The 115,343-nt window shown below is 49.7% G+C and carries 105 protein-coding genes and 2 tRNA genes (2 of these 107 running past the window's edge); 59 read left to right on the top strand and 48 right to left on the bottom strand.

Going from position 1 to position 115,343, the window contains the following annotated elements; translation table 11 throughout:
• The 5 genes from AC2D8L_RS10260 to AC2D8L_RS10280 all read right to left on the bottom strand — a co-directional run.
• On the bottom strand, positions 1-1,273 hold the 5' portion of the coding sequence (locus tag AC2D8L_RS10260; RefSeq protein ID WP_484685387.1) for a phytoene desaturase family protein. Its footprint begins 302 nt before the window's first position; the window shows 1,273 of its 1,575 coding nt (coding positions 1-1,273); its start codon is at positions 1,271-1,273; its stop codon lies beyond the left edge, outside the window.
• 200 nt (positions 1,274-1,473) lie between these two features.
• Positions 1,474-2,631 carry a mannonate dehydratase gene (gene uxuA, locus AC2D8L_RS10265; RefSeq protein WP_484685388.1) on the bottom strand — a complete coding sequence of 386 codons (1,158 nt, stop codon included), beginning with the start codon at positions 2,629-2,631 and terminating at the stop codon, positions 1,474-1,476.
• A gap of 13 nt (positions 2,632-2,644) precedes the next feature.
• On the bottom strand, positions 2,645-3,937 hold the full coding sequence (locus AC2D8L_RS10270; protein WP_484685389.1) for a malonyl-CoA decarboxylase domain-containing protein: 1,293 nt from the start codon (positions 3,935-3,937) through the stop codon (positions 2,645-2,647).
• Between the two features lie 13 nt (positions 3,938-3,950).
• Positions 3,951-4,436 (bottom strand): MarR family winged helix-turn-helix transcriptional regulator, encoded by a 486-nt coding sequence (locus AC2D8L_RS10275; protein WP_484685390.1) that lies wholly within the window; start codon positions 4,434-4,436, stop codon positions 3,951-3,953.
• Positions 4,426-4,905 (bottom strand): flavin reductase family protein, encoded by a 480-nt coding sequence (locus AC2D8L_RS10280; RefSeq protein WP_484685391.1) that lies wholly within the window; start codon positions 4,903-4,905, stop codon positions 4,426-4,428. The genes AC2D8L_RS10275 and AC2D8L_RS10280 overlap by 11 nt, the downstream gene beginning before the upstream one ends.
• 127 nt (positions 4,906-5,032) lie before the next feature.
• On the opposite strand from AC2D8L_RS10280, the gene AC2D8L_RS10285 reads away from it, so the two are divergent.
• The 7 genes from AC2D8L_RS10285 (at position 5,033) to AC2D8L_RS10315 (ending at position 12,840) form a co-directional block, all read left to right on the top strand.
• Positions 5,033-6,070 carry a 2,5-dihydroxypyridine 5,6-dioxygenase NicX family protein gene (locus AC2D8L_RS10285; protein WP_484685392.1) on the top strand — a complete coding sequence of 346 codons (1,038 nt, stop codon included), beginning with the start codon at positions 5,033-5,035 and terminating at the stop codon, positions 6,068-6,070.
• The gene (locus AC2D8L_RS10290; protein WP_484685393.1) at positions 6,070-6,852 is read left to right on the top strand and encodes an alpha/beta fold hydrolase; all 783 of its coding nucleotides are present in this window, start codon (positions 6,070-6,072) and stop codon (positions 6,850-6,852) included. The genes AC2D8L_RS10285 and AC2D8L_RS10290 overlap by 1 nt, the downstream gene beginning before the upstream one ends.
• Position 6,853: 1 nt before the next feature.
• Entirely contained in the window at positions 6,854-8,110 is a 1,257-nt protein-coding gene (locus AC2D8L_RS10295; protein WP_484685394.1) for an acyl-CoA dehydrogenase family protein, read from the top strand.
• Positions 8,100-9,671, top strand: coding sequence for an AMP-binding protein (locus AC2D8L_RS10300; RefSeq protein WP_484685395.1), 1,572 nt, complete (start codon positions 8,100-8,102; stop codon positions 9,669-9,671). Before AC2D8L_RS10295 ends, AC2D8L_RS10300 begins: the two co-directional genes overlap by 11 nt.
• Positions 9,672-9,765: 94 nt before the next feature.
• Positions 9,766-10,281: a TRAP transporter small permease gene (locus AC2D8L_RS10305; protein WP_484685396.1), complete on the top strand. Its 516-nt coding sequence runs from the start codon at positions 9,766-9,768 to the stop codon at positions 10,279-10,281.
• The gene (locus tag AC2D8L_RS10310) at positions 10,274-11,632 is read left to right on the top strand and encodes a TRAP transporter large permease (protein WP_484685397.1); all 1,359 of its coding nucleotides are present in this window, start codon (positions 10,274-10,276) and stop codon (positions 11,630-11,632) included. Before AC2D8L_RS10305 ends, AC2D8L_RS10310 begins: the two co-directional genes overlap by 8 nt.
• Positions 11,633-11,799: 167 nt before the next feature.
• The gene (locus AC2D8L_RS10315; RefSeq protein WP_484685398.1) at positions 11,800-12,840 is read left to right on the top strand and encodes a Leu/Phe/Val dehydrogenase; all 1,041 of its coding nucleotides are present in this window, start codon (positions 11,800-11,802) and stop codon (positions 12,838-12,840) included.
• Positions 12,841-12,901: 61 nt separating this feature from the next.
• Here the strand turns inward: AC2D8L_RS10315 and mscL are convergent, their stop codons facing one another.
• Positions 12,902-13,327, bottom strand: coding sequence for a large conductance mechanosensitive channel protein MscL (gene mscL / locus AC2D8L_RS10320; protein ID WP_484685399.1), 426 nt, complete (start codon positions 13,325-13,327; stop codon positions 12,902-12,904).
• A 233-nt stretch (positions 13,328-13,560) separates the two neighbouring features.
• Here mscL and AC2D8L_RS10325 point away from each other — a divergent pair, with 233 nt between their 5' ends.
• The 4 genes from AC2D8L_RS10325 to lptB are packed head-to-tail and all read left to right on the top strand — an operon-like array spanning position 13,561 to position 16,081.
• Positions 13,561-14,175, top strand: a complete 615-nt coding sequence (locus tag AC2D8L_RS10325; protein WP_484685400.1) for a ribonuclease D — start codon at positions 13,561-13,563, stop codon at positions 14,173-14,175.
• A gap of 18 nt (positions 14,176-14,193) precedes the next feature.
• Complete coding sequence (locus tag AC2D8L_RS10330) at positions 14,194-14,826, top strand: hypothetical protein (protein WP_484685401.1); 633 nt, start codon at positions 14,194-14,196, stop codon at positions 14,824-14,826.
• 11 nt (positions 14,827-14,837) lie between these two features.
• The gene (locus tag AC2D8L_RS10335; protein ID WP_484685402.1) at positions 14,838-15,332 is read left to right on the top strand and encodes an LptA/OstA family protein; all 495 of its coding nucleotides are present in this window, start codon (positions 14,838-14,840) and stop codon (positions 15,330-15,332) included.
• Positions 15,320-16,081, top strand: a complete 762-nt coding sequence (lptB, locus tag AC2D8L_RS10340; protein WP_484686389.1) for an LPS export ABC transporter ATP-binding protein — start codon at positions 15,320-15,322, stop codon at positions 16,079-16,081. Before AC2D8L_RS10335 ends, lptB begins: the two co-directional genes overlap by 13 nt.
• Here lptB and cyaB read toward each other — a convergent pair.
• Positions 16,078-16,632, bottom strand: coding sequence for a class IV adenylate cyclase (gene cyaB / locus AC2D8L_RS10345; RefSeq protein WP_484685403.1), 555 nt, complete (start codon positions 16,630-16,632; stop codon positions 16,078-16,080). The genes lptB and cyaB overlap by 4 nt on opposite strands.
• Before the next feature lie 164 nt (positions 16,633-16,796).
• Here cyaB and rpoN point away from each other — a divergent pair, with 164 nt between their 5' ends.
• The 3 genes from rpoN to AC2D8L_RS10360 all read left to right on the top strand — a co-directional run bounded on the left by rpoN (position 16,797) and on the right by AC2D8L_RS10360 (position 19,768).
• Positions 16,797-18,335 carry an RNA polymerase factor sigma-54 gene (rpoN, locus tag AC2D8L_RS10350; RefSeq protein WP_484685404.1) on the top strand — a complete coding sequence of 513 codons (1,539 nt, stop codon included), beginning with the start codon at positions 16,797-16,799 and terminating at the stop codon, positions 18,333-18,335.
• 364 nt (positions 18,336-18,699) lie between these two features.
• Complete coding sequence (hpf, locus tag AC2D8L_RS10355; protein ID WP_484685405.1) at positions 18,700-19,266, top strand: ribosome hibernation-promoting factor, HPF/YfiA family; 567 nt, start codon at positions 18,700-18,702, stop codon at positions 19,264-19,266.
• A 34-nt stretch (positions 19,267-19,300) separates the two neighbouring features.
• The gene (locus tag AC2D8L_RS10360; RefSeq protein WP_484685406.1) at positions 19,301-19,768 is read left to right on the top strand and encodes a PTS sugar transporter subunit IIA; all 468 of its coding nucleotides are present in this window, start codon (positions 19,301-19,303) and stop codon (positions 19,766-19,768) included.
• Positions 19,769-19,803: 35 nt separating this feature from the next.
• Here the strand turns inward: AC2D8L_RS10360 and AC2D8L_RS10365 are convergent, their stop codons facing one another.
• Together AC2D8L_RS10365 and AC2D8L_RS10370 are read right to left on the bottom strand one after the other, a co-directional pair.
• Positions 19,804-20,073, bottom strand: a complete 270-nt coding sequence (locus tag AC2D8L_RS10365) for a DUF1150 family protein (RefSeq protein ID WP_484685407.1) — start codon at positions 20,071-20,073, stop codon at positions 19,804-19,806.
• 44 nt (positions 20,074-20,117) lie between these two features.
• Positions 20,118-20,540, bottom strand: coding sequence for an Hsp20 family protein (locus AC2D8L_RS10370; protein ID WP_484685408.1), 423 nt, complete (start codon positions 20,538-20,540; stop codon positions 20,118-20,120).
• 218 nt (positions 20,541-20,758) lie between these two features.
• Between AC2D8L_RS10370 and AC2D8L_RS10375 the strand changes: the two genes are divergently transcribed.
• The 6 genes from AC2D8L_RS10375 to AC2D8L_RS10400 all read left to right on the top strand — a co-directional run bounded on the left by AC2D8L_RS10375 (position 20,759) and on the right by AC2D8L_RS10400 (position 27,046).
• Positions 20,759-21,598 carry a glycosyltransferase family 2 protein gene (locus AC2D8L_RS10375; RefSeq protein WP_484685409.1) on the top strand — a complete coding sequence of 280 codons (840 nt, stop codon included), beginning with the start codon at positions 20,759-20,761 and terminating at the stop codon, positions 21,596-21,598.
• A 161-nt stretch (positions 21,599-21,759) separates the two neighbouring features.
• Positions 21,760-23,358 carry an ABC transporter substrate-binding protein gene (locus tag AC2D8L_RS10380; protein WP_484685410.1) on the top strand — a complete coding sequence of 533 codons (1,599 nt, stop codon included), beginning with the start codon at positions 21,760-21,762 and terminating at the stop codon, positions 23,356-23,358.
• A 70-nt stretch (positions 23,359-23,428) separates the two neighbouring features.
• Positions 23,429-24,436 carry an ABC transporter permease subunit gene (locus AC2D8L_RS10385; protein WP_484685411.1) on the top strand — a complete coding sequence of 336 codons (1,008 nt, stop codon included), beginning with the start codon at positions 23,429-23,431 and terminating at the stop codon, positions 24,434-24,436.
• An 81-nt stretch (positions 24,437-24,517) separates the two neighbouring features.
• Positions 24,518-25,372 (top strand): ABC transporter permease subunit, encoded by an 855-nt coding sequence (locus AC2D8L_RS10390; RefSeq protein ID WP_484686390.1) that lies wholly within the window; start codon positions 24,518-24,520, stop codon positions 25,370-25,372.
• A 4-nt stretch (positions 25,373-25,376) separates the two neighbouring features.
• Positions 25,377-26,228 carry an ABC transporter ATP-binding protein gene (locus tag AC2D8L_RS10395; protein WP_484685412.1) on the top strand — a complete coding sequence of 284 codons (852 nt, stop codon included), beginning with the start codon at positions 25,377-25,379 and terminating at the stop codon, positions 26,226-26,228.
• The gene (locus AC2D8L_RS10400; RefSeq protein ID WP_484685413.1) at positions 26,225-27,046 is read left to right on the top strand and encodes a dipeptide ABC transporter ATP-binding protein; all 822 of its coding nucleotides are present in this window, start codon (positions 26,225-26,227) and stop codon (positions 27,044-27,046) included. The genes AC2D8L_RS10395 and AC2D8L_RS10400 overlap by 4 nt, the downstream gene beginning before the upstream one ends.
• Positions 27,047-27,134: 88 nt before the next feature.
• Here the strand turns inward: AC2D8L_RS10400 and AC2D8L_RS10405 are convergent, their stop codons facing one another.
• On the bottom strand, positions 27,135-29,405 hold the full coding sequence (locus tag AC2D8L_RS10405) for a methyl-accepting chemotaxis protein (protein WP_484685414.1): 2,271 nt from the start codon (positions 29,403-29,405) through the stop codon (positions 27,135-27,137).
• 215 nt (positions 29,406-29,620) lie between these two features.
• Here AC2D8L_RS10405 and AC2D8L_RS10410 point away from each other — a divergent pair, with 215 nt between their 5' ends.
• Together AC2D8L_RS10410 and AC2D8L_RS10415 are read left to right on the top strand one after the other, a co-directional pair.
• Positions 29,621-31,075: a protein adenylyltransferase SelO gene (locus AC2D8L_RS10410; RefSeq protein ID WP_484686391.1), complete on the top strand. Its 1,455-nt coding sequence runs from the start codon at positions 29,621-29,623 to the stop codon at positions 31,073-31,075.
• Between the two features lie 60 nt (positions 31,076-31,135).
• On the top strand, positions 31,136-32,368 hold the full coding sequence (locus tag AC2D8L_RS10415; protein ID WP_484685415.1) for an APC family permease: 1,233 nt from the start codon (positions 31,136-31,138) through the stop codon (positions 32,366-32,368).
• Between the two features lie 33 nt (positions 32,369-32,401).
• Here AC2D8L_RS10415 and AC2D8L_RS10420 read toward each other — a convergent pair whose 3' ends face one another.
• Complete coding sequence (locus tag AC2D8L_RS10420; RefSeq protein WP_484685416.1) at positions 32,402-33,025, bottom strand: class I SAM-dependent methyltransferase; 624 nt, start codon at positions 33,023-33,025, stop codon at positions 32,402-32,404.
• A complete protein-coding gene (locus tag AC2D8L_RS10425) occupies positions 33,022-33,966 on the bottom strand; it encodes an NAD(P)/FAD-dependent oxidoreductase (RefSeq protein ID WP_484685417.1) in 945 nt (314 codons plus the stop codon). The genes AC2D8L_RS10420 and AC2D8L_RS10425 overlap by 4 nt, the downstream gene beginning before the upstream one ends.
• A gap of 115 nt (positions 33,967-34,081) precedes the next feature.
• Between AC2D8L_RS10425 and AC2D8L_RS10430 the strand changes: the two genes are divergently transcribed.
• Complete coding sequence (locus tag AC2D8L_RS10430) at positions 34,082-34,915, top strand: AraC family transcriptional regulator (RefSeq protein WP_484685418.1); 834 nt, start codon at positions 34,082-34,084, stop codon at positions 34,913-34,915.
• A gap of 17 nt (positions 34,916-34,932) precedes the next feature.
• On the opposite strand, the gene AC2D8L_RS10435 is transcribed toward AC2D8L_RS10430, so the two are convergent.
• From AC2D8L_RS10435 to AC2D8L_RS10465, 7 genes are all read right to left on the bottom strand, one after another.
• Positions 34,933-36,552, bottom strand: coding sequence for a TRAP transporter large permease (locus AC2D8L_RS10435; RefSeq protein WP_484685419.1), 1,620 nt, complete (start codon positions 36,550-36,552; stop codon positions 34,933-34,935).
• Entirely contained in the window at positions 36,552-37,241 is a 690-nt protein-coding gene (locus AC2D8L_RS10440) for a TRAP transporter small permease (RefSeq protein ID WP_484685420.1), read from the bottom strand. Before AC2D8L_RS10440 ends, AC2D8L_RS10435 begins: the two co-directional genes overlap by 1 nt.
• Before the next feature lie 105 nt (positions 37,242-37,346).
• On the bottom strand, positions 37,347-38,342 hold the full coding sequence (locus tag AC2D8L_RS10445) for a DctP family TRAP transporter solute-binding subunit (RefSeq protein ID WP_484685421.1): 996 nt from the start codon (positions 38,340-38,342) through the stop codon (positions 37,347-37,349).
• 230 nt (positions 38,343-38,572) lie between these two features.
• Positions 38,573-39,916 carry a sigma-54-dependent transcriptional regulator gene (locus tag AC2D8L_RS10450; RefSeq protein WP_484685422.1) on the bottom strand — a complete coding sequence of 448 codons (1,344 nt, stop codon included), beginning with the start codon at positions 39,914-39,916 and terminating at the stop codon, positions 38,573-38,575.
• A complete protein-coding gene (locus AC2D8L_RS10455; RefSeq protein ID WP_484685423.1) occupies positions 39,917-41,647 on the bottom strand; it encodes a sensor histidine kinase in 1,731 nt (576 codons plus the stop codon).
• A gap of 75 nt (positions 41,648-41,722) precedes the next feature.
• On the bottom strand, positions 41,723-43,093 hold the full coding sequence (locus AC2D8L_RS10460; RefSeq protein WP_484685424.1) for an oligosaccharide flippase family protein: 1,371 nt from the start codon (positions 43,091-43,093) through the stop codon (positions 41,723-41,725).
• A gap of 12 nt (positions 43,094-43,105) precedes the next feature.
• Positions 43,106-44,326, bottom strand: a complete 1,221-nt coding sequence (locus tag AC2D8L_RS10465; protein ID WP_484685425.1) for a GNAT family N-acetyltransferase — start codon at positions 44,324-44,326, stop codon at positions 43,106-43,108.
• 450 nt (positions 44,327-44,776) lie between these two features.
• On the opposite strand from AC2D8L_RS10465, the gene AC2D8L_RS10470 reads away from it, so the two are divergent.
• The 3 genes from AC2D8L_RS10470 to AC2D8L_RS10480 are packed head-to-tail and all read left to right on the top strand — an operon-like array spanning position 44,777 to position 47,336.
• Positions 44,777-45,541 (top strand): hypothetical protein, encoded by a 765-nt coding sequence (locus AC2D8L_RS10470; protein ID WP_484685426.1) that lies wholly within the window; start codon positions 44,777-44,779, stop codon positions 45,539-45,541.
• Between the two features lie 14 nt (positions 45,542-45,555).
• Positions 45,556-46,149, top strand: a complete 594-nt coding sequence (locus AC2D8L_RS10475; RefSeq protein WP_484685427.1) for a hypothetical protein — start codon at positions 45,556-45,558, stop codon at positions 46,147-46,149.
• A gap of 50 nt (positions 46,150-46,199) precedes the next feature.
• Positions 46,200-47,336 (top strand): acyltransferase family protein, encoded by a 1,137-nt coding sequence (locus AC2D8L_RS10480; protein ID WP_484685428.1) that lies wholly within the window; start codon positions 46,200-46,202, stop codon positions 47,334-47,336.
• 12 nt (positions 47,337-47,348) lie between these two features.
• Here the strand turns inward: AC2D8L_RS10480 and AC2D8L_RS10485 are convergent, their stop codons facing one another.
• On the bottom strand, positions 47,349-48,119 hold the full coding sequence (locus AC2D8L_RS10485) for a CPBP family glutamic-type intramembrane protease (RefSeq protein ID WP_484685429.1): 771 nt from the start codon (positions 48,117-48,119) through the stop codon (positions 47,349-47,351).
• 302 nt (positions 48,120-48,421) lie between these two features.
• On the opposite strand from AC2D8L_RS10485, the gene AC2D8L_RS10490 reads away from it, so the two are divergent.
• A complete protein-coding gene (locus AC2D8L_RS10490; protein WP_484685430.1) occupies positions 48,422-49,144 on the top strand; it encodes a TetR/AcrR family transcriptional regulator in 723 nt (240 codons plus the stop codon).
• Between the two features lie 11 nt (positions 49,145-49,155).
• On the opposite strand, the gene AC2D8L_RS10495 is transcribed toward AC2D8L_RS10490, so the two are convergent.
• Together AC2D8L_RS10495 and AC2D8L_RS10500 are read right to left on the bottom strand one after the other, a co-directional pair.
• Positions 49,156-49,231, bottom strand: a tRNA-Ala gene (locus AC2D8L_RS10495).
• Positions 49,232-49,336: 105 nt separating this feature from the next.
• A complete protein-coding gene (locus AC2D8L_RS10500) occupies positions 49,337-49,744 on the bottom strand; it encodes a TIGR02300 family protein (RefSeq protein ID WP_484685431.1) in 408 nt (135 codons plus the stop codon).
• A 178-nt stretch (positions 49,745-49,922) separates the two neighbouring features.
• Here AC2D8L_RS10500 and aroA point away from each other — a divergent pair, with 178 nt between their 5' ends.
• The 11 genes from aroA to AC2D8L_RS10555 all read left to right on the top strand — a co-directional run bounded on the left by aroA (position 49,923) and on the right by AC2D8L_RS10555 (position 61,009).
• Entirely contained in the window at positions 49,923-51,272 is a 1,350-nt protein-coding gene (gene aroA / locus AC2D8L_RS10505; protein ID WP_484685432.1) for a 3-phosphoshikimate 1-carboxyvinyltransferase, read from the top strand.
• A gap of 9 nt (positions 51,273-51,281) precedes the next feature.
• A complete protein-coding gene (gene cmk, locus AC2D8L_RS10510) occupies positions 51,282-51,932 on the top strand; it encodes a (d)CMP kinase (RefSeq protein WP_484685433.1) in 651 nt (216 codons plus the stop codon).
• A 213-nt stretch (positions 51,933-52,145) separates the two neighbouring features.
• Positions 52,146-53,843 (top strand): 30S ribosomal protein S1, encoded by a 1,698-nt coding sequence (rpsA, locus tag AC2D8L_RS10515; RefSeq protein ID WP_484685434.1) that lies wholly within the window; start codon positions 52,146-52,148, stop codon positions 53,841-53,843.
• 183 nt (positions 53,844-54,026) lie between these two features.
• Positions 54,027-54,974: a signal peptide peptidase SppA gene (sppA, locus tag AC2D8L_RS10520; RefSeq protein WP_484685435.1), complete on the top strand. Its 948-nt coding sequence runs from the start codon at positions 54,027-54,029 to the stop codon at positions 54,972-54,974.
• A 49-nt stretch (positions 54,975-55,023) separates the two neighbouring features.
• Positions 55,024-55,302, top strand: a complete 279-nt coding sequence (locus AC2D8L_RS10525; protein WP_435667777.1) for an integration host factor subunit beta — start codon at positions 55,024-55,026, stop codon at positions 55,300-55,302.
• Between the two features lie 54 nt (positions 55,303-55,356).
• Positions 55,357-55,704 carry a lipopolysaccharide assembly protein LapA domain-containing protein gene (locus AC2D8L_RS10530; RefSeq protein WP_484685436.1) on the top strand — a complete coding sequence of 116 codons (348 nt, stop codon included), beginning with the start codon at positions 55,357-55,359 and terminating at the stop codon, positions 55,702-55,704.
• Positions 55,705-55,809: 105 nt separating this feature from the next.
• Positions 55,810-56,448: a phosphoribosylanthranilate isomerase gene (locus AC2D8L_RS10535; RefSeq protein WP_484685437.1), complete on the top strand. Its 639-nt coding sequence runs from the start codon at positions 55,810-55,812 to the stop codon at positions 56,446-56,448.
• Positions 56,449-56,469: 21 nt separating this feature from the next.
• Positions 56,470-57,690, top strand: coding sequence for a tryptophan synthase subunit beta (gene trpB / locus AC2D8L_RS10540; protein ID WP_484685438.1), 1,221 nt, complete (start codon positions 56,470-56,472; stop codon positions 57,688-57,690).
• A gap of 22 nt (positions 57,691-57,712) precedes the next feature.
• Positions 57,713-58,537, top strand: a complete 825-nt coding sequence (gene trpA, locus AC2D8L_RS10545) for a tryptophan synthase subunit alpha (RefSeq protein WP_484685439.1) — start codon at positions 57,713-57,715, stop codon at positions 58,535-58,537.
• A 169-nt stretch (positions 58,538-58,706) separates the two neighbouring features.
• Positions 58,707-59,699: an acetyl-CoA carboxylase, carboxyltransferase subunit beta gene (gene accD, locus AC2D8L_RS10550; RefSeq protein ID WP_484685440.1), complete on the top strand. Its 993-nt coding sequence runs from the start codon at positions 58,707-58,709 to the stop codon at positions 59,697-59,699.
• Positions 59,700-59,704: 5 nt separating this feature from the next.
• Positions 59,705-61,009 (top strand): bifunctional folylpolyglutamate synthase/dihydrofolate synthase, encoded by a 1,305-nt coding sequence (locus AC2D8L_RS10555; protein ID WP_484685441.1) that lies wholly within the window; start codon positions 59,705-59,707, stop codon positions 61,007-61,009.
• Positions 61,010-61,310: 301 nt separating this feature from the next.
• On the opposite strand, the gene trxA (AC2D8L_RS10560) is transcribed toward AC2D8L_RS10555, so the two are convergent.
• The 9 genes from trxA (AC2D8L_RS10560) to AC2D8L_RS10600 all read right to left on the bottom strand — a co-directional run bounded on the left by trxA (AC2D8L_RS10560) (position 61,311) and on the right by AC2D8L_RS10600 (position 74,675).
• On the bottom strand, positions 61,311-61,634 hold the full coding sequence (gene trxA / locus AC2D8L_RS10560) for a thioredoxin (RefSeq protein WP_484685442.1): 324 nt from the start codon (positions 61,632-61,634) through the stop codon (positions 61,311-61,313).
• 11 nt (positions 61,635-61,645) lie between these two features.
• Positions 61,646-61,969 carry a thioredoxin gene (gene trxA, locus AC2D8L_RS10565; RefSeq protein ID WP_484685443.1) on the bottom strand — a complete coding sequence of 108 codons (324 nt, stop codon included), beginning with the start codon at positions 61,967-61,969 and terminating at the stop codon, positions 61,646-61,648.
• Positions 61,970-62,069: 100 nt separating this feature from the next.
• Complete coding sequence (gene addA, locus AC2D8L_RS10570; RefSeq protein WP_484685444.1) at positions 62,070-65,516, bottom strand: double-strand break repair helicase AddA; 3,447 nt, start codon at positions 65,514-65,516, stop codon at positions 62,070-62,072.
• Complete coding sequence (gene addB / locus AC2D8L_RS10575) at positions 65,513-68,551, bottom strand: double-strand break repair protein AddB (RefSeq protein ID WP_484685445.1); 3,039 nt, start codon at positions 68,549-68,551, stop codon at positions 65,513-65,515. The genes addA and addB overlap by 4 nt, the downstream gene beginning before the upstream one ends.
• Positions 68,552-68,594: 43 nt before the next feature.
• On the bottom strand, positions 68,595-69,101 hold the full coding sequence (tsaE, locus tag AC2D8L_RS10580; RefSeq protein WP_484685446.1) for a tRNA (adenosine(37)-N6)-threonylcarbamoyltransferase complex ATPase subunit type 1 TsaE: 507 nt from the start codon (positions 69,099-69,101) through the stop codon (positions 68,595-68,597).
• Between the two features lie 12 nt (positions 69,102-69,113).
• Positions 69,114-71,576, bottom strand: a complete 2,463-nt coding sequence (locus tag AC2D8L_RS10585) for a sensor histidine kinase (protein WP_484685447.1) — start codon at positions 71,574-71,576, stop codon at positions 69,114-69,116.
• Between the two features lie 195 nt (positions 71,577-71,771).
• Positions 71,772-73,175, bottom strand: coding sequence for an adenosylhomocysteinase (gene ahcY / locus AC2D8L_RS10590; protein WP_484685448.1), 1,404 nt, complete (start codon positions 73,173-73,175; stop codon positions 71,772-71,774).
• 98 nt (positions 73,176-73,273) lie between these two features.
• Positions 73,274-73,777, bottom strand: coding sequence for a DUF2937 family protein (locus AC2D8L_RS10595; RefSeq protein WP_484685449.1), 504 nt, complete (start codon positions 73,775-73,777; stop codon positions 73,274-73,276).
• Between the two features lie 76 nt (positions 73,778-73,853).
• Complete coding sequence (locus AC2D8L_RS10600) at positions 73,854-74,675, bottom strand: helix-turn-helix domain-containing protein (RefSeq protein ID WP_484685450.1); 822 nt, start codon at positions 74,673-74,675, stop codon at positions 73,854-73,856.
• 108 nt (positions 74,676-74,783) lie between these two features.
• Here AC2D8L_RS10600 and AC2D8L_RS10605 point away from each other — a divergent pair, with 108 nt between their 5' ends.
• Positions 74,784-75,692: an SRPBCC family protein gene (locus AC2D8L_RS10605; RefSeq protein ID WP_484685451.1), complete on the top strand. Its 909-nt coding sequence runs from the start codon at positions 74,784-74,786 to the stop codon at positions 75,690-75,692.
• On the opposite strand, the gene AC2D8L_RS10610 is transcribed toward AC2D8L_RS10605, so the two are convergent.
• The 5 genes from AC2D8L_RS10610 to AC2D8L_RS10630 form a co-directional block, all read right to left on the bottom strand.
• A complete protein-coding gene (locus tag AC2D8L_RS10610; protein WP_484685452.1) occupies positions 75,689-76,030 on the bottom strand; it encodes an HPr family phosphocarrier protein in 342 nt (113 codons plus the stop codon). The genes AC2D8L_RS10605 and AC2D8L_RS10610 overlap by 4 nt on opposite strands.
• Before the next feature lie 12 nt (positions 76,031-76,042).
• A complete protein-coding gene (locus AC2D8L_RS10615) occupies positions 76,043-76,444 on the bottom strand; it encodes a PTS sugar transporter subunit IIA (RefSeq protein WP_484685453.1) in 402 nt (133 codons plus the stop codon).
• A 141-nt stretch (positions 76,445-76,585) separates the two neighbouring features.
• Positions 76,586-77,056, bottom strand: a complete 471-nt coding sequence (locus AC2D8L_RS10620; protein ID WP_484685454.1) for an HPr kinase/phosphorylase — start codon at positions 77,054-77,056, stop codon at positions 76,586-76,588.
• A 9-nt stretch (positions 77,057-77,065) separates the two neighbouring features.
• Positions 77,066-78,847, bottom strand: coding sequence for a stimulus-sensing domain-containing protein (locus AC2D8L_RS10625; RefSeq protein WP_484685455.1), 1,782 nt, complete (start codon positions 78,845-78,847; stop codon positions 77,066-77,068).
• A gap of 6 nt (positions 78,848-78,853) precedes the next feature.
• Positions 78,854-79,567 (bottom strand): response regulator transcription factor, encoded by a 714-nt coding sequence (locus tag AC2D8L_RS10630; protein WP_484685456.1) that lies wholly within the window; start codon positions 79,565-79,567, stop codon positions 78,854-78,856.
• A gap of 345 nt (positions 79,568-79,912) precedes the next feature.
• On the opposite strand from AC2D8L_RS10630, the gene AC2D8L_RS10635 reads away from it, so the two are divergent.
• Positions 79,913-81,508, top strand: a complete 1,596-nt coding sequence (locus tag AC2D8L_RS10635; RefSeq protein WP_484685457.1) for a phosphoenolpyruvate carboxykinase — start codon at positions 79,913-79,915, stop codon at positions 81,506-81,508.
• Positions 81,509-81,619: 111 nt separating this feature from the next.
• Entirely contained in the window at positions 81,620-81,844 is a 225-nt protein-coding gene (locus AC2D8L_RS10640) for a hypothetical protein (RefSeq protein ID WP_484685458.1), read from the top strand.
• An 89-nt stretch (positions 81,845-81,933) separates the two neighbouring features.
• Here AC2D8L_RS10640 and AC2D8L_RS10645 read toward each other — a convergent pair whose 3' ends face one another.
• Entirely contained in the window at positions 81,934-82,449 is a 516-nt protein-coding gene (locus tag AC2D8L_RS10645; RefSeq protein ID WP_484685459.1) for a hypothetical protein, read from the bottom strand.
• A gap of 155 nt (positions 82,450-82,604) precedes the next feature.
• Here AC2D8L_RS10645 and AC2D8L_RS10650 point away from each other — a divergent pair, with 155 nt between their 5' ends.
• Both AC2D8L_RS10650 and AC2D8L_RS10655 read left to right on the top strand, forming a co-directional pair.
• The gene (locus tag AC2D8L_RS10650; protein ID WP_484685460.1) at positions 82,605-83,390 is read left to right on the top strand and encodes a MerR family transcriptional regulator; all 786 of its coding nucleotides are present in this window, start codon (positions 82,605-82,607) and stop codon (positions 83,388-83,390) included.
• A 79-nt stretch (positions 83,391-83,469) separates the two neighbouring features.
• Positions 83,470-84,459: an alpha/beta hydrolase gene (locus AC2D8L_RS10655; RefSeq protein ID WP_484685461.1), complete on the top strand. Its 990-nt coding sequence runs from the start codon at positions 83,470-83,472 to the stop codon at positions 84,457-84,459.
• A 6-nt stretch (positions 84,460-84,465) separates the two neighbouring features.
• Here the strand turns inward: AC2D8L_RS10655 and AC2D8L_RS10660 are convergent, their stop codons facing one another.
• Complete coding sequence (locus AC2D8L_RS10660) at positions 84,466-85,227, bottom strand: GNAT family N-acetyltransferase (protein WP_484685462.1); 762 nt, start codon at positions 85,225-85,227, stop codon at positions 84,466-84,468.
• Between the two features lie 46 nt (positions 85,228-85,273).
• Positions 85,274-85,855: a cell wall hydrolase gene (locus tag AC2D8L_RS10665; protein ID WP_484685463.1), complete on the bottom strand. Its 582-nt coding sequence runs from the start codon at positions 85,853-85,855 to the stop codon at positions 85,274-85,276.
• Between the two features lie 321 nt (positions 85,856-86,176).
• Here AC2D8L_RS10665 and AC2D8L_RS10670 point away from each other — a divergent pair, with 321 nt between their 5' ends.
• Entirely contained in the window at positions 86,177-87,448 is a 1,272-nt protein-coding gene (locus AC2D8L_RS10670; RefSeq protein WP_484685464.1) for an MFS transporter, read from the top strand.
• 21 nt (positions 87,449-87,469) lie between these two features.
• Here AC2D8L_RS10670 and AC2D8L_RS10675 read toward each other — a convergent pair whose 3' ends face one another.
• Positions 87,470-88,282, bottom strand: coding sequence for a hypothetical protein (locus AC2D8L_RS10675; RefSeq protein WP_484685465.1), 813 nt, complete (start codon positions 88,280-88,282; stop codon positions 87,470-87,472).
• Between the two features lie 98 nt (positions 88,283-88,380).
• Between AC2D8L_RS10675 and AC2D8L_RS10680 the strand changes: the two genes are divergently transcribed.
• Positions 88,381-88,803: a GNAT family N-acetyltransferase gene (locus AC2D8L_RS10680; RefSeq protein WP_484685466.1), complete on the top strand. Its 423-nt coding sequence runs from the start codon at positions 88,381-88,383 to the stop codon at positions 88,801-88,803.
• Between the two features lie 167 nt (positions 88,804-88,970).
• Here AC2D8L_RS10680 and AC2D8L_RS10685 read toward each other — a convergent pair whose 3' ends face one another.
• The 4 genes from AC2D8L_RS10685 to AC2D8L_RS10700 all read right to left on the bottom strand — a co-directional run bounded on the left by AC2D8L_RS10685 (position 88,971) and on the right by AC2D8L_RS10700 (position 93,835).
• Complete coding sequence (locus tag AC2D8L_RS10685) at positions 88,971-89,177, bottom strand: DUF3955 domain-containing protein (RefSeq protein WP_484685467.1); 207 nt, start codon at positions 89,175-89,177, stop codon at positions 88,971-88,973.
• A gap of 64 nt (positions 89,178-89,241) precedes the next feature.
• Positions 89,242-90,159, bottom strand: a complete 918-nt coding sequence (locus AC2D8L_RS10690; protein ID WP_484685468.1) for a homocysteine S-methyltransferase family protein — start codon at positions 90,157-90,159, stop codon at positions 89,242-89,244.
• A 218-nt stretch (positions 90,160-90,377) separates the two neighbouring features.
• Positions 90,378-93,230, bottom strand: a complete 2,853-nt coding sequence (gene polA, locus AC2D8L_RS10695; protein WP_484685469.1) for a DNA polymerase I — start codon at positions 93,228-93,230, stop codon at positions 90,378-90,380.
• A 113-nt stretch (positions 93,231-93,343) separates the two neighbouring features.
• Positions 93,344-93,835: a gluconokinase gene (locus tag AC2D8L_RS10700; RefSeq protein ID WP_484685470.1), complete on the bottom strand. Its 492-nt coding sequence runs from the start codon at positions 93,833-93,835 to the stop codon at positions 93,344-93,346.
• Positions 93,836-94,031: 196 nt separating this feature from the next.
• On the opposite strand from AC2D8L_RS10700, the gene AC2D8L_RS10705 reads away from it, so the two are divergent.
• From AC2D8L_RS10705 to AC2D8L_RS10730, 6 genes are all read left to right on the top strand, one after another.
• Positions 94,032-94,108, top strand: a tRNA-Arg gene (locus AC2D8L_RS10705).
• 139 nt (positions 94,109-94,247) lie between these two features.
• The gene (locus tag AC2D8L_RS10710) at positions 94,248-94,481 is read left to right on the top strand and encodes a hypothetical protein (RefSeq protein WP_484685471.1); all 234 of its coding nucleotides are present in this window, start codon (positions 94,248-94,250) and stop codon (positions 94,479-94,481) included.
• Positions 94,482-94,655: 174 nt separating this feature from the next.
• Positions 94,656-95,216 (top strand): hypothetical protein, encoded by a 561-nt coding sequence (locus AC2D8L_RS10715; protein WP_484685472.1) that lies wholly within the window; start codon positions 94,656-94,658, stop codon positions 95,214-95,216.
• A gap of 440 nt (positions 95,217-95,656) precedes the next feature.
• The gene (locus AC2D8L_RS10720) at positions 95,657-97,105 is read left to right on the top strand and encodes a vWA domain-containing protein (RefSeq protein ID WP_484685473.1); all 1,449 of its coding nucleotides are present in this window, start codon (positions 95,657-95,659) and stop codon (positions 97,103-97,105) included.
• Positions 97,106-97,132: 27 nt separating this feature from the next.
• Positions 97,133-99,703: a hypothetical protein gene (locus tag AC2D8L_RS10725; RefSeq protein WP_484685474.1), complete on the top strand. Its 2,571-nt coding sequence runs from the start codon at positions 97,133-97,135 to the stop codon at positions 99,701-99,703.
• Positions 99,704-100,661: 958 nt separating this feature from the next.
• The gene (locus AC2D8L_RS10730) at positions 100,662-100,904 is read left to right on the top strand and encodes a DUF1858 domain-containing protein (protein WP_484685475.1); all 243 of its coding nucleotides are present in this window, start codon (positions 100,662-100,664) and stop codon (positions 100,902-100,904) included.
• On the opposite strand, the gene AC2D8L_RS10735 is transcribed toward AC2D8L_RS10730, so the two are convergent.
• Both AC2D8L_RS10735 and AC2D8L_RS10740 read right to left on the bottom strand, forming a co-directional pair.
• Complete coding sequence (locus tag AC2D8L_RS10735) at positions 100,870-101,583, bottom strand: Crp/Fnr family transcriptional regulator (protein WP_484685476.1); 714 nt, start codon at positions 101,581-101,583, stop codon at positions 100,870-100,872. The genes AC2D8L_RS10730 and AC2D8L_RS10735 overlap by 35 nt on opposite strands.
• A gap of 164 nt (positions 101,584-101,747) precedes the next feature.
• The gene (locus tag AC2D8L_RS10740) at positions 101,748-102,191 is read right to left on the bottom strand and encodes a c-type cytochrome (protein ID WP_484685477.1); all 444 of its coding nucleotides are present in this window, start codon (positions 102,189-102,191) and stop codon (positions 101,748-101,750) included.
• A gap of 245 nt (positions 102,192-102,436) precedes the next feature.
• Between AC2D8L_RS10740 and AC2D8L_RS10745 the strand changes: the two genes are divergently transcribed.
• From AC2D8L_RS10745 to AC2D8L_RS10780, 8 genes are read left to right on the top strand one after another with little or no spacing between them, the layout of a single operon-like run.
• Positions 102,437-102,976, top strand: a complete 540-nt coding sequence (locus AC2D8L_RS10745; RefSeq protein WP_484685478.1) for a hypothetical protein — start codon at positions 102,437-102,439, stop codon at positions 102,974-102,976.
• Positions 102,967-105,207, top strand: coding sequence for a 4Fe-4S binding protein (locus tag AC2D8L_RS10750; protein ID WP_484685479.1), 2,241 nt, complete (start codon positions 102,967-102,969; stop codon positions 105,205-105,207). Before AC2D8L_RS10745 ends, AC2D8L_RS10750 begins: the two co-directional genes overlap by 10 nt.
• A complete protein-coding gene (gene nosZ, locus AC2D8L_RS10755) occupies positions 105,197-107,101 on the top strand; it encodes a TAT-dependent nitrous-oxide reductase (RefSeq protein ID WP_484685480.1) in 1,905 nt (634 codons plus the stop codon). Before AC2D8L_RS10750 ends, nosZ begins: the two co-directional genes overlap by 11 nt.
• Before the next feature lie 12 nt (positions 107,102-107,113).
• Positions 107,114-108,373: a nitrous oxide reductase family maturation protein NosD gene (locus AC2D8L_RS10760; protein WP_484685481.1), complete on the top strand. Its 1,260-nt coding sequence runs from the start codon at positions 107,114-107,116 to the stop codon at positions 108,371-108,373.
• Positions 108,373-109,272 (top strand): ABC transporter ATP-binding protein, encoded by a 900-nt coding sequence (locus AC2D8L_RS10765; RefSeq protein ID WP_484685482.1) that lies wholly within the window; start codon positions 108,373-108,375, stop codon positions 109,270-109,272. Before AC2D8L_RS10760 ends, AC2D8L_RS10765 begins: the two co-directional genes overlap by 1 nt.
• On the top strand, positions 109,272-110,090 hold the full coding sequence (locus AC2D8L_RS10770; protein WP_484685483.1) for an ABC transporter permease: 819 nt from the start codon (positions 109,272-109,274) through the stop codon (positions 110,088-110,090). The genes AC2D8L_RS10765 and AC2D8L_RS10770 overlap by 1 nt, the downstream gene beginning before the upstream one ends.
• Positions 110,087-110,632, top strand: a complete 546-nt coding sequence (locus tag AC2D8L_RS10775; protein ID WP_484685484.1) for a nitrous oxide reductase accessory protein NosL — start codon at positions 110,087-110,089, stop codon at positions 110,630-110,632. Before AC2D8L_RS10770 ends, AC2D8L_RS10775 begins: the two co-directional genes overlap by 4 nt.
• Positions 110,629-111,552: an FAD:protein FMN transferase gene (locus AC2D8L_RS10780; RefSeq protein ID WP_484685485.1), complete on the top strand. Its 924-nt coding sequence runs from the start codon at positions 110,629-110,631 to the stop codon at positions 111,550-111,552. The genes AC2D8L_RS10775 and AC2D8L_RS10780 overlap by 4 nt, the downstream gene beginning before the upstream one ends.
• Positions 111,553-111,630: 78 nt before the next feature.
• Here AC2D8L_RS10780 and AC2D8L_RS10785 read toward each other — a convergent pair whose 3' ends face one another.
• Complete coding sequence (locus tag AC2D8L_RS10785; protein WP_484685486.1) at positions 111,631-112,509, bottom strand: ABC transporter six-transmembrane domain-containing protein; 879 nt, start codon at positions 112,507-112,509, stop codon at positions 111,631-111,633.
• A 2-nt stretch (positions 112,510-112,511) separates the two neighbouring features.
• On the bottom strand, positions 112,512-115,343 hold the 3' portion of the coding sequence (locus tag AC2D8L_RS10790) for an efflux RND transporter permease subunit (RefSeq protein ID WP_484685487.1). Its footprint extends 285 nt past the window's final position; only the last 2,832 of its 3,117 coding nucleotides appear in the window; its start codon lies off the right edge, out of view; the stop codon is at positions 112,512-112,514.

Consider the following 115,343-nt stretch of genomic DNA (forward strand, 5'->3'; position numbering starts at 1 on the left):
GCAACACTTTAAGAAGCACGTCTTCGACATAATCTTCAATTATGTCATCCCAATTAGAGCCATCGCTAAGCGTGGACGGCACAAATGTATCCAGAATGAGGGTATGTTTTCCTTCTGGTGCGCGGGACGGATCAAGTTTCGTCCAACCAGCACTCCAAAGGAACGGATTGGTGGGTGGCTTGCCCATCATAATTTCAGCATATTGCACATCGATGTCGTGAAGATTGCCAAAGATGCGGTGGAATGCACACGAGTCCATGTCTTTGCCATTTTTATATTTTGGCAGTTCGTTCAGGGCGAGGTGAACACGGGCAATCGACACCGTGCCGTATGAAAAATTGTCGCAAGCCTCAACAAATTCAGGCGCGAGATGCTCTTTGTCCATACAATCCAAAAACGACACTTTTGGCCCAAGCCCTGTCACGACTGCTTTCTTGCCAGAAATGATGTCCCCATTTTCCAACTGCACGCCTGTGCACTCACCATCCTTGACAACAAATTTGTCGATTGGTGCGCTGGACAACACTTTTCCGCCGTTTGCCTCAATATAGCTAGCGAGCGCAGTCGGCAGCATCATCGACCCACCCTTCGGAATAGCAGCGCCGTAGGTGTGAATGCCGGGAATAAGGATGTAAAATGACTGCCCTGTACATTCTGTGTCCGGGAAAATTTGCGGTGCTAATGCCCACCCAAGGATGAAGGCACGAACCGTATCATTTTCGAAGTTTTGCATGACAAATTGGCGTGACGACAAGTTGAATTCTTTGAGCTTTAACAGCCCTTCGTAACTGTCTTGCATCGCGGTTGGCATGAGACCCGGCTTTGCCGGTGGAGAGAACATGCCTTTGATAAAACCATCTTTAATCTCAGCCCACTTGTCATAAATCTCGCGATAGCGTTTGGCGTCTTTTTCGGAATAATGAGCAATGCTGGCGCAAGTTTTTTCGATGTCTTTATAAACAACGATACCGGGGTCTTCTAAGTTAGGATGACCGGTAATGTGATCCTCTTCCCATATATATTCGAGGCCATGCTTCTCCAGCTCAGGCGCCAATTCTTGGAAATCAGGGTTCGCGTGGATCCACACATGTGATGAGCCGAACAGATCATGCTTGAAACCAGGCATGGTGACTTCGCGCGTTATACAACCACCACCTATCCAGGGGTTCCGCTCTACAACGCAAACGCTCAATCCGCGCTTTGCTAACAATGCGCCGCAAGCAAGGCTATTATGCCCGCCGCCAGCAATTACAACATCAAACTCATTCGTCACAAAGGTGCCTCACCATTTATTTGGTAAGGCCAGATTATCAGCAACTTATTTTTGGTCAAGCCAAAAAAGGCGTTATTTTGATTATATTTCAGGCCATTGACCCATTTGGCCGCATTAAAAATGACATGGGGTTACCTGAGGCAGTTGCACATGCATTCTGCCTTGCTCGAAGCCAAATCGGCCGAGAAATTTGAAGAGCCTTAGCTCTTATTTGTGAGGGCGCGTTCCGCCCCCCGAAGTTCTGCCAAACCGCGCATGCGCCCCAAATAGGAATATCCTGGGTTGGTTTTCAGTGTCGCATCGCGATCAAACAGATGGCCGTGGTCAGGCCGCATTGGAATTTGAGCCCCACGACGTCGCTCTTCTTCCACGATCGCACTCACCAACCCAACCATATCGACATCGCCGCCCAAATGTTCAGCTTCAAAAAATGACCCGTCATCGTCCCGGGTAACATTGCGCAAATGCAAAAAATGCACGCGAGAAGCAATGTTTTCAAACCATCCTGTTAGATCTTTTTCAGCACCAGCGCCGAAGGAACCAGTGCAAAAAGTGACACCATTTTCAATCTCCGGCGAAGAGGCCAACAACCAGTCAATATCCGCTGGCGTCGACACAACCCGTGGCAATCCGAACAATGAAATTGGCGGATCATCTGGATGAATGGCGAGTTTTACATCGAGCTCTTTTGCGACCGGCGCAACCGCCTTAATGAACTTGCGCAAATTCTGGCGCAATTGATCATGGCTTAGGCTTTGATAAGCATCGAGCAATTTCATGAACGATTGACGATCGTGATGCAGTTCAGCGCCCGGCAAGCCAGCTATAATGACCTGTTCAATCTGCTTAATTTCTTGGGCTGACCAGCCTTCAAAAAGTGCACGCGCTGTCGATATCAATTCTGCCGAATAGTCATTTTCTGCATTTTGGCGCTCAAGGACACATATATCGAATGCTGCAAATTCCGCCACATTGAATGACAATGCGCGCGAGCCGGTTGGGGTTTGCATCGATAGGTTTGTGCGCGTCCAGTCCACCACTGGCATGAAATTATAGCACACTGTTTTCACGCCGCTGCCGGCAACCGTTTTTAGATTTCGGATGAAGATATCGATATATTTTGCTGCATCTGGCCCACCGATTTTCACCGCTTCATGAACCGGGATGCTCTCCACGACCGACCATTCAAGCCCAGCTTGAGAAATTTGAGCGTGACGCTCCGCCATATCTCGGCCCGACCAAAGCCCACCAATTGGAACATGATGAAGCGCAGATACAATTCCAATTGCACCAGCTTGCTTGATATCTAAAAGGGAAATCGGGTCAGCAGGTCCGAACCAGCGCCATGTATGTTTCATAAGACCCCCAACTCTACAGCAACTTTGCAACAGCACGGCTCATCGCGACATTGCCGGATTGATGAAATTGTTCGTGGTTTTGTTCAAGCTTATCTAGGTCATAAAGGTAATTGACCATAACCCCGAATGATTGCTCAACACCTATACCTGACATGTTGGCTTCAATATTGATCGCATGCAATAGAGCACCATTGCCAAGGTGAAACCGCGCAACAGGATCCAGCAATTGACCTTCAACTGATTGTGTCAGATATCTTGCTGCCAGCTTGCCAACTGAAATGTGTGAGATTTGCTCGTCTGCAATGTCTGCATCTGTCTTGAGCAATTGCTCAACTAGCGCTTCACCTTCTTCATCCAACACCACCTTTTGCTGACGGAGAGCGCGGCGAAGGCCGGGCAGTGGCGACAGGGTCATAAAATGTTTCAGGTTTGGCAGCTCTACATGCAGCTCTTGGCTAACTTGCTTGATTAAAAAACTACCAAACGAAATACCCCGCAACCCATCCTGGCAATTTGAAATAGAATAAAAAATCGCATGAATTGCTTCGCTTACATCTTCAAGAATAGCTTCTTGATTTAGGATATGTTCAATGTTCGAGCTCCGCTCTTGTGTGAGGGCAACTTGAATGAAAATTAGCGGTTCATCGGCCAGTGCCGGGTGGAAAAATCCAAAACATCTCCGGTCGATCATCAATCGACGATGCAGGTCATCCCAATCTTCAATCTTATGGACCGCTTCGTATTTTTGCAGCTTGGACAGAATATTGGCTGACGTATTCCAATCAATACGTCGCAATTCCAAAAGACCACGGGTAAACCACTGCTGAAACAGCACCTTCAGATCCAAATCAACTGGCAAAAAGTACGGATGGGGCTTTAGAAACGGCCCAAGATCGGCACGCAGCTGAACCAAAAAGGCAATGCCCTCCGGTGCAGCGGATATGCGCTGAAACAGAGATTGTCGGCGGGACGTTGTGACACCAACAAATTCTGCGTATTTTGTCGGATCAGTCGCTAACTCATCGTAACTTTGCACATTGCAGGGCAGGCCAAAATCTCGTGCCAATGTTTCGAAATATTGCTGCTTCTCTTGCAGTGAAGCGTCGTTAAATGCGGATTGCAAAGCGTCGACCAGCGCAAGCGCAGACGCTTCTCCCCTACAGGTTAGAATCTGTTCGCTTAGTCGCGCTAAGCGCTCACTGTTTTGTTCAACGCCTTCACTTCCCAACGAAATGAACCGCTGGCCAATACGGGCAACGGAATGCAGAAAACGATCAAATGTTTGCGTGCGGTTTTGAGCAATCATTGTTTGGTTTAACCTAGGGGCAATTTGCCGAGCGACGCGTCAGCACTTTGAGCGCATCCTTTAGAATACGCACTTCATCCTCGCTATATTCCGCCAAAACGGAATTTTCATGCGCCTGCGCCCGTGCAACAAACTTTGCTGCGAGCTCTTTGCCGTGCGCTGTGAGCGAAACTTTTACTTCGCGACGGTTTTGTTTGGAATAGACACGAGCAACGAGCCCATCCTCTTCCATACGATCAACAATTCGGGTGAGTGTTGGCTGTTTTTGTATGCAATTGCGCGCCAACTCACCGACACGTTGTTGCTTATCTGGGTAAAGGCTCGCCAAAATCCGCCATTCAGGAACACTCATCCCTTCCTGAGCCAAATTGGCGTGAAACTCTCCGCTGGCCGCAGCGCTTGCCTGAGCAAGCAGATAAAGCAAATAGTCATTGATGAAGGAATGATCTTGAATCTCGTCGGCTATCGATGTTGACACGGCTTGCATCTCAGTTTGCATGACTTGCTGTCCCATATTTACCAGAGAAAAACAGTAGCGGCGCACGGTCGGCTTCGTCGTAGTTTAGCACTTTGCCGAAAAAGACCGTATGGTCTCCTCCCTCAGTTGCCCAAGCATTTTCACATTCAAAGCAGGCCAATGTGCCTGAAATTTTCGGCACACCACCAAGACCGATATTGCAATCAACATTGGCAAAACGATCTTCAACGGGCCGCGCAAACTGGTTGCTTACGTGCTCTTGATCACTCGCTAGAATGTTTATGACAAAATGCGAAGCGCTACGAAATGTCTCCAAATTTGGAGATTTGTTCGTAAGCGACCAAAGCACAAGTGGCGGGTCGAGTGAAACGCTTGAAAATGAATTTACCGTCACCCCAATAGGGTCGCCGCTTTCATCCAAAGTCGTCACAACAGCAACACCGGTTGCGAACTTGCCCAATGCATCCCGAAACTTTCGTGCGTCAGTCATCAACATACCCATCAAATAGTTTAGAGTTAAATTTATTACTTTTCATATATTCCATATTCATATATAAAGCAATCAATATTTGCCTGACCAATTAAATTTGGGTCAAGCCAGAACGAAGGAGAATGGTATGATTGTCGACAGAATCGAAGCCAAGTGGATCGACGGTTTTTGGGAGACAATTGATCTTTGCAAAGTCGCTAAAGATCAAAAGGCCATCATTCTTTCTGAAACTCAAAGCCGAGATGTAAACGTACATCTAGCTGAATTGGCATTGGCGCGAACAGGTGCCGAGTTCTTCCATTTAAAGGTACCAACACCCAACCAACAGAACATGCCGATTATCCGATCCTGTGGCGCATCACTTGCTTTGGACCACCAACCAATCGCGGTCAAAGCGCTTTGCGAAGCAGACTTTATTATTGATCTAACGGTCGAAGGGTTGATGCACGCGAAACAAACGGGCGAGATCCTTAAAAGTGGCGCGCGCATCCTTAACATTTCAAATGAACATCCAGACGCATTGGAACGGTGTCGCCCTTCTGAAGATTTAAAAGAACGCGTGAAAGCGGCAGCAAAGCAGTGCCGACAAGCAAAACAAATGCGTGTGACCAGCGATGCGGGCACTGACCTCACCGTCAATATGCAAGACGCGTCGACAGTTGGCGTTTGGGGCTGGACAGACAGGCCGGGCACATTGGCCCATTGGCCCGGCGGGATTGTTGTTTCGTTCCCTGCAAAGGGCACAACGAATGGCCGCCTCGTTTTCCAATCCGGCGATATGAACCTAACGTTCAAGCGCTACTTTGAAAGCCAAGTCACATTTATCCTTGAAAATGATTATGTGGTGGATGTCGAAGGCACTGGCGTCGATGCCAAACTTATGCGCACTTACCTCGCGGATTTTAATGACCCGGAAGCATATGCAACCAGCCACGTAGGATGGGGTCTACATAAAGGCGCTCGATATGAAGCGCTGACCATGTATGACAAGCGCGACTGCAATTGCACCGAGCTACGAGCGGTGGCCGGCAATTTCCTTTATTCCACCGGCGCCAACGAATTTGCAAACCGGTTCACCCAAGGCCATTTCGATCTACCCATGATGGAATGCACCATCTCGCTTGATGGGCAAAATGTCGTTGAAAACGGCAAATTGGTAGATTGATGCAAAACTTAATCGATCTCACTTTTGAAGATTATGGGAAGGGTGAAACACCCATTATTTGCCTGCACGGTATTGGTGGCAACACCGACAGTTTTCGCCCGCAACTGGATGAATTACCAAAATACACCCGTGTGATTGCGCTGAATTTGCCTGGTTATGGCGGATCGCACCTCGTGAATCCTGCCACGTTCGAAACGCTGTCGAACAAGCTGCATGATTTTTTAAACGCTGCGGGCATTGAACGTGCTGTTTTGCTGGGCCAATCCATTGGCGGCATGGTCGCGATAGATTTTGCAATTCGATTTCCTGAACGGGTCGAAAAACTAATTCTCGTTGCCACCACGTCGGCATTTGGCGGGCGAGATGAGAGCTTTAAAGATGCGTTCTTAAAAGCGCGGCTTGCCCCATTGAATGCGGGTAAGTCAATGGCAGAACTCGCCAACGCGTTTGTGCCTGAGATTGTCGGCCCGATTGCAAAACCTGCTGATATCGCAAATGCGGTGAACTCCATGAGTGAAGTTCCGCTGGAGACGTATCGTGCAATCATTGAGTGCCTTGTTAGATTTAATCGCCGTGAGGAATTGGGCACGATCTTGCATCCAACATGCCTAATCGCAGGCGACCACGATCGCAATGCACCGGCAAAAACAATGGAAAAAATGGCATCAAAAATGCCGAACGCCACATTTCACTTAATTGAAGGCGCAGGCCACTTGGTCAATTTGGAAGCGAGCACCGCAACCAACGCCATCGTGAAGAATTTTTTGAGTTTGGGAGGATAATATGACCACTAAAGACAAGCCAATGTTTACGCCCCAGGATTGGGGCCTCACTGAAAAACAGGCAAACCTGACCACCAAAGCTCGGGAACTGAGCCAAGCCAAATTCGCGGACCGTGCTGAGCGATATGACCGTGAAGCCATTTTCCCGACCGAAAACTACGAAGATTTGCGCGACGAAGGGTTGCTTGGTGTTTGTATTCCTGAGCAATTTGGTGGGCTAGGTGCAGACTTTAAAACCTACATGCTGACAGCCGCCGAAATTGGCCGCTATTGCGGCGCCACGGCACTAACGTTCAACATGCATGTTAGTTCCTGTCTGTGGACCGGCTTTTTGGCAGACCAATTGCCAATGGAAGATGACATTCGTGCAGAACATGAAAAATATCGCACGCACCATTATGCACGCATTCTAAATGAAGGCGCGATTTACGCTCAGCCCTTCTCTGAAGGGGGCGCTGCCGCTGCTGGTTTCAAGGCCTTTGGCACAACGGCCCTTCGAACAAAAAAAGGCTGGATCATCAACGGCAAGAAAATCTTTGCCTCATTGTCCGGGCACGCAAACTATTACGGCGCACTTTGTTCTGAAATCAAGACACCAGACGAAGAACCATCACGTCGTCACACCATGTATATTGCGGTGCCAAATGACGCCGAGGGCGTAAGCGTTGTTGGCGACTGGGATCCACTCGGTATGCGCGGCACCGTCTCGCGCACCCTGATTTTCAAAGATGTATTTGTGCCGTTTGAAGAGCAATTAATGCCACGGGGTATCTATTTCTCTGCTGCACAAAAATGGCCGCATATGTTCATGACCCTCACCCCATCCTATATGGGGATCGCGCAAGCGGCCTATGACTTCACCGTAAAATATCTACGCGGCGAAATTGAAGGCATGCCACCTGTTAAGCGCCGCATGTATCCAACCAAACAGCTTGCTGTTGCGCAAATGCGCCTGATGCTTGAACAAACAAAAGCGATTTGGTTCCAGTCAATTTCTGAAGCGCGGCCAGAGCCTTCAAAAGACGCATTGCTGCGCGCTTGGTCGGCTCAATATACCGTCATGGAAAACGCCAACGAGATTTCACAACTCGCCATCCGCACATGTGGTGGCCAGTCCATGTTGCGTAGTTTGCCACTAGAACGGCTTTATCGCGATAGTCGTTGTGGCTCACTGATGTTGCCGTGGACCGCTGAGTTGTGCATGGACAAATTGGGCAAGGGCGCACTTTACGAAGATGGCGAAACAGATGACGCCTAAGCCGCACGCAAAAAAGCTTGGTGCGCAAACCGTCAATCCAGAGACGCAGCTAAAGACAATTGATCATTGGCTGCGTCGCCATGCTGAAAATTCCCCCAATAAAGTTGCACTCAACTTTTTGGGTGAGGAGCATGTGCCCTATAGCTACCTGCAGCTTTGCGAGGCGGTAGACCGAACTGCGTCGGCGTTGCAACATGATTTAGAACTTCGGCATGGTGATCGCATTGCCTTTTACGGCAAGAACAGCGACGAAGAGCTGATTTTGATTTTTGCCGCCGCCGCGCTTGGCTTGATCTTCGTGCCTCTCAACTGGCGTCTTGCACCACGCGAGTTAAACTATATAGCCAAAAACGCCGATATTAGCGCCCTGTTTTTTGACGACATGTTTGCCCAACATGTAGAAGATGTTATTGCTGATGTTGACGATGTTCGCGCCGTTGGCACAGGCTCCAATATTGACGGTAGTGCCCTCTACTTAGGCGTGCTGCGCGACGCTCAGCAACAAGAAGCCAACTTGGGCGACGCATCGATCGATGATCCGTTTCTGATCGTATATACGTCCGGCACAACCGGCCGACCAAAGGGTGCTGTGCACACACAGAAATCAGTTCAGTTTAATGCCTACGCAAGCGTAGATGCATTCGACATCAATGAACACGACCATACATTGACGTTCCTACCGCTATTTCATGTCGGTGGAATCAACATTCAAACGCTACCGACATTGTTCGCTGGCGGCACGGTGACATTGGCGGCACAGTTTTCTCCTGATATCTTTGTTCACGGGGTCACGAATGCGAAGATTTCGCTGGTGACGGTGGTTCCAACAATTCTGAACGGTCTAATGCACATGCCGGACTGGGCACAGCTCGACATCTCATCCCTCAAGTGCATGGCCATCGGGTCAACGGATGTGCCGGTCGCATTGATCGAGGCAGTACATGCCAAAGGTGTGCCAGTCATACAAATATACGGCGCAACTGAAACTGGGCCTGTCAGCATTTATCAACACGCTGAAGAAGCATTTGATAGTGTCGGTTCAATCGGACGAGTTGGTTTGAATAGTGCGATCAAACTCATGGCTGGAGATCAAGAAGCACCCCTTGGTCAACCTGGCGAAATATGGGTAAAGGCACCCAATTGTTTCGCCGAGTATTGGCAAGATGCTGCCGCGACCAACGACTCGTTCGTCGACGGCTGGTTTAAAACCGGCGATATCGCCTCACTTGATGAAAATGGCCTTTACTGGTTCTGCGACCGCAGTAAAAACATCATCATTTCTGGAGGAGAAAATATCTATCCTGCCGAAATCGAGCGGGTTGTCAGCCAGATTGACGGTGTCAGCGAAGTCGCGGTTGTTGGTCAGCCCCATGAGAAATGGGGCGAGGTGCCGGTTGCGGTCATCAATGCATCCAAGGAGGTCTCAACTGAACTGGTGCTCGATCACTTGGACGGGCGCATTGCAAAGTTTAAACGTCCCAAAGCCGTGAAATTTGTTGATGAACTGCCCAAAAACGCCATGGGGAAAGTCGTTCTCGATCAGGTTAAGGCGCTCTTATAAGGTCTTGCTCCGTACGGAGCACTTTGACTGCTTTATTATTTTTCATGGTTTGGCTAGAAGATAGTCTACGCCCAATTGCAAAGCAGCACCCATTGTGAACAACCACATCCACGGGACCAATATAACCCACCTCAGCGAGAAGCTCATTCGATGGTGGGCAATGCTCGGCGGCATTGCCTTATTTGGCGTCGTGGCCGTCAATGGGGTCTCGGTGGTTGGAGGAATATTTGGCACGCCATTTCCCGGCGACTTTGAATTGACCGAAATCGGCGTCGCGATCGCGGTGTTTGCCTTTTTGCCTTATTGCCAATTGCAAGGTGCAAATGTCAGCGCTGATATTTTCACCAGCAAAGCGAAGCCGCGCACCATCACCATTTTCAAACTCTTAGGATCAATTGTCGCGCTGATATTTGCCTGCATCCTATTGTGGCGCATGAGTTACGGGCTGATGGATCAACTCAATTATGGCTACACGACCTCTATATTGCGCCTACCACACTGGATCGCCTTCGTACCTATTTTGGTATCACTATTACTGTTGGCAATCGCCAGCCTGATCACGAGTGCGAACAACATTTCCAGCCTTCGCGTGGGGCAAACCGATGGTTGATGCTCTCACCCTTGGCTTTGCAGGCTTAGCGGCGCTCGTCGCCCTCATTATTGTGCGGATGCCGATTGCTTATGCGATGATTTTGGTTGGCGGTATAGGCGTTACGCTGCTCAATGGCGCCGACATTTTCATGAGCCAACTCAAAACCCTGGCCTACGGACAATTCTCGATCTACGATCTGTCCGTCTTGCCCATGTTCATCCTGATGGGCGCACTGGCAACTCGGGCCGGATTAAGCCACGATCTATTTCGCGCCGCCAAAGCTTGGTTTGGCTGGGCGAAAGGCGGCACTGCAATGGCGGCGGTCGCTGCGTGTGCCGGTTTTGGGGCCGTGTGCGGTTCTTCGCTCGCAACCGCATCAACAATGGGCAAAGTCGCTTTACCCGAGTTGCGCAAGCAAAATTATTCACCAGCCCTTGCAACGGGAACACTTGCCGCAGGCGGTGTTCTGGGCATTCTCATTCCGCCTTCCGTTGTTTTGATCATCTACTCGGTGATCGTTGAAGCCAATATTGTCACCATGTTTATGGCCGCATTTGTGCCTGGCATATTGGCGGTTTTGCTGTTTTTACTGACCATTGCCATTTATGTGCGCATTTTTCCCAATGCAGGGCCGAAAGGCGAACATGTCAGCCGAAAGGAATGGATCGGCGCCACTATCGGCGTCATTCCTGTTGTTACCATTTTTGGGTTGGTGATCGGCGGGATCTATTTTGGCCTTTTCAATCCAACGCCTGCGGCCTCCATTGGGGTTCTGCTTGTTTGGATATATGGCACCATTCGCGGCAAACTTAGATGGACCACTTTGCGCGAGGTTTTACAAGAAACCGCAAAAACCAGCGGCATGATCTATTTGATCTTGTTGGGCGCAGAAATGCTGAAAATTTTCATGTCGCGAGCTGGCGTACCCCAAGCCATGGCCGATTGGATGGTGAGTTCAGGACTGCCTCCATTTGTTATACTCGCGTGCCTTTTGCTTGCACTCATTATATTGGGCTGCCTGATGGATTCCTTATCCATGATCCTTTTGGCCATCCCGTTCTTCTGGCCCGTTTTGCTTGAATTGAACGGCGGTGATTTCCAGTTGGCCGCCGGTGCCGGGTTTGGCATGAGCAGCGATGACCTTAAAATCTGGTTTGGAATACTGGCGCTCATTGTCGTTGAACTCGGCCTCATCACGCCACCGGTGGGCCTTAATGTCTTCGTGATCTCATCAATGTCTGAAGACATCCCCATGAGTGAAACATTTAAAGGCGTGATGCCGTTTTTTGCAGCAGAACTGATCCGCGTCCTGCTGCTCATCGCAGTGCCGTCGCTTGTGCTGTGGTTGCCGCATTTGTTGGCGGGATAAATATGCGCATTCTGTTAGGCTAATCGCAGCCAAGTTTTGCCATTTCTTACCTACCTTAGTCGAATGGATAGGTGGATCGTGATGTTTTGTCACCATGTGATGTTGACGGGTGTTGCCGGGCACGCCACAACAGGAGAAAAACAAAAAATACCTCTGGGGATTTGGGTATGAATATCAAAGAGCTTAACGCGCCGGGCTACGAGCGGGTCATTTATGCTGAGGACAGTCAGTCTGGTCTCAAGTCAATCATCGCCTTGCACAGCACAAAATTGGGTCCTGCCGCTGGCGGGTGCCGCATGTTCAAATATGAGAGCATAGAAGCGGCAACGACCGATGCGCTGCGCCTAGCACGTGGCATGACGTATAAGAATGCGGCGGCAAGCCTGCCACTTGGCGGCGGAAAATCTGTCATAATTGCTGACCCTAAAAAAGACAAAACGCCCGAGCTTATGCAAGCGTTTGGTCGTTTTGTTGACGAACTTAAGGGCAGCTACTACACCGCTGAAGATGTTGGCATTTCAGTGGATGACATCGCTGAGGCCGCGAAGTTCACCTCGTTTGCCGCCGGTTTAACTGATGGTCCCTATGCCAGCGGCGACCCTTCGCCTGTAACGGCAAAGGGCGTGTTTTTATGTATGCAAGTTGCTGCGAAACACGGCTTGGGCTCGCCCGACTTAACGGGGAGAACTGTCGCGCTGCAAGGATTGGGACATGTTGGCATGCATCTATGTCGTTACTTGCACGAAGCGGGCGCTAAAATCATCGCCACGGACATCAATCCAATCGCCATTGACGAAGCCAAAACCCGGTTCAATGCGTTAATCGTCGAACCAGATGCAATTTACGCCCAGACCGCCGACATTTTCGCGCCATGCGCAATGGGCGCATCCATTTCACCATCTTCGATTGAAAAGCTTAACGTAAAAGTTGTTGCCGGGGCTGCCAACAATCAACTTGCAGACGACAATTGCGGACAATTGCTGGCTGATAAAGGCATCCTTTATGCCCCGGACTACGTGGTCAATGGCGGCGGCATTATCAACGTGGCAGCCGAAATCCTTAAAATTTCAGATCAAAGTTGGGTCAAGGGGAAAGTGAAGCAACTTGGCGAAACAACCGAACAGATTTTGCATAGGTCCCACCAAACCGGTGAACTTCCGCACATGGTGGCGGACAAGTATGTGGACGATATTTTGGCTGCGACTTAGAGAATGGGCATTTGTTGAGCGGGGTCGGAAAACCGACCCCAACTCGAATTGATGAGATAACTTATTTCTTCGCCAATAGATCGCGAATTTCAGTCAACAATGTTTCTTCTTTTGAAGGCGCGGCTGGTGCCTTAGGCGCCTCTTCTTCTTTCTTTTTCATCGAATTGATGCCCTTGACGACCAAGAAGATCACAAATGCCACAATCAAGAATTTTACGATCGCATTGATGAACAGACCGATATTCATGGTGACGGCGCCAGCTTCCTGCGCTGCTGCCAAAGTCGCATAATTGCCAGCGGCCTCATCTTTCAAGATGATGAACATGTTAGAAAAATCAACGCCGCCGAGTAGTAGGCCAATTACTGGCATAAACACATCGTCGACCAATGACCCGACGATTGCACCAAACGCTGCGCCAATAATGACACCTACTGCTAAATCGACCATGTTGCCCTTCATGGCGAATGTCTTAAATTCCTTGAGCATAACTCGTTTCAACCCCTATCTAAATCTGAAGACTTGTTCACACCCTCTGCTGTAAACATGTCCGAAATCATAGACAATTTAACATTTTAGGCAATCGGCCATGTTTTTGTTTGCCAAACGCCGCCATCCAATAATGTTCAGTTTATCAATTTGCCTTCGAATAAACCGTTTCAATTGAGAGCTTTTGCAGGTAAAGATTGAAACCAAACTGCACAACGAACAGGGCCCATTTCATGACCATAAGACTGCACAAAGGCGACCTGCCGAATTTAGATAATTATGGACGCCAAGTGGCCATCGACACTGAAACAATGGGCTTAAACCCGTTTCGGGATCGCTTGTGCGTTGTTCAACTTTCAGCCGGTGATGGCACTGCTGATGTTGTACAAATCGAGCTGGGTCAAACAGAAGCGCCAAACATTCAGAAATTGCTGGCCGATGAAGACGTAACCAAGCTTTTTCATTTTGCTCGATTTGATGTCGCAGCCCTTTATAATGCGTTCGGCACCATGACGACGCCATCCTATTGCACCAAGATCGCGTCTAAACTGGTGCGCACTTACACAGACCGGCATGGTTTGAAGGAATTGTCGCGAGAGCTTTTGGGCGTGGATATGTCAAAGCAGCAACAGAGTTCAGATTGGGGCGCCGAAGAACTGACCAGCGCGCAGACAGAATACGCTGCCAGCGATGTTCTATATCTGCACGACATCCGTCGCCATCTTGATCGTATGTTGCGCCGCGAGGGACGTCTCGAATTGGCCAAGGCTTGCTTTGATTTCTTGCCAACCCGGGTGCAGCTTGATCTCGCGGGCTGGCCAGAAACTGACATTTTCGCGCATAGTTAAAACAAACAGGTATTCTTGATGCTCGATGCAGGCTCAAACACCCTTCAACCACAAATTGATCAGATGTTTAACGCGATTAAACAACGTCGATTTGTGGTGCGGGCGTTGCGCATATTGGTCCCGCTCGCCGGCATCTTGCTGTTTTTAGTGCTGATCACACCCATTTTGGTCGGTATATTTTTTCCTTCGGCCCAGTTTGATGCAATCCGCATATCCGACAATCGGCTTATTGTGGATGCCCCCCGTGCAAAGGGTAATTTAAGCGATGGGGGTAGGTATGATGTATCCGCACATAGCGGAGAAACCGATTTGATCAACCAAAATGTAGTGACTCTGGTTGATTTGCTGGGTGATCTATATTTCATAGACGGAACGACTGCCCGCGCGACTTCGGCTGACGGCATTTATACATTCTCCACAGAAGAATTAGAGCTGCTTTCTACGATCAATATCCTAGCCAGCAATGGCGACAAAGGTACGATAGGCAGCGGCGTCGCAAAAATCGCTGAACAGATTTTTGAAGGCCAAGATGGCATAAAATTTCAGTTTGCAGATGGAACAACACTTGATGCTGACACAATGTTTTATGATGCTGGCCGAGGACTTTGGACTTTTAAGAAATTTACCCTGAATTTCACACCACAGGACTGAGAGTTGCTGCGATGAAACCAATATTGAAGGTCATAAAACTTGCGCAAATAAGCTTCTTTGCCCTCGTTCTATTTTGTGTTCCTGCAATTGCTCAAACTGATGGACCAGTAAACATAACCGGTGATCAATTCGATATTGATGAAGGTAAAAGCACCGCAACTTTCACCGGCGATGTGGTCGTGGTTCAAGAAACATTTACACTTTGGGCCCCAAGGGTCATTGCCTATTACGGCGAAGGTGGCCCCTCGGACCTGAAGGAAATAACCGCGGACGGGCGTATTCGTATTGAATATGGTACGCAGACAGCAATTTCAGACCATGGTGTTTATGATCCGAAAACAAAAATTGTTCGCCTACTCGGTGACGTGTATGTGACTCAAGCTGATGGCAGCAATGCCGTGAATAGTGAAGAAATGACCATCAATCTGGCGGATGACACCACCCGTTTTGTTGGTAGCGGCGATGATAATGGTCGTGTGACCGCTGTGTTTGGATCGGACAATTAGACGTGAGCACTGCTGAACTCGACCCAACAGGGTGGCTGGTTGCCCATTCATTGGCCAAATCCTATGGCAAGAAAGTTGTCATTCGTGACGTATCCGTTGCGGTAAATCGCGGCGAAGCTGTTGGGCTATTGGGCCCAAACGGGGCCGGTAAAACCACGGTGTTTTCCATGATCATGGGTATTATCGCGCCGGATCAGGGTGAAATTCTCCTGCACGGGCGGCCCATTACAAAATTACCGCTTTTTCAACGCGGTCGTTTGGGCATGGGATATTTGCCGCAGGAGCCGTCGATTTTTCGCGGCATGAGCGTGAAGAACAACATCCTCTCCATTCTTGAAGGGCATGTAAAAACCCGCAAGGCGCGGCAGGAGCGCCTTGACCAACTGCTGGAAGAGTTTTCGATCACCCATATTCGAGATGCGGACGCGCTCGCCCTTTCTGGCGGCGAACGTCGACGGGTTGAAATTGCGCGTGCGCTCGCGGCTGATCCGGTTTTTATGCTGCTCGACGAGCCTTTTGCAGGCGTTGACCCAATCGCTGTGGGTGAAATTCAAGCGCTGGTGCAACAGCTCACCAATAAAGGAATTGGGGTTTTGATCACCGATCATAATGTGCGTGAAACGCTTGGATTAGTGGATCGCGCCTACATCATTCATGGTGGGCAAGTGATGATCCAAGGTCGGCCAGAAGCCATTACCGCAGACCCCGAAGCACGTCGGGTTTATTTGGGCGAGGATTTTGCGCTTTAAGCGACACGATCAATCATTTGCGCGTAGGATCGCGTTTCCAAGTTGTTTTTCGGCAAACCCAATTTTTGCGCGGTGTCATCGACCAGTCTTTTCGCCTCATCAAGCTGATCCTCTTCAACCATAATCGCCACCTCCACAAACGTGCCAAAACCGGCCAGCCGGTCTAACGTAACATGACATTTGCCGAGGAAGTAAACATCCCTATCCTTCACAATTTGTCGAACTTTTCGAAAACCCAACCCAGCAAACATCTGACAGACATCTGCAAAGCCCTCTGTTTCAATGGAAGTACACTCGTCAACGCCCGGACCTTTGGAAATAATCAAAACTCGATTACTGGGCACCATCTCTCGAATGACCAGCGCTTGATTGTTGCGCGACAGCGTTTGGTCAGCCAGATCAAAATAAATATCGGTTTCTGTACCGCCGAGCATAAACGGCTGAGCGCCCAACGCATCTAATCGCGCTGCGATTAGTTTCAAATCGGCGCATCTGAATTTTCGCTCCACCTCGAACCGACCAGTAAAATGGTCACCTGTTTCAACTTTCATGACGCCTTTCCTGCATCTAACCAACGTGGTGCTTTAAAGAATTAATTACCCCGATTCGGAACTTACTTAAATTCTGGCACGAAACTTGTATATGCGGCTTGTGTCGGTTGGCCAAATCGTGGCAATTTGAGGCTCGCAACTGACCCGCAGTGGAGCATTAACTGATGGCGCTCATGCCACGTCTTGAACTCAGACAATCTCAAACGCTCAAATTGACGCCTCAATTGATGCAGTCAATCAAGCTGTTGCAATTGTCCCATCAAGAATTATCCACATTTGTTGAAAATGAATTGCTGCACAATCCGTTGTTGGACCGGGCCGATCCAAATGCCGACCAACGTGGCGACAATGAAGGTGCACAAGCCGAAGCTCCCCAATCAGACCAGGCGGATGCGGGACCAACAGATATTGTTAGTCAAGGCGAGCAGTTCGAAAGCGCAACCTCGTTGGCCAGCGAAATGGATACCGATGCGGCCAGCTTGTTCCCAGAACAGGTCGGACAAGACAGCGTTTCCCAATCCACCACCAATTGGCAAGAGGGCCGTGGGCAAAGTTTAGGTGGCGGTGTCGGTGCTGAGAAGGCAGAGATCGACCAATATGTGTCCTCCACCAAATCGCTTGGTGACCACCTGATCGAACAGGTTCAGTTGATTTTGCGCCACCCCGGGGACTTGTTGATTGCCAGTGCGATCATCGAAAATCTAAATGAAGCCGGATATATCAATATTGGTCTGGAGCAAATTGCGGACCAGTTGGGTACTGAACTTGGACATGTTGAAGCGGTTCTTGAAGCCATTCAGGGTTGCGATCCCGTCGGCATATTTGCCCGAGATGTGCCCGAATGTCTTGCCATCCAGCTCAAAGAAAAGAACCGTCTCGACCCGATGATGCAGGCCTTGCTCGATCATTTGGATTTGGTCGCGGCCCACAAATTCAAAGAGTTGATGGCGCTGATCAATTGCGATCAGGACGATCTAAAAGACATGTTGGATGAAATCAAGCGGCTCAATCCAAGGCCTGGCGTTTCATTTGAAGGCACTGCCATTCAGCCGGTTATTCCCGATGTTCATATTCGGGCTGGAAATGATGGCGGTTGGCAGATTGAACTCAATAGCGAGGTTTTGCCCAACGTTTTGATCAATCGGACTTACTATGCAGAAATTTCGGCGAAGGCGAAAAAGGGAGAGGAAAAGAACTACCTCACGGATTGTTTGCAAACAGCGAATTGGCTGACCAGAAGCCTTGATCAGCGGGCACAAACAATTTTGAAGGTCACGAGCGAAATTGCGCGGGTGCAAGACGGGTTTTTGCTGCATGGCGTTTCGCATCTAAAGCCGATGACCTTGAAAATGATTGCCGAAGCGGTGGATATGCATGAATCTACGATCAGCCGGGTTACGGCCAACAAATATGTGGCGACGCCGCGCGGATTGTTCGAATTGCGAGACTTTTTCACCAGCGCAATTTCGAGCTCGACAAGCGGTGACGACGATCATTCGGCTGCTGCGGTCCGCCACGAAATCAAGCAATTGATTGATGCCGAGGACCCAAAGAAGATTTTATCTGACGATAAGATCGCCGTCATTTTGAACGACAAACATCAAATGGGCGTAGCGCGCCGGACCGTTGCGAAATATCGCGAAGCGATGAACATTCCCTCGTCAGTGCTCCGCCGTCGGCAAAAGCGCGAATTATTGGGTTAAGCCATTGGCTTGGCAACGTCGCTGAGTAGCTAAAACCCTGTTACCTCAAGAACATAAGTGTCTTTGCTTAGACCGTGGCGCATGGCACCAAAATTCAACTTTGCTTCAAGCAATCTGTTTCAAATTAGCGTCAAATCTTGAGAAATTTGCAAAACACTAGATGCGCCGCGAAATGCGGTGTGATTCATAAGTGCATAGCTATAAATACTACTCTTTTTTTTAAGCGCAGGGAAGTGAAATTGAGCTGATAATCTAACAATTGAGCGATTGCTCTTTGGCCATACTCGGCGTTAGACTTTGATTGTGAGGATATTCTCCTCGGCTCTAGAGCCCTTCAAATAAATCCAACGAAATGGGGTACATAATGAACTTACGTGTTTCAGGAAAGAACATGGATGTCGGCGATGCATTGCGCACAAAGGCATTGGACCATCTTGAATCTGCGATCACTAAATATTTTGATGGCGGATATGATGGGCATCTCACTTTGGAACATGAAGGCAATCGTTTTAATGCAGATTGCCACATTCATTTGGACACCGGCATGGTTTTGCAAGCAAGTGCAGATGCTGGTGATGCAATTGCCGCATTTGAGACAGCTGCAGGACATATTGAAAAACGGCTCAGGCGTTATAAGCGAAAACTGAAAAATCACCGCCGTGTTGCCGGCGTTGCAGCGACCAGCCAATCTTACATTCTGGCGTCGCCTGAATTGGAAGAAGAAGTCGACGAGGATTTTTCCCCCGCTGTGATTGCTGAAAGCACATCGAACCTACATTCCATGAGCGTGGGCGAAGCCGTAATGGAGCTGGATTTAGCTCAAGATGACGTGCTGGTTTTTCGTCACGCTGGACATGGCGGCGTAAATGTGGTTTATCGCCGGGCTGATGGCAATATAGGCTGGGTTGACCCAAAGCCACAGGACGCTTAAGACGCGCTTTTTCGATTTAACGAAGAGAGAATTCATGGATTTGGTTGATATCCTTTCAAAGGATGCCATCGTGCCTTGTGCTAAGGCAACTTGTAAGCGGCAATTGTTGCAAATCGCTGCGGACAAGGCAGCCGAACTGGTTGATGGCAATGCACATGAAATCTTTAAGACGCTTACAGAGCGTGAGCAATTAGGCACTACGGGGCTTGGCGATGGAATCGCCATCCCCCACGGCAAAGTTGCGGGCCTTGGCGGTGTTACATGCATATTTGTGCGACTTGATCACCCAATCGACTTCGAAGCCGTTGATGAAAAGCCTGTAGATCTGGCATTCGTGTTGCTCGCACCCAAAGGCGCAGGCGCCGATCACCTAAAAGCACTTTCGCGTATTGCGCGCTTAGTACGATCTAACAATATCGCAGAGCAAGCACGGTCGACTCGTAACAGTGAAGAGCTCTACGACTTGCTGACCCGAACACCGGGCCAGTCTGACGCTGCCTAATTAAACCAGTTGAACGATGGTTGCTGCGCGGCAGATTAATGCCGAACAGCCATATCTTGCCCTTTTTCTGCCAACCATTGATGGATGGCATCGTGATCGTCTGTGATCAATAAGGGCGTGCCGTCCGCACCAAAAAGCGCTTCAAATTCCAACTGTTCCGGCGCGTCTTTCGCTTCTGGAAACATGGCTTTGAGCTGTTTGCCTGTTAGTTGGCGGCTATAAACAATTTTGTCTTCACCCAACGCGCGAAAGTCTTCGGCGCTCATGGGTCGGGTTGACTGAATTGTGTTGATAGAATTGGCCATCTTAAACTCCTATACTCAAATTTTTGGCATCGCCATCCAGCGTCTTAGCTGGTTGACTTGATTTGGATGCGCTTGGCGACTTTTTCGACATTTGGCCGTTTGATCATGACGTTCAAAAGCCCGTCGCGTAGATCTGCGCCTTCAACCAGCATGCTTTCTGCAAGCAAAAAGCTGCGCTGAAACTGCCGCGCTGCAATGCCGCGATGCAAGAATTCGCGCTTTGGATCATCTGATTGTCGCCCTCGGATGAGTAGCTGACTATCTTCCAGCGTTATTTCCAACTCATCTTCTGAAAAGCCAGCAACCGCAATGGAGATCAAAAAAGTCTCCGAACCGTCTTCGGCGCAAACCCGCTCAATATTATATGGCGGATAGCCATCGGCAGCTTTCGCCAACCGATCAAGACGCTGCTCGAACTCGTCAAACCCGAGGAGAAATGGAGAGGAGAAAAATGACATTCGTGACATATTCTTTTCTTGGAGTATCTGCCCTTGGCTAAATCATTGGGCCAAACACTCAACCGTCCTTTTTAAAGCAACAATTTGGCCCGCTTAGCGGCACCAGTTGTTAAAGATATGGTTAGCTCGCGAATAAGTTCAAGTGAGAAGTTGATTTCATGGCACACAAATGAGTTAATTGTAGGCGTCCGAATTATCTATCCCATCCAAGCAACAAGAAAATGCCAATGTTCATTTCAATCGTTATGCCAGCTTACAACGCGCGAAACACGATTGTTTCGAGTGTGCAGAGCGCCCTTGTTCAAACGCACAAAGATTTTGAGCTGATCATCTCTGTTGATGACCAGTTTGACTATCGGAACCTATTGGATGAGAACGGCATCAACGACCCCAGGATTAAACTTACCCAAACCGATGGCGTAGGCACCGGATCGTCCAATGCCCGCAATGTGGGCATGGAAATGGCGAGCGGGCGCTACATTGCCGTGTTAGATGCAGACGACCAGTATGTGCCCGAAAAATTGGAAATGGTTGCTGGCGCATTGCTGGAACATCCATTGGTGACGACGGGTCTAGAGGTTGTAACCGATAAGGGAGCCCATCTAAGATTTGTGGGTTGCGATGGCGAGGATCGACAGTTGAGTGCCCAATCTTACAAGCGCACAAACCTTTCTATGGACAGTATGGTTGCCCATGACCGAAAACGGGTCCCGGTGAAGTATGATACAGACCTGCCATGTTTGGTTGATTTGGGTCTTATGCTGGACGCTTATTGCCATGTCGAAAATGCATTTCATATTGCCCGTCCGCTGCACCGATATTTCAAACAAACCTTATCCATTAGCACCGGCCCTGAAGCCAGTGAGCGCTATATTCGAATCAAGAAGCAGTTAATTAGCCGCCTTCAATCCGGCCACTATGCGCTTGTTGGCGGTGAAAACGCGGCTCAAGGCATGATTTCCTTTCTAAAAACGACCCTTTTGGCAGAAGCTGGGTTCGAAGAAGCCAAACAAGACAATCCTTCTCTGATATTTGAGGATCACCTCGAATCAACGCTAAGTCATTAATCGTTGGGACAGATTCAGGAGTTCGTTTACAAATTATGAGCTTTGTCGGACAATTCCATCAAAATTCTTTTGATTTACGGTTGCGCAAAGCGACAAAAGCGGTTTTGTTTACCAAGCGGCGTCCGAGTGCCGTTAAATGATAATTGGAGGGATACAATATCATGAAAAAATTCTCAAAGCTGTTGGCAGCAACAGCATTGATGAGTGCAACGGTCATGGGTTCTGCCTATGCCAAGACACTTGTCTATTGTTCAGAAGGCTCACCAGAAGGGTTTGACGTTGCACCTTATACAGCGGGTACAACATTCGATGCCTCTTCTAAGCCACTTTACAACCGTTTGGTTGAATTTAAGCGCGGCACGTCAGAAGTCATTCCAGGCTTGGCTGAAAGCTGGGAAGTATCAGAAGATGGTTTGGAATATACATTCAACCTTCGTAAAGGCGTAAAATTCCACACTACAAGCTTCTTTACACCGACGCGCGACTTCAATGCGGACGACGTATTGTTCACATTCAATCGTCAACGCAATGCTGATCACGCATGGTATGAATATGTACCAGGCATTTCTTGGGAATATTTCAACGGCATGTCTATGCCTGATCTTATCGCTGACATCGTTAAAGTTGACGACTATACAGTGAAGTTCATGCTGACACGTCCTGAAGCACCAATGGTTGCAAACCTTGCAATGGATTTCGCTTCAGTTGTTTCTAAAGAATATGCTGATCAGCTAGATGCGTCTGGCACAAAGCAAAACTTGAACCAAGAGCCAGTAGGCACCGGTCCATTTAGCTTTGTTGCATACCAAAAAGATGCTGTGATCCGTTATGCGGCACACGGCGACTATTGGGGTGGCAAGCAGCCAATCGACGATCTCGTATTTGCGATTACAACTGACGCCGCTGTTCGCGCGCAAAAGTTGAAAGCTGGCGAGTGTCACGTTGCTCCATATCCTAACCCTGCTGACATTGAAGGCTTAAAAGCCGACAGCAACTTGGTTATGATGGAACAACAAGGTTTGAACGTTGGTTACCTTGCATACAACACGCAAGTTGAGCCGTTCAATAACCCTAAAGTGCGTAAAGCGCTTAATATGGCTGTGAACAAGCAAGCGATCCTTGACGCGGTATTCCAGGGTGCTGGTTCTGCTGCGAAAAACCCAATTCCACCTACCATGTGGTCTTACAACGACGCGATTCAGGACGACCCATACGATCCAGCAGCCGCAAAAGCAGCACTTGAAGCTGAAGGCGTAACCGGTCTTGAAATGGAAATCTGGGCAATGCCTGTTCAGCGTCCGTACAACCCGAACGCTCGCCGTATGGCCGAAGTCTTGCAAGCTGACTTCGCTGAAGTTGGTGTTGAAGTTGAGATCGTTTCATTCGAGTGGGGTGAGTACCTTGCACGTTCGAAAGAGCTAGATCGCAAAGGTGCGGTTCTACTTGGTTGGACTGGTGACAATGGTGATCCTGACAACTTCCTAGCGGTTCTATTGGGCTGTGACGGCGTTGGTGGTTCAAACCGCGCACAATGGTGTAATGAAGAATTTGACGCTTTGACACTTAAAGCGAAACAAACTTCTGACATTGCTGAGCGTACAAAGCTTTATGAAGAAGCACAGGTTGTGTTTAAGCGTGAAGCGCCTTGGGCAACTATTGCTCACTCAACAGTGTTCATGCCGATGTCTACAAAAGTCAAAGGCTATGTAATGGACCCATTGGGTGGCCACTGGTTCGACGGCGTTGATCTTGATCAGTAGATCTTGATGACACTTTAAATGGACTTGAGCAGGCGCTGGATTTTCAGCGCCTGTTTTCTTAGGAAAAAGAATGTTCAAATTCATCTTAAATAAGCTGGCACTCATCGTGCCAACATTCTTCGGCATCACCATCGTGGCTTTCGGTTTCGTGCGTGTTTTGCCGGGGGATCCTATCCTGGCGCTTGCAGGCGAACGCGGTGTTAAGCCAGAGCGCTACCAAGAACTTCTGGTTCAATTCGGCTTTGACCGCCCCATATGGGAACAATATTTCACCTATTTGGTAAATCTGTTCCAAGGTGATTTTGGGACATCGATTTCGACAAAACGACCTGTTTTGGACGAATTTATGACCCTGTTTCCAGCAACCGTAGAGCTTGCGCTTTGTGCGATCATATTTGCGATTGCCTTGGGCATTCCAGCCGGGATCATTTCAGCGGTAAAGCGCGGATCATGGTTTGATCAAGTCGCGATGGGCACTGCACTTGCGGGCTACTCAATGCCGATTTTTTGGTGGGGGCTTTTGCTCATCATCTTCTTCTCGGGCACATTGGGGTGGACACCGGTTTCTGGTCGGATTTCCCTTCTGTACTTCTTCCCACAAGTCACCGGCTTCATGCTGATCGATAGTTTATTGTCGGGACAACAAGGCGCGTTCAAATCCGCATTCATGCATTTAATATTGCCAACCATTGTTTTGGGCACAATTCCGCTTGCGGTTATTGCCCGTCAGACAAGATCGGCGATGCTTGAAGTGCTTGGCGAAGATTATGTGCGCACGGCGCGGGCAAAAGGTTTAGGCCAGTTGCAGGTTATTGGCGTACACGCGTTGCGCAACGCGCTCATACCGGTAATCACAACCATTGGGTTGCAGGTTGGTGTTTTGCTTGCTGGCGCCATTCTGACGGAAACCATCTTCTCTTGGCCGGGCATCGGCAAGTGGATGGTTGATAGTATTTTTAGACGGGATTATCCGTCTGTGCAGGGCGGATTGGTGCTGATCGCATTGATTGTTATGGTGGTGAACCTGACAGTTGATGTGCTTTACGGCTTAATTAACCCACGCATCAGGCATCAGTGAGGTACTTAGATGACTGATTCACAAGTAACAAAAGTTGACCCATCTCAGGTCAAAGCAGAGGCGCGCAACGCGCAACTGCAAATGCTCAAAGAGTTTTGGCACTATTTCAGTGCCAATAAAGGCGCGGTCATTGGCCTCGTCGTATTTGGGTTCATGATATTTGTCGCAGCATTTGCGCCAATATTGGCACCACACGATCCCGGGCAACAATATCGCGATGCGTTTTTGATGCCACCTGCTTGGTCTGAAGGTGGCAGCTGGACTTATATACTTGGTACAGACGCTGTTGGCCGCGATATGCTCTCGCGTCTTATACATGGTTCGCGCTTTTCACTCTTCATCGGGGTGGTCGTTGTTTCGATTTCCTTGACCGGTGGCATTATCATCGGACTGGTTGCGGGTTATTTCCGCGGCTGGGTCGATGGTATTATCATGCGGGTGATGGACATCATCTTGGCATTTCCATCCTTGCTGATGGCTTTGGTGCTCGTTGCTATCCTGGGCCCAGGCCTTGTGAACGCGATGATTGCGATCGCGATCGTTTTGCAACCCCACTTTGCCCGGCTAACCCGCGCAGCGGTGATGAGCGAAGCCAACCGCGAATATGTAACATCCGCACAAGTTGCAGGTGCGGGGCATATGCGGCTTATGTTCAAAACCATTTTGCCAAACTGCCTGGCACCATTGATCGTTCAGGCGACACTGTCGTTCTCTGCGGCGATCTTGGATGCTGCGGCTCTTGGCTTTTTGGGCATGGGCGCTCAACCGCCGACCCCTGAATGGGGCACTATGTTGGCCGAGGCACGGGAGTTCGTGCTGCGGGCTTGGTGGGTTGTTACGTTCCCGGGCATTGCGATTCTAGTCACCGTTTTGGCGATCAATTTGGTCGGCGACGGCTTGCGCGATGCGCTTGATCCAAAACTCAAGCGGAGTTAGTGGCATGAATGTATTAGAAATCCAAAATCTAACCGTGACCTTTGACACCGCAGACGGCCCATTTAAGGCTGTTGATGGGGTCAACTTTAAGGTCGATCAAAACGACATTCTCGCCATTGTGGGCGAGAGTGGATCGGGTAAGTCTGTATCAATGCTTGCTGTGATGGGCCTACTGCCCAATACCGCAACCATCACGGCCGATAAGATGACGTTTGAAGGCAAGGATATTCAAAATCTGAGCGAAGGCGAACGTCGTAAACTGATCGGCAAAGACATTTCGATGATCTTCCAAGAACCCGTAGCAAGCCTTAATCCGTGCTTTACTGTTGGTTTTCAGATCAATGAAATGCTCAAGGCACATACTGAATTAAGCCCAAATGAACGCAAAGCGCGCGCAATTGAATTGTTCGAACTTGTGGGCATTCCTGATCCGGCGAAAAAGCTAAAAAGCTATCCGCACCAATTATCTGGCGGTCAATGCCAGCGTGTGATGATCGCGATGGCAATTTCGTGCAATCCAAATCTTTTGATCGCTGACGAGCCGACCACAGCGCTTGATGTGACCATCCAAAAACAAATCCTTGATTTGCTGTTGGATATTCAAAAGAAAAACAACATGGCGTTGATCATGATCACCCATGATATGGGCGTTGTGGCGGAAACGGCGCAGCGGGTTGTGGTGCAATATAAGGGACGTCAGATGGAAGAAGCTGGCGTGCTTGAATTGTTTGAGAACCCACAAAACCCATATACCAAGGCTTTGCTATCTGCGCTGCCAGAACGTGCTGAAGGCGATCGATTGCCAACCGTTTCTGACTTTGCTGAAAGCTTTGCCGATGAAGGAGCCGCATCATGAGTAATGTGATCCTGAAAGCTGAAAACATCTATCGCGATTATGTCACTCAGGGTGGCATGTTCAAAAAAGGCGATATTGTTCACGCTCTAAAAGGCGTCAGCTTTAATGTCATTGAAGGCGAAACACTTGCAGTTGTTGGTGAAAGTGGATGCGGAAAGTCAACGTTGGCACGCATTCTAACATTGATTGATGCCCAAACAGCCGGCGATCTTGAGATTGAAGGTGAGGACATCAATATCAAGAAACAAAAGCCAACTGCCGACATGCGTCAGCGGGTTCAAATCGTGTTTCAAAACCCATATGGCTCACTCAACCCCCGCCAAAAAGTTGGCGACGTGTTGGAAGAACCATTGGTGATCAACACGAATATGCCTGCTGATGAACGACGCAAATTGGCGATGGAAATGCTTGAGAAAGTTGGACTAGAACCAGTACATTACGGGCGCTATCCGCACATGTTCTCTGGTGGCCAACGTCAACGGATTGCGATTGCGCGGGCGCTAATGTTGCGGCCAAAGATCTTGGTTTTGGATGAGCCTGTTTCCGCACTTGATCTGTCTGTTCAAGCGCAGATCTTGAACTTGCTGGCGGACTTGCAGGACGAGTTCAACCTCTCCTACATCTTCATTTCGCATGATCTATCGGTGGTCAAATATATCGCTGATCGGGTGATGGTGATGTATTTTGGTGAAATCGTCGAGCAGAATACGCGGGAGGAGATTTTCTCTAACCCACAGCACGATTATACCAAAACATTGTTGGCAGCGACGCCACGGGCGACGGTGGATTCGATCAAAAAACGCTTGGGCGTGAACTAGGATCAAGCTTTGATATCAGTTTAAGAAGGCGGAGACATTGTTCTCCGCCTTTTTTGTTAACCTTTGGCAGATCAGTAAGGCTTAGTTTTTATGCAGCCATTGATCTGTTGGACGCGCCACCGGCGCTAAAGAAATCTGCCAACTCCGTCAGTTTTTGAATATCTGCCACAAATTGCACCGTGGATTGGCTGGTTTGTTCTGCCAATGCGGCGTTGATTTGGGTCATCTCATTGATGGTGCCCAATGAACGCATGATATCAAGAAGCGTCGTGGCTTGATCGTCAGAGCTTTGCGTAATGCCCTCAATACTGGTGTGCAAGATATCAGTTTGCCCGATCATGTCGCCAAGCTCGTCGCCCAAATCATGCACCATCTGCACGCTTGATTGAATTTCGGCAATAGCTTGTTCCACTTGGCGCTGAATGTCCTTGGCCGCTTCGCCAGAACGAATGGCAAGACCACGAACTTCACCGGCCACGACGGCGAACCCTCGGCCAGCTTCCCCGGCTCTTGCAGCTTCCACAGAGGCGTTAAGTGCCAAGAGATCGGTCTGGAACGCCATTTCGCCCACCTGATCGGTAACGGACGCCATCTTCTGAGAATGGGCCCGTAGCGCATCCATTTGTGCGATTGTATTTTGCAGTATTTTCTGACTTTTTTCGGCAGATTTCGCTGTTTTGGTTGAAATACCAAGCGAGTCTTGTGCGGTATCCCGGTTCGATGCTGCAGCAGTTGAAACACCTGAGGCAGCGTCGGTTGTCGTTTTAACCGTTTGCGCTTCCCGTTCAGCTTGCTGGGATAGTTCCCGGGCCGTTTGATTGAACTGAGAAAAAGCAGAATCCATATTGCCAATGCTGACTTTTAGTGTCGACACCACGTTGGAAATCGAATCTGCGCTTGAGTTAAGTGCTTTTGCAATTTCGCCAAATCGCCCCGGTCGATCATCATCAACGCGCACGGTTAGATCACCCCGCGCCATGCTAGAAACCATGTGGTGAATTTCATCCAACACGGATTGCAGATTATCGCCCAGCTCGGTTACAGCGCCGCAAACTTCGTTGGAAAATGCTAGGCCGTTAACCGGCGAGAGGTCATTTGAAAACTCACCTGCGCCAAACTTTTCAAATTGATGGCGCAAGTCCGCGATAAAACGTGCAGTCGCCTGCGCTTCTTGCTCCAGCTTTTGCTTGCTGGTGAAATCGAGCTTTTCTTGCTCGGATTGCAACTCCAATCGCTCTTTCGCATTCTCACGAAACACCAACAGTGATTTCGTAATCGCGCCAATTTCAGTTTTAGGATGGTAGTTGGGTAGCTCAATTTCCAAGTCACCATCTGCAAGGCGATCCGTTTGTTTGGTAATATGCGATAATGGACGCACAATCGAAACAATGATCGATATGCCCATAATCAAAATGATCGCCGAAAACCCTGCAACGCCCGCTAACATTATGGTTTGAGCCTGTGCGGCTTCATTTGCAGCCTCCAAAGCCGCGGTATGAGCTGCCTCCTGAGAGAGATCGGCAAGGCTAGAGATTTGCATGCGCTGACGCTCGGAATTATCAACCAAGCTCTGCACAGCTACATCGAGCTCTTGTTTTTTGCTCCACCACGCGGTCATTTCCGCCATATATGTCGCGAACTCAGCGTCAATTTCAGACCAAAAATCTGGATCAAGGTCAGCTCCCCCGCCCTCACTTTTGAATTTGGCGACCAATTGGCTGAACGATGTCCAATTGTCGTCAATCGGTAGCCCCGTCAGATTGGCCTCGGCGCGGCGGACATTGTTGAACAACCCATTGAGCTGCGCAATTTCCACCGTTTCATCGAACTCAAACTCTTCCGATATGCGATTACTTAGACGACCAGCCACATTGGAAATGCGCACGGCGAGATTGTCCACGGTGTCAATGCCTTGGCCCTCAGTATATTGAACCGCATATTCGGTCACCAATCCCAAATCGGACTGGATAGTGCTGACATCTTGCAGCAATTCGAGCTGTACAGACAGGCCCTGCAATGCGGTCGCAATGGCATCTGGATTAGACAGTTTCTGGTCTTGGATCGCAACCAGTGACGCCTCAGTTTGCTTGAACGCAGCTTGAAGCGTAGCAAGCGCTTCGGGGCTTCGCGTGCGCAAGAAGCTTTCGCGCAGATAGTCGAAATTCTTATATTCCACCAAGGAGCTGCTATAGCTCTGTGCCAACTCACTCAGCTCTTTTTCGGCAGTCAGTGCGTTTTGTGCTCTATTCAGCCCAGAGACATAGGTTGACGCAATCAGCGCTAATCCTAATGCGATCAAGCCGATGAAGAAGATCAGTTTATTGCGGATCGTAAGAAGTCGCGATAGCTGGAAGAACATAAATTTGAACCACGCATGAATATGACGGTGGTCGAAGAATGCGTTGACATGGTTTAAAACATATTAATTTTTGCATATCTGATAAATTCTATATATCGATTTTGCGCGTACCGCTTGCTGCCACGGATTTACGCACACAGAATTGATTTCGCACTTAATGGGGTTTGCTGTTACCAAATCAGTTCTCGTTCGCTCCAGCAAAAGAATTGGGTTCAATTTTGTCCGCACACAACGCACCGCATTTCGGCAACCAATATGCTCAGCTACCAGAGCGTTTTTATGCGCTGCAGTCTGCAACGCCGGTTTCGGCCCCTAAATGGATTGGGTTCAATCATCCCTTGGCGACTGAATTGCAACTCGACGATGCTGCCTTGTCTGGCGACGAAGGATTATCCATTTTCTCGGGCAACATGACCGCGCCGCATACGACGCCATTGGCCATGGCCTATTCAGGCCACCAATTTGGCCATTGGAACCCGCAGATGGGTGACGGCCGCGCATTATTGTTGGGTGACGCTTGGGACAGCAACGGTCAGCATTTTGATGTTCAGCTAAAAGGCTCCGGCCCCACCGCCTTCTCACGAAATGGCGACGGGCGCGCAGCGCTTGGGCCTGTTCTGCGCGAGTATGTTTTGTCAGAAGCCATGCATGCCCTTGGTGTGCCCACTACCCGTGCATTGGCCGCGGTAACGACCGGCGAAATCGTGCGCCGAGAAAAACCATTTCCCGGCGCGATTATCACCCGCGTGGCCAAGAGTTTTGTGCGGGTTGGCACCTTTCAGTTCTTTGTTGCACGCGACGACAAAGATGGGCTGGAAGCATTAGCAGAATTTTCAATTGCACGACATGCTCCGGATATCAATGGACCGAACAAATATGCTGAGTTTCTTGATCGTGTCGTAACGTCACAGGCAGAATTGATCGCCAAATGGCAATTACTCGGCTTCATTCACGGCGTCATGAATACCGACAATATGTCTATTGCGGGCGAAACCATTGATTATGGGCCCTGCGCATTTATGGACGAATATGACCCGGCGACAGTTTTTAGTTCCATCGACCAGTTCGCACGCTACGCCTATCAAAACCAACCCAAGATCGCCCGTTGGAACCTTGGTGTTTTAGCCCAATCCATGTTGCCAATATTGAGTGATGATGAGGAGAAAGCGCTTGAAATTGGTCAAGCAAGCGTTGATCAATTCGCGCCCCAATTTGATGCAGCCTTCCGCTCTGGCATGTTGGCGAAAATTGGTATCAAAACAGAACAAGATGGTGACTTCGCATTGGCAGTTGAGTTGCTCAATCTTATGAAAGAAGCGCGTGCTGATTATACCAACACCTTCCGCGAACTCTCTCTGCTTAACTTGCAAAACCCAGAAATTACTGGTGCGCAACTGCCGCTCACTGAGTGGATCAATAATTGGCTGCGCTATACCGAAGCAGGAGCACGCATTGATCAAACTTTGATGCGTTCTGTGAACCCTGCATTTATCCCGCGTAATCACCGCGTGCAAGCGATGATCGACGCGGCGGCTGAAGGTGACTTTTCACTATTTGAAGAACTTATGAGCGTTTTGAGTACACCCTATCAAGATCAGCCTGTTCATCACGCCTACACGCTGCCGCCGGAACCTGATGAACGCGTGCACCAAACGTTTTGCGGCACTTAATTTGGATCAATTGACTTCTAAATTTTTCAGATAGGGTCTGACAAATCGGGAGTTGGAAAATTGCACACAACAAAAACTGAACCTGTAAAACTCAAACGCTCTTTATCACTGCCGATGTTGGTGTTTTACGGGGTCGGTGTAACGGTTGGTGCTGGCATTTTTGCCCTAATCGGCGAGATTGTCGGCATTGCTGGCCCCCAAGCTCCCATCTCATTTCTACTTGCCGGACTTATTGCAGGTGCCACCGGCTTGGCATACGCCAAACTTGCTTCAATGTATCCGCGGGCAGGTGGAGAGGCTGTTTTCGTTAAAATTGGTTTGGGTGACAATTGGGGGCGTTTGGTTGGTTTTGGTGTCGTCGCAACTGCAATCATTTCAAGCGCTGTCGTTTCGCTTGCGTTCTCCGGATATTTTCAACAATTGATCGATATCCCGGCACCAATCACAACCAGCTTTGTTGTGATGATTCTTGCCGGAGTTGCTTGGTTTGGCGTGCGAGAAAGCGTTCTTTTTGCGGCGCTAATCACCGTTCTCGAACTCGGCACCCTTGCCTATATATGCTTTCTCGGGTTTCCCAACCTGGACGCTGACGTCATTTTCGCCCTCAACCTCAACCCACTTGCGGTTGGCGTCGATGTTTTTAGCCTAAGCTCTGCTGCAATAATCGCCTTCTTCGCCTTTGTTGGGTTCGAAGATATCGAAAATATGGCTGAAGAAACAACGGACCCACGCACCGCGGTGCCCCGTGCGATCATCATCACACTCGGCATAACTGTAGCGATATATATGCTGGTTGCACTCGTTGCTGTGACGAGTATGGATTTGTCAAAATTGGCAAATAGTGACGCGCCAATTGCGGATCTATATAGCGCGCTTTCCGGCGGAGATGGTAGCGCAGTCGCAGCGATTGCCGCCACTGCGATGATCAATGGTATTTTGGTCCACATTATTATGGCGTCTAGGGTGCTTTACGGCATGGCTAAAGAAAACCTCGTGCCACAATTGTTTGGGCAGCTAGATCGAAAACGCCAAACTCCGGCATTTTCAACATTGTTTGTTGCCGTACTAACGATCATTTTGGCGCTTACATTCCCACTCGTCCATTTAGCGCGCGCCACAAGCATCATGATCCTTTGTGTGTTCATGATGGTCAATTTTTCGCTTTGGCGCATGGGGCAAAATTCAAAGCACGCCCAAGAATTGAAAAACTGGAAATGGTTAGGGCTGTTCGGCACCACAGTTTCGGGCCTGTTGCTGGCGAGCGAAGCGATCAGCCTGCTCTCGGCTTATTGAAGTCAATTCAGGTTCGCCTAGCTAATTTCATGCCTATTTCACCCGCTCAAACAGATAAGCGAAGGGCGATTTGGTATAGGCAATACCGCGCCCAGATGCCATCAGCTCTTCAACCGCAATTGGCTTTGGTTTCTTGGGGATCATGTAGGTATCAAGATCGTCTCGAGAAACTTTATACCCGTCAGTAGTGGACTTAATCACGCCTGCCAGTGCAAAACGCGGATCAAGTGCTGCCAGTGCGGCATCGCCATGGCTTGAATTGACCAGCAACGTTCCCCCAACTCGCAATAAATCACCACAAGCATCGGAAATGAAACCGGCATAAAGCGAAATCAGCAAATCAAAACTATTGGCAGGCAATTCGAGGTTATAGAAATCACCGTGAATGAACTGAAACGCTGCATCGGTGCCGCCACAATTGTCGGAAATAATCTGGCGAACACCTTCAATATCGGCGAAGAATTTGTTCGCCCGGTTGTCCATGTCTGCATAGGTCACATCGTCAAAGGTGAAGGACGGCGCCACATCGACATAGCTCCCCGCATAAAGAACTTTCTTCGCGGGGATGGCCTCGCCAACGGCTTGAAACAACCGTCGCCGATCGCCTTTATGGCGATCTTGTTTTTCCCATAGCAATTGAGTTTTCGTCTGGCTCACGTGGTAACCTCCCCAAGCGCATTCCAGCGTTCCATTGCTAGTTCGTGCACCATCATTTCGACGCAGAACCCGCCCTCAGCTACCGCGGCCGCAATACCAGAAAACCCGATGCGGGCATCGCCAACGACATAGAGCCCCGGAATCTTGGTTGTGCCGGATGCGCCTGCAAGCTCTTTCATGCCCCAATCGTTCTCCTCGGTTGGAATGACGCCGAGCTGCTCGGCAAAGTTGGTCGCGGGCGAAGAGAACTCTTCAACCACAAAGCCACTTTGGCGGGCGACCTTGCGGCCATCTACAAGTTCGACGTGGGTCAATTTTCCGTCAGCCGAAATGAGCGCGGTTACCTTGCCCTCTTCAACCGGCACGCCTTTACTCACAAGATCAGCCTTTACGTCAGCGTCCAATACCTGTCCGTTGGTGAACACGACAAGGTCCTCAGACCAGATCCGCATCATGGGCACGAAATGTTCGACAGCACTTGCGCCGAAAATGGCCAGTGCCTCGTCTTTATGTTCAAACCCATCACAAAATGGGCAGGGGTAAACGGACTTCCCGTAAACCGCTTCTATGCCGGGTAATTCCAATTCCGCCAAATTGTCCCTGTGCCCGGTTGCGATCAGCATTTTCTTTCCATGCAATACTCGGCCATCCGCCAAGGTAGCTGAAAACCCTGATGATGTACGCTCAACGTCACTCACCCGACTTTTGACGTACTCGACCGTTCCATATTTTTTCAGCTGATCTTTTGCCACCGCCAAAATCTCACTTGGATGAGCGCCGTCTCGGGTTAGGAAACCGTGCGAAGCGGTGGTGACAAAATTGCGAGGCTCTTCTGCGTTGATGAAGGCTGTCTTCAATCTAGTGCGCCCGGCAATTAGTGCGGCCGATTGGCCGGCAGGTCCGCCACCTATGATGATAAGATCGAATTCCGTATTTCTCATAATGACCTCTGAATTTGAACGCTCCATGCCCTCAATTTAGGCCCATTCACCTGTTTGCTTTAGAGCGCCGATTTGGGTATTATCGGCTGATCTTACGGTTTTTCGGAAACATCGATTGTCCAGCAGCTCCAAACTAGAACCCGTGCCACACCCGCTATGTTATGTGATCCATGAAACTGGGGCTGTTACAAACCCGGCGCCTGTAACTGTACATTCGGAACATGGTCTGCTTTTCGCACTTGATGGCTGGTTCACCATGGAACAACGATATGAGGCATTGTCATTGCCCGGTAGCATTACCATTGTACCCGCTGGCGTGCCCCATCGTCCCCTTGCGGGGGAAAATCTTGACTATTGGCTGCTTGGCTTTTCTGCTGCTGGATTTGGGTTTGATGAAACACAGGCCGTCATGCGCCCTTTTGCGGATGTTCGCCTTGGGGCGATGCCAGTGGTTTCACTCCCAGAGAAAGCACAAAAATCAATTCAGGTTTGGTTTAAAGCCCTTGCAGAAGAAACCGAACGGCAAACAGCAGAAAGCACAGATGTGCAACGCAGTTTGATCACGTTGATTTTGGCCGAAGTCGCCAGGGCCACCCCGGCAATGGGCGAAGAAGCAACAGGTTCGAGATTGGTCGCAGAGGCTCTACGTTTCATCCAACAACATAGTTTCACCCCCATTTCTCTGACCGACGTGGCAGAAGCGGTTGGGCGCACCGCTCCCCATGTGGCAGCACGGGTAAAAAGCGAAACCGGATTTACAGTTGGCACTTGGATAGCATCTGCCCGGGTAGCAAAAGCGGCGCAGCTATTGCAGCACACGGACTTAGCCGTTGATCAAATCGCACCCCATGTCGGCTGGCAAGATACCACCCACTTCATTCGTCAGTTCCGCAAGATTTACGGCACCACGCCAGCCGCATGGCGAAAGAAGGTCAAGTCTCAAACCTGACCTTCTTTTTGATTTGCCTATCGGGTCACAATCTCTGGCCCCATCAACGCATATGGCAAGGTGGTTGAAAGTGCGGGCCAGTAGGTCACGATCACGAGGAAGAGCATCAGCACGGCGACAAATGGCAAGGCTGCCTTGACCACCTGGATCAAACTCATCCCCGTTATCCCCGAGGTCACAAACAGGTTGAGCCCAATGGGCGGGGTGATCATACCGATCTCCATGTTGACGACCATGATGATGCCCAAATGGATTGGGTCTACACCTAATTCAATCGCAATGGGAAAAACAACTGGCGCAACGATCAACAAAAGACCAGATGGCTCCATAAATTGACCGCCGATCAACAGCAGAATATTCACTGCTATAAGGAACGTGAACCAGTTGAACCCAGCGTCAAGCATCAAACCAGTGATGACTTGTGGGATACGTTCTGACGTCAATACGTGCGCAAACAGCAACGCGTTGACGATGATGAACATCAGCATCAATGTTGTTTTCGACGCATCGACAAGCACTTTGCGGGTGTCGTTGTGGAACATGGCTGTTGGGAACTTACCGATAATCAGCCCTAAGTTTCTGCCCCAAATAGGCAGCCCAGCAATCAGGTGAGCGGGAACACGTGCAAGGCTTGATTGAGGATCGCGCCACATGGTGTAAGAGACCATTGCCGCAATACCTGCAATCAATCCTGTCCAGAACCGCGCAGCAAAACTAACAGTTCCACTGTCACCAAAAGCAAAGAATGATAACGTCATCCAGATGCCGAAAAGCGATAGGCCATAGACTGTGGCCGAGAAGCCAATTCGTGTCTGGCGCGGCGCGTCTTCAGGCACCCATGGAATGTCTTTGAGCGGCCCCATATCGCGGTAAACAAAGATCGCGATGAGGAATGCATAAACCGCTGCAACCGAAGCGGCTTCCGTTGGCGTAAACACGCCACCGTAAATACCGCCAATAATGATGACGATCAAGAACAGGCCCCAACCGGCTTGCTTGCCGCCCTGCAATATTTCCCCATATCCCTTCCAGGGTTCAGCAGGCAATTTTTTGATCCGCGCAACGATGTAAATTGCGATCATCAACATGCCACCGGCAACAAGCCCGGGAATTACGCCAGCAAGGAACATCCGGCCAACAGAAACGTCTGTCGCCGCCGCATAAACCACCATCACGATGGAAGGTGGGATGAGAATGCCGAGCGTTCCCGCATTGGCGATAATCCCAGCAGCAAACTCTTTGGAATACCCAACTTGGATCATGCCTGCGATGGCGATAGTGCCGATAGCAACGACCGTCGCAGGGGACGAACCGGAGAGCGCAGCAAACATCATACAAGCCAAGACCGAGGCCATGGCTAACCCACCACGAAAGTGGCCGACTGTTGCGATCGCGAAACGAATGATGCGTTTCGCAACGCCCCCGGTCGACATAAAGGATGCAGCCAGAATGAAGAACGGAATGGCCAACAATGTGTAATGCTGGGCGGCGGTGAACAATTGCAATGCCACGGACGACATTGAATCATGGGATAAAAACGTGATCACGATGATCGACGAAAGCCCAAGAGAAACCGCTACGGGCACCCCCAAAAACAATAGCAACAATACGAGTGCAAATAGGATTGAAGCAACCATTATGAACGCTCCTCTTTTAGAACGTCTTTGTTCTCTGCCACTAACTCTTCAGCTTCATGACCCGCGATGATGAGTTCGCGTTCGCCGCGAATAATTTCGATCATTGCTTGCAAAGATCTAAAACCAAGCAAGCCAAGCCCGACAGGCAAAATCAAATAGGCCATCCAGCGCTTCACGCGTTCATCAAGCCCAAGCGACTCGTAAACCCATGTGGGATACTTCAAATCTTCAAGCCCAAGTTGCAACTGGTACATTTTGGACCAGTAAGTCACTGCGCCGCCTTTTGAAGTGGCGCCAAACATGTGCAACCAATCAACCGAGATCAGCATTGTTGCGTATAAAAGGGTGGCAGCCGCGCCAAAAATGGCAACCGCACGCAATCCCTTAGGCGGCAACATCCGGATAAACGCGTCAACGCCCAAATGCGCCCCAACTTTCACCCCGTAAGACATGCCAAATAGGATGAGCCAAGCAAAAAGGATGCGGGTGAGCTCTAGCGCGCCGCCGAAGCCGGTATTGAACCCGTAACGCATGACAACTTGAACGAATGAAATCAGGGTGATCAGCGCCAACAATGTCGCCAACACGTTTTCTTCCATCCGGGTTATTTTTTCAGGCCAACGCCGTTCAGCTAAAAATAGCCCAACAATCAACAAGCCAGTGCCAGCATAAAGCCAGATCGAAGCCATGTTCTTCCCCCCGTAATTCTCGTGATGTTTTGTTCTGGCCATCATGCCAGATAGATGAAAGAGCGCGAAGGAGCGCGCCCTTTCACTTTGGCCGGAGCCGTCTAACTACATGCCAGCAGCAACAGCTGCGTCGATAACATCTTGACCGATATCATCAGCAAATTTAGCCCAAACTGGCTTCATAGTGTCGACCCATACTTGACGTTGCTCAGGTGTTAACTCACGCACAACACCATTCGCCGCAACAATGTTGTCACGTGCTTGCGCGTTCAAGTCTGTTGCCTTTGCGTTTGCCGCAACAACTTCTTCGTTGAAAATGGTAAGGAACTGCTCGCGAACAGCTGGGTCTAGACCGTCCAACCACTCTGTTGACGTGATCGCAAGATATGTCAGCAACTGGTGGTTGGTAACCGTTACACCGTCCTGCACTTCAAAGAATTTCTTTGAATAGATATTTGACCAAGTGTTTTCCTGTCCATCAACAACGCCAGTTTGCAAAGCACCATAAACTTCAGAGAATGCAAGTTTTTGTGCTGAGGCACCCATCGCTTCAATCATTGCAACAGCAACGTCTGACGTTTGAACTCGGAACTTCATGCCCGCAGCGTCGGTTGGTGCAACCAATGGCTTTTTAGCTGAGAAATGCTTTAGACCATTATAGATGTAACCAAGACCAACATAGCCTTTGTCGTTGATGGCGTTTAGCAAGTCTTTGCCAACTGGGCCTTGCGTGAAATTGTTCACGGCATCCATGTCTGAGAACAGGAATGGCAAATCGAACACGCGGTATTTTTTGGTGAAGCTTTCGAATTTTGAAAGCGACGGCGCAGCAATTTGAACATCGCCCAACAGCAATGCTTCCATCACTTTATTGTCGTCAAACAATGTCGAATTAGCGAACACTTCCATACAGGCCGTGCCGTTCATTTCTTCATTGATGCGCTTGGCGATGGCCGCGGCCGCTTCACCCTTAGGGTGCCCGCTTTCCGCAGTCACGTGGCTAAATTTAATAACGATTTCGCCGCTATCGCAATTCGCGAGCGCCGGAGTTGCCATAAGGGCTGCAGTAAGCGTCGCCCCAACGAGTAATTTTTTGAACATTTTGTCCTCCCAAGGAATTTATTGCAAAGGCACCAAGTGGGTGACCTTCTCTAAAGACATTGCAATCCCCATGCCAACTCGTTCCTTGAGATCCAACTTGTTATATTTCAAATACTTACTGGACTTTTCGCCAAGGTTGAATACGATCACTCGATTGAGGTGGGTAGATTCAAACCCACTAAATCGCGACCTTTGTGTCGATTTCGACACATGCACATACCGAGAATAAATCAGTCCGGCGTTGAGATATTGTACTTTTTCATTTTCTCGTACAGAGCTTTGCGCGAAATACCAAAAGCTTCATATGTCGCTTTTAACGATCCGCTTTGTGCGGAAATTTCGGCTTCGATCAATGCTTTTTCGTAAGTCGCCATTTTGTCCGGCAGGGACTGATCTGACGCATTGTCCGTGGCTACTGCATCGAGCGGCAAACCAAGCCCCATCCCCAACACAAATCGATCCGCTGAGTTGCGCAGCTCGCGCACGTTTCCTGGCCACTCATAAGCGTGAAGTTGCCCAATGATACTTGGCGTAACGTCCGGGATGTCTTTGCGGAACCGTGCGCGCGCTTGTCGTGCAAGTCTGTAAAACAACATCAAAATATCCTCCTTGCGGTCACGCAAAGGCGGCAAGTCAATTGAAGCGACGTTAAGCCTGAAATAAAGGTCTTGGCGGAAATCGCCACTTGCACTTGCGGCTGCTAAATCCAGTTTGCTGGCCGCAACGATGCGAATATTGAGCGGGATGGTTTTGTTTGATCCCAATCGTTCCAGCGAACGCGTTTCCACAACCCGCAACAATTTCACTTGCAAATCGAGCGGCATGGATTCTATTTCGTCCAAAAAGAGCGTACCGCCATCCGCGAATTCGATCTTGCCAATGCGTTTTTGCGTTGCACCCGTAAAGGCGCCTACCTCATGGCCGAACAATTCGCTTTCGATAATCTCCTTTGGCAATGCCCCGCAATTTACCGCCACGAAGGGTTTGGACTTCCTCGCGCTATGGTCATGCAAGGCTCGGGCGACCACATCTTTGCCCGCGCCGGTTTCACCATTTATCATTACGTCAATATCGGCTTCGCCCAACATGCTTACTTGCGATCGAATGCGCACAACATGGGTGGATTTGCCCACAAGCGTCTCATCCAACATCCCATCAGCGTCAATCTCTTCGCGCAAGATACGGTTTTCCATTACCAGGCGGCGTTTTTCGATCGCCCGCGAAATCACTGCTGACAATTGGGTGGGCGGGAACGGCTTTTCAATAAAGTCGTAGGCGCCGTCGCGCATAGCGCGCACCGCCATCGTTACGTCCCCATGGCCGGTAATAAAAATCACTGGGATGGCTGGATCAACTTCCATAACCTTTTTTAAGAACTCTTGCCCCGTCATGCCCGGCATGCGTACATCGCAAACCACCACCCCATTGAACAGAAAAGTAACAGACGACAATGCGATCGTTGCGTTCGCGAACGCTGTTACATCCATGCCGTCAAGTTCGAGCGCTTGCACCAGCGCATGGCGCAAATCGCCATCATCGTCAATCAACAAAACCTGCGGGGAAGATAGCGTCACTTAACTGGTTTCCTTATTGGTGTTGGGGAACTGAACGTAAAAAGCCGCGCCGCCGAGTTCGCTCGCGCCCAATTCAATTTCTCCACCAAAATCGTGGACGATATTGTATGCGATTGAAAGCCCTAACCCCAATCCTTGGCCAACTTCTTTCTGAGTGACAAATGGGTCGAATATGGTTTCGCGGTCAGTTTCACTGATGCCGACCCCACTGTCTTCGATCGTGAACACCACACTTTTTGGATCGCTGCTCACGGATAATTTCACCTTTGACGCTTGGCTGTTTGCAGCGGCGTCAATGGCGTTGCTCAACAGGTTCACCAGCACTTGCGATAGTCTGACACTGCCGCCGCGGACGGTTAATGCTGGCGCGATAGGACCAATTTGAATGTCGACATTTTTGTCACCCGCCTGCAGCTCGACCAATGTCAGCGATTCTTTCACCAAATTGGCAACATTCACATCGCGTAGGCTGGTCCCTGGCTTGCGGGCGAAGGACTTTAGCGTTTTAGAGAGTTTCGCCATGCGTTCGGTCATCGACGCAATGCGTTGCAAATTTTCGCGTGCGGCATCGTCTTTATCTTGATCAAGAAATTTGCTGGCATTGTCAGCGTAGGCGCGAATGGCCGCAATCGGTTGGTTATATTCATGCGACAAGGCCGCAGACATTTGCCCAATTGAGGCCAGTTTGGCAGATTGCATCAATTCAGTTTGCGCTTGCCGCAGTGCAGCTTCCGCTGCAATACGCTCGTCATATTCTTTGCGCAATTCATTTGTGCGCGCCTTTACGCGAGTCTCCAGTTCACGCGCTGTTGCCTGCTCCGCCGCCAAGCGCGTCGCAGAAATGTGCCGACGCTGTAGCAAAACATATAATAGGCCGCCCAATATGATCGCGATGAGCATGATGATCACCATGAACTGATCTCTTGAGGCTTCAACCGGCGCGTAGCTCTTCATCACATTCAAATGCCAATCAAAAAGTGGCAAATATTCCCCGTGAGCCAAATAGGTGAGGCTGTCGCCTCTCACATTCAGGCGCACAATGGAAGGGCTGGTTCCAAACGGTTTCAGTGCGCCTTGTTCCATCACCTCGGCGAGTTGGTTGGCAACGATTTTTTGACCGCCTTGCGTTGTCACATATATGGGCTCTCTTAGAAGCCCCCATGCATCGCCGAGCTGTTGCAAATCAACATAAACGACAACGATGCCTATGATTTTGCCGTTCCAACTCACCCCGTTTGAAAAACCATAAGCACTCGCGCCAGATGCAGTTAAAATTGTTGCGCGGCCAAGTCGGCCTTCCGCCGCAGCACGAATAAGGCTAGCGTCGATTGTATCCGGCGCAAATGGGGATTGGTTGGATTGAGCGAGTACCACGCCATTGGGGTGCGCAAACTGAATATTGGCAGCGCCTGAAAGCCCGGCAAGCTTCACCACCAAATCCCGCGCTGTGCGCGTCGCAAGATCCTCGTTGCTTGTTCTGAAAACCATTGCCACATTTGGCTGACGCGCCGTGATGCCAGTCATCAAACGAAATTTGTCAAATATGCCGGTGATCGTTTCTTTTTGCAGCGCCAGCACTTCGCTAATTTCAGCATCCAGACGCTCACGGTCTCGTGCTTCTGTCCACGGCACACCGAAATAGAGCGCTATCTCGGCGCCTGCAAATACCAAAAAGACCAACATCGTAACTTGCAGGCGAAAGTTTTGAGATATTTGATCAATCGTACTCATCGCGCGACTATCACTTGTGTGTCGCAGCAAAGTCAATCGCACGCTGTATGTGCACCGGCGGGATCTACGTCGCTTTTACGAAGCGGCCTTCGCGGTCAGCACTTTGCGCGGATCGAAATGGGCGATAACGGACACGTTGATTTTGAGTTTGCAGTAATAAAACAGCAATGCCGAACGAATGATCTGGGATGTGGCGGTGCCTACAGCAGCGCCTAGGATGCCCATGTGCGGCACAAGTGAAACAGAGACCGCAATATTGATGATCAGCGAATATGCGGCGATTAAGACATTGAGCCGTTCACGACCGACAACGATCAACAAGTTAGACGCCTGCCCGACGACGGACTTACCGATCAAACCAAGACCGATGGCCAACATGATCACTTGGCCAGAGGCGAACTCTTCGCCAAACAGCGAAAGCAAAAACGGTCCTGCTGCCAAAGTCACCAGAACAGCGGGAATGGTCAACCAGAATGTCCAAGTCGACGCCATATGAACGCGGGTTTGCAATTCGGTTTTGTCGCCTTCCGCATTGGCTAACGAGAACTCTCGGGCAAACACCATCATAAAGGCATAGTGAATAAAACCGGCGATCGCCATACATCTGAGGGCCGCGAAGTAAACGGATACATTTTCAGACGGCACCATAAAGCCGAGAATGACAATGTCTGACCAGTAAAGCAGTTCTTCAACACCGGTGACCACGACCAAAGGCAGCGCCGCGTAAATCCAATATTTGCGCAGCCGTTTGCGGTGGCTTGGGCTCGTCTTTGGCTTGATACGTTTGACGTGAAGCTTGATAAATATGGCTTCTAGACTGATCAAAAACAGCGTGACGCCAACGGTTGTGGCGAGGGCCAATTCTGCGGTCAGCGCGATCCCATTGATACTCATCACAAACAGGCTCGCCATCACGATGATTGGTCGGATGATGAAGCCGGGTACGATGGCCATCATGTACCAACCGATGCCGCGGGCGACGCCCTCAATGTATAATTCCAGCGCCAAAATGGGTAAGCCGATGGCAAGCACAATGGCTGAGCCGGTCATATTGTCCGCTAGCAAACCACCGAAATAGTATAACCCTACCCCACAAAGCATCGCGGTTGTAAAACTCGTAACCAGCACGAATTTGAGCCCATTGCTCATGAACCCGTAAATCAAGTCCTCGCGCATGCGGGTTGCATATTTGGGCAAGAAACGCACAGCGCTTTCTGAGAAGCCCATCACCGAGATATGGGTCAGGATGACCTGCCAAGTCCAGAAGGTGACGAAAATGCCGTAATTCTCGATGCCTAGGCATTTCGCCAGATAGATTTGGAAAATATAGGCAAGCCCTGCCGCCAAAACACGGGTTGCAAGGGCTGACATCGCTTGGATCACGGCCTGAAGTTGGCCCACCCGTGCGAGCATCGACTGCAACTTGAGGCGTAGGTTTTTGATCAAGGTCCCGACGCCTTAGTTTTTTGAAACAGCGCGGCGAAGGTTCAATATTTTCAACCGCCACTCGCTGGGGATTGAATTGAAAAGCGTCTTCACTTTGGGGCGCAGTTGAATTTGCCAAACAACGCCGATCAAATAGCCTTTAAAGCTCTGCGGGAAGACCCGACTTTGCAGCGGCACTTGATTATTTGACCAACTGTCTTTGTACCCGGCGGGTTCCGCCAACAAGTCATATTTTTCAACGCCAGTTTCAATCGCCCATTTCAGCGCTTCTTCAATTTGGATTTTGCCAACAGAATGTTCTGCCATGCTCCATTTGAAGGCACCAATATAGGAATAGTAATGGCCGTTTTGCAAAAACCCAACTTCAATGGCCACCGGTTCGTCATCTACCATCAATGCGCCAACAACCGCGCCCATGCCGTTCCTGCTATCGCCATATAGGGTGGAAACACATTGCTCAAGTCCGTTTATCGTAAGCTTGGCATCATTTCGCCCGGTTTGCTTTAGCCAGTCGCGTTTCATCTCCAATGCCAACGCCACAAGCCAAGCATATTTGGGATGGTCTGCAAAAAACACCCGATAGTCAACCTGGCCTAACCGGGCCAACTTATTCTTGCGCTTATTGCGGTTGCGGCGGGTTGATTTGGACGTATTGGCTTGATATTGGGCAAAATCTTCAAAACCCGTCAAATCAAAAATCGACGCCACTTCGTCTATTGGCGCGAGCCGGCCCTTTCCTTGGACGAGGCTTTGCAACGGTGAGCCAACTGGAATTTTGGGCAAGCTCAATAGGTCATAATCTGTAAGTTTGCGCACATCATCAATAAATTGCTCAACGTCGGTCCGACCTAGCAAATCTTTATCGACCAGAATGTTCGAATATTCAGCATGCGGCGACGTCAGGGGCAGCAGGGTTTTGGTGCCCAGCGCCATCTTGTCGATCATAAGTGGCCAAACGGCCTGCATTTCGCGGCCCTGCCAAAGTACGAATATGGACAATTTGGCGTTCGCATTGGCGCGGCCAACCGTGCACCACCAGCGGTAGCACCAGTCAAAAGTTTGGAAGAAACAAAAATCTGTGTTGGCACGTTGTTCTAGATTTTGCCATTGTTCGGCAAGTTCGGCAAAGCGTTCCTCACCAGTGACGCACTCAACTTGCATCAAGGAGGTGCCTTGGCTCAGCGCAGCCCTGCGATTGGGGCCATTTGATCCGGAAAGATCACGATCAGACACTGTATTTTGCACCACATTCATCGACTACACCAACTATGCGCAACATGTTTTTGTCCATCGCGCTCAAATGGGCAGCCACGTCTCGGCCGCCCGATTTCGAAATTCAAGCTTACAAATGCATTATTGCCGTCAAATTTGTGTTAAATTGCACCGAAATCACAAAGCATGGTTACCAATGTCCTTCATCCTACATCGCGCTGTATGTCACAGTGTGGAGCGACGATATTTCGGGCAGCGTTTTGGCCGAAAGCTCATTCTTTTTTGCATTGTTGTCGAACCCGGAAATGTTGGAATTGGCGATTGCTCTGCAGCCGCCGAGCCCGATTATCTTAACCTTTCCAATTAACTACACCAAGCGATTGACTGGCAATTTCACCCCAATCCGGTCGAGTTCAGATCACGAACATGTTATAAACGTGTTATTAACCATTTAAGTTTGGGGATGCCAGATTGTTCAGTGTTTTGCGTATCATTGCTGTCTTTTTGCTGTTGTGTAGCGCCTGCTTTGCCGACAACGCCAAGAACATGCAGTCCTTGCGAAAGGACTTCGCCGTGATTGCCTATGGCTATGCCATTGATCAAATTTGCGACATCACCCCGAATGACCAAAAAGTCTCTTATTTGGCCGACTATATTGATGCACGTTGGTGGCTTTGGCGTGCCCGTACTGGCGTGGGCAAGACGATCTCTAAAAAGATGGCTGAAAAGGCTTGGGTGAGCACAAAGGCCGGCGAAAATTGCGACGATATTGCTACGGCTGATGTTACAGCGTCACTTATGATGCTTAAGGATTTTCCGGACCGTGCGGAAAAATTGTTTGGTACCCCATCAAAAAGCCTTTTGAACCCAAAACCGAACCAAAAGCACATATTTGCAACCTACCAATCCGCTCGATTGGGTTGGATCATCGCCAAGAAATGTGTGACCGATCCAAAAATTGCTGATGCCCTTTATGCAGGCCTTATGGACGCCCGAAAGTTTTTGTTGGGGACATTTAGGCCAGATCAATTGGCGGGATTGGAAAAGGCTACTTCTGAAATGAAAACTTGGGGAACCATGGGGCCATGCACAGCCAAGCGATTGGCATTTGCGGATATGGCCGATGGGTTCTTAGTTGAGTTAACAACCGTCGCGCAAGCAAGGTCGGTCCAGCAGCCCAATCCAGATGACAGTGAGCAGGCATCAAGCCTAGCTGAAAATCAACAAAATTCTTAAGAAGCGTAAAACCCATGATGAACTTTAAATATTTGACATCAAAAACAATTATGTCCGGTTTCGTCCTTTATTGGATGGTGTTTTGGCTGTTCAATGGTCTGGACAAATTCCTAAATCGCTCATCTGTGGGCGCCATCACCTGGTTCGGCAAAGACCGAAGCTGGCAGTTTGGTGTCTATCTTGAGAATTTGGGATTGCCACTGGATTATGTGCCTGGAATTCTGACATTTGCTGGCTTTTGGGAACTCGGCATTGCTGTCATTTTCCTATCAGCACTCAATGTAATGTTGATTGTTGGCAAACGCGAGCAGGAAGCCGCGGATAGGCTGTTCATGATCGGCTTGTTCTTTTCAACACTCACATTCGTTGCGTTCTGCGCATTTGATACCGTGGTTGGCGACCGTGCCGAACTGTTGGAACACAGCACTTATATTGCTGTGATCGCGGTTTCCTTTATCGGGATGGCTGTCGAAAACATGCTCGCACGGCAAAAAGAAAGCGACACGGCGTCGCCCGCCGGCGATCGTCAACACAAGAACAACACATCGTTCAACCAGGCTGACGATTCTAAGTTCTTAACAAATCCGGCTCATACTCCCGCTGAGTAAGGCACTTGCCAAGCTTTTTTGGCATCGTTGTGTAATGTTTGGAACATAGTTTGATCAGCAAGAAGCGTCTAAAAGATATCGCAGACTTTAGCGACAGTAGAGACAATAACTTCAATCTGTTGCGGTTTTTGGCAGCATTTGCCGTGGTGTGGAGCCATGCCGCGATCGTTGTCGGTGGCGACCATGCTACAGAGCCATTGATGGTTGAGACCGGCTATACGCTGGGCCATCTCGCGGTGAATGTGTTCTTTGTAATCAGCGGATTTCTGATTGCCCAAAGTCTAATGCGTTCAAGCGACATGATCTCCTATTTCTCAGCTCGCTTCTTGCGCCTTGTGCCCGGCTTGTTTGTCGCTTCGATATTTACGGTGTTTGTGGTTGGTCCACTGTTCACCAATTTGGGCTTTGTTGACTACTTCGCGCACCTGAGCACTTGGCTCTATGTGCCCCTCACCAGTTCCATGCTGATTGACAATGGCACCCTGCCCGGTGTTTTCGCCAGCGCACCCTTTGCCTATGAATTGAATACGCCCCTATGGACATTGCGTTGGGAGGCGCTTGCCTATGTTGGTTTGGCCGTTTTGGGCACGCTTGGCTTTATGGCAACAAAATCGCGTTTTGCGATCATATTTGGCCTATTTGTAGCTCTGTATTTTGCTGTGACCATCATGACGGATCTGCGCCAAACAATTGCACCTGCAGACCATGTGATGCGGTTTGGCTTGTGTTTCTTGGTTGGCTCTGGCGCCTTTATTTTCAGGGACAAAATCCCCGTAACGCTAATTTTGGTTGTGCCACTATGTATTCTGCCGGTCGTTCTGCGGGATACCGTATTTTATCAATTCTCATTGATTTTGGCGATTGGCTATACGAGTTTTTGGCTTGCTTATGTGCCCGCAGGGCCCATCCGTCAGTTCAACAAAATTGGTGATTTTTCCTACGGCATTTACATTTACGGGTTCTTGATCAAACAAATGGTCATCTCGGTTTTCCCAGCGGTGGATGTTTATACATTGATGGCGATCTCAACACCGATCATCCTTCTTATCGCAGCAGCATCGTACTATTTCGTCGAACGCCCAGCGCTGGAAAAGCGCAAACAGTTCGCCGCATTTGTGCGCGGTTTATTTAAGTCCTCATTCAGCAAACCCGCTAAGGCGGCTGCCGATCAGCACCCGCCTTCCTAACATATCTTCGGATTACCCCTCACGCGGAGCAGGCTTTGCTCCAGCCAGCATCGCGGCGCCAGCCGCCAGAATTGAAAGCGCGGTTGCAACACCAATATTTACCTCAAAGACCGAGTAACAAGTATTGTATGTTGTGTGAAAGATGACCGCGGCAAAAACACTATTGCCCGCATTTTTATAGATCCACACCACAAGAAAGCGCAGGGATATTGGAAACAATATTTGGATGGCCAGCGTCAACTTGTCGTCGATCAAAAAGTAATAGAGCGGGATGTGAAATGCAAAAATGACAAGCCCGAGGATCATCGTGGCTTTCAATTGCCCCCATTTCCGCTTGAGCGGCTCAAATGCATAGCCCATCCAAGCAACTTCTTCAAACGCGGCCCCACCAAAAAACATAAAGAATACCATCGGAATGGCGATGAACGGGAACTGAGCGGATAGCATTGCAAGGCCGAACACCGAGGCGATTATCCATGCAAGGCCAACAATAATTGGTGGCGTGATCAGCGCAAAAAGCAGCCAAATCTTGTTCTTGGTCCGTTTGAAATCAAATGTGCGCCAAAGAAGTGCTTTTGTTTTCGCCCAACCGCCTTCATAAAATGCAAGTATGAGGGCTGCCAAAAACGGTGCCAACGTGGCTAAAGGCACAAAAGCAAACGCCATTTCTGGCGACAGAATTTTGCCGTTGGCTGTCAACCCAAGCAGCACAAAACTGGGAAGGGCGAGCACAAGCGTCAGAGCGAAAAACACGTTCATCGACTTGTCAGTATGTTTGTTCATTGTGGTGTTCCTAAAGCCGGGTTTTCGTGCTGAGTGCGTCTAGATATGTTCCAGCCTGCAAATGGTGTTGCTAATGGAACATCGTCAGCGCCATTGCGGTGAGCAGAATTAGAATGACGGCCTCGATTGGTCGTTCTCGCAATTTGAACATCATAATTTGTCCTTTGAACATCAGGCGATGTGATCATTATATTCACCGCCCCTTGCAACAAGGAGTGGAATACCGCATATACAGACCAACGGTCGGTTATGTATTTTTAGATACAGACCGGCAGTCGGTTTGTAAAGTGGAAAATTGCTCGATGACGAAAAAACGTACAAACATGCAGCCAACCGAACGTCGCGCGCAATTGTTAGATTGCGCACAAAACCTATTTTTTTCAAAAGGTTATGACCTAACAACAGTCAATGACATCATTAAGTTAGCCGGTGTTTCAAAAGGCGGATTTTATCATCACTTTACCTCCAAGGATGAACTGCTTGGCGGTATTATCGAGCGATTTGTTCAAGATTATGAGAAAGAATTTGAACCGGTACTTGCAACTGATGGCCTTTCGGCGTTGCAACGCTACGAGCTTTATTTGAGCATTTTGCGGGAGCGACAGGATGATGAAATGCAGCAAACCGTACTGCCACTCATCTTGGCCTTGTTTCGAGATGAAAATGCAATTTTGCTCATGCGTTTGACAAATTCGTTGCTGGACGTTGTTGAGCCTTTATTCTCGCGCGTGTTAAAACTCGGAATGGACGAAGGCACATTCAAGATCACTGATCCGGTTGCGAGCGCAAGGTTGATCGTCCAATTGGGAAATCATCATCAATATAGCCTAAAGCTCGCTGCGGATGCACAAACTGAGCAGGACTTACAGTTCGCGGCCAAACGGACCATTGCGGCGCTTAAAGTGCAAGAACTGGCCACAGATCGACTGTTGGGCATACCTGATGGCACAACCCGTTTTAGGTCAGACGACTTTGTGCCGACCTTTTCAAAACATCTTCAAGAGATGAAATTTCAGGGGAACTAGTGCGGGTTGTTTGGTGGAGCCAGACGGGATCGAACCGACGACCTCTTCGCTGCCAGCGAAGCGCTCTCCCAGCTGAGCTATGGCCCCAAACAAAGGGTAATTGCGAGGTAAAATCACCCTAGCAACTGGAGGCGCAAATTAGTCACAACATTTACATGTTGCAAGAGGGAAAATGCGCCACAGCAAATTTTCTTATTCTTCGTCTTTTGTTACCGGAACTTCGAAGCCGATTTCATCATCGTCATCGTCAGTTTCTAAGAACGTATTGTCATCTGCGGCAACGATAGGTTCATCGTCATCTTCCAGATCAACATCCGGAAGGTTTTCAATGACATCATCTTCGTCATCATCGTCAGCATCATCCAAAGAGATAACTTCTGCACCAACTACGATTGCTGCTTCTTCAACAACAACCTCTACTGGCTTCTTCTCTTCTACGACTGGCGCGACGACTTCTTCTTTTTCAACTGGTGCCGCTGCGACAGCAAGTTGGAATTCCGTGCCACAACTTGGGCACAGAATAGGGTCTCTGCCTAGGTCGTAAAATTTGGTTGCACAGCTTTGGCACTGGCGTTTGGTTCCGCGATCTGCTTTGGCCACTATTTTACCTCGTCAAAAACTTAAGATGTTGGCTGGTTGGGTTACGTACTCGAACCAGTTCTGTCAAATGCAAAATTGCAAAAAACGCGAATGAGGCTTCTCTGCCCATTGTCGAACCCATATTTTGCGTGTTAGATGCGCAAGCGCAACATCAAAAACTCAAAAGAACAACTTTTACATGTCTAATCATTCTTCAAGCCTCACCCCATTGGCATCAATGCGGTCGCAAGGGCTTAAGGGCTCTATTGCCATGCCCGGCGATAAGTCAATCTCTCACCGTGCCTTGATGTTTGGCGCTATGGCAACGGGAGAAACCGTTATTTCTGGTCTGTTGGAGGGCGAAGACGTCCTTGCCACAGGCCGGGCGATGACCCAACTTGGCGCAACAGTTGAAAAACGCGGCGAGCATTGGCACGTCAACGGCGTTGGCGTTGGTGGGTTCAAAGAACCTGACGCCCCACTCGATTTTGGCAATGCAGGAACCGGCGTTCGTTTGGCCATGGGTCTTGTGGGCACCTACAATTTTGTTTCTCGCTATATCGGCGATGCCTCTTTGTCTTCGCGCCCCATGGGTCGAGTGCTTAACCCATTGCGCTCGATCGGTGTTGAAGTGCTGGAGGAAGTTGAAGGCAAATTGCCCATCGCGCTTCGTGGCCCTTCTAAGCCGGTGCCTATTACCTATCACACGCCCGTCGCATCTGCCCAGGTGAAGTCTTGCATCATGCTTGCAGGTTTGATCATTCCTGGGGTCACAACGGTCATTGAGGACGTTTTTACTCGCGATCATACAGAAAAGATGCTCGCTGGTTTTGGCGCCGAGGTTGACGTGACAACTAACGCAGACGGCCAACGCACCATCAAGGTTGGCGGATTGCCGAACCTAACTGGCCAAGACGTACAAGTGCCGGGCGATCCAAGCTCTGCTGGCTTCCCGATGGTAGCTGCGCTGATTGTACCAGGTTCTGACATTACCATCGAAAATGTATTGATGAACCCCACCCGAACCGGGCTGCTGATCAGTTTGCAAGAAATGGGCGGCGACATTCAGGTGTTGAATGAGCGGGTTTCAGGCGGCGAAAATATTGCAGACATTCGCGTGCGCTCTTCGAACTTGAAGGGCATCACCGTTCCAGCCGACCGCGCTGCATCGATGATTGATGAATATCCGGTACTTGCCGTCGCGGCCGCCTTTGCCGAAGGCGCAACGCATATGCCGGGCATTGAAGAACTTCGAGTTAAGGAAAGTGATCGGTTAAGTGCGGTCGCCGCTGGCCTGCTGGCCAACGGGGTTGAATGCATCGAAGGCGAAGACTTTTTGACCGTTGAAGGCGGCGCGGGCAAAGTGACCGGCGGCGGGAAGGTCAAAACGCACCTAGATCATCGAATCGCGATGTGTTTTTTGATCATGGGCTTGGCATCTGAAAAAGATGTAACCGTTGATGACGGCAACATTATCGCCACAAGCTTCCCCACATTTACCCCGGAAATGACCCGGTTGGGGGCTGAATTTTCTCGTCCGAACCAATAGATAGAACTTATGGAAGACCGAATGCTAGTCGCTGTTGATGGACCTGCCGCCTCTGGAAAAGGCACAATCGCCAAACGATTGGCGGCCCATTACGGCTTGGCGCATTTGGATACCGGCCTGTTATATCGGGCGGTTGGATTAGCCACCATAAATGATTGGGAACGGCCAGACTTTGATCGCCGCGCCATTGATGCGGCGATCAACTTAGATGCCACCAATATGGACGAAGATATCTTGTCCACCGCGGAGGTGGGTGTTGCGGCATCCAAAGTGGCGCGTATCCCAGAGGTTCGCAAAGCGCTGAATGCGGTTCAACGCACCTTCATGGAACAGCCCGGCGGCGCGATTTTGGATGGGCGGGATATCGGGTCGCGCATTTGTCCCCATGCGGACGTGAAACTTTTCATCACCGCAACCCCGGAAACCCGCGCCAAACGCCGCACAGATCAACTTTTGGCACGCCAACTTGACGTGACTTATGAGGACATTCTCGCCCAAATCGCAAAACGGGATAAAGATGACCGCGAAAACCCTGCTGGTGCTTTCTTTCAAGCCCCAGATGCCCACTTGCTAGATACATCAGAATTGGGTATAGAAGCGGCATTCCTAGCGGCTCTTGAAATTGTTGAGCGCGTTATGGCGCAAAAGTCTGGCGATTAAGTTCGCTAAATCATGTCTTTTCGCCTTGAACGTCAGTGGCAAACAAGACATGAGATATTGGCTCAACCGATAGAAATAAATCGTAGCACTAAACGCGAAATGCGGGCCCTTACGTGCCGGACTTGTTGATTTCAACAGTCAGGGCGATGGCAGTTCGAGTTTATTGCTTTTTGAAACCTTTAGACCAAAAACGGCACATTGATCGGAGTACACATGACAGACACTGCTGTCACGATGGAAGATTTCGAAGCACTATTGTTCGAAAGCTTTGAAGTTAACGAGCCTGCTGAAGGCCACGTTGTTAAAGGCAAAATCGTTGCGATTGAAAAAGATCTCGCAGTTATCGATGTAGGCCTAAAAACTGAAGGCCGCGTGCCTTTGAAAGAATTTGGCGCAGCTGGCCGTGATGGCACGCTTGAAGTCGGTTCTGACGTAGAAGTTTATGTTGATCGCGTTGAAAACGCGATGGGTGAAGCTGTTCTATCACGCGAGAAAGCGCGCCGTGAAGAGAGCTGGGTTCGTCTTGAAGAGTTGTTCGAAAAGAACACACGCGTCGACGGCATCATCTTTAACCAAGTTAAAGGTGGTTTCACTGTTGATCTTGATGGCGCGACTGCCTTCTTGCCACGTTCGCAAGTTGATATTCGCCCGATCCGCGACATCGCACCTTTGATGAACATCTCACAACCATTCCAAATCCTGAAAATGGACAAACGTCGCGGAAACATCGTTGTTTCTCGTCGTGCTGTATTGGAAGAAAGCCGTGCAGAGCAACGTTCAGAAATCGTTGGTAAGCTTGAAGAAGGCCAAGTTGTTGATGGTGTTGTTAAAAACATCACTGACTATGGTGCATTCGTTGACCTTGGTGGCATTGACGGCTTGTTGCACGTTACTGACATCGCATGGCGTCGTGTGAATCATCCTTCTGAAGTTCTTACAATTGGTGAGACGATCAAGGTTCAAATCATCCGCGTGAATATGGAAACACACCGTATTTCACTTGGCATGAAGCAGCTTGAAGCTGATCCTTGGGAAACAATTGGCCAGAAGTACCCACTTGATAGCCGCTTTACAGGCCGCATCACAAACATCACTGACTACGGTGCGTTTGTTGAGCTTGAGCCAGGTATTGAAGGCTTGATCCACGTTTCAGAAATGAGCTGGACCAAGAAGAACGTACACCCAGGCAAAATCGTTTCAACATCTCAAGAAGTTGAAGTTAAGGTTCTTGAAGTTGATCCAGAGAAGCGTCGTATTTCATTGGGTCTTAAACAGTGCCTAGACAATCCTTGGGAAGCATTTGCAGCTAAGTACCCACAAGGTACTGAAGTTGAAGGCGAAGTTAAGAACAAAACTGAATTTGGTTTGTTCATTGGCCTTGAAGACGATGTTGATGGCATGGTTCACTTGTCTGATCTTGATTGGAACCGTCAGGGCGAAGAAGCCTTGGAAGATTACAATCGCGGCGACATGGTGAAAGCTGTTGTGTTGGATGTTGATATCGATAAAGAACGTGTTTCTTTGGGTATTAAACAACTTTCAAACGACCCATTCACTGAAGCAACAGACGGTATGCGCAAAGGCTCAATCGTTACTTGTACTGTTACACAAGTAAATGATGGTGGCATTGAAGTTCAAATCGCTGATGGTGATCAAATCGCCTTCATTAAGCGTAATGACCTTAGCCGTGACCGTTCTGAGCAACGTCCAGAGCGTTTTGCAGTTGGCGACAAAGTTGACGCACGTGTTATCCAGTTCGATAAGAAAACACGTCGCATCACATTGTCTATTAAAGCGCTTGAAATCGCAGAAGAAAAAGAAGCTGTGGCCCAGTATGGTTCAACAGATTCCGGCGCTTCACTTGGCGATATTCTTGGTGCTGCCCTTCAGCAGAACACAGACGACGAATAATCGTTTACCGCTTAATTTGAATTAAGTTTGCCCGGCGCGTCATGATGATGCGCCGGGCTTTTTATTGTTGTGTTACCTGGGCAATCGCTTGCAAAAACAAACACAAGGCAATAGGACTTTTGCCAAGTTGAATTTTCGCGCGTTGGCATATATTGACGCGACCTATCAGATGGAGCCGCACCTGTGAGCGACACCCCCAATTACGAACAGATCGACAATGTGATGGCGCAGCGCGAATTGCGTAGCTCGCGGCGCAAATGGCGTATTCTGGCATTTGTGGCCATCGCGATTGCTGTGATCGCGGTTTTGGGTAAAGCGTTGGGTGGATTTTCAGAGCCCGTACAAAAAGCGCATATTGCAAGGGTGGTTATTGATGGCACGATCGCGTCTGACCCGCTACGTCGCTCTATTTTGAATGACTTGGCCGAAAATGAAAATGTAACGGCTGTCATCGTGCAGATTAACAGTCCGGGCGGCACCACCGCGGGTGGCGAAGAGCTTTATGAAGGTCTTTCCAAGCTGCGCGAAAGCAAGCCTGTCGTAGCGGTGATCAATGAACTTGGCGCATCCGCTGCCTATATGACAGCCGTTGGATCAGACCGCATCTATGCGCGTCGCCTGTCAATTGTTGGCTCTATCGGGGTGTTGGTGATGCACCTAGATGCATCAAAACTGTTCCAAACCATCGGGTTGGATTATGACAAGGTTTCCACCGGTCCGCTGAAAGCAGAACCAGACATTGATGAGCCAATGGCTCCAGAAGTTCGGGCGAGCTATCAAAGCCTCGTGGATGATTCATATGAATGGTTTGTCGACATTGTTGCTGAGCGTCGTGAAATGAACCGTGATCACGTATTGCGGCTGGCTGACGGTCGGGTTTTAACGGGGCGACAAGCGCTAAACGAAAAGCTGATTGATGCCATTGGTGGCGAAACGGACGCGATCGAATGGCTAGAGACAAAACACGAGTTAAGCGAGCAATCTGTTTCAACATATTACCCGTTGCCGGAAAATCAGTGGGATCGCGTGCAGGACCTTATTGGCACGACAGCACAAGAATTGGTTGGATCTGGCTTAAAAAGCGTAACAGCGCTTGACGGTCTGGTGTCTGTTTGGCAACCTACAAAATAGCTAATTCCTGTGGGCTAACAGTGAATTAGTGATATTTTGGGAGGCACTTGTGATTAAATCGGAACTTATTCAGAAACTTGCTGATGAGAATCCTCACCTATTTCAGCGCGACGTTGAAAATATTGTAAATACAATAATCGACGAAATTGGAGACGCGCTTGCTGATGGTGGCCGAGCTGAACTGCGTGGCTTTGGCGCGTTTTCAGTGAAGAACCGTCCCGCCCGTGTTGGTCGCAATCCGCGTACCGGCGAGAAGGTGGAAGTTGAAGAAAAATTTGTGCCGCAATTTAAAGCTGGCAAAGAAATTCGGGAACGGCTGAACAAATAATTCTGCCGACCTAGCTGTCCCCAATGGGGATGCTGACATTATTGGGAATTGATGATGATCAAACGCGTCGTGATGTGGTTTGTGCTGGTGCCATTTGGCGTTCTTTTGGCCGTATTTGCCCTCGCTAACCGACACACAATTGAAATTGGTGTTGATCCCATTTCACCTCAAACCCCATTTTGGGGGCCAATTGAACTGCCCCTATTTGTGGTGATCTATCTGTGTTTGATTTTGGGCGTGTTGCTGGGCGGCGTTGGTGGCTGGTTCAGCCAAGGCAAGCACCGTAAGGAAGAGCGACGCTTGCGGCGCGATCTCAACAAAATACAAAAAGAAACCGAAGCTGAAAAGCAACCTGTGCAACAAGATGATCCACTAGCGCTTTTGGAAACAGACCGAACCTAAGCTCTTGGCCCTAGCCAACACTTAACCCACTCCGATATAACGGTCTGAACATCACAACAAATTTGTGAACATCAACTCTTGTCCAGTAAGGCCCAATCTATGCAAATGACGATAAAAATTTGTGGCGTTAAGTCCGAAGATATCGTTGATGTTGTCGTCAATGCGGGCGCGGATTATATCGGCTTCAACCATTTTCCCAAAAGTCCGCGCTATGTGGACTTGGCCCAAATGGGTGCGTTGATTGATTATGTGGGCAGTCGGTCCCAAACTGTGGTGCTGCTTGTCAACCCAGATGATGAAACAATCGCCGCGGTTGATGCTTTGCACCCGCACTATATCCAGCTACATGGCAGCGAAAGTGCCGAGCGTGTCGCGCAAATCAAAACCATGTGCCGCGCACGCCTAATCAAAGCCCTGCCTGTTGCAGAGCAGGCGGACCTGCAACCCATTGCAAGCTACCTACCGCATGTAGACATGATTTTATTGGATGCTAAACCGCCTAAAAATTCAGAACTGCCAGGTGGCAATGGCGAAGTTTTTGATTGGTCAATTCTTAAATCACTTGACCCCTCGGTCCCCTTCATGCTTTCCGGTGGCCTTAATATCGATAATGTAGCTGAAGCTGTCAGCACTGTTCGCCCGCCCAGTATAGATGTAGCATCTGGTGTAGAACGGACACGCGGAGAAAAAGATGCGGAACTGATCCGCCGGTTCATTTCGCGCGCGACCATCGCCAGCGTTTAGCCCAGTTCAAGGAGTAACAATATGTCTCAGGTAAATAGTTTGCGCATGGGGCCAGACGAGAATGGTCGCTTTGGGCATTTTGGTGGACGGTTCGTCGCTGAAACCCTTATGCCGCTAATCCTTGAATTGGATGAAGCCTACAAAGCCGCAAAGGCTGATCCTTCGTTTAAAGAAGAGTTTGACTATTTGCTCAAGCACTATGTTGGACGTCCGTCCCCGCTTTATTATGCGGAGCGTATGACCGAACATTTGGGCGGCGCAAAAATCTATTTCAAACGGGATGAGTTAAACCATACTGGTTCACATAAAATCAACAATTGCATCGGCCAAATCCTGTTGGCGAAGCGCATGGGTAAGCCGCGCATTATTGCGGAAACCGGCGCAGGGCAGCACGGTGTGGCAACGGCTACGGTTTGCGCGCGTTTTGGGTTTCCATGCACGGTTTACATGGGTGCGAAAGACGTTGAACGCCAAGCACCGAACGTTTTCCGCATGAAACTCTTAGGCGCTGAAATCATCCCAGTGACCGCTGGCAAAGGCACATTGAAAGACTCAATGAATGAGGCTTTGCGCGATTGGGTGACCAATGTTGATGACACCTACTACCTGATCGGCACGGCAGCGGGCCCCCACCCTTATCCAGAAATGGTGCGGGATTTCCAATCCATCATCGGAAATGAAACCAAAGAACAGATGATGGAAGCTGAAGGCCGCCTGCCTGATATGTTGGTGGCAGCAGTTGGTGGTGGATCAAATGCCATTGGATTGTTCCATCCGTTCCTAGATGATCGCGACACAAAAATTGTGGGCGTTGAAGCGGGGGGCAAAGGTTTGGATACCGACGAGCACTGCGCATCATTGACCGCAGGTTCGCCTGGCGTATTGCACGGTAACCGCACCTATTTGTTGCAAAACTATGATGGCCAGATTGACGAGGGAGACAGTATTTCCGCTGGACTTGATTATCCTGGCATTGGCCCCGAACACTCATTCCTAAAAGATAGCGGCCGGGTTGAATATGTGCCGATCAGAGATGATGAAGCGCTGGAAGCGTTTCAATTGCTGACGCGCCTTGAGGGCATTATTCCAGCACTTGAGCCGAGCCACGCTTTGGCAGAAGTCGTGAAACGGGCACCAAAAATGGATAAAGACCAAATCATCGTCATGAACCTATGCGGTCGCGGGGATAAAGACGTTTTCACTGCAGCCAAACATTTGGGCGTGGATTTAAACAGCGACTAGGGCGCTTGTTGAGGAACTTAATATGACGACACGTATGGACGCCCGCTTCGCGGTGCTGAAAAATGAAAACCGCCCAGCCTTTGTGACATTTGTTATGGGAGGCGATCCTGACTTTGAAACGGCGCAAGCAATAATTGACGGGTTACCCGTCGCTGGCGCTGATGTCATTGAAATCGGCATGCCGTTTTCTGACCCGATGGCTGATGGCCCCGCCATTCAAGCAGCAGGACAACGTGCGCTTGAAGCCGGTCAGGACATGAAAAAGACCCTCAAGCAGGTCAAAAGCTTCCGCACAAAAGACGATGCGACACCGATTGTTTTAATGGGTTACTACAACCCCATCTTCATCTATGGCGTTGATCAATTTATCACAGACGCGCTGGCTGTTGGTGTCGACGGGTTGATCATTGTGGATTTACCACCCGAAGAAGATGAGGAATTTTGCATTCCGGCCATCAAAGCGGGTCTCAACTTTATTCGCTTGGCGACCCCAACCACGGATGATCAGCGGTTGCCCAAAGTGCTCAACAACACATCCGGATTTGTCTATTACGTCTCAATGACCGGCATTACTGGGTCTGCTCTTTCAAACCCCACCAATATTGGCGAGCAAGTGAAGCGACTTCAGTCGCACACAGACCTGCCCATATGTGTCGGGTTTGGCATCAAAACCGCAAACGATGCGAAACGCATCGGCGCTGACGCGGATGGCGTTGTTGTGGGTACGGCGCTGGTTAAAGCGGTTGAAGACAGTCTGACAGACGGTAAAGCAACAAAAGACACGCCCGAGGCGGTTCATCGCTTGGTGCGCGACATTTCAACGGGTGTTAAAGCATCACGATCTTAAATTTGGCGCAAACGATCCTTACATAGATTGTCCCTGCGTCCAAAACGCAAAAAACAAGGCTCCATATCGCATCTCGCCAACATTGATGAGTTGCGGTATAATTGGGAAAATTACGCAGGCGCAAAAAGACCGCGCAGTGAAAAGATAAGCAGGAAGGCTATATAGCTTCATGAATTGGATCAATTCAGTTGTTCGCCCAAAAATTCGCTCGTTTCTAAACAAGCGTGAAAGCCCAGAAAATCTTTGGGTGAAATGTCCGCAAAGCGGCGAGATGGTATTTTATCGCGATTTGGAAGCCAACCAATGGGTGGTGCCAAATTCTGGTTTTCACATGAAAATCAAAGCGCGGGACCGCATGAAGAGCTTCTTGGATGATGGCGAATTTACCGAGCACGAAGTGCCTGACGTTGCCCATGATCCGCTAAAATTCCGTGCGACCAAAAAATACGCCGACCAATTGCGTGATTACCGCGCCAAGACAGACATGAAAGACTGTGTGTTGTTGGCAAGTGGTAAACTGATCGGGCGCGACGTAACTGTTGGTGTTCAAGATTTTGACTTTGGTGGTGGCTCGCTCGGCATGGCTGCCGGCGCAACGATTGTCAAAGGCCTTGAGATGGCAGTGAAAAACCGCACGCCGTTTATTCTGTTCACTGCTTCTGGTGGCGCACGCATGCAAGAAGGCATGCTTTCTTTGATGCAAATGCCGCGCACGACAGTAGCAGTTGCGCGACTGCGCGAAGCAAGCCTTCCCTATATTGTTGTCTTCACCGACCCAACAACAGGCGGCGTAACCGCATCATACGCGATGTTGGGCGATGTGCAGATTGCTGAGCCGAATGCGCTCATCGGTTTTGCGGGTCAGCGGGTGATCGAGCAGACCATTCGCGAAAGCCTGCCAAAAGGCTTCCAGCGCTCCGAATATCTTTATGACCATGGCATGGTCGATATGGTTGTGCACCGTCATAATCTGCGCCCGACTATCGGAAATCTAGTTGGCATTTTTTCCAAATCACCATTGAATGAAATGGAATTGGAAGCGCCAAAACAACAAACGGTACGTGACGCTATTGTTGCTGCGGAAGGCGTTGAAGAGGCAGACAATGCCCCGGCTGAAGGCACTGAAGATATTACGCCGCCTCCTGTTGCACACGCTGAATAAGCTTCGTGACCAGAACTGAAGAAATTACGCAGCGCCTATTGGCGCTGCATCCCAAAAAGATGGACCTTTCCTTGGGTCGGCTGAACCGCTTACTGGGTCAGCTTGATCACCCAGAAAAACGCCTTCCCCCTGTTATCCACGTGGCTGGCACCAACGGAAAAGGTTCAACCATTGCCTTTATGCGCGCCATTCTTGAAGCGGCAGGCAAGCGGGTTCACGTCTATTCTTCGCCCCACCTCACTCATTTTCATGAGCGGTTCCGACTAGCTGGCAAGTTTGTAAGTTCAAGACGATTGAATGAGTCACTGGAGCGAATTGAACGCATAAATGCGGGTCAGGCGATTACATTTTTTGAAATCACCACCGCCGTTGCATTCGATCTGTTCGCTCAGGTAGATGCAGACTATGTATTGCTTGAAACGGGCCTTGGCGGTCGCATGGACAGCACCAATGTAGTACCCAACCCGCTTGGTTGTGTGATCACGCCTATTTCAATCGATCATGTGGCGTTCCTGGGCGATACGATTGAAAAGATCGCGTTTGAAAAAGCGGGGATTTTGAAAAAAGGCGCGAAAGCTGTTTTCTCCCGCCAATCCCATGACGCAATGCAAGTGCTAGAAAAGCAGGCTGCAGAATTGAACATTGTGCCGTTCATTTGCGGACAGGACTTTGATGGCTATCCCGAACGGGATCGGTTCGTTTATTCGGATCTAAACGGCTTGGATGATTTACCTAAGCCAAGCCTGCACGGCATCCACCAGATTGAAAATGCCACAACGGCCATCGCCGCACTCAAACATTTTGAAACGGGCGTTAGCGCTGAGGCAATTGCCAAGGGCGTGCAAAATGTTACTTGGCCGGCACGCATGCAGCCCCTACCCGGCCTGTTGCAGGACATGTTGGCAAGCGGAAGCGACCTATGGCTCGACGGCGGTCACAATGTTGCTGGCGCTCAAGTTTTGGCCCAAGCTTTGGGTGACCTAAATGAACGCCAATCGCGGCCACTGACATTGGTGCTTGGCATGTTGGGCAACAAGGATGTCGAAGGCTATCTCAACTGCTTTGAGGGCCTGGCGAAAAGCATCATCACCGTGCCCGTTCCTGCCGACGACATGACCACCAATGCGGGTTCTTCGCCTGAGGATTTGGCAGAAATGGCCATACAACACGGGTTTGCTGCAACCTATGCTCAATCGGTGGGTGAGGCCCTTAAGATGGTGTCTCGAGACGAAACGCAACGGGTGGTGATCTGCGGCTCGCTTTATTTGGCTGGTGACGTATTGGCAGAAAACAAAACGCCGCCTACCTAGTCCCAATAAATCTCTATAGTGACACAAGCCTTTCCCCGGCAACATCAAGACGTACTTCCACACCTCGTCATCCTCGGGCTTGACCCGAGGGTCCATGCTGAGACAGCAAATTGACGAAGCCAGCACGCTCAACGTGCTTCTAGAGTTAACCCAAGATGTCAAATGGATGCTCGGCTCAGGCCCGAGCATGACGAATTGGGTTGATTTCAGGCGCAAAAACCTAACCATCTCCCAACACACAAAACGCCGCCCCAATAGTTTGGAGCGGCGCTTCAATTTTCACTCTGAAAAGCGACGTACTTTATGCAGCGTACTCTTCAAGCCATTTTACAAGTCCAACATGAGACAAGGTCGCGCCCACTTTCATGTCGACCACTTCGCCTTTTTGGAACAGCAAATAGGTCGGCATGTTACGCACACCATATTGACTCATGGTTGAAGGATTATCGGCACCATTGAGTTTAACAAGCTTAACTCGACCGGTAAGGTCGGCGGCTGCCTTTTCCAAAATTGGGTCCATGGCTTTACATGGCGCGCACCAATCGGCCCAGAAATCGACCAAAACGGGTTGATCGCTTTGCAGAACTTCAGCCGCGAAATTATTGTCATCAACGTCGTTGAGCATTGCTAAACCCTTTACGCTGCGTGACCTTCAAGCCATTTCACAAGACCAGCTTTTGGCTCGCCAGCGCCCACTTTCATGTCCGCCGCTTCGCCGCCTTTAAACAGGATCATTGTTGGGATTGAACGGATGCCATATTGTGCGGCAACATTTGGGTTTTCGTCCACATTGACTTTGACGATTTTGACTTTGCCAGCCATTTCAGATGAAATCTCTTCCAAGACAGGGGCGATGGCTTTACATGGGCCACACCATTCCGCCCAGAAATCAACCAATACAGGCACGTCCGCGCCTAGAACTTCATCCGAAAATTGTGCTTCAGAAACTTGGGTGGTCATGGCCGCCCCTTTCTTCTCTATTACTTCGTTGCAACGAACGTAAGAAGAGTCGCGCTTTCATTCAAGCAAATCACGACGAGGTGAACCATTTTGTGTTCTCTTAGAAATCACTTTCTAACAAATGCGACATTTGCAAATTTTCAGTCCACAAAATAGCGCAATTTATAGGCCGGTTTGGAAACTGTTTGCGCAATGCGACCCTATATCGCGTGAGTTGTGTGCTGTAATTCGTCGGGATCGCGTCCAAATCTTTTGGTGGATTTGCATCCGATTTGAAGTCAACGATCAGAACCTGATCGTCCGAAACCACCAATCGATCGATGCGCCCGGTGATACGCGAAGGTTTGCCTTCAAACTCGATATCTGCAGCAACGGCCACTTCACCACGCGATTGCGGACCGAACAATTCAACAAACTGAGGTGCCGTGATGATCGCATTTGCCTGCTCAATCATCTTGTCATGCAACTCGTTATGATCCGGCATAAGCGAGACCAACGCCTGCGCAGCATATTGATGGCGTTCTTCCGGCGCAAAGCGCGGCATGAACTGTAGTAAGGCGTGCAGGGTGGTGCCCCGCAGCCTTGCGGTTTCGCGGTCAAATGAGCTTGCCCCACCGACCTGCCTCAAGGTTTCATCATGTTTGGACGGCTCAACAATTCGTCTTGAAATTGGCTCTGGTGCTGGTTCAACAATCCATTTGGGCAATGGCTTAGATTTATTCTCCACTGAATTTGATTTTGAACGTGCATGCGTCACAGCGTCCTTTGGGTAACGCCAAGCAATGACTTCTTCGGCATCATCTTTGATTTCTAAGCAATGTTCTGCCAGCCCGTCATAAACCATCTGATACCAGCTATTTTCCTGCCCCTTTTTGGCGATGCCGGTGACGTAGAGTTCGTCTTCTGCCCGAGTTAGTGCCACGTAAAGCTTGCGCCGATATTCGGCTTGGTCTTTCGCCTTTTCGCGCTCCACGCCGGATTGAACATTTTCAGCCTGATTTTTGGCAGAGCCGGGTGCCCACAATAGATAGGCATTTTGCGGCGCTCCGTGTTCCGCTTGGATCAAAATGGATTTGCTATTCTGCTTGCCCGACGGAGACGATGTTGCGTCAATAGAAAATACAATCGGCGCTTCAAGCCCTTTCGCGCCATGCACCGTCATAACCCGGATGGCGCCACTTGCTTCGCTCAATTCGCGTTTGATTTGGCTTTCACTCTGGCGCATCGCTGTAATAAACCCAAGCATTGAAGGCTGGTCCGTTTGCTCATGGGCCAGCGCCATGTTGAGGAACTCGTTGATCACATCATCAATTTCAGGGCCAAGCCGGGCATGAAATTTCTTTAGTCCCTGTTCTTTGAACAGAACATGGGCGAAAAACTCGTATGGTCGATCTAGATCCAGCCGATTGCGCCATTGGCGAATGGTTTGCGTCGCTAACGCGGCCAACTCGTTGTCGTCTGCATCCACTTGGAGTTGCACCCATAATGGCCAAATCAGTTTTTGCTCTTGCATCCGGCATTTGCTATTTCGCGTGCCGCGCGCAAGGGCGAACAATTGATCTTCACCCCAGCTGAAAAGCGGCGACCGCAACAAAGTGGCCAGCCCCAAATCATCAGCCGGGTTCATCAACACATCGGCCAACACCAACAAGTCCTCAACCGCGATGTGCGTTGAAACCGTAAGCTTATCTTCACCCAAGTTGGGCAGGCCTTTTTGCTTTAGCGCGCGGATCATGGCTTTAAACATTGGGCCACGTGACTGCACCAAAATCAAAATATCACCGGGCGTGACGACCTGATCTCTGGCACCTAGTTGCCTGCCATTGGCGATCCAACCTTCAATGGTGCTGGCAATTTTGTCGGCCAAGATATCTTCGGGTCGGGACCGAGGCTCGCTGGCCTTGGTTTTATAGATTTCATCGTTTTCTTCGGCTTGTGGCTTCTCAACCGGTCGCCAAAGTTCCACAATTCCACCGCCCATGGTGCGAGCTGCCTCGTGCACGGTTTTCTCGTCGTCTGTGGTCAAACCTTCATGGGCAAAGGGGCGTTCAAAAACATGGTCCACGGCGGCGAGAATTGCACCGACTGTCCTAAAACTGGTCTTGAGCGTTATGTCTTCCCAGTCCTTTTTTGCCGTCATGGCCTGCAAACCGAACTTACGTCCGGTTTCAGCAAAAAGGTGTGGCTCCGCGCCTTGGAAACTAAAGATTGATTGTTTTTCATCCCCCACGGCAAATACTGACCTTGGCCGTTCTATCGCGCTTTGCCCATCAAAAAAATCAGCCAACAAGGCCTCAACAATGCGCCACTGTTCGGGGTTGGTGTCTTGGCTTTCATCCACCAAAATATGGGTGATGCCCGCATCCAATTTATAGGCCACCCATTGGGCGAATTCTGATTTGGACAAGAGCTGGCGCAGATGGATAATCAGATCATCAAAATCAAGCAGCGAACGCGCGCGTTTTTGCGCATCATATTGGGCAAAAATCGCTTCAATGACATTGAGCAATGCCAAAGATTGACCAAGGACTTTGGCGGCCATATAGGGCTGATAGAGCCCCACAAGCCGCTCTGTTTCCTGTTCCAACTGCTCCGCCAAAAGCCCATTATGTTTAGCAACACCGGAATGGGCTTCGTGTCCTCTGCCGGGCTTTGTGCCATCTGGTTTGAGGAAAGTGCGAAACATCAACTCGGGACTTGCCGCAACACCTGCAGCTTTAGCCAGCTTTTTGTTGAAATTCTTCGCCACGCCCAAATGCGTAAGTTCAGCACTGACATTTGCATATTCGCTTGGCAGCAGAATTGCGCTATCTAAGATTTCTTGAGAAATTGTCGCCAGTGTTTGCGTTGAAGAAAGGCCGAGAAACTTGCGTAAATTGGTTTCACAACGAGCCTTATTGTCCAACACCATGCGTAGTTTCGCGCCAAACGATAATGCATTTGAAATGGCATTTTCTAATCCATCATCTGACGCGGTGTTGAACAAGATCTCAATGTCGGCCTTTAGTGTCTCGCCACCAACCCGCTGCGCCAAAACTACTTCACGGGCGGCACGCAGCAGGTCAAATCGCTCCGCATCATCAATCACTTGAAAATCAAACGGCACTCCCGCTTCAAGCGGAAAGCGGTGCAAAACGCTTTCAGAAAAAGCGTGGATGGTGTTGATCTTCAACCCGCCGGGCGTTTCCAACGCCTTCGCAAAAAGCTGCCGGGCAAATTTCATCCGATCCGCGTTTGGTCGCTTGCCTTCCAACTCAAAAATAGTTTGGGACAGTTCTTCTGTGTCCAGCACGGCCCAATGCCCAAGCTCCTTCGAAACACGAGAGCGCATTTCAGCGGCGGCGGCTTTTGTGTAGGTCAAACACAGCACTTGTTCGGGCGGCACCCCATTGATCAGCAAGCGCAAAACGCGACGGCTTAGGATGTAGGTTTTGCCGGACCCGGCATTGGCTTTAACCCATACATTTGTATCGGGGTTTGCCGCGCGTGCCTGATTATCTTTGGTCTGATCCGAAATGGAAAGCGGGCCACGGGGATTGTCGGTCATTCTTCATCCCCCTGGTCGATCATCCATTCTTTTTGGCGAGCAAAATGATCATAGTCTCCAGCGAAGTGCTGATTTTCCTTTGGCAATAGTTGCGCCGCCATTGCAGTTTCATCGCGCATCAACATCACGTCCGCGAAGCCCGAAAAATGCCGCCAATAATCATCGATCAGGCCTTCAAGGCTCAGTTTCCCTGCCGAAAAATTGGTGACTTCAAACGGGTTTGGCCCATGGGATAGTTTTATGTAGGTCAGGGCATCCGCATCAGTTTTAGGCACATCCGCAAACCCGGCATGCCGCGCAATAATCGCTTCCATAGGCAATTGCGGGCTGAGGAAATTCTGCATCTCTTTCGCTTTAGGAATGGAGCCGGTCTTAAAATCGATCAACTCAGAACCACCTTCAATTCCGATATCGATGCGGTCTGCATAGCCGTAAATCTCGAACATCTCGCTGCTAATTGGCAGAGCGACCTGTCCGAATTTTTCGGCAAACCTTTGTTTTATTTTTGGGTTCCGCTCTACCTCGAACCCAATCACTTTGTCAGCGATTGAAGAAAAACGGCGTAACCAGATATCCCGGCGGTCCGCTACATCGTCGAGCCGCTGGTAGACCATTTGCGCGATGCCCATCAGTCGGGTGTGGGCATCGGGTGCGGTGAAATCATGCCCGGCCTCAACGAACTTACCCAGCACATCATGGATTAAGTCCCCCCGCTCTGCCGCATCCGGGGCGGCACCAAGGGCACGTAGTTTTTTCAAACCCAAGACATGTTTGGCATAAATCGCATATGGGTCGCGAATAAGGGTTTCGATCTCGGTGATTGATAATTTTTTGGGACGGATTTTGGCCGGTGGGTGAGGCAAGGGCCGAGAGGCAAGTTTTGGATTTTCAACCGCATCGATTTCAACCAAAAGTTCATGAAAATACTCAGTTTTTTCGTATAGTTCCTTTGTGCGTTTCTCCCCCAGAAACGCTTCGAGACGCTGAATAAAGCGCGAGGGATCAGCGGGTGACGTGCCGCGCCGCTTCGCATAAGTTATCAACAATCGATCTGCACCCATGCCCATCAAAAAATCATGGGCTGCGAGACCGACTTTTCGCTCCGGCGGGTCAAGGCTTAACCCCAGTTTCATGCCACGAGAAAGCCAGGGGCCAGGCTCTGCGATTTCGGGCCAAACACCTTCGTTAAGACCTGCCAATATGGTGAGATCAGACTGTAAAAGCCGCGCCTCGATACGACCCCAAATTTGAACATCTTGCCGGGTGGTTTCGGGTGGTCGCACGGTGATATTTTGCATCAACAAGTTGACGGAAGCGATGACATCGCCGGGGCGCGATGTGGGTGAAAAATGGGTGCAACGCGCCAAATCCTCTGCCCATTGCAGCAGCTCTGTCACCCCTTGAAACATGCCGCTTTGTGCCGCTTCAGTGCCGCAAATGTTGTGCACTAGTTCCGGAACGTTTCGGGCAAGTTTCGCGATGTTCCACGTCGTTTCGCCATTGGTGCAAATTGACGCGATTGCCACCTCTATATCGTCAAGCAGATTGGTCAGCGCCGCTGCTTCGTCTTCACTCAGCTTTCTTGGCGCGCGTTTCAATTCTCCCGCTGCATTTTGCGCAATAAGTTCACGCAGGCCTTGCAAACCATTTAACCCCCTTGCGCCACGCAAGGTGCTGACATCGAGCAATTCACGTAGCCTAGAAATTTCCGCTCGCTCGCGCCCAAGCCGCACGCTCCGATTGGCGAGAAATGCGACGAGATCGACCGGCTTGAAGTTGGATTGAAAGGCGGCGAGCAATTGCCGCAACCAACGCCCGGCAGGTGATTGGCTCAGGGGCATACCGGCGCTGTCATCAATAACAATGTCAAAGCGCTCAAGTTCCACTTTGATCCGACGGGCCAGGTCCCGGTCAGGGGAAATGATGCCAACACTTTGGCCCTTATCGACAGCTTCACGCGCAGCCAAAGCGATGGCGCGGGCTTCATGGTCCATATTATCGAGAGCCAAAATGCCCATATGGTCCAACGCTTGGTCCATGGCAGTGTCGGTGATTTGCGCAAGATCCTGATGCCACTCACTGGTGCGTTCTGGGCGCGCCAAGGTGGCGTTCAAAATGGGTGTTCGGGCGTTAGTTTGACTGCCCAATGCTTGAACAGCGGCAGGGCCTTCGCCGATTTTTCTGAGGAGTTTTGCCATGCCATATTGGGGGTGTGCATGACATTCATTTTCGGGATCGATGAGATGGGCTTGCTCATCCGGGGACATGGATACATCAAATCCCGGCAAAACAATCGCGGCATTTGGTAGTTTTGAAATTGCCGTCAAAAACCGCGCCGTAGCCGGAACTGAACCGGTGGACCCAGCGGCGATGACGGGTCGGTCGCCATATCGAATGTGCAGAGATTGACTGGCAAAATCAAATCGCTGGCGGCGCAACAGGGCAGCGTCGATCTGGCCAATTTCAGCCAAATGGGCGGGCCATGCTGCAAATGCAATTTCCAAAAATTGCAATGTCTGCTGCCAATTTTCAGCTAGCTCCTCGGGCACCAAATGCTTGATCCGGTCGAACTCAACTTCTTCGGTCAAAAAATCATCGATTAAGTCACCAAGACTTTGTGCCATTGCCAAAATCTCAACCATACTAGGTGGCGACGAAAAACCTGGCTGGCCGGTCTTTTGTGCGACAGCGGCCCATTTCTCAATCAACTGACTGAGGATCGTTGTGCGATAAAGCTTTGATGTTACATTAAAACTATCAACGTCAGGATCCGTGAAGAAGGCATTTTCTGCATCGTCCCCTTCGCCCAATGTGAAGATGTTGGGCAGCAATTGGGAACCAGCATTTAGCGCCAGCAGTGCGTCGATCAGCGCCAATCGCGCCCGCTTGGTGGGCACGTAAATCGTGATATCGGACAGCCAAAATGGGTGATCACGCGGCCAGTTGGGCAGCAAGTCGCCATCCATCAACGCCTTTGCCAACGTGGGCAAAAATGGCGCATGTGGAGCGATGGAGAATAGCTTTTGATGCTGCATGAACTTGATTGGCCTTGTTGAACCCGCACTGCCAAATTGGCGACTAAGAAATGGACGCGCTGCTTAGATTTACATCTGATCGGGATTCGAGCAATAAGCCAAGTTTTTTCAAATCAACTTTGGTCGCTTCAACGGCTAAATCACGCGCTTCCAACTCGCCTTTTATATTGGTCAAAGTCAGGCTAAATCGCGCTTTATCTTGCAATTCAGGCAATCGATCGGGCCACTCGATCAACATCAAATCAGTGCTCTCAAACAGGCCCAATTCCTCGGCTTCACTTTCGTCCGACAGGCGGTAAAGATCAGCATGAAGGCAATTGATTGATTGGAATTGATAGGGCTGTACCAGCGAGAATGTCGGGCTGGGCACTTCCAATTCTGGATCTTTAGATAAGATACGAAGCAATGAGCGTGCAAAAAAAGATTTTCCTGCCCCCAAATCACCGTTGAGCAGGACGATATCGCCTGGTGCCAACAATTCCGCCATGGCCGACGCCAGTTGAATTGTGCCCTGTTCGGTTAGAATTTTGAATGTCGCCCGGTCCGCCATGTTGGGTCCAAACTATTCCGCTGCACCGCGAGAGAGTTGTTCGACGGGCAAATTGACCAAGACCCTAGTGCCTTTTGGTTGACGTCGCTCGATCTCAACTGTGCCACCATGCATGTGGGCAAAGGTTTTTACAATCGATAGGCCGAGGCCTGCGCCGCGTTGTTTGCCAGCAACTGCCTGCCCTTCAAATCGGTCAAAAATCGAAGATATCATTTCTTCGGGGATGCCTTCGCCTTCATCTTCAACAATGAACATCATACGGCCAGCCCGTTCCACAACGTCAAGGCTGACCTTGGAACCTGGCTCGGAAAAGCGCACAGCGTTGGACAGCAAATTGTACAGCACTTGAACGATGCGCGCGCCGTCAGCAACAAAGGTCGGCAGGTTTGGTGCTATATTGATATCAAGATTGATCGGCACATCAGATTGAGAAACCTGCAAAGTGGCGACGACGCCAGCTTTGGCTTGATCGATTAGTTTTTCTACATCAAGCACTTCACAGTTCAACTCAGCGATACCAGCATCAATGGTTGTGAGGTCCAAGATGTTGTCGATCAGCAAACCCAATGTGGCGCTCGACGCTCGAATGTATTTCGCGTAGCTCAATTGCTTATCGTTGAGATCACCAGCCTCACCCGAACTTAGAAGGTCTGCAAAGCCAATAATATTGGTGAGTGGCGAGCGGAACTCGTAAGACACATTTTGCACAAAGGCATCTTTGAGCTTATCGGCAGTTTCTAGTGCTTCGTTGCGTTCCTTAAGCACCTGCTCGTAGGCGGCGCCTTCTGTCACATCAACAAATGTTAAAAGCGTCTGGCCATCTGGCAGACGCACAATTGCATAGTCAATCAAGCGGCCATCGGCACGGGCAATCCGGCCCGACTTGTTAGAACGGTCTGCACTGATGTCGACGATATGGGATTTTAGCTCAAGCCAAATATCACGCCCATCTTGGGCCAGTGATGTTTCGCACAGATCGACAATATCGGCGATATGGGTTTGTTTATTCAATTCATTGAGCGGCAATTTCCACATGCCGGACAATTGAGTGTTGTGCAGTTTGAGTTGGCCGTCCGTTCCGAACACGGCGACAGCCTCGCGCAATGCGTTCAAGGTTTCATCTTGCACATGAATAAGCGCGTTATAGCGGCTCTCGAGCGCCAGTTTTTCGGTGACATTGTGATAAACATAGATCACGCCGCGGGCGTTTGGTGCGGGTGACGCGATAACATTGATAACTTGACCAGAAGGCAGATGCCACATGTCCTCGCGGGTTTTTTTCAACCCATAGCTTGATAAATGAGTGCTGCGCCATTTCTTATAGTCAGGCTCCAACGGCAATTGCCCCTGCGTCCGCAACCGATCCAAAATGGCTTTTTCGTTCGGGTGTGTATCCAGCCAAGTTGGGTCCAACTCCCAGAATTGGGCAAACGATTTGTTGTAATGGGTGAGCTGTGCGCTGCCATCAAACACAGCAACAGGTGTGCGCAATTCATTGATCGCGGCGGTGAGGAAGCTCACGCGGGGGTCGTTTTTCTCTTCATTCGAAGCAAGCCCCTGCACCGCATAACCGGCCGTGCCATTCGCAAGCTTGAACTTTGTGACATCCAACGTGCCAAATTTGGCATGTTCTTCCGTAATTGAATTTGGGCCATCTCGTGTGCCGATTTCGCGCAGCCGACTAATAGCATTTGAATCGAAAAGCTCTGGCGGCTCTCCGTGGCGCTCATCTTCTTTGACGCCCAGCAATTGATAATAAGCCGCGTTGACTTTAACCAGCTTTCCGCGCACATCGCGCACCCATGCGGGGTGATTGAGGTTCTCAAAAATCTGCGCGCAGCTTTCAATATCTTGAATATTCTTGTTCGCGCTGGGCAAAGCATATGGCGCGTCACCATCTGCAATTCGACGGGCAATGCGCAACACAGGACTGCCAGCGACCAGTTTGCCGCAAACCCGGTAACGCATTTCGGTTGAACCGATGGCAGGCGTTTCAAACTCGGTGCCTTGGGCCAAAAGGTCCGCCAGTTTGAACTTCACTTCAATCGCCGCTTGGGGCTTTAGCCAACTGTCAAAGTCCAAAACAGCATCGTTTGTGGTGTAGTTTTCAATGACTTGCCGCACCTGGCCAACAATCTCAGGCGTGTCGGTGGGATCACGCCAAATGATCGTCACTTCGGCCATGCCGTTCAGGATGTTTTCTTTTTCGTCCAGCGCGGCGCTTAGTTCGCTCAATTGTGCCTGCACTTTTTGCGCCGCACGTTGGCTTTGATTGCGTTGGGTTAGGGCCAAAAACGTTGCGGCCGCGCCAAACAGCACCGAGCCGACAGCAATCGCATATGGCGTTGTTGAGAGAAGTTGGCTGGCTGTCAGTGTTTCCGCCTGAGCAAATGTTGGGCTTGTAAGCATCAGCGCTATTGGTGCGCTTAAGAATCTTGCGACTCCCTTACCGATCGGGAAATTTCCCGGCTCCATGCTTTGCCCCTTAAGTTGCTTGTGAATTCGCCACCAATCCGAATCACCCCACCATAACGCTTTGGCGAATCGCGCAACAAGAGCGAAAATGACTGCGTAAACAAAAAAGGGCAGCCTAAAGCCGCCCTGATCTCTAAATGTTCTGCGAATGAATCGCAGTCGCAGTTTTTGGGTCCAAAACCTAAGGTCTAGACCCTAGTAGCGATATTGCTCTGGCTTGAACGGACCGTCTTTTGGCAGGCCAAGATAGTCTGCTTGTTCTTGAGTCAGCTTCGTCAGCTTTGCGCCCAGTTTTTCCAAGTGCAATTCAGCAACTTTTTCGTCCAAGTGTTTAGGCAAAACGTGCACTGCGTTGGAATAATTTTCAGCCTTGGTCCACAATTCGATTTGCGCCAGCGTCTGGTTGGCAAAGGACGCACTCATCACAAAGCTTGGGTGACCTGTTGCGTTTCCCAAATTCACCAAACGACCTTCAGACAATAGAATGATGCGGCTATCTTCGCTCAAGTGAACGATATCGACCTGTGGCTTTACGTTGGTCCATTTGAAGTTTTGCAACTCAGCGACTTCGATCTCATTGTCGAAATGACCAATGTTACAAACAATCGCCATGTCCTTCAGCTTACGCATCGCATCAAGGGTTACGATGCCCTTATTGCCTGTGCATGAAACAACGATGTCTGCGCGATGTGCTGCATCTTCTAGGGTTACAACTTCAAACCCGTCCATTGCGGCCTGCAAGGCACAGATCGGATCAACTTCGGTCACCAAAACTCGGGCACCAGCGCCAGCAAGTGATTGAGCTGAACCTTTGCCCACATCGCCATAACCGCAAACGATCGCCACTTTACCAGCCATCATTACGTCTGTGCCACGACGGATCGCATCCACAAGGCTTTCGCGACAACCATATTTGTTGTCGAATTTAGATTTGGTCACGCTGTCATTCACGTTAATCGCCGGGAATGGCAATTCGCCACGCTCAGCCAATTGATAAAGTCGCATAACGCCAGTTGTTGTTTCTTCTGAAACGCCGCGCAGATTTTCACGTACTTTTGAGTAGAAGCCTGGCTCTGCCGCAATGCGTTTTTTCGCTTGGGCGGCGAAATATTCTTCTTCTTCGCTTTTTGGATGATCCAAAACGCTTGGGTCAGTTTCCGCCTTCGCGCCTGTGAGCACCAACATGGTCGCGTCGCCACCATCGTCCAAGATCATGTTGGCAGTTTCGCCATTGCCCCAATCAAGAATGCGGTCTGCAAAGTCCCAATATTCTTCAAGCGTTTCGCCTTTATGGGCAAAAACAGGAATACCCGCGGCGGCAATTGCTGCGGCGGCATGGTCTTGGGTTGAGAAAATATTGCAAGATGCCCAGCGCACTTCGGCACCAAGAGCCACCAATGTCTCAATCAAAACCGCTGTTTGAATAGTCATGTGAAGCGAGCCAGCAATGCGTGCACCCTTTAGAGGCTGCGCTGCGGCGAATTCGCGGCGGATGGCCATGAGGCCAGGCATCTCGATTTCAGCCATTTCGATTTCGGTGCGGCCCCACTGGGCCAAAGAAATGTCTCTTACTGCATATTCTTGCGTCAAGTCGCCCATGTGCGCCTCCTATTGAACTGGTTTAGAGCTATCCATACACGGACAATCTTTACAATTCAATGAAGACATAAAGAAAAGTTTATATCCTTAAATGATCCCTAATTTGTGATGCGGACGCGACGTCGGAATGGAAACGCAATAACACCCCAAACCAGCCGAAATATAAGCCATCCGATAAGCAAGCCGATCCCGGCAAAGGTCAAACCTTTTACGGTGAATGGAACGGCAGGCTTATAGTCAGCAAGTGCGTCTGACAGCAGCTTTTGATCCAAATGCTGCGCAAAGGCGGTGATTTCTTCCACCGGCCCGGCATTTTGCAAAGCGGTTTGGTGCGCCTTTAAGTTGATATATCGTGAGATCGTTTCGGACATGGAGCTTCCGCGTTCGACCAAAAACTGGTCTGTTGACGCGTCATATCGCGCGAGCGCTTCGTCGCGGGTTAGCCCCTGACTGGCGGCGTCTTGGTCAAAATTGTCGACGACAACAGCCAATTCTTGGACCGCGCCGCCCAGTCGTTGGTGATATTGTTGGGCATATTCAGGATATTGGGATGCCGTAAGACCGCCCGCTAAGGCGCCAGCTAACAAGAATGGTGATCTCATGGTCGAGCCTCACATTGTGCCATTGATGCATTTCAACATATTTAGGTTTCAATTGTAACCAAACAATGGCTGTCGATCAGCTTTCGAAAAACTGCCGCGTTTGCTCATTTGCTGGATAATAGGATTCTAAGCGCACATCTTGCAAGGTAATGTCTCCGGGCGCGCCGAAGGTTGTGATGGTGGAGAGGAAGCTAAGTTCGACCCCATCCCGCGCAAAGACCATTTCCAAGAACGGCTGCTGGAAACGTTCCAAATTTATGCTGCGCCAATTTTTCGGCACGTGGGGCTGTTCTTCAATCGCTTTGAGCAAGGCCATCGCATTTGGCGGGTGCCCGAGTGCCACAATTTCAGCATCTAGCCTTTTGAGCAGGAAGAGCAATACTTGTTCGCGGTTCTTTAGGAATTGACCCGCACCATTTGGGTTCGACAGCGCAAATATGATGTTGGTCGAAAACTCACTTTCAGGTTGGTCTTGGTCGTCTTGTGAGCTGAGGAAAGAAAGCAATTTTTGCGCACCGAGATTGACCAATTGTATATTGTAGAACGGGTCGAAACAGATAGCAGGCAACGGATTGTGCAGGTGCATCACCCGATCCAGTGCTTTTTGCGCACTGGACATGATGCTTGCAGATAAGGGTGTACGCTCAAAAACGGGCGCAAACCCCGCGCTCAATAAAAGCTCATTTTGCGCTTGAAACGGCACCGACAGAGCTTCAGCCAAAACCAACACCATTTCGCGACTTGGATTGGCACGACCTGACTCCAAAAAACTTAAATGGCGCTGAGAAGAATCGCTTAAAAGCGCCAGTGCAAGCTGGCTCAGACCGCGAGATTGCCGCCAATGGCGAAGCCTACTTGAAAAACTGTCGTGACTTTTTTGCTCTGAAACTGTCGTCATTTGTGCAGGGTAGAATAGCGATAATGCGAAGTCCATTACCTTGCGGGTAATTGATATGACTACCCCTGTTGCAGATATTGGCCCCAGTTTTCAAACTGGAGATACAAAATGATCAATCAAGCGAACGACAAATTATTGCGATATGCGCTTTTTGCCAATGCTGTCACATCCGCTGGATATGCCACTGCCAGTGTTTTGAACCATGAGGGGGTGAAACAGACCATGTTCGAAAACACAACTGTCTGGTTTGGCCTTGATGCGGGGCTATTTTTGTGGGTTCTGGCCGGGGGACTTTTGGCCTTTAGCGCCACACTATTGCTTATTGGCGGTGCGAAACTGCTCGACAAACAAATGATACGCCTCATCATTGGCGCTGACATAGGTTGGGTCGTGGGCACTGGGGCGCTCATCATCATGTTCGATAATGTTTTTACAACCACAGGCCAGACCATAGCGATTGTGATTGCCATAGGCGTAGCAATTTTGGCCCTCTGGCAAACAGTTGGCCTTCTTATCCTTTATCAGGGAGAAACAGACATTCGCATTTCTGGCCTTGGGAAAGGTGCAAAGATATTTGCTCGACGCGACATGGCGGTCAAACAATCTGTAGCTTGGAAGGTAATTTCAGACATGGAAGGTTATGCCGAAGTCGCCCAAAATATTGCCAAAGTTGAAGTGGTCTCGGGAAAAGGCAAAGACACGATCCGCCAGTGCTGGGACAATGATGGTAATTCGTGGACTGAAAACGCAACTGTTTGGGAAGAGGGATCAAAATACGGCTTTAACGTCCATACCCATGCCGATGACTATCCTTACCCGCTTCAACGCCTTACGGGATTATGGTCCGCAAGTTCACGCGGCAACAATTTGTCGTCTATCGAAATGGAATTCGTGGTTGAGCGAAAACCAGGCTTTAAAGCGGGTTTAATCGGATCAATGATGACGATGATGTTCCCACCGGTTTTGGACAAGTTGATGAGCAAGTGGGAAACAAAGATGAAGGCAATAAAGGCCTAATCTGATGCTTTAAGGTCAGCAGGTTCTTCAGCTTCCAGCCCATCTGTGTCTTCGTCGAACCCCGTTTCGACCAGCGAAACGATGGCTTCCAATGCTTCACGAGCCTGTGGACCTTTGGATTGCACGAGCACAGTTGACCCGGGACCTGCGCCTAGCATCATCAACCCCATGATGGACGAAGCGCCAACAGTTACCCCGTCCCGGGTTACTGAAATGTCTGCCTTAAAACACTCGGCCGTTCTGGCAAATCGAGCTGAAGCGCGGGCATGCAACCCGCGCTGGTTGACGATGGTCAGGCGTTGTCCAAATGCTTTTTCTGGTTGGCAAGAATTGGGCATGATCGTTACGCTTTAAACATCCCCAAGCACATCTTTGGCGACGTTGATATATTTGCGCCCGGCTTCTTGAGCGGCATGGACAGCATCACGCATGTTCATGTCGGGGCGCACCCGAGCCAATTTCACCAACATAGGTAAGTTTACCCCGGCGATCACGTCAACTTCTCTGTTTTCCATCACGGAAATTGCAAGGTTTGACGGCGTACCGCCAAACATGTCTGTAAGGATAACGACACCTTCGCCGCTATCTGCGCTGGTTACCGCGTCAAGTATATCCTGACGCCGCATTTCCATATCATCATCGGGGCCGATACTAACCGCTTCACATTGCTCTTGCGGTCCAACCACATGTTCCAATGCTGACCGAAACTCGTCGGCCAACTTGCCATGTGTTACCAACACCATGCCTATCATATAGGGCGCTCCTCATTAAGCCGATTTTTGACAGCCATTTTGTGCTGCCCTGCCGATTTGGTTGATTTTGGCGATGTTGTGTAATGCATGCAAGTCAAAAAATACACATGCTCGCACGCATTATTCTTACGTTTGTCCGATTTAGCCAATGTGCTTGTGCTTCACGCGCTTGAGCGCCTCGAGCACCAATAGACGCTGGTGCACACTATCGATGATGGAGCGGGTTGGCACCGGACAGCGCGGCATTTCAACGCCCATCAATTCGGTTACGAATTCTTCATTTTCTGGCATCCGGTCCAATTCATTGAGCAAGTCAATTACCAAGTGAATTTTTGCACGCTCGATTGTTGGGCGCTCAATAACCCCACAGCCGCGCAATTCAATCTGCCCCGCAATTTGCGGGGGGGAGGTGCAAATCACGACACCATCTTCCACATGCAGTAGCACACGATCATCTGAAATTAGGTGCGCCTCAAACCCACCCAGCGCAGCCCGATCCAAAAGATCTAGGGCCAGCAGTGATTTTCCAGCTCCCGATGCGCCGCGCAACAAGATACCAAATCCATCATAGGTTATGCCGGTTCCGAATACATTTTCTGGTTTCTTTGTCATTTTTGGCCTCTAAACTGTTGTCGGTAGACTGACGGTAAACTCAGCTCCGGTGCGATCTTCGCGATTAACTGCAGCGATAGTACCCCGATGAGCGTCAACAATCTGTTGAGATATTGACAATCCCAAGCCCGAATGGTTGCCAAACCCGTCGCTGGTTGGTCGATCAGTGTAAAAACGTTTGAAAATTTGTCCAACTTCCCCGCGTATGCCGCGCCCTTCGTCTTTCACCACAATGTTCACATTTTTGCCTTGGCGTTGAAGGTTCACCGTTACCAAAGCACCATCTGGGGAGAATGAAACCGCATTGTCAACGAGGTTTGTGATGACTTGTGCGAGACGACTGTCGTGCCCGGGAATTTCACGATGGTTGGGTTTAAGCTGATCAACAAGTTCAATGCGCACATCCCGCTTTGCTGCTGCTTCTGACTGAATATCAACAATTGTTGAAACAAGACCTGAAATGTTCACCTTGCCGAACTCTTCGCGCGCCAATTCAGCATCCAAACGGGACGCTTTTGAAATGTCTGTGATCAAGCGATCTAGGCGTCTCACGTCGTGCTGAATTATAGATGTTAAACGTTCGCGGTCTTTGTCATTGTTGGCAATGGGCAGTGTTTCCACGGCGCTACGCAAGGAAGTCAGTGGGTTTTTCAGTTCATGCGCAACATCTGCCGCAAAACTTTCAATCGCTTCAATTCGGTTATAAAGCGCGTTCGTCATTTCGCGTAGTGAGCCGGACAGCAAACCGATTTCATCTGGCCTGTTGGTAAAGTCTGGAATTTCTTCACGCGCCGTCATGGAGTGGCGCACACGTTGCGCGGCGGCCGACAGACGACGCATTGGCCCTGCAATTGTGCTCGCCAACAGCAAGGACATAATGGTGGTGATCGAGGCGGCAAACAGGAAAATGCGGAACACGTTCCAGCGTTCATTCTCAACCACAAAATCAATATCGCCAGGCTCAGTGGACAAAAGTAAAACGCCGACATTTGTCTTAAGACGTTGAACCGGAACAGCAACAGAAACCACAAGACGGTCATCCTGATCTACCCGAACCAATGACGCCGTTGCCCCTGAAAGAGCTGTCTTTACTTCGGGGTATTTTGCGCCCTCAGCACCGGAATGCTCAATGTAACGCGGGAACTCTCCGGCACGCAGCCAGCGGAAAAACCTGTTCCACCAATCAACGAGGAAGAATTGCTGAACACCTAAACCGTCTGCAGGCAACTGCAACAACACATCACCTCGTGCGTAAATATTGTCGCTGTCTAGAATTAGAATGCCGGAACGATCGTAAATGCGGGCGCGCGTGCCAGTTGGGGTGACAAGATTGCGCAGCAATGGCGCGATACGTTCCGGGTTGATGGGAAATTCAAGCGTCTGATCAAAAAAACTAAGGGTCGAAATTGGATCGTCGCCCTGCAATTGCAAGAATTTTTCGGGGTCAACGGTGATCACATCTGAATCAACGGTAGCAGAAGCTGCGATGGCGCCAGCGATGATTTCGCCCTGCACGCGCAGACTATCGACACGGGCATCAATTAGCCCAGCGCGCCAACTGTTAAGAAACAGAATGGCGATCACCAAGGCCGCAAGCGCGACCAGATTGAGGACAACAATTCGGCGCGTCAAAGACGAGAAAATCGTAAAAGAAAGCAGGCGGGATATTGGCGAAAAGATCTGGTTTACGATACTGCGAGAAGGCGCAGCTTTGCTGTTGTCAGCAGCGGTTGTTTCGGGGCTGTCTGACGGTTTAGCTTTTGAATGTTGAGATGCATTCGAAAGCGCCAATGCCTTCTATTGCTCCTTAAAACGGTAACCAACACCATATAGCGTTTCGATCATATCAAACTCTTTATCCACCACGCGGAATTTCTTTCGCAACCGTTTGATGTGGCTATCGATGGTTCTGTCGTCGACATAAACCTGATCGTCATAGGCCGCGTCCATCAAGCTGTCACGGCTTTTCACCACGCCTGGACGCTGCGCGAGGGCAAACAAAATTAGAAATTCCGTTACCGTCAGCGTTACATTTTTGCCGTCCCATGTGCTCGTGTGGCGTTCTTGATCCATGGTCAAACGTCCGCGCTCAAGTACCGATTTACTCGGCGGTCCATCACTTGCAGCACCAGCCGCACCCTCAGGTCGCGCCTGTGCGCGGCGCAAAATGGCTTTAACCCGCTCTACCAACAAACGTTGGGAAAATGGTTTGGTGATGAAATCATCGGCACCCATTTTAAGGCCAAATAATTCATCAATCTCATCGTCTTTTGACGTGAGAAAAATCACAGGAAGATCTGATTTTTGGCGTAGGCGGCGCAACAGTTCCATACCGTCCATGCGCGGCATTTTGATGTCCAAAATCGCGAGGTCCGGGAGATCTGAGGATAGACCCTCAAGGCCCGACGCCCCATCAGTATAAGTGCTGACATGATATCCTTCTGCCTGCAATGACATTGAGACAGAGGCAAGAATATTCTGATCATCATCAACGAGAGCGATTTTGGGCATGTAATTTCCTTTCAGCAACACCTTATATGATTGACATCAAATGAAAATCAACTTTGCTGGTCTTCTTTGGACCGACAATTACGCGTAAATTGTGACCATGAGGGAAGAATGGCCAATTTGGTCCGAATTTTGAGAACTTGTTTATCCACATGGACTAATGCACAACGGCCGGGCCAGCACTTTCAAATTAAGCATATATTTTAAGCATTTAGGCGCCTTATACAAAGGTCGTACGACCTATCGCCAGATGGCAAACACGCAATTTCGAGCATATTGTGATGCTACCAAACTGAAGAACTAACTCTTTGGTTGGCCATTTTTCATAAATGCAGCAGGAATTGCCCGATGAGCACCATCACACGGCGGGAAATCAACAAAGCGATCAATGCAAACGCAAATTCGCTTTCATATAATGACAAAGCGCCAAAATTGGCGGCGCATGCGATCAAGCGTGACGAGGTTCAGTTTAGCGCAGATGGCGCGTTGGTTGCCGATACTGGCAAATTTACAGGCCGTTCCGCTCAAGACAAATATATCGTTGATGATGCCCTGACGCATGACACTGTGTGGTGGGAAAATGCGAACGGCACTTCCACCGATCAATTTGATGTGCTGCTTAATGACATGCTTGATGCAACAAGAGAAAAAGACCTGTTCGTACAACAGCTTTATGCGGGCGCTGACCTTTCCCATCAAATGAATGTGGAAGTGTTCACCGAAAATGCATGGCACGCCATGTTCATACGCAACTTGTTGATCCGCCCGGCCTTAAACGCGTTGGGTGATTTTGAGGCCAATGTAACCCTTGTCCATTTGCCAAGTTTTAAAGCTGATCCAGCGCGTCACGGCACACGTTCAAAAACGGCTATTATGCTCGATTTCAGCCGCAACATCGTTTTGATTTGTGGCACGGCTTATGCTGGTGAGATGAAAAAGTCAGTGTTCTCACTGTTCAATTTCCACGCCCCTCAAAGTGGCGTTCTGCCTATGCACTGTTCCGCCAATATCGGCAAAGATGGTGACACAGCGCTTTTCTTTGGTCTTTCAGGCACTGGCAAAACAACATTGTCGACCGATCCGGATCGGATGTTAATCGGTGACGATGAGCATGGATGGCATGCCGACGGCGTGTTTAACCTTGAGGGCGGCTGTTATGCCAAGACCATCAAACTATCACGCCGAGCAGAACCCGAAATTTTTGGCGGTACCGAGCGTTTCGGCACCGTGCTTGAAAATGTTGTCTTGGACGAAGAAACGCTTAAGCCAGATTTCGACGATGGGTCAAAAACTGAAAATACCCGCGCTGCTTATCCACTAACCGCTTTGGCAAATGTCAGCCGCACCGGCATGGGCCCCACGCCGAAATCAGTTATTTTGCTAACCGCCGACGCATTTGGCGTTTTACCGCCAATCGCACGGTTAACACCAGATCAAGCGATCTATCATTTCTTGTCCGGCTACACGGCAAAAGTGGCAGGCACCGAGCGTGGCGTTACCGAGCCACAGGCAACGTTCTCTGCGTGCTTTGGCGCGCCGTTTATGTCGCTGCATCCAAGCGTTTATGGCAAGATGCTGAAAAAGCAACTTGGCGATAGTTTGGCTGAGTGTTGGTTGCTCAATACAGGATGGACCGGTGGGCCTTACGGGGTTGGCGAGCGTATTTCGATTAGGGACACACGCACGCTTCTTTCAAGTGCTTTGTCGGGCGAGTTGATCAACACGCCAATGCGGCTAGACCCGATCTTTGGTTTTGAAGTGCCAACAGCGGTTGAAGGCATTGATGCCAGCCTGTTGGAGCCACGCACAACATGGCAAGACGGTGATGCTTATGACGCGCAGGCCGCAAAGCTTGTCGGTCTATTTGAAGATAATTTCGTCAAGTTTGGCGCAAGTGCTGAAGAATTGGCGCAAGCCGGTCCATGTTTGAGCGACGCCGCTTAGGCCGAAAGATTTAACGAATCAAGAGCTTGGGGGTACGCCCCCGGCTCGCCCCCTACTCGACAAACACCCACCATGATGTTATTGATCCCTTAGTTTTATATATTGTTAATAATGTTTTGGGGTCTTGTTTTGCGTATTTTGATCAACGCCGATTGGGTGTTTGGACTGGGCTGGGCATGTTTTACGGGCACACTATTTGTGTTGGCCAGCATATTGGTTTTGGACCAAACTATTGACCTTACATTTTTACTTAGAAATCTCGTGCTCTGGACAGGTGCTGGCGTGGTTATGGCCGTTGCTCTGGGTTTTCGCAAACAGCAAGACCTTAACCGCTAGCCGCTTATCCCAGATATACGTTTACAAATTCAGGCCAACCGAGCGCTCTGCGTCATAGTTTGTGGTCGCAAACGGTAGTGATCCAAAAACTAACGGCTGACCTTGAAGACAATCTCTCGATTTTGAAAGACTTTGGTGGTGAATTTCAATCCTTGGATCATCTTTGTGGCCGCTTCACCTTTTGCGGTTAGCTCGGATGCGCCATAAAACGTATCCTCCCACAAGGTCTGCAACTCATCGCCGCTAAGTTCGGGCCCAACCGCTGAGGCCATTGAGGCAAATGTGTTGAGGACCATGACCGGTGAAATGTTGTCCGGCAACTCGATCGACACCTGTTCCACATTACCCGAAATGCCATCGCTGACCGTTACAATTTCGAGCTTTTTGGCTGTGCCAAATGTGCAAGAATGGCGCCCATCTTCCAACATTATGCAATCACTTTCACCAATCGAAAGCGGCGTACCGAAGAACGCGGTGTGCTTTGCCAAGTCCGCAACAAAATCGTTAGCCGTGTAGTTGTCACGGATCGCTTCTGCAAATGCAGGAAATGACAACATTGCGAGCAATATGGGTGCACAAAGCGCCGATATCATACGAGGGGACATAAGTGGGTCTCTTCAATTCATTTCCGGCATATTGTCGTTATTCTCACTTAGGTCAAGTCCGGCGCAGGTTCAGATCAATCTCGAACAGTTCAGATATTGCTTGACCCTCACGCAGCGTGAGAGACTAGCTCTAGGACCAGCTGAGGTTAGTTGTGATGAAAACGTACAAAGTAAAACAGGTTGCGCAAATGGCAGGGGTCTCCATCCGGGCCCTGCACCATTATGACCAAATTGGATTGTTGGAACCGGCTTTTGTCGGGAACAACAATTACCGCTTTTACACACGGCACGAGCTGGTTCGACTACAACATATCCTGTTTTTCAGAGATATGGGGCTAAGTCTTCTCGAAATTGGCGAGGCTCTCGACAAACCATTGTCAGAGCAAGCCCATTTGCTTGAAACGCACCGCGAAAAACTGGCTCAAGAATCGCGCCGACAACTTCAGCTCCTTAAAACAATTGACCGCACCATTGCGGCATTAAACGGAGCAGAAAAAATGAAGGTACAAGACCTATATAAAGGCTTTTCAGAACAGAAACAGGCCGAATACGAAGGCTGGTTGATTGAAAATTACGGGCCAGAAATGAAAACCATGATTGAAGCGGCGCGCCAAAAACTTGATATCGATGGGCAAGCCGGCAAAGATCAACTCATTGCCCATCGCATGGCCGAGTTGGCCGATATCGAAGGTGAAATCGTACTGGCTCTGGAAAGTGGCGTCGCGGCGAATGATCCAAGTTTGAATGATGTCACTTCAAGACATCACAAATGGGTCGCCCAGTGGTGGGACAAAAGTCCAGATCAAAAATCGTATATTGGTTTGGCTGAAATGTACAAATCCCATCCCGACTTTGTCGCGCGTTATGAAGCATTGGCACCCGGCCTTACTGAATATTTGGTAGAGGCGATGGCGGCATTTGCGAAGCAGCGTCTGAATTAGTTTCCGGTGCGGCCAGTCTCCTATATGCAGTCAAATCCACGGATGTTAGGTTCCCAAAAAACGACTGAAGAGTTTGAGAATGAATTCCATATTGAAAGTGGTTCTGCGAAGTGTTGCAATCTCTGTCGCCTGTTATCTCACGATAGCCGGCGGCTTGTTGCTTTCGCAATGGCCATCAGGCGACATTGATGGCCAAAGCCTAGATTTTGATGCTCTCAACACAGAAGCTCCGGTTGCACAACCAACTCAATCGGTAGCCGTTCGTGATGGCGAAGAGATTTTCTATAGATCTTATGCCGAACCTGACGCAGACCTACCACTGTTGGTGATCATACATGGATCTGGTTGGCATGGTGAAAGTTACATCGAACTTGCAGAAAATATTGCAAAGTCTGGCGCTGCTGATGTTGTGGTGCCGGATTTGCGCGGGCATGGATACGCGCCATCGGTTCGAGGCGATGTGGCCTATATCGGACAACTTGAAGATGACCTTGCTGATCTCATCGCCAAGGCTCAAAAACCCAACCAGCAAGTCTTTATGTTGGGGCATTCATCGGGTGGTGGTTTGGTGATCCGTTTTGCAGGCGGTGAGCATGGATCAATTCTAGATGGTGCGATACTGCTCGCGCCGTTCCTCAAATATGATGCGCCAACAGCGCGTGAAAATTCTGGTGGGTGGGCGCATCCACTGACAAGACGCATCATCGGGTTGAAGATGCTGAACAATGTCGGCATTTCCTTGTTCAATCATCTCACGGTGATTGAATTTGTTTTCCCAGAAACGGTACTAAATGGTCCGAATGGGCATAGCGCCACAACAAGCTACACTTACGCACTCAACGAGTCCTTTGCGCCAAGAGATGACTATCTTACGGACATTGGCGCTTTGCCACGCTACTTGCTCATCGCTGGCAAGAATGATGAAGCATTTCGTGCCGACCAGTATGAGCCGACATTGTCTAGTGCAAACTCAAATGGACGGTTTTTGCTGCTCGTTGATGTCTCGCATCTTGGGGTTGTGAAATCTGTTGCAGCACAGGAAGCTGTCATCGCCTTCATCAATGAGTAGGTAAACTCAACGCGGCAGCGTGCGATAATGATAGCCGTAAAGTTCGGTCGTGAAACCAAGCTTTTGATATAGAGCACGAGCTGCCTCGTTTTGCGCAACAACTTGCAGCGCGGCTTTGGTTGCGCCCAAGCTTCTGCATCGCGCTAAAAGGCTCGATAGAAGTTTTGCGGCTCGACCTTGGCGACGAAACTGAGGGGCTGTTTCCACCGACTCGATAATCGCAATGTCCTCGACCACCACTGCATAAGCAATGGCTGCCAATTCTTGATCGACTTCAATATGGGCAAACAGAATAGGGTAACCTATTTCAAGCAAAGCCTTGAGAAAGCTTTGGCGCCCTTCTTTTGTCCATTGCGCTCGATTGACAGCAAACTCAACCCAAGCTTCATTGGCGTGTGAGGAAACCTCAACATGGCTTTGCAGTTCAAATCCGTTCAGGTTTAGCGCAAATAGTGTCTTGGTTTTTGCTTCAGCTGGGCCAAAGCCTTCTTTGTCCAACAGGGTCTCTGCTTCGCCAATCATATCAGGAACCCGGAAAATTATTGCTTTGTCCAACGCGCGATAGTGCTCTACTGCTTTTTCAACTAGCTCTGAAGTCACCGGCTGGTGAGAACGCGTTGGGTTTACCGAATTGTTCCGGCGGGTCGTGGCACCTGGACTATGTCGAAATTCATATCCATTAAAATGGTCGACATTTTGCGTTGGCCACGCCAAAGCACAAGCCTCTTCAACTTGCCAACATAGATCAAGATTTTGTGGGTTAGACATCAAGGTGCTCCCAAACATCGTGCGATGTTAGAAAGCTAGCAGCGGTTTAAAGCGGTGTATAGAAAATATGTGCGCCAATTTTCTTGACCGGCTGATAGGCAGAAGCCCACTTCGGTTGAACGCGGGTCGCGTGATAGAACAGCGTGGATGCTGGCAACAAGTCCACGGACTTTTCCTGTTGGAACTGCTTATAGGCGTGATTGGCGATCAGACCGGCCTTTACCCAACTGACCCGAACGATGCGGTTGCCGATGCCACCGGAATCTGACTTGCCGTCACAGGCAAAGGAGAATTGGCAACGATTTGCCTTGTGGGCATTTTGATAAACAACGCCGCAAACCGTGTCTGGATATTTATGGTGCTGTACCCGATTAAGGATGACTTGGGCCACGGCCCATTGACCAGCCTCTGGTTCGCCGCGAGCTTCGTGATAAACCGCTTTTGCAAGGCAGTCTTTTTCTGCCCTTGCAAAAACCAGTTTTTCAGCGGTCGGGGTGAATTTGGTTGCTGCGTAGTTCTCAAGCAATTGTGGTGTGAGAAGGTTGGACTGTTCCTGAGCAGAACACGGTAGTGCGGCAAGGAGCACAAGCGCACACGCCAACCCGAATTGCTTTAAGTTAGTTACCACAGCAGTTTCCCAAATTCCCCAACCCGACCGGCTGAGCCACACATTAGATAAGGTTTTAGCGCGAAGCTAGCCTGTTGTTAAGTCATGGTTAACCACATTTTTTCACATTTCGTTAAATAATTGGGATTTGTTAGGTTTTGGCGCTTTCAAAGCTGTAAATGTGGCATTTAGGTATCAAGATACGCCCGTTCGGATGCTTTTAAGCTTGGCAAAACTCAAAATTGGACGTACCAATTTCTCAATTGAAGTGATTTCTGCTTCACCTCTCCCCAATTGCACGAGCGTTCAGCGAATTGCTTGTCACCATTTAGGCCGATCAATATGTCACTTGTCTCACCCAGCCCCCCTTTGCGCGAACTCACCTCACGCCAATGGCAGTGGATCGGTGCTGGTTTTATGATGACGTTTGCGTCGATGGGCGGGCAGACCCTTTTTATCGCGCAATTCAATGCGGATATCCGTGCGTATTTTGAATTGAGCCACGGCCAATTTGCGGGCCTATATACAATCGCCACGATTTTCAGCGCGGTGTTGATCGCCGCGATTGGGCAAGTCACCGATAAATTCGGTCCAAGACTATTGGCCATCATTTGCACCATCGGCCTGGCACTGATGGCGCTTGGCATGTCCATGGTCAATCACTGGATTTTCCTATGCTTCATCTTGTTCGGATTGCGGTTCTTTGGACAAGGTATGTTGCCCCATATTGCACAAACCGCTGTAGCCCGCTGGTTCAATCGCTTTCGTGGACGCGCGCTGGCCTTTTCGCAAATGGGCTATACGGCAGGGGAAGCATTGCTACCGTTCATCATCACCATCGCTTTGATTTCCATGAGCTGGCGGGATGTTTGGGCACTGGGCGCAGGCTTTCTGGTCGTTATTATGCTGCCGCTGATTTTCTTTTTGCTGCGCGATCCACCGGATGGGAAACGCGCAAAGGCCCGCGGCGACATCAATCCAGACGCGGCGGAAGGTAATGCGCTGACTGGTGCTCAGTGGACCCGCAACAAAGTGCTTAGGGACCCTTTATTTTACGCATTGGTTTTCGGGGCGATGACACTTCCGGGGCTAATAACGCTCTATTTTTTCCATCAAGCGCACTTGGTTGATGTTAAAGGCTGGTCGGTGACCACGTACACCGCTTGGTTCCCGATTATGTCGGTAACTGGTGTGACCGTGTCGATTGCAACTGGCTTCTTGGTTGATCGCTTCTCAGCATTTCGTTTGCTGCCGGCCATTTATTTGCCGGTTGGCGTTGCCTGTTTGATCATGGCCAATTTGAACTCCGAATGGGCAATTCCAGTATTCTTGTTGGTTTTGGCCATGGGCAGTGGCATGGCGCCTGCGGTGTTTGGCGCGCTTTGGGCTGAAATGTATGGCACTACCCATATTGGCGCAGTTCGGTCTTTAGCGATTGCGGTGATGGTCTTTGCCTCAGCGGCTGGGCCAGGCATTTCAGGCGGCTTTATTGATTTGGGTATCAATCTAGAAAGCCAGAGCTGGTTTTACGCGGCCTATTGCCTTGGCATTTCCGGGCTCTATTTAGTGTTACAACCTGCGCTGGCGACACGCAGGTTGCAGTTGGAAGCATAGTAACCGAGCAGCATTGATGCTTTAGCTGTCACAATCCTGATAGTGATTGGTGAGAAATGACGCCCAACCAGAGGCGCCCAATTGTTCGGTTTTCTGCAGTTCCAATTTGAAATCGTCATATCCAAGATGGTTGGCAATATTCAACTCGGCCTGCATCAGGTGCCCACCTGCCTTGTCAAACAAGAGCGAACCGAGCGGTGCGTTAGAGCCGTCAAAAGTCAGTTCAAAACTGTTTGCAGTTTGGCCCCAAAGGGCTTGCTCACCTTGAAATTTCGCGTTCACCTTGCCTAGATATGTCAAAGGTTCGGCAGCATTTGGGTCCGCCAGCAATAGCGGCAGCCCGAATGAGAAATCAGCCGTCTGATCAACGACATTTTGGCGCAAAATGGTGAGGCTAGCGAAGTCGAAATCAAAAAGATGCCAAGGCTCATGTCCAATTTTCGTCGACCTTAGAATTGGGTCCATATCAGGCAATTCAACGCGTATAGATAGCGTTTTATCCGCATTGTTGTAGGTCAAAAACGCAAATTCGTGATGCTTAGCTTCAGGAAGCAATTGCCCGCCAGTGATTGATGTCGCGTAGCCAAGTTCAGGATCTAAGACAGCCGTAACCAAAGCCGCTCCCGTGCATTTCGCTCTGGCTTTATAGACTTCAACTTCGGTCGACGATCTATAAAAAACAGATATGTTTTCAGGCAGCGTTCCGTTCGAATTGGAACGCACATAATGATAGCTGTTGCCAATATTTTGCGCCGGATCTGACGCAATTGCGACCGGGACTAGGCTAGAAAACGCAAGTGTGAATAGGCATGTGAGGGCTAAAATTGACTTCATGGCGACAATTCCTTAGTCGAATATATGGGCATGTTTGATGTGAGAGCCAATATGGTGGCTTAGTGCCCAGCTTCAACCACAGTTGGAAAATTGCTTAAATGTCCTTCTCAATCGTTTCAATTAATGCAGAAAACGCTGACATTCTTAATGAGGTCGCTAGCGACGTGTTCGACTACCCGATTTCGACTGAATACCTAAAAACTTACTTGGCACAACCAAGCCATCAACTGATCGTCGCCGTTGGGGGAACACAAGTGATTGGACATGTGCGGGCGATTATCCATTATCAACCCGACGAAGCGCATCACCTTTACATCGACAATCTTGGTGTACAGCCAGAATTCCAACGCCAAGGTGTTGCCCGCGCATTATTTGATGCCATTCTGGCGTGGGGTAAGGCGCAAGGGTGCGGCAGTTATTGGGTCGCGACCGAATGCGACAATGATGAAGGCAACAGTTTTTATCGCGCCATAGGCCTTAAAGGCGAGCAAATGTATTTCTACGAGACGAAGATCGACTAGCGCTTATCGCCCTATCCGCAACAAATGATACGCATGAAATCTGGCATGCCAAAAAGAGCGTAGTAAAGAGCCGTTGCGATAACCGTCAATGTGATAAAAATCTTGACCATATGGTGCCAACAAACAACTCGAACAGATGTGTTTCTCCAAGGTCAATCCAGCGTCGTTTAGCGTTTTAGAGCTTTGAGCACAACAAGAGCTGCCAACGAAATCAGTCCGAATGCCAAGAAAATAAAGGTGACCGGCAAAAAGAAGCTTTCTTGCACAACGCCATTTTCATCCAACCTGCTGCCGTAGAAAATCGCCTCTAACACATATGACAAAATTCCTGCGCCAAAAGCGAGGATAGACGATGCGAGAAAGTATTTAGACATTTGGACCCATTTCACAACTGGAAGATCTTCCAGTTGTGGCTAGCGGACAAATGTGGCCGTATTGTTACTGGCTAATTTTGGCAGCGATCTCCCGCATATGTCGCATATCTGTGCCACAGCACCCGCCAAATATGCGCATGTGGGGATATGCCTTTTTGATCAATCCCAAATATGCACCAAGCTCGGTTGGGTCCCCGTCATCCAATGTTTTGGCATTGTCCAGTTCGGCATGCGAACAGCGCGACGCGTTGACCACAACACCTGCCAATCGTTTGGTCCCACGCCCCTCATCTAAGTTAGGCAAAAAATGTTCTGGGTGAGCGCAATTGATCAAAAAATAATCGGCATAATTGTCCGTCGCGGCATCGACAGCATCTATTGCCTCGCCCAAAGGCATGCCCGTGGGCAACAGTCCATCCGTCTCCACCGTGAAAGAAATTGCCACAGGCAAACCGCACCGTTTTGCAGCGCGGACGATGCCAATGGCCTCTTGTGGGTAGGACATTGTAAATGCGCTAACAATGTCGGGTTTGGCCTTGGCAAGCTGCGCCATTTGCACGCTGTGATATTGCTCTGCCTCCTCATCGTCCATCATTGCATCCGGCTTATACCCATCCCGACGCGGCCCAATTTGTGCACTAAGGACAATCGGCACATCGCCAATATCATCGGCTAACTCTCGGATGAAATTGATCGCATCAACATTGATTTGTTCGAGCAAATGGGTTTGATAGCCAGTAGCCGCAGCACGATCCCTATTTGCAACCCAAGTGGCGCTTTCAAACATCGCGCCGCAGCCAAATTCCCGCGCCACATCGACCTGCGCCATATGGGATTGAGCCAACAGATCTCGTCCAACTTCTGTTTCCAACAATGGAAATGTCGCAAAGCCCGGTAGTTCAACACCCTTGTTGAAAATGAGGTCCGTTTCAATCCCGGTGTAGCAGAGGAAGGGGCGGTTGAGTTTTGCAAGCAGGGTCAATGTGAAGTCTCATGTTGTTTTGCACAAAGTGTCACAATTATCCCCCGTCGTCATGCTCGGACTTGATCCGAGCATTCTTATAGATTTTGAAATGAGGAATTGACCCTCGGGTCACATTTGTGCGCTCGCGCCGCGCAGGCTGGCCCGAGAGTGACGAAGGGATATATGCTGTCCCTAATTTTGCACCGAAGATAGAGTCATTGTAAGAGTGAACACACTTAATGCGCGTCGTTCCAATTGTCAGCGGCACGGGCATCGACCTGCAATGGCACCGACATTGAAATGGCGGGCATTGGGGCGTCGATCATGACTTTGGAGATAACCGGAATGGCCGCGTCAGCTTCACCTTCAGGCACTTCGAAAATCAATTCGTCATGCACCTGCAGCAACATGTCAGCAGGCACTTTTTCAGCCTCTAACACGCCTTCCATTTTGATCATGGCGCGCCGGATGATGTCGGCGGCGGAGCCTTGAATTGGTGCATTGATGGCGGCGCGTTCATAGAAGGCGCGGTGGCCAGCATTTTTGGTGTTAATTTCTGGGAAGTGCGCTTTGCGACCAAAAATGGTTGCAACATGACCATTGTCATGCACAAATTTTTTGGTGTCCTCCATATAGTCCTTGATGCCCGGGAACCGTGCAAAATAGGTTTTGATATAGTCGCCAGCCTCAGACCGTGAAATGCCAAGCTGGTTGGCCAAACCAAACGCTGAAATGCCATAGATAATGCCAAAGTTGATGGCTTTAGCGCGACGGCGCACCATTGGGTCCATGCCTTCAATCGGCACATCAAACATTTCAGACGCGGTCATGGCGTGAATATCCAACCCATCGGCAAATGCCTTTTTGAGTTCTGGAATGTCTGCAATGTGCGCCAGTACCCGCAGTTCAATTTGGCTATAATCGGCTGAAATGAGTTTTTTGCCCGGCTCGGCCACAAAGGCTGTGCGGATTTTGCGTCCGTCTTCGGTGCGCACAGGAATGTTCTGCAAGTTCGGGTCAGATGATGAAAGCCGTCCAGTCGCCACAGCCGCCTGCGCGTACGATGTGTGCACCCGATTGGTATGTGGGTTGATGAATTCGGGCAACGCATCCGTATAGGTCGATTTCAGCTTGGAAAGGCCGCGCCACTCCAAAATGCATTTGGCGAGATCATTGCCTTCAGCCGCCATATCTTCGAGCACACCAGCGCCGGTTTGCCATGCCCCGGTTTTGGTTTTTTTGCCACCCGGCAATCCCATTTTATCAAACAGAATTTCGCCCAATTGTTTGGGAGAGCCGACATTGAATTGCTCACCAGCCAGCTCGTGAATTTCAGCTTCCAACCCGGCCGCGCGTTGGGCGAAATCACCTGATAAACGCGCCAAAATTTGTCGATCAACACGGATTCCACGTGCTTCCATTCGCGCCAAGACCGGCACCAATGGCCGCTCAATTGTTTCGTAAAGCGTGTTGGCTTTTTTTGCCACTACTCTTGGCTTAAGCACCTTCCATAAACGCAAGGTAATGTCTGCATCTTCAGCCGCATATTTAGCCGCTTCATCAATTGGGATTTGGTCAAAAGTCTTTTGTTTTTTGCCGGTGCCCACAAGGTCGGTGAACTTAATCGGCTTGTGGTCCAGCCAAAGTTGAGACAATGCATCCATGCCATTATTGCGCGCACCATCAACAGCGTAGGACATCAACATCGTATCATCAATTGGCGTCATATTGATGCCGTAACGCATCAACAGACCCATATCGTATTTCATGTTCTGACCGATTTTTAAGATCGAACGATCTTGTAAAACGGGCTTAAGCTTTTCGATGACATCGGCAGTGGGTAATTGGTTCGGTTCCATGCCGCCACCCAAAAGATCATCTTCACCGCTTTTATGAATTAGTGGGATGTAGCAACCATCGCCAACCTCTGTGGAAAGGCAAATGCCTACCAAATCTGCTTGCTGATTGTCCAAACCTGTCGTTTCCGTATCAATGGCGACATAGCCCTTATCTTTGATCGCTTCGATCCATTTATCGAGCGCATCCATTGAGCGTACGATCTCATATTTGTCGTGTTCGACGGGCAGGCCGTTTAGTGCAAGAGCGGTCTTGTCGGCCAATGATGAAGGCGTGTTGTCGCCATCTGCGCTCGCGACCTCGTCGCCCTCTTCCTGGGGCTCAGGCATCAGGTTGGCATCGGCATCAATTTGATCCGGATCGGCGTCAATTGCCGCTGCGACTCGTTTGGTAATTGTGGTCAATTCCATTGCTTTGAGGAACGGAATGATCGAAGTCGCACTGATCTCTTCACGGCCCAAATCTTCGAGTGGCACGTCCACCGGCACGTCGGTTTTGAGCGTCACGAGATCACGCGAAACACGGGCTTGATCGGCAAATTCGATTAGGTTTTCACGGCGCTTGTTTTGTTTGATTTCGCCTGCACGTTCTAACAACGTATCTAGATCACCATACTCAGCGATTAACTGCGCTGCGGTTTTAATGCCAATGCCTGGCACGCCAGGTACGTTATCGACGCTATCGCCAGCCAGCGATTGAACATCGATCACCTTGTTTGGTGCAACACCGAATTTTTCGTTGACCTCCTCGGCCCCGATCCATTTGTTTTTCATGGTGTCGAGCATCGAGATCTTGTCAGACACCAATTGCATCAAATCTTTGTCCGACGACACGATGGTCACCCGCATGCCTTTTGCTTCGGCTTGGCGGGCATAGGTGGCGATCAGATCATCCGCTTCAAAACCCTCTTGCTCGACGGACGCAATAGAGAAGGCACGCGTCGCGTCGCGGGTCAATGGAAATTGGGGACGCAGATCTTCGGGCGCCGGTGGCCGGTGCGCTTTATATTCGGGATAAAAGTCGTTGCGAAAACTCTTACCGGAATGATCAAAGATCACCGCCATATGTGTCGGGTTTTCCTCGCCTTCAAAGTCTAATGTCAGCTTGTAGAGCATGTTGCAAAAGCCAGACACAGCGCCGATGGGCAACCCGTCAGATTTGCGCGAAAGGGGCGGCAAAGCGTGGTATGCGCGAAAGATGTAAGTGGAGCCGTCTACCAACAACAGGTGCATTCTAATCCCCTTGGATCAAGTTGAATCATTTTTGATCTGAACACTTAATCTAGTCTGATCGCAATGCGGGGTCTATGTCGTTTTGAGCACTTTTAACGCCAATTGGCGTCGCGCTATTTTAAGACAGCGACAATCTGTTCCATGGATAATGTCCCATCAACCAACTCAACGCCCGTTTCGTGCGCATCAGGCAGCTCCAAAGTCGCGAGCTGGCTATCCAGAAGACTTGGTGGCATAAAATGGTTTTCGCGTTGTTCTAAGCGTGATTGCAGAACATCTTTTGGTACGTTCAAGAGCGCAAATCGCACATTCTCAAACCGGTCGCGAAATACGTCTCGATACTGTTTTTTGAGCGCCGAACAGGCCAACACGCATTTAGGATTGGCATGCGCTGAAACCGCATCACACACATCTCTAAGCCATGAATGGCGCATTGCATCATTGAGCGGTTTGCCGTCACGCATGGTCTGGATGTTGATCGGCGGGTGATAATCGTCAGCATCTAGATAAGCGTCACCAGTCACGGCTGCGAGCTTTTGTGCGATGGTCGATTTTCCAGTGCCGCTGACTCCAATAATGATGGTAAGCGCTGTTTCACTCGTCATAATCTGCGGCATCCTTTTATTCATGCATTATGTCATAATCGCACCATCGCAATTGGTGAAGTGAAATCCGCCATAAGCTGTAAAGATGGGTGATCCTAAAATTGCTTGTTTTGCCCAAAAAAGCCATTGTGATGCAAACCAGCTTGGTTTAAGTTCGCGCCAGTTTCGTGGCGCATTCTATGTTGGGCCCACAGAAGCACCCGTAGCTCAGCTGGATAGAGCGCTGCCCTCCGAAGGCAGAGGCCACACGTTCGAATCGTGTCGGGTGCACCAACCTTTTCAATGACTTAACAGTTTCAGTTAAATGCTCCGCCCCCGTTTCGGCCCCCGAAACGATCTGCACGCGGTGTCACAAGGCTGGACAATTTCATTATTTGTTCCTATTTTGTTCTCACAACAAAGGAGAACAGCAATGCCTAAACTAGTTGTACTCGCCGCATTCCAGCATGGTGAAGATGGCGAACTTGTACCTGCATTCGAACCAAGGGAATTTCAATCCGAAGGCTCTGCCATCACTCAAGCTAAAATACTAAGCCAAGATTGTGCCGGTGTTGTTGCATGGTCACGTGAAGCAGAACCGATGATCGGTGAATATGGTGATCCCGTTAAGCTTTGCAAATATGGTGAAGTACCGGATATGGAATAGCATATTTGCACCACCCAAATGCAATCTCATTCAATGTACAGCTACTCGTGCGCGAGATGTGAAGAGTATAAAGTGATGGCAATAAAAGCCAGCTTGAACAGCGTTTGCTCTCGGTGATAGCATTGGCAACAACGCGGATAACAACTAGCAACAAGACTATCCCGAAAGGTACTTATGCTTCGGCAAATTTTGCAAGTATTAACTATCACAATCGCACTGATAACTAGCGCAAGCATTAGCTTCGCAGACGACACTTTTGCGCAACTGAATAACTTTCAAATGATGGAAGGCGCGAGATGTCAAGGAAAAGGCGGGAATTGGGGAGGCATGTCGTGCAGCGACACCGGTTTTACGTTTAATCCTCAGAAAGCTAGGGAGGCGTTTAGAGCTATTCGAGAGTTTTGGGAAGACGAGTATAAAACAACAAAATGTATTGTTGCACTTGCAGCAGGACGCAACGAAAAAGAGATTATCGAACTTGCTAAGAAGATTATGAAAGAGAAGAACTTAAAGGAGTTAAATATATACTATAATTCAGAAATAGCTCGACCCTGGCCTTTCGTCGTTTCGTTGGACTACCCACCGGGCTATTTCCCCAAGACACGAAGGAAGACATGTTATTCAAATCCCAACATACTTGTAACTGGCTTCAAAGGCGTCATTGCAATTGATGAAGATGATGAACATTTTTTAATAGTCGCCACTGAAAATTTTTTAGAACGGCTGAGAAAGTAGAGTTGTCTCCCATCAGCATTTGATAGACAGATCGGTGCTGTTGCGTAAGAGATGACAATGGGCAGGCCTGTCCGGATTGGTAGAGCGTTCGTCCAGTGAACTCGATCCCTTTGTACATGGAGATGGGGATGCGGGACTTAACGACTGTTGCAATCTTCGAAGAACGTCGTGCTATGTGTCGCCACGGCTTGGGTCAGCAAAAGCGCCGTGCGGTATCTGATGGGAAAGCATCGCGCACTCCACTTACCTCAGGATAACCGTCCATTCTGGCAATTATGCACCGACGGTCTGCGCCTCTAAATCACCTCGATTGGGAGGGCAATTGCGAACACCAAAAAACCAGCAAATTGGAAAAAATTTGCTTTCGGTGTACACTCTTTTCAGCGGCCGGGCCAATTCTCCGCTGCAACAGAAATTGCCCAAGCGTCTAGGAGGACAGAGTGAATTCTGTAAACTGGTTCCATTTCATAGCGTTGGCATTTTCTTCATGCTTTCTCCTGCTCTCAAATAGTAGTTCGATAAGTGCTGACGAGAAAACAAAGGGCCAGGCGATGTTGGTGCTTGATGCTTCCGGCAGCATGTGGGGCCAGGTCGATGGTCGACATAAAGTCGAAATTGCCCGAGATGGTATCTCGGAAATGCTGGGCGCGTGGGACCCAGACGTCAATTTGGGGTTGATGGCGTACGGGCATAGGCGAAAGGGAGATTGCAGCGACATAGAATTGGTTGTGCCTGTACAAAAAGACAGCGCACAGCAGGTATCTTCTGCGGTCCAAAATTTAGGCGCCAAGGGAAAGACGCCAATCGGTGACGCGATTATTCAAGCTGCGGGACGACTGAACTACAAAGAGGCCCCGGCAACCGTAATTTTGGTTACAGACGGCTTGGAAACATGCGGACAGGACCCTTGTTTGGTTTCGCAAGCATTGGCGGAGAATGGCGTAGATTTTGTCGCCCACGTGGTGGGATTTGATTTGAAAGATGGCGAGGCGAACCAACTGTCTTGCATCGCTAAGAATACAGGCGGAATGTTTGTAGAGGCCCGCAAAAGCACAGAGTTGCGTGAGGCACTTGAGCAAACAATTCAAACGACGATGGTCGCGCTTGGCCCTTCCCAAAGCTTCAATGTAGCTCTGTCGCAAGATAGTGAAGACCTGCCGCCGGGTTTTTACGCAAGCACTTTACGCTGGGCGATACACGAGTACGATATAGCGACATCCACATTGGGAGACCGCGTTGCCACTGAAACTGGCACTTGGATGAAATTTGACCCAGAACCTGGGTCCTATGTGGCAGTCCTAAAGTGGGACACGGTAGAAAAACTTTATCCCTTCATAGCTGTTGAGGGCGATCCCCATTCGCATCGCATTATTCTAAATGCTGCAATACTGAATTTGTCCGCCACCCTTTCGGCCGGTGCCGAACCCATGACCGAACAAGTGGGATGGACAATTTATTCACGCGAAGGATCCGGTGAGAGAGGCCCAAAAATTGGGTTCAAGTCAGGCGGAGAAGTCCAAGTCGTGGTTCCGGCTGGTGCACTGGAAATTGAAAGTAAATTGCGCGGGGCTTCCAATCTAACTCAAGTCAATCCTAAGCCGGGTGCACAGGACCAAATCGTTGTAAACCTTGATGCGGCCAACATCACTTTCCTCGCAACGGGTCAAGATGGTGAACCCGCAAGCGGCAACGCAAGCTGGACGTTTTTTGTGCGCGACGACACCGGTGAATTGAAAAAGGTCGACTTTGTCAGTGGCACAAGTGCCAAAACTGTGCTGCCTGCTGGCGAATTGGAGGTCGAGCTTCAAGTAAATGGCATCAAATCGCGGCACACGGTCAATATTGTCGCGGGCGAAGAGAATGCCTTCAAAATCGCGCTAGAACAATAGTTGGATTGTAGTATGAGGAATGCGGTGGTGAACAAAAGTGCTTCAAGACGAACACAGATCCCGTCCCTTTCTTTCACTCTCGTATTCTCGTTGTTGTTGCTTTCATTTCTTTTTTTAGGCGCCAACCCAGTTCTTTCTCAAGAGGAACGTCGTCAATCGGATGCCAGAATTCACGAAGGCGCTACCGAGGGATTTTATGGGTGGGCTGTTCGCGACGAAATTGTTCGGGGAAAATTTTATGAAGCTCGGGAAGCGCTAATTGAATGCCGTGAAGAAGATTTTCGCAGGATTGTTGACGAGCTACGGCAGATCAAAAATGCCATTGAAGATGCTTTTAGGGCAACAAGAGGATCAGCCTTGGGAGACAGCTACGAAAGATACCAGCGTTTGGAGCTGGTTTTTCAAATCGAGGATATGGTCCGCGATTTTTTGATCGAATGGGAACACAAGCAAGAGTGCAAACCACTGGATCTCTTTGGCGACAAACTGATTAAAGCCCGCGTTAGCGTCACCGATGAAATCGATAGTTCAGCCGTGATGCCGCATAAGGCCGCTAGATTGGCCAGCTCTGCCAAGGACGAACCCGAAAAAGCGCCCCGCGAAAAAAACTACACGATGACACGCGATGGATCATCGGTGGATTTCAAATTTCAACAACCACAATCTCCTTACCGTTTAGAGTTTGAGGGGGTGGAAACATCTTCGGGCGCAATCGAAGGAACATTTGCGACCCATCCTGAACCACCGGCGCAGGACCAATCTTCCTCGGAACAGGCTTCATACGTTACATCGGGTCAGTTCTGGGCGCATTTGTCCCCGTCCGGCAGACACCTTTCTGGATGCCGCCAATGGCTAGAAGATGGCACGGAGATACCATTCTATTTAGGGGTTGGTGGCCAATACGATGAGGCGAAGGAGCGTGGCTCTTTGGATCTTATTGTGCGTTCAATAATGTTCGATGGCGCGCTGTCGGGCACAGAACACTGCTCCAACTATCAAGCGGTAATGTCTGGACGCTGGTATTCCGGCCTGCATGTCGCGATCTACAATGAAGCCACGCAAGAGCTTTGGGGATATGCGCGAACGGACAGTCTTGGGTTCTCTGAGTTTAATTTGATGCCGTTTGCAGATTTCCTGGTTTACGTTCTAACCAGCCCGCCGCCGGTTGACGAATTGCCGCTCGAGGATTCGATCGTTTCTCTGATAAGATATTCACACGCATTGCAGCCTAATCCCGTTGGGCAAGAGGGGCCAAACTATAATCTCATCAATGTTCCGCCGAACAATCCTGCGCTGGCTGCAAAACTGCCAGAAGAAAACCCAGAAATAAAGCCCGGCGACGAGGAAGAACCAGACTTATTCGAGCAGCGGGTTATGATCGCTGGGTGCGATCAACAAACCGAAAGACTGCCTGTAAGGTCGGCTGAATACTTTCGTGAACAAGCGCAGCTTCGACAAAACGAAGCAAATTCGCTTATCCAAGAAGCGGCGGCTCAATACGAACTTTTCAAGGAATGGCTTGATCGCGCATCAAATGCAGACGCGGAGGGAGATACCGTTACAGCGTCGATTTATCACGAAAAAGCTGAAACACATCGCGCTCGGATGGAAGAACTACAAGGCCATGCGGCACGGCGGGCAGCGCTAGCGCAAGAAGAGCTTGTAAAGGCCGCCGAGGCATTACAGCAAGACGCAACTGGGGTTTTTCATTCAACTGACATTGATTGCCCCGATATTGGTCCCAAAATTGCGATAGACGATACGCGCCGGCTGATCGCTGAACGACTTGCAAGCCAATTGGCCGAAGGTCAACATACATGTGGTCCAGACATCACCGAAATTGTCTTGGATGCGTTAAGCAAGTTCTACAACGACGAGTGGAAAACGTGGACGCCCGAGTACCAAAAGGCAGCTTGCGAAAGCCTTGTAACAATTCCTCTCGCATTTTCAGCTTGGGATATTAATGCGTTAGCACCTAGCAGCTTTGATCAAATTTTGCCCGAAGAAAAATGGAAACCTTCCCGCCGCTTCCCTGAATATAATGATTACAAATATGGCCAACCATTCTTCTTTGAAAAGGTGGCCGCGAGCTGTGCAATTCCGCGTAATACGGAGTGCCGCAAGTCTGTTACTTTTCTTGGGCAGTGCATGCATGGGCAGGTCGTTAATTACGCGCTTTGGGGGGTTGGAAAAGCCCTGTGCCCGGATATTCGGCGTGGAATGGACGGCACACATCAGGCGCGCAACTATTTGAAAGGTACATCCTTCACCACAAGGGGAAGCCAGAATGTTGTTGTAGATGTCGGTGAGGAGTTTGGGAAAATGCTGAAGGCCAATTCGGTAGGACCGGGAACCGAAGACATCCTATCTGGAATGATGCGCCAATACATGAATTCACCTAATCCGCGATATTCAGGTTACAATCTGCGTCCCGAATTGTCCTGCAATCTTTCTTGCGAACAGTCCGATGTGGAAAAGGAGGAAATGTTGAAAATGGGTTGGGGAATAACATTCGGAATAGTGGATCCAACTTTTGAATACCTCAAATCGAATGCACGGGGCGCATTGCCGACGTTGCTTGATTACGTTCTCGATTGAACTCTGGTGGACAAAAATAGGTAACTCCGGCGAAACAGATCTTCATGCTTGTGCCATTGCACCGCGGAAGCCGCAAATTTGCGGTCAATGTTCAAAAATAATGGGCTATTTAGGTCTTCACAACTCACCCTAATACTGGATTTCACTGGGCTGTCCACCAATGTCGACTTGTCTAATTGGGTGTTCAGATCAAACTCTTATTCCATACTTGTCCGGCATCAAATGAAATGTGTATTTAGCGCTGTTGGCATCAATCCAATACGGCCAAGTTTATTGAATGTTAAGGTTAATAACCCATTATTTTGCATGAGTGAGCAAGTGCTTAGCGTAGTTAGTTTGGGTTAGTGACACATTGATATGGTAAAGTTTCGTCATTTTGTGTTGTTGGCTTGGGCGTCAAAGCTTCCCAATGAAGAAGTTTCAAAGAGCGTTATCAACTTAAATGGTGATTTTTAGCGCTCGTTGCTGGCGCACTCGAATTTTCGTTCGAGACATATTCACTAATAGAGGCATTACGCGCCAAACGGCTTCACATGCCCTCAACTGACCCCAACAAACTTTACGAACAATATCGCCATCTGGAGCCTGATCACGCGCGCACGACACTGCGGATGGTCAATGTGATTGTCAGAAACTAATACGACACGATATGGCAGCAAGTTTTGCTCCTTCACAAGTTTTTGTCGGCCTCATTCAGGATTGAGCCAAGCTCACAATTTGCCATCGATCTAGAAGAAACAACCCAAGTTAGGTCCAGCGAACTCTTTGTGTTTAGTTCATGCAGTGCTGCATGAACTACCTAAAATGCGATTGCTTAACGGCACATTCTTGCGGTGCGTAAATGAACGTCGTCCTACAATATGAACCAACCGTGTTTCGAGTTGTTCTTTGCGCCTGCGCAACGACATTTTAGATCAATCGCTGCATGCTCTGGTTAATTGGAGGGAAGGATGGGCTGATGCCAACACTTGGATTGAGTGACTTGTCTGTTGCAGAGATCATGAACAAATGGCCTGATACCATCAGGGTCTTCAGGTCGTTTCATCTACATTGTGTGGGCTGCCCTATTTCTCAATTTCATTGCGTGGCAGAGGCCGCAGCGGCCCACGATATATCATCCGAAAATCTTTGGGGTGCGATAAAAAAGGTGGTTCATCCACAAGCGTCTAAAGATGGCCAGCCACCTTACCGTCCGCAATAAGGAGTAGCTGATGTGCATCTGTTACCAGCAGTTTTTGCCGCCCGCCTGTCACAAGTTTAGCGGTTTCCCAAGCAACCAGAATGCGAGACACCGTATGCATGGTCGTGCCAGACATCTCAGCAATATCTTGGCGCGAAACCGGGAAATCAATTCGAATGCCTGCCGCTTCCTTTCTGCCGGACTGTTGCGCAAGCCGCAATACGGTATGAGCGACACGACGTTCAACTTCCTCGGTCGCCATTTCCAGCCGATGCGCATGGGCTTCTTGCAATCGACTGCCAACAATTTTGAGAGAATTCACGGCAATTTCAGGACTTTTGTCCAGAAAACCATCCCACATACTGGTTGGCCATTTTAGTGCGTGACATTCCACGGCGGCAATGGCGGTACCGGGATACGTTTTGCGCCCGATTGCCTTGGCAATGCCAAACAAATCCCCCGGGTTGATCATGCGAACAATGACCTGCTGACCTTTAGGCGTGAGTTGGGAAACTTTTAAGCGCCCATGCAGCAAGACAAAAAATAATTGGGCAGGTTCGTCCTGACGAAAAACGGCGGTGCCTTGTTTGAAAGTGATATCTGTCGCTTGCTCTAAGATACGATGCAGCGCTTGATCATCCAGCTTGGAAAACACACTGAATTGTTTGATCTGGTGATGGTATTTGGATGTTGTGGCCACGAAAACTACTTTCTCGCCATGAACCAAATCCATGTGGTCAAACGGCTACATGGTGGTCGATTACAACTGGTCCTGACAATCACCTTCTATAGCGATTGTGCATTGTACAGCAACGCCGACCCTACACATTTGGATCGGCGTTTGAAAGTCAATATGAGCAAAAATTACTCGTTTTGTGCAAAGCCCGCGAGATAAGCAATAACATTTTTGCGGTCGTCTGGTTTTTTCAGACCGGCAAATGTCATCTTGGTTTTTTTGATAAAGTCTTTTGGTTTCAACAAAAACGTGTCTAGCGCTTCGGGCGTCCAAACCAAACCCTCGTCCTTTTTTGCAAGAAATGGTTTTGAGTATTTAAAGCTCTCATTGGCCGCGATATCGGCACCAACAATTCCGTTTAGGATTGGACCAACAGTGTTTTTTGCGCCTTCGCCCACCTTGTGGCATGCACGGCATTTTTTGAAAATTTTCTTACCTACGATAGGGTCTCCCGCTTCTATGGCAGTCTGACGCATTTCAGAAACTGCGGCATCATCGGCATATGCTGTCGGGCTGATTGCAACCAAAGCCGCAAAAACAAGACCAGTCAGAATTGGGTGTTTCAGTTTCATGGTTCGCTCTCTAATTCGTTGTTGCCGATAACGCATATGCGCGCATCAGGCGGTTAAACATTTCGTCTTTTAGACTATTCGGCGGGGATGCTAATTGAGCTATCGCAAATACAGCATCGTTTATTTTGAGCGTCTCAACCAAGCAAGCCTTGGCTTGGTCCCCCTTAGCGGGTTTCATTCAACGGCACTTGCGATAATCACAAAACCTATCTGTACTTTGCTCATAATTGCGCTAGATCAACGATGTGCCGAGCAGAACGCTCTACTCCGCTGTTATGACTTATCGTTATGGCGCAAAATCAAACATAGATGCGCAAGTTCGGCCTCGGCCTACCCTTGCAACAGAGCTGAAGCGTTTTTTCGCTGAGCTTGGTCTCGTCTTGGCGTTGCTGATGCTTCTCGCGCAGTCATTCCCAGCGTTTGGTGCAAACTCCGGCTGGGCGCCGATTTGTTCTGACCAAGGTGTAGTGCTGACCCAGGTACCGTCAGAGGATGGTCAACCGAGCCGTGAGTGCACACGCTGTTCGCTGTGCGTGGTAAATCTTTCAGTGTTTGGCGGTGGATCCGCGGAAATCGCATATGTCGGTTGGCCGCAAGTCGAATTGCACCACTATGGGTCTTGGGCTTTGGAAAACCGCTTCATTTTGCCCGATTATGTCTTGCCCTTCGCGGGCGCTCCCCCGCCCGCCGTTCAAGTTGAGTTTATGCCGACTAATTCACTCGCATCAGTGTTTGGTGCGCCTGCACCAAAGTCCTTCATGCCGGAGTTCGTCTCATGGCTTTAGGCAAATCCACATTCCATAGATTTCCAGCTGCCTGCTTGCACATCTTCGTGTTATTTGCCGCGCTAATCCTCATCAGTGCACCTGCATCTGCGCTGGAAGCTCGTCCATTTGTCGAAAAATTCTTGCCTGAAATCAGTGCTTCAGACCTGATTGAAGGCGCCACAGAATATGGCGCAATCCGCAGCGATATCCCCGCTGCGCCGGTTTTACGCGGCAGCGAATTGCTTGGATATGCATTCATCACAAGTGATTTTGTCAGCACAACAGGATATTCGGGTAAACCCATTCATGTGATGGTTGCAATTGCCCCAGACGGCAAATTGCTGCGCGCTGAACTTGTCAAACATTCCGAACCAATTGTTTTAATCGGTATTCCTGACAGCAAAATCAAAGCGCTGACCAGCAGCTATTCTGGCCTTGATATAATTCATGAGGCACAAACAGGCGGATCTGGGCATGAGCTGGACATTATTTCCGGTGCAACGGTCACCATCATGATTATTGATGATTCAATTGTGCGTTCCGCCATCAAAGTTGCACGTGCTTTGGGTTTGGGCGGCCTCGCGGCGGCTGGTGACGGGCAACCTGCGCGGGAACTCAAAACCGGTGAACCAATAATCAACGACTGGCAAACCCTTGCCGGTGACGGTTCCATCCGCCGATTGACATTGGAAATCGGGCAAATAAACCAAGCCTTCGAAAAAGCTGGTGACGAGCGGGCCATCAAGCGACCAGAACCTGGTGCGCCAGACGATACATATATTGATATGCATACCGCCTTGGTTTCTGTGCCAAGCATCGGCAAAAGCCTGCTGGGTGAAGCAGAATATAACAATCTGACAGATTGGCTGGATGAAGGTGAACACGCTATTCTGGTTCTGGGGCGTGGCGTTTATTCCTTCAAAGGGTCTGGCTATGTTCGCGGCGGCATATTTGATCGCATCCAGCTTATTCAAGGCGACGATTCAGTTCGCTTTAGGGATCGTGGGCACCGCCGGTTGGGCGCGTTGGCAACAGATGATGCGCTAAGATTTACCGAACTCGACATATTCAAAATCCCGGCAAATGTGGGGTTCGATCCTGCAGAGCCGTGGCGCTTGCAGCTTTTGGCCAATCGCGCGGTCGGCCCGATTGAAAAGACATTTCTCACTTTCGACCTCGGCTATAAATTGCCGGAACATTACCTCGTGCCGCGTGCGGCCCCAACGCCCATAACATCTGCTGTAAACGCTGAAGAAGATTTGGCCGCGCGGGCAGAACTTTGGCAACGTATTTGGCGCGATAAAAAGGTGGAAATCAGCATCCTTTTAATCATGCTGACCGTTCTTACAGGCATCTTCTTTTTCCAAAAACAAGTCACCCGAAATGCCAAGGCATTTTACTGGTTCCGAATAGGCTTTCTAACCCTGACGTTAGCGTTTCTGGGCTGGAGCCAAAATGCGCAGCTGTCCATCGTCAATCTAATGGCGTTGGGTTCATCAATATCTAGCGGTTTCAGCTGGGACGCGTTCTTGCTTGACCCCCTCGTGTTCATTCTTTGGAGCTCATTGGCCGCAGCGCTGTTATTTTGGGGGCGCGGCGCATTTTGCGGATGGTTGTGCCCGTTCGGCGCGCTGCAAGAACTGTCCAATCAGGTTGCCCGTTTTTTCAAAGTACCGCAAATCGAACTGCCATGGGGGCTGCATGAACGTTTGTGGCCGCTCAAATATATGATCTTTTTGGCCTTGTTTGGTCTCTCTATGGTCTCGGTGCCGTTGGCTGAGCAATTTGCCGAGGTCGAACCCTTCAAGACCGCGATTATTCTCAAATTCGCGCGTAGCTGGCCCTATGTAATGTTCGCCATTGCGCTGCTCAGCGCTGGGCTATTTATCGAGCGATTTTATTGCCGCTATCTTTGCCCGCTGGGCGCGGCCCTCGCGATCCCAGGGCGTATCCGCATGTTTGACTGGCTCAAACGACATAATGAGTGCGGCAACCCCTGCCAGACTTGTTCAAACGAATGTTTTGTACAAGCCATCCACCCCACTGGGGAAATCAACCCCAATGAGTGCCTGTCCTGCCTGCATTGTCAGGTTCTTTATCAGGACAGTCAGAAATGCCCCGTCTGCATAAAAAAGAGAAAACGGGGAGAGAAACTTGCCCAAAGCAACGCTCAATCGGCAGCCGCTTTTGAACGCATGCTCGGGGACAAATCAATTTTGCCAAAAAGGAGGGCAAAGAATGACCGATAAGACAACCCAAAAAGAAAAAATCTCCCGGCGGGAGTTGCTAACCGGCACTGGCGCTGGCGCTATGTTGGCAGGTGCAGCGGTTATGGGCGGCACATCGCTCGTTTCAACAACGTCGGCCGCTGCGGCAGAAAACAAGACCGCCCTACATCCGGGTGAATTGGACGAATATTACGGCTTTTGGTCTTCAGGCCAAAGCGGTGAGCTTCGTATTATGGGTCTACCGTCCATGCGCGAGTTAATGCGTGTGCCTGTGTTTAACCGTTGTTCTGCAACCGGCTGGGGGGATACCAACGAATCCAAGAAAATCTTAACTGAAGGATTGATGCCCGAGACCAAAGATTTTTTGGCAAAGCGCGGCATGGAAACATATCACAATGGTGACCTGCACCACCCTCATATGTCCTTCACGGACGGAACATATGATGGTCGCTATCTCTTCATGAACGATAAAGCCAATACCCGGGTTGCACGGGTGCGGTGCGATGTCATGAAATGTGACAAGATTATTGAAATTCCGAACGCTTCGGATATTCACGGTCTTCGCCCGCAAAAGTTCCCACGCACTGGTTATGTTTTTGCCAATGGCGAGCACCGGGTTCCCCTAGTCAATGATGGTTCAATTTTGGATAGCCCAGAAGAATATGTGGCGATCTTCACCGCCATTGATGGCGACACCATGGAAATTGCATGGCAAGTCATTGTTGACGGCAATTTGGACAATGTCGACGCTGACTATCAGGGCCGATACGCGATTTCTTCAAGCTACAATTCTGAAGGTGGCGTAAGCCTTGCGGAAATGACTGAAGCGGAAATGGACCACGCTGTTGTCTTTGACATTGCGCGGATCGAAGCTGCCGTGGAAGCTGGAGAATATGAAGTCTATAATGGCGTTAAAGTTTTGGACGGTCGCAAGGGCTCCAAACTCACTGCCTATATTCCTATCCCCAACAGCCCGCACGGCGTGAATACTGCGCCAGACGGCAAATATGTGATGGTGAACGGTAAATTGTCACCAACGGTATCGATCATCGAACTCGATAAAATCGAAGCCGTTTTCCAAGGTGCTGATCCACGTTCATGTATTGTTGGCGAACCTGAGCTTGGTTTGGGGCCTTTGCACACTGCATTTGACGGACAAGGCAATGCGTTTACAACCTTGTTCCTTGATAGCCAAGTTGTGAAATGGAATATCGACAAGGCCGTTCGCCTTTATAACGGCGAAAATGTCGATCCCATTTTGTCTAAGGTCGATGTTCAATATCAACCAGGGCACAACCACACCTCAATGGGTGAAACCAATGAGGCCGATGGTAAATGGCTGATCTCGCTTAATAAATTCTCTAAAGATCGATTCTTGAATGTTGGACCGCTTAAGCCAGAGAATGAACAACTGATCGATATAACCCAAGATGTGCCTGTCGTTGTTCATGACAGCCCAACTTTTGCGGAGCCACATGATTGTATCATTGTGCATCGATCTAAAGTGACCCCTGCAAGCATTTGGACCCGCGACGACCCAATGTGGGAAGACGCGCGCAAGCAGGCGGAAGCCGATGGTGTTGTGCTGGAAGATGGACACGATGAAATCATTCGCGACGGCAACAAGGTACGTGTTTACATGTATTCAGCCGCGCCAACCTTCTCCATGGAACAGTTCACTGTGAAACAAGGGGACGAGGTTACAATTTACCTCACCAATATTGATGATGTGGACGACCTCACCCACGGCTTTACATTGGGCAATCACGGTATTTGCTTTGAAGTTGGTCCGATGGCAACAGCGTCTGTCACCTTCACCGCAGATCGTCCGGGTGTGCATTGGTATTATTGCCAGTGGTTCTGTCACGCGCTCCATATGGAAATGCGTGGCCGGATGTTGGTTGAGCCTGCTTAAGGAAAAGCCCCCGTGTCGCTTCACCTCAAAATCGCAGCGCTGTTTTTGGCCTTCGTGTCAAACGCATATGGCGCGCAAATTACCGTTTCACCGGACGGTGACGCACTGGCACGGGCACTTGAATCAGCAGAGGCGGGTGATCTCATCCGCCTCCTGCCCGGCTCTTATGAAGGGCCAATTACAATCGATAAACCCATTACACTTGATGGAAATGGGCACGCAACAATTGCTGGTAATGAAATAGGGTCTGTCATTTCCGTCACAGTGCCCGATGTCACCGTGCGCGGATTGACCATTATAGGTTCAGGCTCAAAGGGCGATGGACGGGATGCAGGTGTGTTTTTGGGCAAGAAAGCCAAGAACGCTGTGGTCAGCGGCAATCGTATTTTGGGCAATCTTGTTGGGGTTGATGTTCGCGGTTCAAAAAACGCGTTAGTGACAAAAAACATCATTGAGGGTCGCCAAGGCCACCGCATGAACGACCGCGGAAATGGCGTTTATGTTTGGAATGCACCGGGGGCAAAAGTCATCGGTAATGACATCCGTTGGGGCCGTGATGGCATTTTCGTCAACACCTCAAAAAACAACGAATTTTCAGGCAATCGCTTCAGAGATTTACGGTTCGCGGTACACTATATGTACGCGAACAACAGCGTGGTTGCCGACAATGTTTCGCTGGGCAACCATTTGGGATACGCAATTATGTATTCCGACAATGTGCGGATCGAAGGGAACCTTTCCAAAGGGGACCGCGACCATGGCATCATGATGAATTACACCAACGACAGCATCGTCGCCAACAACCACATTGAGCAGGTCGGCGACAAATGCGTGTTTATTTACAATGCGCATAAGAACGACTTTTTCGGCAATCTATTTTCTCAGTGTGCAATCGGCATTCATTTTACCGCGGGTTCAGAGCGCAATGCGTTTAGCTCCAATTCGTTTATTGGAAACCGCACACAGGTAAAATATGTCGGGTCTCGCTGGGTGGATTGGAGCGTTGACGGGCAAGGCAATTATTGGTCCGACCACGCGGCATTTGATTTAGACGGCAACGGAATTGCAGACACCGTTTACCGCCCAAACGATGTGATGGATCATGTTTTGTGGACCCAACCTGCCGCCAAGTCTTTGCTTGGATCACCTGCGGTGCAGCTTATTCGTTGGTCACAATCCGCCTTTCCAGCTCTCTTGCCCGGCGGGGTAATTGACAGATCACCTCTGATGCAACCCGCAATACCCAATATATCCGCATGGGAAGATTTTTGATGTCCGCCCTAGAGTTGAAAAGAGTAAGCAAGCGCTACGGTACGCTTGAAACCGTATCGGACATTTCGCTGTCCATTTCGGCTGGGGAGCGTGTCGCACTGCTTGGTCACAATGGCGCGGGCAAAACCACAATCATTCGCATGATACTTGGCTTGACCCATTTAAGTGAAGGCAACATTGAGGTGCTTGGTCACCAACCCGGATCCCGGGCCGCCCGCAAACGGACTGGTTTTTTACCGGAGAGTGTTGCATTTCACGGCGCGTTAACTGGCCGGGAGCAGTTGCACCATTTTGCGCGGCTAAAATCAGTCGCTACGGCAGAAGCTGACAATTTGCTCGAAAGGGTGGGATTAGCCGATGCCGCGGACCGGAAGATCCGGACCTATTCCAAAGGTATGCGTCAACGGATTGGACTTGCTCAAGTTGTGTTAGGTCGCCCGCGACTAGCGGTTTTGGACGAGCCAACAAGCGGCTTAGATCCAGTTTCACGACATGAATTTTACGATATCGTACAAGAACTCGCAGATGACGGTACCGCGGTGTTGTTATCTTCACACGCTCTAACTGAGCTTGAATTACGCACTGATCGTATTTCGATATTGAGCAAAGGGAAGTTGGTGGCAAATGACAGTTTGGCGCAATTGCGCCGTGCCGCGAGTTTGCCCATCAAGGTAAAAGTGACCGCAACTGCAGAAACAGCAGATGGTGTTGCTATTGAACTGGGCGGCCAGCGCATTAATGGCCAAGCGGTTGAGCTGTTTTGCCAGCCACATAATAAAGTCGCGACCCTATCAGCCGTTACAGCACTTGGCTCTATTGTGAAAGACGTGGACGTAACCCCCGCAAGCCTTGAAGAACTCTATCGCCATTTTAGTGGCCTAAATGGAGGCGCAAATTGATGCCGATATTCACAATTGCCCGTCAAGAGCTTCTGATCGCCCGCCGCAACCTATGGGTGGCCATCACCATCATATTGATGGCCCTGTTCAATATTGTTCTTACCCTTGCTGGCGATTCACCGACCGGTGTCTTGGGCGTGAACCCTCTTACTGTTGCTTTGACATCCATTACTACGCTGTCGGTATATCTTATTCCGCTAATTGGCTTATTGCTCTCTTTCGATGCCATTTCTGGAGAGAAAGAGCGCGGCACGCTAAATTTGAGCCTTTCCTATCCCCTATCGCGGATTGAAATATTGTTGGGCAAATTCATCGCCCACATTTGTGTGCTGGCCGCAGCGATTGGGATTGGCCTGTGCTTAAGTGTTGTTCTGGTTGTTGGGGCACACGGGGTCGGCGTTCTTTCCATTGCACCGTTGGTGAAGCTGTTTTTCACATCCTTGGCACTTGGGGCCACTTTTTTAGGTTTCGGCTATGCGATTTCGAGCAGTGTCCGGCAAACCGGCGCGGCCTCTGGCATCGCAATTTCGGTTTGGCTGGTTTGCATTGTCCTTTATGACCTGGGTTTGCTTGGCGCATTAGTTGCGGATGGTTCAGGCTTTTTCTCAAAAGTCATATTTCCATGGTTGCTGATTGCCAATCCTGCAGATGCTTTCCGCATGCTCAACACTGCGGACCCATCAGCAAATGTGCTCGCAACCGGGGTTGTTGCTGCGAATATTGCGAGCGGGTCCATAGCGCAAACAATTTCGCTTCTTTGCTGGCCAATTTTGGCGCTCTTTTTGTCTTGGTATGTGTTCGAAAAGGTGGAGCCATGAGGTTGGGCAAAACACTATATATGCTTCCCATGCTGGCAATGTTGGCTGCATGCACTGGTGAAAACAGTGCTGACTTGCCCAATCCGGTGCCATTGACCGAAGAGGCCGCGGGATATTATTGCCAGATGGTCATTTTGGAACATGATGGCCCCAAAGCGCAGATGTATCTTGAAGGATATCAACAGCCGCTCTGGTTCTCCCAAGTGCGTGACGGGCTTGCCCGAATGAAATCGGCGGAACGCACATCTGAAATTCTTGTCCTTTATGTAAATGACATGGGCAAGGCGGTTAATTGGAGTGAACCGGGTGCCGACAATTGGATCGACGCGACCACAGCCTATTTTGTTGTTGGTTCGGATGCTGTTGGGGGTATGAGCGCGCCGGAAATGGTGCCGTTTTCCGAACGGGCGGATGCTGACAAGTTTATTGAGACACACGGGGGGCAGGTGATGCGTTTTGCTGACATTTCAGCCGAACTTGTTCTATCGCCAATCGATATTGACCGGCCTACGCAAACCGAAACAGACGAGGCATCACAATGACAACGCGCAGACGGTTCATGACCATTCTGGCCAGCGCCTCCGCCCTTCCAATTATTGGTGGCGCAGCAAATGCGACAACCCATAGCTGGCAGGGAATTGCTCTGGGGGCCAAAGCGCAATTGGTCTTAAATCATCCAGACGCAAAAGAGTTGATTGATTTAGCGGTGGCTGAAATAGATCGATTGGAAAATATCTTTAGCCTTTATCGAGATGATAGCGAGATTTTCCGCCTCAATCGAAATGGTGTTTTGCATCAACCCGCCTTCGAATTTGTTGAGTTAGCATCTATTTGTGCGCAGTTGCATGCGCGCACCAAGGGTGCATTTGACCCCACCGTACAACCAATTTGGGCGCTTTACGCGTCAGCATTCGCGGCTGGACTTCCGCCCACGGAACTTGAGATCGAGGCCGTGCGTCTGCAAATTGGTTGGCAGCATTTAGGTTTTGACGCGCAGAAAATCCAGTTCAACAGACCCGGCATGGGGCTAACGCTAAATGGTGTGGCACAAGGCTATATCGCGGACAAGGTCACCGCATTATTGCGCCGAAATGGTGTGGTCGATGTGCTTGTGAACACCGGCGAAATTGCCGCGCTTGGCCACGCATCGGATGGGGCGCCTTGGCCGGTTAAACTGCCAAACACACAACGAGATCCAGTCATGTTAAGTGATGGTGCCATTGCCACGTCCTCGCCAAATGGAACGGTTTTTGATGTCGGGGGAAAAGTCGGCCACATTATCGATCCTCGTAGCGGCTATCCTGCGGGAAACTGGGAAAATGTCACCGTCATTTCCAATTCAGCTGCACAGGCTGACGGTTTATCCACTGCATTTTGCCTGATGTCACCAGACGAGATTTTGGTTGCCGCGGGAGAAAACAAAGTGATTTTGGACGAGGCCGCACGCCTAATTAAACAGTAAGATTTGGCCAAATCCCACTTTTTGCACTCGCGTTGAAAACCCACACATTATCGGTATAAGTCTGCGCGTTTATGTGTTTTAAGCCGTTGATTGCTCTTCGCCGGTTTCGTTAATCCGGTTTGTAATTTCAGATAATCGCGTCCAACTTTGAAGGGTCATCGGGAGCGCGAGCGCATTTTCGATGAATTCCCAAGAATAGCTGACAATGGCAAAGATCATGCCTGCGGAAACTGCGGGCAGGCTGGTCGAAAAGTGCAAATTGAAAAGGATCATAGCCAAAAGAACGACGAAAATCGCACCATAAAGAATTGCTTCTCTGTCCGAAATTTGAATTTCGGTATGCTTTAGGCGCAAAAAATGTGCCAACAGCGCGCGCGCTTTTCGGCGTTCAAGCAACACCACCTGTTGTTCTGATTGCTTGTTTAAAGTCGCGTTTAGCGCATAAAAACTCTTATGAAAACAGGCGTAAACCCCAAGTGTAACAATGGCAGAAACCCCTGCAGCCAATGCAAGTTGCGGCGCAAAACTATATAGAATGATAAGCGAAACAGCCAACTGGATGCCGGCGGCAATGACCTCGGGCAGCATGTCTTCTAAAAAATCAACAAGTTCGCGCCCCATGCCAAGCCGAGCATTTACAACCGACACCGACACGTCCGGGGTTCTTTCGGTCTGTTCTTTGCTGAAAGCGACCCGCATCGCGCCATAAACCCGCGTATCATACATCCGCCGCACGACCGAGAAGATGATCAATATCCCCAAGAACATTGTTAAGTGCCAGAACGCTTCTTGCTCGCTTTTAAGCAACCCATCAATCGCATAACCGATAAATAAAGGGATTAATGCGAGCAGGCCCGTTTCAACCAGCGTTAGAAACCAGGTTAGCGATATTTTTGCTGCAAATTTTCTAAACAGAAACCCAAGTGATAATGGCTTTTTTGATGAAGCTTTTGCCATATCTATTTCGCTTCCTCTGATGAGGGGGACCTGCGGAACAATGCAAACACATCTTCTGTGATCGCAATCAGCACGGGGACAAGAATGAGCATTAGCGCGGTGCCAAAAAGCTCGCCAAATGCAAGCGAAACAGCCGCAGGAATGAGATATTGCGCTTGCTCGGACGTCTCCATAAGAAGCGGCATTAACCCGATGACTGTTGTCGCCGTCGTCAGGAAAATTGCCTGAAAACGGCCAACTCCTGCCAGATTTAGTGCTTTGGCGACGGTTTCACCGTCATCTCTTGCCTGATTGTATCGGGTGATCATGACAAGACTGTCATTCACCACGACCCCGGTTAGCGCCAACATGCCGAAAAATGAAAACAATGAGAGCGGGACATCCATAATGAGATGTCCCACAGATGCGGCGATAAACCCAAATGGCACAATCGCTAAGATCACAAAGGGCTGCCAATAACTTTTCAGCGGAATGGCCATCAAAACATAGATGAGAACCGCTGAAAGAATGAGTGCTCTGATTAGCCCTTTTTGAATATCGCCGATCTCTTCAAGCTCGCCAGCTGGCAGAATTTTGACGCTGGGATATTTCTGTTTCAGCTCGGGCATCAATCTCTCTTTCACGGCTTGTGCCACTTCAGTGGGCGAAACAAGCCTGCGGTCGATCGATGCGACAACAGTGTTTATCCTATGCGCGTCACGTCGGTGAACGGTTGTTGACGCATATGAGCCTTCAATATTGGCGATGGTGTTCAGGGGCACCCATGCGCCATTTTCGCTTCGCAACCGTGTTTGCATGAGGTCGCTAATGCTCTCCCGGGCTGTGCGGGCGTTCTGCACAATAACGCGGACCTCTTCGCCATCTCTGCGAACGCGGGCAATTTCAATGCCACCAAAGCTGTTTCCAATTTGGCTGGCCAAAGTCTCAGGCGTAAATCCAAGATTTTTGGCATCCGAACGCAATCGAATTTTCAGCTCGGGTTGCCCACCGGTCAGCCCATCGCGGATATTTGAGACACCATCAATCCCAGCAATGAAGCCACGCAGTTCTTCGCTTGCCTGACGCAGCAAAGCGTCGTCCTTGGACATCAGTCGAAACTGAAATCCGCCTGCAATTGCCTCGGATCCCGTGAACTGTAATTCCGTGGCGCCTTCAACCACCCCAACCCGGTTTCTCCACGCTGAAACAACATCAAGAACTTCAATGTCCGGGCGCTCGGCAACCGGCAGCAGTTCTGCGTAGAGCTGAGCAGAACCAGCGTCGCTGATCGTGGTGAAAAAAGTTCGGATGGGCTGTTTTTCCATATTGTGTCGTTTGGCCAGCTCCGCACTTAACTCGCGTCCTTGCGTTTCGATGAAATCGACATTGCTCTGCGTAAGTTTAAAAGGCGCACGTGTATCCATTTCGACGCTAATTGAGATGACTTGGCCGGGAACATCGGGAAAAAATACCGTTTTGATTTTACCATTCACCAATAATCCAATGCCCAGCACAGCCGCTGCTATGAACAAAATCAAAACCGCATATCGATGCCTAATGGAAACATCCAAGGTGGGGCGATATATTTGATCGCGAAACCATCGCAATCCGTTTTGCGCATTATCCTGAACGCTGCCCCACATGCGGCTTAAGGGGTTTTTACGTTCTGAGGTGAGCGGTATGTGGGCCAGGTGAGCGGGCAAAATAAACTTGCTTTCGATTAGCGAGAAAATCAGCGCCAAAATCACAATGCCGGAAAAACTCGCCAATACTTTGCCCAGCGGATTGTCAATGAGCAACATGGGATAAAAAGCGGCGATTGTTGTCAGCACACCGAATACAGTTGCCACCGCGACGCGCTTCACACCGCGCTCTGTGGCCTCAATATTGCCGCCGCCTTTTTTGCGTTCTTCGAACACACTTTCGCCGACCACGACAGCGTCATCCACCAATATGCCTAAGGCAATAATCAGACCAAAGGTCGTCACATCATTGAGTGAATAGTCAACCCACTTCGAGCCAGAAACCGCCAGCGCGCCCATCACCGAAATGGGAATGCCCATGGCGACCCAAAATGCCAAGCGTATGTTGAGAAAGATCGACAACATCAATGCAACCAGCAAAAGCCCTTGAACACCGTTGCTTCGAAGAAGAGCGAGACGGTCAGAAATATATCCAGCGCTATCCCCCCATACTTGGGCATGAACCCTGGGCGGCAATTGAGGGGTAAACTCGTCGACGACCTGCCTGACCACACGGCTAATGTCCAAAAGGTTTTCCTTTTGACCGATCAAAACTTCCATTCCAACCGTGGGGTCGCCGTTTAGGCGAAAGAGAAAGTCTCCATCCAAAAAGCGGTCTTCAACATTAGCCACCTCGGACAGCGGAACAGAATAGCCATCCGCCTTGCGGATGATTGGCAAGTTTGCATATTCAGGCGCATAAAGGGACCGATCGTCCGCCCGAAGGTAAATGGTGCCACCTTCGGTGCGCAATTGCCCTGCGTGAAAACTGAGGGAATTTTCTTGAATGGCAGCGTTTACTTCTGCAACGGTAAGCCCATATTGGCGCAACCGTTCCGGCTCAATGTTAATCCGTAGCTCTCGTGGAATAAGGCCCCAAATTTTCAGGCGCGAAAGTTCTGGCTTTGTTAGAAGATTTTCCTTTAGCCTTTGCGAGAGGGTCTGCAATGCTCCGGGATCAATGTCCCCGTGTAGATTAACATAAAGAGCTGGGAAATCGTAGCCAGAGGCCTGAATTACCGGGCGTCGCACTTTCTCTGGCAGATTACTTAACCCATCAATTCTAATGCGCACGCGATCCAAAACAGCTTGCAGTTTTTCACCGCTCGCGCG

Source organism: Maritalea sp. YIW29 (genome assembly GCF_057219265.1).

What these genes read in the sequence shown, in the direction of transcription:
- uxuA (WP_484685388.1), bottom strand. Translation starts at nt 2,631, where the DNA reads ATGAAACATACATGGCGCTGGTTCGGACCTGCTGACCCGATTTCCCTT.
- AC2D8L_RS10270 (WP_484685389.1), bottom strand. Translation starts at nt 3,937, where the DNA reads ATGATTGCTCAAAACCGCACGCAAACATTTGATCGTTTTCTGCATTCC.
- AC2D8L_RS10275 (WP_484685390.1), bottom strand. Translation starts at nt 4,436, where the DNA reads ATGCAAACTGAGATGCAAGCCGTGTCAACATCGATAGCCGACGAGATT.
- AC2D8L_RS10280 (WP_484685391.1), bottom strand. Translation starts at nt 4,905, where the DNA reads ATGACTGACGCACGAAAGTTTCGGGATGCATTGGGCAAGTTCGCAACC.
- AC2D8L_RS10285 (WP_484685392.1), top strand. Translation starts at nt 5,033, where the DNA reads ATGATTGTCGACAGAATCGAAGCCAAGTGGATCGACGGTTTTTGGGAG.
- AC2D8L_RS10290 (WP_484685393.1), top strand. Translation starts at nt 6,070, where the DNA reads ATGCAAAACTTAATCGATCTCACTTTTGAAGATTATGGGAAGGGTGAA.
- AC2D8L_RS10295 (WP_484685394.1), top strand. Translation starts at nt 6,854, where the DNA reads ATGACCACTAAAGACAAGCCAATGTTTACGCCCCAGGATTGGGGCCTC.
- AC2D8L_RS10300 (WP_484685395.1), top strand. Translation starts at nt 8,100, where the DNA reads ATGACGCCTAAGCCGCACGCAAAAAAGCTTGGTGCGCAAACCGTCAAT.
- AC2D8L_RS10310 (WP_484685397.1), top strand. Translation starts at nt 10,274, where the DNA reads ATGGTTGATGCTCTCACCCTTGGCTTTGCAGGCTTAGCGGCGCTCGTC.
- AC2D8L_RS10315 (WP_484685398.1), top strand. Translation starts at nt 11,800, where the DNA reads ATGAATATCAAAGAGCTTAACGCGCCGGGCTACGAGCGGGTCATTTAT.
- mscL (WP_484685399.1), bottom strand. Translation starts at nt 13,327, where the DNA reads ATGCTCAAGGAATTTAAGACATTCGCCATGAAGGGCAACATGGTCGAT.
- AC2D8L_RS10325 (WP_484685400.1), top strand. Translation starts at nt 13,561, where the DNA reads ATGACCATAAGACTGCACAAAGGCGACCTGCCGAATTTAGATAATTAT.
- AC2D8L_RS10330 (WP_484685401.1), top strand. Translation starts at nt 14,194, where the DNA reads ATGCTCGATGCAGGCTCAAACACCCTTCAACCACAAATTGATCAGATG.
- AC2D8L_RS10335 (WP_484685402.1), top strand. Translation starts at nt 14,838, where the DNA reads ATGAAACCAATATTGAAGGTCATAAAACTTGCGCAAATAAGCTTCTTT.
- cyaB (WP_484685403.1), bottom strand. Translation starts at nt 16,632, where the DNA reads ATGAAAGTTGAAACAGGTGACCATTTTACTGGTCGGTTCGAGGTGGAG.
- rpoN (WP_484685404.1), top strand. Translation starts at nt 16,797, where the DNA reads ATGGCGCTCATGCCACGTCTTGAACTCAGACAATCTCAAACGCTCAAA.
- hpf (WP_484685405.1), top strand. Translation starts at nt 18,700, where the DNA reads ATGAACTTACGTGTTTCAGGAAAGAACATGGATGTCGGCGATGCATTG.
- AC2D8L_RS10360 (WP_484685406.1), top strand. Translation starts at nt 19,301, where the DNA reads ATGGATTTGGTTGATATCCTTTCAAAGGATGCCATCGTGCCTTGTGCT.
- AC2D8L_RS10365 (WP_484685407.1), bottom strand. Translation starts at nt 20,073, where the DNA reads ATGGCCAATTCTATCAACACAATTCAGTCAACCCGACCCATGAGCGCC.
- AC2D8L_RS10370 (WP_484685408.1), bottom strand. Translation starts at nt 20,540, where the DNA reads ATGTCACGAATGTCATTTTTCTCCTCTCCATTTCTCCTCGGGTTTGAC.
- AC2D8L_RS10375 (WP_484685409.1), top strand. Translation starts at nt 20,759, where the DNA reads ATGTTCATTTCAATCGTTATGCCAGCTTACAACGCGCGAAACACGATT.
- AC2D8L_RS10380 (WP_484685410.1), top strand. Translation starts at nt 21,760, where the DNA reads ATGAAAAAATTCTCAAAGCTGTTGGCAGCAACAGCATTGATGAGTGCA.
- AC2D8L_RS10385 (WP_484685411.1), top strand. Translation starts at nt 23,429, where the DNA reads ATGTTCAAATTCATCTTAAATAAGCTGGCACTCATCGTGCCAACATTC.
- AC2D8L_RS10390 (WP_484686390.1), top strand. Translation starts at nt 24,518, where the DNA reads ATGCTCAAAGAGTTTTGGCACTATTTCAGTGCCAATAAAGGCGCGGTC.
- AC2D8L_RS10395 (WP_484685412.1), top strand. Translation starts at nt 25,377, where the DNA reads ATGAATGTATTAGAAATCCAAAATCTAACCGTGACCTTTGACACCGCA.
- AC2D8L_RS10400 (WP_484685413.1), top strand. Translation starts at nt 26,225, where the DNA reads ATGAGTAATGTGATCCTGAAAGCTGAAAACATCTATCGCGATTATGTC.
- AC2D8L_RS10405 (WP_484685414.1), bottom strand. Translation starts at nt 29,405, where the DNA reads ATGTTCTTCCAGCTATCGCGACTTCTTACGATCCGCAATAAACTGATC.
- AC2D8L_RS10425 (WP_484685417.1), bottom strand. Translation starts at nt 33,966, where the DNA reads ATGAGAAATACGGAATTCGATCTTATCATCATAGGTGGCGGACCTGCC.
- AC2D8L_RS10435 (WP_484685419.1), bottom strand. Translation starts at nt 36,552, where the DNA reads ATGGTTGCTTCAATCCTATTTGCACTCGTATTGTTGCTATTGTTTTTG.
- AC2D8L_RS10440 (WP_484685420.1), bottom strand. Translation starts at nt 37,241, where the DNA reads ATGGCTTCGATCTGGCTTTATGCTGGCACTGGCTTGTTGATTGTTGGG.
- AC2D8L_RS10445 (WP_484685421.1), bottom strand. Translation starts at nt 38,342, where the DNA reads ATGTTCAAAAAATTACTCGTTGGGGCGACGCTTACTGCAGCCCTTATG.
- AC2D8L_RS10455 (WP_484685423.1), bottom strand. Translation starts at nt 41,647, where the DNA reads ATGAGTACGATTGATCAAATATCTCAAAACTTTCGCCTGCAAGTTACG.
- AC2D8L_RS10475 (WP_484685427.1), top strand. Translation starts at nt 45,556, where the DNA reads ATGATGAACTTTAAATATTTGACATCAAAAACAATTATGTCCGGTTTC.
- AC2D8L_RS10485 (WP_484685429.1), bottom strand. Translation starts at nt 48,119, where the DNA reads ATGAACAAACATACTGACAAGTCGATGAACGTGTTTTTCGCTCTGACG.
- AC2D8L_RS10490 (WP_484685430.1), top strand. Translation starts at nt 48,422, where the DNA reads ATGACGAAAAAACGTACAAACATGCAGCCAACCGAACGTCGCGCGCAA.
- aroA (WP_484685432.1), top strand. Translation starts at nt 49,923, where the DNA reads ATGTCTAATCATTCTTCAAGCCTCACCCCATTGGCATCAATGCGGTCG.
- cmk (WP_484685433.1), top strand. Translation starts at nt 51,282, where the DNA reads ATGGAAGACCGAATGCTAGTCGCTGTTGATGGACCTGCCGCCTCTGGA.
- rpsA (WP_484685434.1), top strand. Translation starts at nt 52,146, where the DNA reads ATGACAGACACTGCTGTCACGATGGAAGATTTCGAAGCACTATTGTTC.
- AC2D8L_RS10530 (WP_484685436.1), top strand. Translation starts at nt 55,357, where the DNA reads ATGATCAAACGCGTCGTGATGTGGTTTGTGCTGGTGCCATTTGGCGTT.
- AC2D8L_RS10535 (WP_484685437.1), top strand. Translation starts at nt 55,810, where the DNA reads ATGACGATAAAAATTTGTGGCGTTAAGTCCGAAGATATCGTTGATGTT.
- trpB (WP_484685438.1), top strand. Translation starts at nt 56,470, where the DNA reads ATGTCTCAGGTAAATAGTTTGCGCATGGGGCCAGACGAGAATGGTCGC.
- trpA (WP_484685439.1), top strand. Translation starts at nt 57,713, where the DNA reads ATGACGACACGTATGGACGCCCGCTTCGCGGTGCTGAAAAATGAAAAC.
- accD (WP_484685440.1), top strand. Translation starts at nt 58,707, where the DNA reads ATGAATTGGATCAATTCAGTTGTTCGCCCAAAAATTCGCTCGTTTCTA.
- trxA (WP_484685442.1), bottom strand. Translation starts at nt 61,634, where the DNA reads ATGCTCAACGACGTTGATGACAATAATTTCGCGGCTGAAGTTCTGCAA.
- trxA (WP_484685443.1), bottom strand. Translation starts at nt 61,969, where the DNA reads ATGACCACCCAAGTTTCTGAAGCACAATTTTCGGATGAAGTTCTAGGC.
- addA (WP_484685444.1), bottom strand. Translation starts at nt 65,516, where the DNA reads ATGACCGACAATCCCCGTGGCCCGCTTTCCATTTCGGATCAGACCAAA.
- addB (WP_484685445.1), bottom strand. Translation starts at nt 68,551, where the DNA reads ATGCAGCATCAAAAGCTATTCTCCATCGCTCCACATGCGCCATTTTTG.
- tsaE (WP_484685446.1), bottom strand. Translation starts at nt 69,101, where the DNA reads ATGGCGGACCGGGCGACATTCAAAATTCTAACCGAACAGGGCACAATT.
- AC2D8L_RS10585 (WP_484685447.1), bottom strand. Translation starts at nt 71,576, where the DNA reads ATGGAGCCGGGAAATTTCCCGATCGGTAAGGGAGTCGCAAGATTCTTA.
- ahcY (WP_484685448.1), bottom strand. Translation starts at nt 73,175, where the DNA reads ATGGGCGACTTGACGCAAGAATATGCAGTAAGAGACATTTCTTTGGCC.
- AC2D8L_RS10595 (WP_484685449.1), bottom strand. Translation starts at nt 73,777, where the DNA reads ATGAGATCACCATTCTTGTTAGCTGGCGCCTTAGCGGGCGGTCTTACG.
- AC2D8L_RS10600 (WP_484685450.1), bottom strand. Translation starts at nt 74,675, where the DNA reads ATGACGACAGTTTCAGAGCAAAAAAGTCACGACAGTTTTTCAAGTAGG.
- AC2D8L_RS10605 (WP_484685451.1), top strand. Translation starts at nt 74,784, where the DNA reads ATGATCAATCAAGCGAACGACAAATTATTGCGATATGCGCTTTTTGCC.
- AC2D8L_RS10610 (WP_484685452.1), bottom strand. Translation starts at nt 76,030, where the DNA reads ATGCCCAATTCTTGCCAACCAGAAAAAGCATTTGGACAACGCCTGACC.
- AC2D8L_RS10615 (WP_484685453.1), bottom strand. Translation starts at nt 76,444, where the DNA reads ATGATAGGCATGGTGTTGGTAACACATGGCAAGTTGGCCGACGAGTTT.
- AC2D8L_RS10620 (WP_484685454.1), bottom strand. Translation starts at nt 77,056, where the DNA reads ATGACAAAGAAACCAGAAAATGTATTCGGAACCGGCATAACCTATGAT.
- AC2D8L_RS10630 (WP_484685456.1), bottom strand. Translation starts at nt 79,567, where the DNA reads ATGCCCAAAATCGCTCTCGTTGATGATGATCAGAATATTCTTGCCTCT.
- AC2D8L_RS10635 (WP_484685457.1), top strand. Translation starts at nt 79,913, where the DNA reads ATGAGCACCATCACACGGCGGGAAATCAACAAAGCGATCAATGCAAAC.
- AC2D8L_RS10640 (WP_484685458.1), top strand. Translation starts at nt 81,620, where the DNA reads ATGTTTTGGGGTCTTGTTTTGCGTATTTTGATCAACGCCGATTGGGTG.
- AC2D8L_RS10645 (WP_484685459.1), bottom strand. Translation starts at nt 82,449, where the DNA reads ATGTCCCCTCGTATGATATCGGCGCTTTGTGCACCCATATTGCTCGCA.
- AC2D8L_RS10650 (WP_484685460.1), top strand. Translation starts at nt 82,605, where the DNA reads ATGAAAACGTACAAAGTAAAACAGGTTGCGCAAATGGCAGGGGTCTCC.
- AC2D8L_RS10655 (WP_484685461.1), top strand. Translation starts at nt 83,470, where the DNA reads ATGAATTCCATATTGAAAGTGGTTCTGCGAAGTGTTGCAATCTCTGTC.
- AC2D8L_RS10660 (WP_484685462.1), bottom strand. Translation starts at nt 85,227, where the DNA reads ATGTCTAACCCACAAAATCTTGATCTATGTTGGCAAGTTGAAGAGGCT.
- AC2D8L_RS10670 (WP_484685464.1), top strand. Translation starts at nt 86,177, where the DNA reads ATGTCACTTGTCTCACCCAGCCCCCCTTTGCGCGAACTCACCTCACGC.
- AC2D8L_RS10675 (WP_484685465.1), bottom strand. Translation starts at nt 88,282, where the DNA reads ATGAAGTCAATTTTAGCCCTCACATGCCTATTCACACTTGCGTTTTCT.
- AC2D8L_RS10680 (WP_484685466.1), top strand. Translation starts at nt 88,381, where the DNA reads ATGTCCTTCTCAATCGTTTCAATTAATGCAGAAAACGCTGACATTCTT.
- AC2D8L_RS10685 (WP_484685467.1), bottom strand. Translation starts at nt 89,177, where the DNA reads ATGTCTAAATACTTTCTCGCATCGTCTATCCTCGCTTTTGGCGCAGGA.
- polA (WP_484685469.1), bottom strand. Translation starts at nt 93,230, where the DNA reads ATGCACCTGTTGTTGGTAGACGGCTCCACTTACATCTTTCGCGCATAC.
- AC2D8L_RS10700 (WP_484685470.1), bottom strand. Translation starts at nt 93,835, where the DNA reads ATGACGAGTGAAACAGCGCTTACCATCATTATTGGAGTCAGCGGCACT.
- AC2D8L_RS10710 (WP_484685471.1), top strand. Translation starts at nt 94,248, where the DNA reads ATGCCTAAACTAGTTGTACTCGCCGCATTCCAGCATGGTGAAGATGGC.
- AC2D8L_RS10715 (WP_484685472.1), top strand. Translation starts at nt 94,656, where the DNA reads ATGCTTCGGCAAATTTTGCAAGTATTAACTATCACAATCGCACTGATA.
- AC2D8L_RS10730 (WP_484685475.1), top strand. Translation starts at nt 100,662, where the DNA reads ATGCCAACACTTGGATTGAGTGACTTGTCTGTTGCAGAGATCATGAAC.
- AC2D8L_RS10740 (WP_484685477.1), bottom strand. Translation starts at nt 102,191, where the DNA reads ATGAAACTGAAACACCCAATTCTGACTGGTCTTGTTTTTGCGGCTTTG.
- AC2D8L_RS10750 (WP_484685479.1), top strand. Translation starts at nt 102,967, where the DNA reads ATGGCTTTAGGCAAATCCACATTCCATAGATTTCCAGCTGCCTGCTTG.
- nosZ (WP_484685480.1), top strand. Translation starts at nt 105,197, where the DNA reads ATGACCGATAAGACAACCCAAAAAGAAAAAATCTCCCGGCGGGAGTTG.
- AC2D8L_RS10765 (WP_484685482.1), top strand. Translation starts at nt 108,373, where the DNA reads ATGTCCGCCCTAGAGTTGAAAAGAGTAAGCAAGCGCTACGGTACGCTT.
- AC2D8L_RS10770 (WP_484685483.1), top strand. Translation starts at nt 109,272, where the DNA reads ATGCCGATATTCACAATTGCCCGTCAAGAGCTTCTGATCGCCCGCCGC.
- AC2D8L_RS10775 (WP_484685484.1), top strand. Translation starts at nt 110,087, where the DNA reads ATGAGGTTGGGCAAAACACTATATATGCTTCCCATGCTGGCAATGTTG.
- AC2D8L_RS10780 (WP_484685485.1), top strand. Translation starts at nt 110,629, where the DNA reads ATGACAACGCGCAGACGGTTCATGACCATTCTGGCCAGCGCCTCCGCC.
- AC2D8L_RS10785 (WP_484685486.1), bottom strand. Translation starts at nt 112,509, where the DNA reads ATGGCAAAAGCTTCATCAAAAAAGCCATTATCACTTGGGTTTCTGTTT.